102 protein-coding genes, 7 tRNA genes, 4 pseudogenes and 1 CRISPR repeat array (1 of these 114 cut by a window edge) are annotated in these 115,343 nt (G+C 50.6%); of the genes and pseudogenes, 49 read left to right on the forward strand and 64 right to left on the reverse strand.

The features are described 5' to 3' along the window. Positions 1 to 218: a CRISPR direct-repeat array (repeat unit 32 nt; unit sequence CCAGCCGCCTTCGGGCGGCTGTGTGTTGAAAC) (it extends 1,864 nt beyond the left edge of the window). 207 nt (positions 219 to 425) lie between these two features. The 6 genes from ubiE to yhbY form a co-directional block, all read right to left on the reverse strand. Then, the gene (ubiE, locus tag ACMYUL_RS01055) at positions 426 to 1,163 is read right to left on the reverse strand and encodes a bifunctional demethylmenaquinone methyltransferase/2-methoxy-6-polyprenyl-1,4-benzoquinol methylase UbiE (protein WP_003760056.1); all 738 of its coding nucleotides are present in this window, start codon (positions 1,161 to 1,163) and stop codon (positions 426 to 428) included. 438 nt (positions 1,164 to 1,601) lie between these two features. Further along, on the reverse strand, positions 1,602 to 2,033 hold the full coding sequence (locus tag ACMYUL_RS01060) for a gamma-butyrobetaine hydroxylase-like domain-containing protein (protein ID WP_070514238.1): 432 nt from the start codon (positions 2,031 to 2,033) through the stop codon (positions 1,602 to 1,604). Beyond that, entirely contained in the window at positions 2,030 to 2,269 is a 240-nt protein-coding gene (locus ACMYUL_RS01065) for a cytochrome b6 (protein WP_415771627.1), read from the reverse strand. Before ACMYUL_RS01065 ends, ACMYUL_RS01060 begins: the two co-directional genes overlap by 4 nt. Positions 2,270 to 2,524: 255 nt before the next feature. Further along, positions 2,525 to 3,814 carry a CAP domain-containing protein gene (locus ACMYUL_RS01070; protein WP_415771629.1) on the reverse strand — a complete coding sequence of 430 codons (1,290 nt, stop codon included), beginning with the start codon at positions 3,812 to 3,814 and terminating at the stop codon, positions 2,525 to 2,527. Between the two features lie 140 nt (positions 3,815 to 3,954). Next, the gene (locus ACMYUL_RS01075) at positions 3,955 to 4,248 is read right to left on the reverse strand and encodes a pyrrolo-quinoline quinone (protein WP_415771631.1); all 294 of its coding nucleotides are present in this window, start codon (positions 4,246 to 4,248) and stop codon (positions 3,955 to 3,957) included. Between the two features lie 204 nt (positions 4,249 to 4,452). Further along, positions 4,453 to 4,737, reverse strand: a complete 285-nt coding sequence (gene yhbY, locus ACMYUL_RS01080) for a ribosome assembly RNA-binding protein YhbY (RefSeq protein ID WP_003743108.1) — start codon at positions 4,735 to 4,737, stop codon at positions 4,453 to 4,455. Between the two features lie 108 nt (positions 4,738 to 4,845). On the opposite strand from yhbY, the gene ACMYUL_RS01085 reads away from it, so the two are divergent. The 6 genes and pseudogenes from ACMYUL_RS01085 (at position 4,846) to ACMYUL_RS01110 (ending at position 12,741) form a co-directional block, all read left to right on the forward strand. After that, positions 4,846 to 5,466 (forward strand): RlmE family RNA methyltransferase, encoded by a 621-nt coding sequence (locus tag ACMYUL_RS01085; RefSeq protein WP_415771633.1) that lies wholly within the window; start codon positions 4,846 to 4,848, stop codon positions 5,464 to 5,466. A 64-nt stretch (positions 5,467 to 5,530) separates the two neighbouring features. After that, positions 5,531 to 7,522, forward strand: a complete 1,992-nt coding sequence (gene ftsH / locus ACMYUL_RS01090) for an ATP-dependent zinc metalloprotease FtsH (protein ID WP_342032080.1) — start codon at positions 5,531 to 5,533, stop codon at positions 7,520 to 7,522. Positions 7,523 to 7,593: 71 nt separating this feature from the next. Beyond that, a pseudogene (locus ACMYUL_RS01095) lies at positions 7,594 to 7,701 on the forward strand (IS5/IS1182 family transposase); the annotation flags it as partial. Positions 7,702 to 7,850: 149 nt separating this feature from the next. After that, positions 7,851 to 11,492, forward strand: coding sequence for an exodeoxyribonuclease V subunit beta (recB, locus tag ACMYUL_RS01100; protein WP_070513972.1), 3,642 nt, complete (start codon positions 7,851 to 7,853; stop codon positions 11,490 to 11,492). A 98-nt stretch (positions 11,493 to 11,590) separates the two neighbouring features. Next, positions 11,591 to 11,941, forward strand: coding sequence for a helix-turn-helix domain-containing protein (locus ACMYUL_RS01105; RefSeq protein ID WP_234396225.1), 351 nt, complete (start codon positions 11,591 to 11,593; stop codon positions 11,939 to 11,941). Continuing rightward, complete coding sequence (locus ACMYUL_RS01110) at positions 11,845 to 12,741, forward strand: IS3 family transposase (protein ID WP_415770610.1); 897 nt, start codon at positions 11,845 to 11,847, stop codon at positions 12,739 to 12,741. Before ACMYUL_RS01105 ends, ACMYUL_RS01110 begins: the two co-directional genes overlap by 97 nt. A gap of 258 nt (positions 12,742 to 12,999) precedes the next feature. Here ACMYUL_RS01110 and ACMYUL_RS01115 read toward each other — a convergent pair whose 3' ends face one another. From ACMYUL_RS01115 to tssK, 7 genes and pseudogenes are all read right to left on the reverse strand, one after another. Then, positions 13,000 to 13,218: a YdcH family protein gene (locus ACMYUL_RS01115; RefSeq protein WP_003685475.1), complete on the reverse strand. Its 219-nt coding sequence runs from the start codon at positions 13,216 to 13,218 to the stop codon at positions 13,000 to 13,002. A 357-nt stretch (positions 13,219 to 13,575) separates the two neighbouring features. Then, positions 13,576 to 13,638: pseudogene (locus tag ACMYUL_RS01120) on the reverse strand (transposase); the annotation flags it as partial. A 167-nt stretch (positions 13,639 to 13,805) separates the two neighbouring features. Further along, the gene (gene tssH / locus ACMYUL_RS01125; RefSeq protein ID WP_070513970.1) at positions 13,806 to 16,625 is read right to left on the reverse strand and encodes a type VI secretion system ATPase TssH; all 2,820 of its coding nucleotides are present in this window, start codon (positions 16,623 to 16,625) and stop codon (positions 13,806 to 13,808) included. 71 nt (positions 16,626 to 16,696) lie between these two features. Next, a complete protein-coding gene (locus ACMYUL_RS01130) occupies positions 16,697 to 17,185 on the reverse strand; it encodes an Hcp family type VI secretion system effector (protein ID WP_003760091.1) in 489 nt (162 codons plus the stop codon). Between the two features lie 71 nt (positions 17,186 to 17,256). Then, entirely contained in the window at positions 17,257 to 18,897 is a 1,641-nt protein-coding gene (locus tag ACMYUL_RS01135) for an OmpA family protein (RefSeq protein ID WP_070513968.1), read from the reverse strand. Positions 18,898 to 18,915: 18 nt separating this feature from the next. Continuing rightward, positions 18,916 to 19,575 carry a DotU family type IV/VI secretion system protein gene (locus tag ACMYUL_RS01140; RefSeq protein ID WP_070513967.1) on the reverse strand — a complete coding sequence of 220 codons (660 nt, stop codon included), beginning with the start codon at positions 19,573 to 19,575 and terminating at the stop codon, positions 18,916 to 18,918. A 1-nt stretch (position 19,576) separates the two neighbouring features. Then, positions 19,577 to 20,923, reverse strand: a complete 1,347-nt coding sequence (tssK, locus tag ACMYUL_RS01145; protein ID WP_415771637.1) for a type VI secretion system baseplate subunit TssK — start codon at positions 20,921 to 20,923, stop codon at positions 19,577 to 19,579. A gap of 168 nt (positions 20,924 to 21,091) precedes the next feature. Here tssK and tssB point away from each other — a divergent pair, with 168 nt between their 5' ends. The 3 genes from tssB (at position 21,092) to ACMYUL_RS01160 (ending at position 24,290) form a co-directional block, all read left to right on the forward strand. Then, entirely contained in the window at positions 21,092 to 21,589 is a 498-nt protein-coding gene (tssB, locus tag ACMYUL_RS01150) for a type VI secretion system contractile sheath small subunit (RefSeq protein WP_003760099.1), read from the forward strand. 40 nt (positions 21,590 to 21,629) lie between these two features. Beyond that, positions 21,630 to 23,159: a type VI secretion system contractile sheath large subunit gene (tssC, locus tag ACMYUL_RS01155; protein WP_070513963.1), complete on the forward strand. Its 1,530-nt coding sequence runs from the start codon at positions 21,630 to 21,632 to the stop codon at positions 23,157 to 23,159. 324 nt (positions 23,160 to 23,483) lie between these two features. Next, on the forward strand, positions 23,484 to 24,290 hold the full coding sequence (locus ACMYUL_RS01160; protein ID WP_070512209.1) for an integrase core domain-containing protein: 807 nt from the start codon (positions 23,484 to 23,486) through the stop codon (positions 24,288 to 24,290). A 177-nt stretch (positions 24,291 to 24,467) separates the two neighbouring features. Here ACMYUL_RS01160 and guaA read toward each other — a convergent pair whose 3' ends face one another. The 5 genes from guaA to ACMYUL_RS01185 all read right to left on the reverse strand — a co-directional run bounded on the left by guaA (position 24,468) and on the right by ACMYUL_RS01185 (position 28,419). Next, entirely contained in the window at positions 24,468 to 26,033 is a 1,566-nt protein-coding gene (gene guaA / locus ACMYUL_RS01165; RefSeq protein ID WP_003740869.1) for a glutamine-hydrolyzing GMP synthase, read from the reverse strand. Positions 26,034 to 26,101: 68 nt separating this feature from the next. Further along, positions 26,102 to 26,527, reverse strand: coding sequence for a hypothetical protein (locus ACMYUL_RS01170; protein ID WP_415771641.1), 426 nt, complete (start codon positions 26,525 to 26,527; stop codon positions 26,102 to 26,104). A 185-nt stretch (positions 26,528 to 26,712) separates the two neighbouring features. Next, complete coding sequence (locus tag ACMYUL_RS01175) at positions 26,713 to 27,051, reverse strand: hypothetical protein (protein ID WP_003760104.1); 339 nt, start codon at positions 27,049 to 27,051, stop codon at positions 26,713 to 26,715. A 333-nt stretch (positions 27,052 to 27,384) separates the two neighbouring features. Next, positions 27,385 to 27,834 (reverse strand): SsrA-binding protein SmpB, encoded by a 450-nt coding sequence (smpB, locus tag ACMYUL_RS01180; RefSeq protein ID WP_283117806.1) that lies wholly within the window; start codon positions 27,832 to 27,834, stop codon positions 27,385 to 27,387. A 99-nt stretch (positions 27,835 to 27,933) separates the two neighbouring features. After that, complete coding sequence (locus ACMYUL_RS01185; RefSeq protein WP_415771642.1) at positions 27,934 to 28,419, reverse strand: hypothetical protein; 486 nt, start codon at positions 28,417 to 28,419, stop codon at positions 27,934 to 27,936. A gap of 42 nt (positions 28,420 to 28,461) precedes the next feature. Between ACMYUL_RS01185 and ACMYUL_RS01190 the strand changes: the two genes are divergently transcribed. After that, a protein-coding gene (locus ACMYUL_RS01190) for an IS5 family transposase (protein ID WP_415771101.1) occupies positions 28,462 to 29,257 on the forward strand; the annotation gives its coding sequence in 2 pieces (ribosomal slippage) (positions 28,462 to 28,827 and positions 28,829 to 29,257; 795 coding nt in all). 268 nt (positions 29,258 to 29,525) lie between these two features. Here ACMYUL_RS01190 and ACMYUL_RS01195 read toward each other — a convergent pair. The 3 genes from ACMYUL_RS01195 to ACMYUL_RS01205 all read right to left on the reverse strand — a co-directional run bounded on the left by ACMYUL_RS01195 (position 29,526) and on the right by ACMYUL_RS01205 (position 31,379). Further along, positions 29,526 to 30,011 (reverse strand): DUF4189 domain-containing protein, encoded by a 486-nt coding sequence (locus tag ACMYUL_RS01195; RefSeq protein ID WP_049230273.1) that lies wholly within the window; start codon positions 30,009 to 30,011, stop codon positions 29,526 to 29,528. A 142-nt stretch (positions 30,012 to 30,153) separates the two neighbouring features. Beyond that, a complete protein-coding gene (locus tag ACMYUL_RS01200; protein ID WP_070512209.1) occupies positions 30,154 to 30,960 on the reverse strand; it encodes an integrase core domain-containing protein in 807 nt (268 codons plus the stop codon). Between the two features lie 62 nt (positions 30,961 to 31,022). Continuing rightward, entirely contained in the window at positions 31,023 to 31,379 is a 357-nt protein-coding gene (locus ACMYUL_RS01205; RefSeq protein WP_342031246.1) for a helix-turn-helix domain-containing protein, read from the reverse strand. A gap of 163 nt (positions 31,380 to 31,542) precedes the next feature. Here ACMYUL_RS01205 and ACMYUL_RS01210 point away from each other — a divergent pair, with 163 nt between their 5' ends. Beyond that, positions 31,543 to 32,415, forward strand: coding sequence for a pirin family protein (locus ACMYUL_RS01210; RefSeq protein ID WP_415771644.1), 873 nt, complete (start codon positions 31,543 to 31,545; stop codon positions 32,413 to 32,415). A gap of 385 nt (positions 32,416 to 32,800) precedes the next feature. Further along, positions 32,801 to 33,295: a thiol peroxidase gene (gene tpx, locus ACMYUL_RS01215; RefSeq protein WP_415771646.1), complete on the forward strand. Its 495-nt coding sequence runs from the start codon at positions 32,801 to 32,803 to the stop codon at positions 33,293 to 33,295. 68 nt (positions 33,296 to 33,363) lie between these two features. On the opposite strand, the gene ACMYUL_RS01220 is transcribed toward tpx, so the two are convergent. The 4 genes from ACMYUL_RS01220 to miaA form a co-directional block, all read right to left on the reverse strand. Beyond that, positions 33,364 to 33,528 (reverse strand): hypothetical protein, encoded by a 165-nt coding sequence (locus tag ACMYUL_RS01220; protein WP_003760121.1) that lies wholly within the window; start codon positions 33,526 to 33,528, stop codon positions 33,364 to 33,366. Continuing rightward, positions 33,528 to 34,433 (reverse strand): oxygen-dependent coproporphyrinogen oxidase, encoded by a 906-nt coding sequence (hemF, locus tag ACMYUL_RS01225; RefSeq protein WP_415771648.1) that lies wholly within the window; start codon positions 34,431 to 34,433, stop codon positions 33,528 to 33,530. Before hemF ends, ACMYUL_RS01220 begins: the two co-directional genes overlap by 1 nt. A gap of 163 nt (positions 34,434 to 34,596) precedes the next feature. Next, entirely contained in the window at positions 34,597 to 35,319 is a 723-nt protein-coding gene (tadA, locus tag ACMYUL_RS01230) for a tRNA adenosine(34) deaminase TadA (protein WP_415772854.1), read from the reverse strand. A gap of 15 nt (positions 35,320 to 35,334) precedes the next feature. After that, positions 35,335 to 36,276: a tRNA (adenosine(37)-N6)-dimethylallyltransferase MiaA gene (miaA, locus tag ACMYUL_RS01235; RefSeq protein ID WP_415771650.1), complete on the reverse strand. Its 942-nt coding sequence runs from the start codon at positions 36,274 to 36,276 to the stop codon at positions 35,335 to 35,337. A 263-nt stretch (positions 36,277 to 36,539) separates the two neighbouring features. On the opposite strand from miaA, the gene ACMYUL_RS01240 reads away from it, so the two are divergent. Further along, positions 36,540 to 37,121 (forward strand): superoxide dismutase, encoded by a 582-nt coding sequence (locus ACMYUL_RS01240; RefSeq protein ID WP_415771652.1) that lies wholly within the window; start codon positions 36,540 to 36,542, stop codon positions 37,119 to 37,121. Between the two features lie 108 nt (positions 37,122 to 37,229). Here ACMYUL_RS01240 and ACMYUL_RS01245 read toward each other — a convergent pair whose 3' ends face one another. Further along, the gene (locus tag ACMYUL_RS01245; RefSeq protein WP_415771654.1) at positions 37,230 to 38,603 is read right to left on the reverse strand and encodes a DEAD/DEAH box helicase; all 1,374 of its coding nucleotides are present in this window, start codon (positions 38,601 to 38,603) and stop codon (positions 37,230 to 37,232) included. Positions 38,604 to 38,940: 337 nt separating this feature from the next. Here ACMYUL_RS01245 and ACMYUL_RS01250 point away from each other — a divergent pair, with 337 nt between their 5' ends. From ACMYUL_RS01250 to ACMYUL_RS01280, 7 genes are all read left to right on the forward strand, one after another. Beyond that, positions 38,941 to 39,888, forward strand: a complete 948-nt coding sequence (locus ACMYUL_RS01250; RefSeq protein WP_415771656.1) for a class I SAM-dependent methyltransferase — start codon at positions 38,941 to 38,943, stop codon at positions 39,886 to 39,888. A 166-nt stretch (positions 39,889 to 40,054) separates the two neighbouring features. Beyond that, the gene (locus ACMYUL_RS01255; protein WP_415771658.1) at positions 40,055 to 40,894 is read left to right on the forward strand and encodes a neutral zinc metallopeptidase; all 840 of its coding nucleotides are present in this window, start codon (positions 40,055 to 40,057) and stop codon (positions 40,892 to 40,894) included. A gap of 120 nt (positions 40,895 to 41,014) precedes the next feature. Continuing rightward, the gene (locus ACMYUL_RS01260; protein WP_415771660.1) at positions 41,015 to 42,397 is read left to right on the forward strand and encodes a phosphomannomutase/phosphoglucomutase; all 1,383 of its coding nucleotides are present in this window, start codon (positions 41,015 to 41,017) and stop codon (positions 42,395 to 42,397) included. A 658-nt stretch (positions 42,398 to 43,055) separates the two neighbouring features. After that, positions 43,056 to 44,966, forward strand: coding sequence for an alpha-amylase family protein (locus ACMYUL_RS01265; protein WP_415771662.1), 1,911 nt, complete (start codon positions 43,056 to 43,058; stop codon positions 44,964 to 44,966). A gap of 384 nt (positions 44,967 to 45,350) precedes the next feature. After that, positions 45,351 to 46,769: an MFS transporter gene (locus tag ACMYUL_RS01270; RefSeq protein ID WP_415771664.1), complete on the forward strand. Its 1,419-nt coding sequence runs from the start codon at positions 45,351 to 45,353 to the stop codon at positions 46,767 to 46,769. Between the two features lie 254 nt (positions 46,770 to 47,023). Next, the gene (locus ACMYUL_RS01275; RefSeq protein WP_415771666.1) at positions 47,024 to 48,547 is read left to right on the forward strand and encodes a phospholipase D family protein; all 1,524 of its coding nucleotides are present in this window, start codon (positions 47,024 to 47,026) and stop codon (positions 48,545 to 48,547) included. Positions 48,548 to 48,972: 425 nt separating this feature from the next. Further along, positions 48,973 to 49,509 (forward strand): C40 family peptidase, encoded by a 537-nt coding sequence (locus ACMYUL_RS01280; RefSeq protein ID WP_342031257.1) that lies wholly within the window; start codon positions 48,973 to 48,975, stop codon positions 49,507 to 49,509. 285 nt (positions 49,510 to 49,794) lie between these two features. On the opposite strand, the gene clpP is transcribed toward ACMYUL_RS01280, so the two are convergent. The 6 genes and pseudogenes from clpP to ACMYUL_RS01310 form a co-directional block, all read right to left on the reverse strand. Next, entirely contained in the window at positions 49,795 to 50,415 is a 621-nt protein-coding gene (clpP, locus tag ACMYUL_RS01285) for an ATP-dependent Clp endopeptidase proteolytic subunit ClpP (RefSeq protein WP_003742152.1), read from the reverse strand. Positions 50,416 to 50,502: 87 nt separating this feature from the next. Beyond that, positions 50,503 to 51,813: a trigger factor gene (gene tig / locus ACMYUL_RS01290; protein WP_342031258.1), complete on the reverse strand. Its 1,311-nt coding sequence runs from the start codon at positions 51,811 to 51,813 to the stop codon at positions 50,503 to 50,505. 351 nt (positions 51,814 to 52,164) lie between these two features. After that, positions 52,165 to 54,513 (reverse strand): annotated as a pseudogene (locus ACMYUL_RS01295) (DNA translocase FtsK); the annotation flags it as partial. Between the two features lie 271 nt (positions 54,514 to 54,784). Beyond that, complete coding sequence (locus tag ACMYUL_RS01300) at positions 54,785 to 55,621, reverse strand: phosphatidylserine decarboxylase (RefSeq protein WP_342031260.1); 837 nt, start codon at positions 55,619 to 55,621, stop codon at positions 54,785 to 54,787. A 104-nt stretch (positions 55,622 to 55,725) separates the two neighbouring features. Then, a complete protein-coding gene (aroD, locus tag ACMYUL_RS01305) occupies positions 55,726 to 56,493 on the reverse strand; it encodes a type I 3-dehydroquinate dehydratase (RefSeq protein ID WP_070514946.1) in 768 nt (255 codons plus the stop codon). Then, complete coding sequence (locus ACMYUL_RS01310) at positions 56,490 to 57,185, reverse strand: TIGR02117 family protein (RefSeq protein ID WP_415771670.1); 696 nt, start codon at positions 57,183 to 57,185, stop codon at positions 56,490 to 56,492. The genes aroD and ACMYUL_RS01310 overlap by 4 nt, the downstream gene beginning before the upstream one ends. 379 nt (positions 57,186 to 57,564) lie before the next feature. Here ACMYUL_RS01310 and ACMYUL_RS01315 point away from each other — a divergent pair, with 379 nt between their 5' ends. The 4 genes from ACMYUL_RS01315 to ACMYUL_RS01330 all read left to right on the forward strand — a co-directional run bounded on the left by ACMYUL_RS01315 (position 57,565) and on the right by ACMYUL_RS01330 (position 60,416). Further along, complete coding sequence (locus ACMYUL_RS01315; RefSeq protein WP_308905590.1) at positions 57,565 to 58,983, forward strand: SLC13 family permease; 1,419 nt, start codon at positions 57,565 to 57,567, stop codon at positions 58,981 to 58,983. 107 nt (positions 58,984 to 59,090) lie between these two features. Continuing rightward, entirely contained in the window at positions 59,091 to 59,600 is a 510-nt protein-coding gene (locus ACMYUL_RS01320; protein WP_003743061.1) for a peptidylprolyl isomerase, read from the forward strand. Between the two features lie 238 nt (positions 59,601 to 59,838). Beyond that, positions 59,839 to 60,177 (forward strand): hypothetical protein, encoded by a 339-nt coding sequence (locus ACMYUL_RS01325; RefSeq protein ID WP_003759680.1) that lies wholly within the window; start codon positions 59,839 to 59,841, stop codon positions 60,175 to 60,177. Continuing rightward, positions 60,177 to 60,416 carry an NF038104 family lipoprotein gene (locus ACMYUL_RS01330; RefSeq protein ID WP_070514942.1) on the forward strand — a complete coding sequence of 80 codons (240 nt, stop codon included), beginning with the start codon at positions 60,177 to 60,179 and terminating at the stop codon, positions 60,414 to 60,416. The genes ACMYUL_RS01325 and ACMYUL_RS01330 overlap by 1 nt, the downstream gene beginning before the upstream one ends. Before the next feature lie 118 nt (positions 60,417 to 60,534). Here the strand turns inward: ACMYUL_RS01330 and ACMYUL_RS01335 are convergent, their stop codons facing one another. The 3 genes from ACMYUL_RS01335 to ACMYUL_RS01345 all read right to left on the reverse strand — a co-directional run bounded on the left by ACMYUL_RS01335 (position 60,535) and on the right by ACMYUL_RS01345 (position 63,259). Then, entirely contained in the window at positions 60,535 to 61,314 is a 780-nt protein-coding gene (locus ACMYUL_RS01335) for a ferredoxin--NADP reductase (RefSeq protein WP_342031261.1), read from the reverse strand. Positions 61,315 to 61,549: 235 nt separating this feature from the next. Further along, entirely contained in the window at positions 61,550 to 62,008 is a 459-nt protein-coding gene (locus tag ACMYUL_RS01340) for an META domain-containing protein (protein ID WP_342031262.1), read from the reverse strand. Positions 62,009 to 62,101: 93 nt separating this feature from the next. Next, positions 62,102 to 63,259, reverse strand: coding sequence for a trans-sulfuration enzyme family protein (locus ACMYUL_RS01345; protein WP_070514938.1), 1,158 nt, complete (start codon positions 63,257 to 63,259; stop codon positions 62,102 to 62,104). 181 nt (positions 63,260 to 63,440) lie between these two features. Between ACMYUL_RS01345 and folE2 the strand changes: the two genes are divergently transcribed. The 3 genes from folE2 (at position 63,441) to ACMYUL_RS01360 (ending at position 67,377) form a co-directional block, all read left to right on the forward strand. After that, positions 63,441 to 64,214, forward strand: coding sequence for a GTP cyclohydrolase FolE2 (gene folE2 / locus ACMYUL_RS01350; protein WP_049227827.1), 774 nt, complete (start codon positions 63,441 to 63,443; stop codon positions 64,212 to 64,214). A gap of 392 nt (positions 64,215 to 64,606) precedes the next feature. Then, positions 64,607 to 66,412: a protein-disulfide reductase DsbD gene (gene dsbD, locus ACMYUL_RS01355; protein WP_342031263.1), complete on the forward strand. Its 1,806-nt coding sequence runs from the start codon at positions 64,607 to 64,609 to the stop codon at positions 66,410 to 66,412. Between the two features lie 116 nt (positions 66,413 to 66,528). Beyond that, entirely contained in the window at positions 66,529 to 67,377 is an 849-nt protein-coding gene (locus ACMYUL_RS01360; RefSeq protein ID WP_342031264.1) for a hypothetical protein, read from the forward strand. A 210-nt stretch (positions 67,378 to 67,587) separates the two neighbouring features. Here ACMYUL_RS01360 and ACMYUL_RS01365 read toward each other — a convergent pair whose 3' ends face one another. The 14 genes from ACMYUL_RS01365 to ccoG form a co-directional block, all read right to left on the reverse strand. Continuing rightward, positions 67,588 to 67,977 (reverse strand): hypothetical protein, encoded by a 390-nt coding sequence (locus ACMYUL_RS01365; protein WP_342031265.1) that lies wholly within the window; start codon positions 67,975 to 67,977, stop codon positions 67,588 to 67,590. Positions 67,978 to 68,365: 388 nt separating this feature from the next. After that, entirely contained in the window at positions 68,366 to 69,178 is an 813-nt protein-coding gene (gene pflA, locus ACMYUL_RS01370) for a pyruvate formate lyase 1-activating protein (RefSeq protein ID WP_342031266.1), read from the reverse strand. Between the two features lie 292 nt (positions 69,179 to 69,470). Continuing rightward, positions 69,471 to 71,756, reverse strand: coding sequence for a formate C-acetyltransferase (gene pflB, locus ACMYUL_RS01375; protein WP_342031267.1), 2,286 nt, complete (start codon positions 71,754 to 71,756; stop codon positions 69,471 to 69,473). 394 nt (positions 71,757 to 72,150) lie between these two features. Next, positions 72,151 to 72,240: transfer RNA gene (locus ACMYUL_RS01380), tRNA-Leu, on the reverse strand. A gap of 23 nt (positions 72,241 to 72,263) precedes the next feature. After that, a tRNA-Cys gene (locus ACMYUL_RS01385) sits at positions 72,264 to 72,341 on the reverse strand. A 10-nt stretch (positions 72,342 to 72,351) separates the two neighbouring features. Next, a tRNA-Cys gene (locus tag ACMYUL_RS01390) sits at positions 72,352 to 72,425 on the reverse strand. Between the two features lie 27 nt (positions 72,426 to 72,452). Beyond that, positions 72,453 to 72,528, reverse strand: a tRNA-Gly gene (locus ACMYUL_RS01395). A 22-nt stretch (positions 72,529 to 72,550) separates the two neighbouring features. After that, positions 72,551 to 72,626: transfer RNA gene (locus tag ACMYUL_RS01400), tRNA-Gly, on the reverse strand. 26 nt (positions 72,627 to 72,652) lie between these two features. After that, positions 72,653 to 72,728: transfer RNA gene (locus tag ACMYUL_RS01405), tRNA-Gly, on the reverse strand. A gap of 39 nt (positions 72,729 to 72,767) precedes the next feature. Further along, positions 72,768 to 72,843, reverse strand: a tRNA-Gly gene (locus ACMYUL_RS01410). A gap of 86 nt (positions 72,844 to 72,929) precedes the next feature. After that, a complete protein-coding gene (pgsA, locus tag ACMYUL_RS01415; RefSeq protein ID WP_003744331.1) occupies positions 72,930 to 73,490 on the reverse strand; it encodes a CDP-diacylglycerol--glycerol-3-phosphate 3-phosphatidyltransferase in 561 nt (186 codons plus the stop codon). A 105-nt stretch (positions 73,491 to 73,595) separates the two neighbouring features. Next, on the reverse strand, positions 73,596 to 74,141 hold the full coding sequence (locus ACMYUL_RS01420) for a type IV secretion protein Rhs (RefSeq protein WP_342031268.1): 546 nt from the start codon (positions 74,139 to 74,141) through the stop codon (positions 73,596 to 73,598). A 347-nt stretch (positions 74,142 to 74,488) separates the two neighbouring features. Then, positions 74,489 to 75,058, reverse strand: coding sequence for a FixH family protein (locus ACMYUL_RS01425; RefSeq protein WP_342031269.1), 570 nt, complete (start codon positions 75,056 to 75,058; stop codon positions 74,489 to 74,491). A 3-nt stretch (positions 75,059 to 75,061) separates the two neighbouring features. Beyond that, positions 75,062 to 76,573 carry a cytochrome c oxidase accessory protein CcoG gene (ccoG, locus tag ACMYUL_RS01430; RefSeq protein ID WP_039408519.1) on the reverse strand — a complete coding sequence of 504 codons (1,512 nt, stop codon included), beginning with the start codon at positions 76,571 to 76,573 and terminating at the stop codon, positions 75,062 to 75,064. Positions 76,574 to 77,092: 519 nt separating this feature from the next. Between ccoG and tkt the strand changes: the two genes are divergently transcribed. The 15 genes from tkt to ACMYUL_RS01505 all read left to right on the forward strand — a co-directional run bounded on the left by tkt (position 77,093) and on the right by ACMYUL_RS01505 (position 92,203). Then, positions 77,093 to 79,072: a transketolase gene (tkt, locus tag ACMYUL_RS01435; RefSeq protein WP_415771678.1), complete on the forward strand. Its 1,980-nt coding sequence runs from the start codon at positions 77,093 to 77,095 to the stop codon at positions 79,070 to 79,072. Between the two features lie 290 nt (positions 79,073 to 79,362). Then, positions 79,363 to 81,375, forward strand: a complete 2,013-nt coding sequence (locus ACMYUL_RS01440) for an LTA synthase family protein (protein WP_342031271.1) — start codon at positions 79,363 to 79,365, stop codon at positions 81,373 to 81,375. 244 nt (positions 81,376 to 81,619) lie between these two features. Continuing rightward, complete coding sequence (locus ACMYUL_RS01445; RefSeq protein ID WP_040668630.1) at positions 81,620 to 82,057, forward strand: acyl-CoA thioesterase; 438 nt, start codon at positions 81,620 to 81,622, stop codon at positions 82,055 to 82,057. Positions 82,058 to 82,124: 67 nt separating this feature from the next. Then, positions 82,125 to 82,715, forward strand: coding sequence for a LolA family protein (locus ACMYUL_RS01450; protein WP_003759132.1), 591 nt, complete (start codon positions 82,125 to 82,127; stop codon positions 82,713 to 82,715). A 317-nt stretch (positions 82,716 to 83,032) separates the two neighbouring features. Beyond that, the gene (locus ACMYUL_RS01455; RefSeq protein WP_342031272.1) at positions 83,033 to 83,941 is read left to right on the forward strand and encodes a dialkylrecorsinol condensing enzyme; all 909 of its coding nucleotides are present in this window, start codon (positions 83,033 to 83,035) and stop codon (positions 83,939 to 83,941) included. 37 nt (positions 83,942 to 83,978) lie between these two features. After that, positions 83,979 to 84,398: a nuclear transport factor 2 family protein gene (locus ACMYUL_RS01460; RefSeq protein WP_039850824.1), complete on the forward strand. Its 420-nt coding sequence runs from the start codon at positions 83,979 to 83,981 to the stop codon at positions 84,396 to 84,398. A gap of 115 nt (positions 84,399 to 84,513) precedes the next feature. Continuing rightward, positions 84,514 to 84,759 (forward strand): GNAT family N-acetyltransferase, encoded by a 246-nt coding sequence (locus tag ACMYUL_RS01465; protein ID WP_342031273.1) that lies wholly within the window; start codon positions 84,514 to 84,516, stop codon positions 84,757 to 84,759. Positions 84,760 to 84,828: 69 nt separating this feature from the next. Next, the gene (locus ACMYUL_RS01470; protein WP_342031274.1) at positions 84,829 to 85,986 is read left to right on the forward strand and encodes a beta-ketoacyl-ACP synthase III; all 1,158 of its coding nucleotides are present in this window, start codon (positions 84,829 to 84,831) and stop codon (positions 85,984 to 85,986) included. Positions 85,987 to 86,013: 27 nt separating this feature from the next. Continuing rightward, a complete protein-coding gene (locus ACMYUL_RS01475; protein WP_342031275.1) occupies positions 86,014 to 86,412 on the forward strand; it encodes a hypothetical protein in 399 nt (132 codons plus the stop codon). A 202-nt stretch (positions 86,413 to 86,614) separates the two neighbouring features. After that, a complete protein-coding gene (locus tag ACMYUL_RS01480; RefSeq protein WP_342031276.1) occupies positions 86,615 to 87,607 on the forward strand; it encodes a BtrH N-terminal domain-containing protein in 993 nt (330 codons plus the stop codon). 81 nt (positions 87,608 to 87,688) lie between these two features. Then, the gene (locus ACMYUL_RS01485) at positions 87,689 to 88,432 is read left to right on the forward strand and encodes an SH3 domain-containing protein (RefSeq protein ID WP_415771683.1); all 744 of its coding nucleotides are present in this window, start codon (positions 87,689 to 87,691) and stop codon (positions 88,430 to 88,432) included. Between the two features lie 45 nt (positions 88,433 to 88,477). Beyond that, positions 88,478 to 89,221, forward strand: a complete 744-nt coding sequence (locus ACMYUL_RS01490) for an SH3 domain-containing protein (protein WP_342031278.1) — start codon at positions 88,478 to 88,480, stop codon at positions 89,219 to 89,221. A 45-nt stretch (positions 89,222 to 89,266) separates the two neighbouring features. Beyond that, positions 89,267 to 90,010, forward strand: coding sequence for an SH3 domain-containing protein (locus ACMYUL_RS01495; RefSeq protein ID WP_342031279.1), 744 nt, complete (start codon positions 89,267 to 89,269; stop codon positions 90,008 to 90,010). A gap of 28 nt (positions 90,011 to 90,038) precedes the next feature. Next, entirely contained in the window at positions 90,039 to 90,953 is a 915-nt protein-coding gene (locus ACMYUL_RS01500) for an ABC transporter ATP-binding protein (protein WP_009174199.1), read from the forward strand. Continuing rightward, entirely contained in the window at positions 90,950 to 92,203 is a 1,254-nt protein-coding gene (locus ACMYUL_RS01505; RefSeq protein ID WP_415771687.1) for an ABC transporter permease, read from the forward strand. The genes ACMYUL_RS01500 and ACMYUL_RS01505 overlap by 4 nt, the downstream gene beginning before the upstream one ends. A gap of 254 nt (positions 92,204 to 92,457) precedes the next feature. Here ACMYUL_RS01505 and ACMYUL_RS01510 read toward each other — a convergent pair whose 3' ends face one another. Beyond that, a complete protein-coding gene (locus ACMYUL_RS01510; protein ID WP_415771689.1) occupies positions 92,458 to 93,309 on the reverse strand; it encodes an alpha/beta fold hydrolase in 852 nt (283 codons plus the stop codon). A gap of 295 nt (positions 93,310 to 93,604) precedes the next feature. Next, a complete protein-coding gene (locus ACMYUL_RS01515) occupies positions 93,605 to 93,823 on the reverse strand; it encodes a hypothetical protein (protein WP_415773000.1) in 219 nt (72 codons plus the stop codon). Here ACMYUL_RS01515 and ACMYUL_RS01520 point away from each other — a divergent pair. Beyond that, positions 93,801 to 94,196, forward strand: a pseudogene (locus ACMYUL_RS01520) (transposase); the annotation flags it as partial. The gene ACMYUL_RS01515 and the pseudogene ACMYUL_RS01520 overlap by 23 nt on opposite strands. A gap of 202 nt (positions 94,197 to 94,398) precedes the next feature. Here ACMYUL_RS01520 and ACMYUL_RS01525 read toward each other — a convergent pair. Both ACMYUL_RS01525 and ACMYUL_RS01530 read right to left on the reverse strand, forming a co-directional pair. Further along, complete coding sequence (locus ACMYUL_RS01525; protein WP_415771691.1) at positions 94,399 to 94,854, reverse strand: DUF6636 domain-containing protein; 456 nt, start codon at positions 94,852 to 94,854, stop codon at positions 94,399 to 94,401. 31 nt (positions 94,855 to 94,885) lie between these two features. Further along, a complete protein-coding gene (locus ACMYUL_RS01530; protein WP_415771692.1) occupies positions 94,886 to 95,287 on the reverse strand; it encodes a hypothetical protein in 402 nt (133 codons plus the stop codon). Positions 95,288 to 95,590: 303 nt separating this feature from the next. On the opposite strand from ACMYUL_RS01530, the gene ACMYUL_RS01535 reads away from it, so the two are divergent. The 4 genes from ACMYUL_RS01535 to ACMYUL_RS01550 all read left to right on the forward strand — a co-directional run bounded on the left by ACMYUL_RS01535 (position 95,591) and on the right by ACMYUL_RS01550 (position 100,173). Next, complete coding sequence (locus tag ACMYUL_RS01535; protein ID WP_003759119.1) at positions 95,591 to 95,881, forward strand: phosphopantetheine-binding protein; 291 nt, start codon at positions 95,591 to 95,593, stop codon at positions 95,879 to 95,881. Further along, on the forward strand, positions 95,878 to 96,912 hold the full coding sequence (locus ACMYUL_RS01540) for a beta-ketoacyl synthase N-terminal-like domain-containing protein (protein ID WP_415771694.1): 1,035 nt from the start codon (positions 95,878 to 95,880) through the stop codon (positions 96,910 to 96,912). The genes ACMYUL_RS01535 and ACMYUL_RS01540 overlap by 4 nt, the downstream gene beginning before the upstream one ends. Continuing rightward, complete coding sequence (locus tag ACMYUL_RS01545; protein WP_415771696.1) at positions 96,894 to 97,628, forward strand: hypothetical protein; 735 nt, start codon at positions 96,894 to 96,896, stop codon at positions 97,626 to 97,628. Before ACMYUL_RS01540 ends, ACMYUL_RS01545 begins: the two co-directional genes overlap by 19 nt. A 199-nt stretch (positions 97,629 to 97,827) precedes the next feature. Further along, the gene (locus tag ACMYUL_RS01550; RefSeq protein ID WP_415771698.1) at positions 97,828 to 100,173 is read left to right on the forward strand and encodes an MMPL family transporter; all 2,346 of its coding nucleotides are present in this window, start codon (positions 97,828 to 97,830) and stop codon (positions 100,171 to 100,173) included. Positions 100,174 to 100,413: 240 nt separating this feature from the next. Here ACMYUL_RS01550 and pyrC read toward each other — a convergent pair whose 3' ends face one another. From pyrC to ACMYUL_RS01565, 3 genes are all read right to left on the reverse strand, one after another. Next, positions 100,414 to 101,448, reverse strand: a complete 1,035-nt coding sequence (gene pyrC, locus ACMYUL_RS01555) for a dihydroorotase (RefSeq protein ID WP_342031286.1) — start codon at positions 101,446 to 101,448, stop codon at positions 100,414 to 100,416. 173 nt (positions 101,449 to 101,621) lie between these two features. Next, positions 101,622 to 102,224, reverse strand: coding sequence for an NMCC_0638 family (lipo)protein (locus ACMYUL_RS01560; protein WP_342031287.1), 603 nt, complete (start codon positions 102,222 to 102,224; stop codon positions 101,622 to 101,624). A gap of 13 nt (positions 102,225 to 102,237) precedes the next feature. Further along, the gene (locus tag ACMYUL_RS01565; RefSeq protein ID WP_415771700.1) at positions 102,238 to 102,462 is read right to left on the reverse strand and encodes a sulfurtransferase TusA family protein; all 225 of its coding nucleotides are present in this window, start codon (positions 102,460 to 102,462) and stop codon (positions 102,238 to 102,240) included. A 107-nt stretch (positions 102,463 to 102,569) separates the two neighbouring features. On the opposite strand from ACMYUL_RS01565, the gene ACMYUL_RS01570 reads away from it, so the two are divergent. After that, positions 102,570 to 103,181 (forward strand): CNP1-like family protein, encoded by a 612-nt coding sequence (locus ACMYUL_RS01570; protein ID WP_415771702.1) that lies wholly within the window; start codon positions 102,570 to 102,572, stop codon positions 103,179 to 103,181. Between the two features lie 82 nt (positions 103,182 to 103,263). On the opposite strand, the gene fumC is transcribed toward ACMYUL_RS01570, so the two are convergent. The 7 genes from fumC to ACMYUL_RS01605 all read right to left on the reverse strand — a co-directional run bounded on the left by fumC (position 103,264) and on the right by ACMYUL_RS01605 (position 112,294). Beyond that, a complete protein-coding gene (gene fumC, locus ACMYUL_RS01575; protein ID WP_415771704.1) occupies positions 103,264 to 104,652 on the reverse strand; it encodes a class II fumarate hydratase in 1,389 nt (462 codons plus the stop codon). A 360-nt stretch (positions 104,653 to 105,012) separates the two neighbouring features. Next, positions 105,013 to 106,515, reverse strand: coding sequence for a phosphate acetyltransferase (pta, locus tag ACMYUL_RS01580; RefSeq protein ID WP_415771706.1), 1,503 nt, complete (start codon positions 106,513 to 106,515; stop codon positions 105,013 to 105,015). Positions 106,516 to 107,105: 590 nt separating this feature from the next. Next, positions 107,106 to 108,512, reverse strand: coding sequence for a dihydrolipoyl dehydrogenase (locus ACMYUL_RS01585; protein ID WP_415771708.1), 1,407 nt, complete (start codon positions 108,510 to 108,512; stop codon positions 107,106 to 107,108). A 251-nt stretch (positions 108,513 to 108,763) separates the two neighbouring features. Beyond that, positions 108,764 to 109,501: a redoxin family protein gene (locus ACMYUL_RS01590; RefSeq protein ID WP_415771710.1), complete on the reverse strand. Its 738-nt coding sequence runs from the start codon at positions 109,499 to 109,501 to the stop codon at positions 108,764 to 108,766. Positions 109,502 to 109,689: 188 nt separating this feature from the next. Continuing rightward, entirely contained in the window at positions 109,690 to 110,460 is a 771-nt protein-coding gene (locus ACMYUL_RS01595; protein WP_070514923.1) for a 1-acylglycerol-3-phosphate O-acyltransferase, read from the reverse strand. A gap of 100 nt (positions 110,461 to 110,560) precedes the next feature. After that, positions 110,561 to 111,388 (reverse strand): bifunctional DNA-formamidopyrimidine glycosylase/DNA-(apurinic or apyrimidinic site) lyase, encoded by an 828-nt coding sequence (gene mutM / locus ACMYUL_RS01600; protein ID WP_415771712.1) that lies wholly within the window; start codon positions 111,386 to 111,388, stop codon positions 110,561 to 110,563. Between the two features lie 246 nt (positions 111,389 to 111,634). After that, on the reverse strand, positions 111,635 to 112,294 hold the full coding sequence (locus ACMYUL_RS01605; RefSeq protein ID WP_415771714.1) for a class I SAM-dependent methyltransferase: 660 nt from the start codon (positions 112,292 to 112,294) through the stop codon (positions 111,635 to 111,637). Positions 112,295 to 112,503: 209 nt separating this feature from the next. Between ACMYUL_RS01605 and ACMYUL_RS01610 the strand changes: the two genes are divergently transcribed. Further along, positions 112,504 to 114,633, forward strand: a complete 2,130-nt coding sequence (locus ACMYUL_RS01610; RefSeq protein ID WP_415771716.1) for a LysM peptidoglycan-binding domain-containing protein — start codon at positions 112,504 to 112,506, stop codon at positions 114,631 to 114,633. 186 nt (positions 114,634 to 114,819) lie between these two features. On the opposite strand, the gene yciA is transcribed toward ACMYUL_RS01610, so the two are convergent. After that, the gene (gene yciA / locus ACMYUL_RS01615) at positions 114,820 to 115,257 is read right to left on the reverse strand and encodes an acyl-CoA thioester hydrolase YciA (protein ID WP_003759083.1); all 438 of its coding nucleotides are present in this window, start codon (positions 115,255 to 115,257) and stop codon (positions 114,820 to 114,822) included. Positions 115,258 to 115,343 lie beyond the last annotated feature (86 nt).

The following is a 115,343-nucleotide window of genomic DNA, read 5'->3' on the forward strand; positions in this document are numbered from 1 at the left end:
GGGCGACTGTGTGTTGAAACCATGACAAGACCCTTTTCGGTGTACTTGTTGCCCCAGCCGCCTTCGGGCGGCTGTGTGTTGAAACACCAACAAACGACCCATCTTTGAAATTTTATGCAACCAGCCGCCTTCGGGCGGCTGTGTGTTGAAACATGAAGACGTGGACGACCGCAAAGCTGAAGCCATCCAGCCGCCTTCGGGCGGCTGTGTGTTGAAACTGCTTCGGTCGCTGTCTTGGCTTTGTTGATGTAGCCAGCCGCCTTCAGGCGGCTATATATCAGTACAACTCAGAGATTTCTTACAACAAAGGTCGTCTGAAAACCTTATCAATCGGTTTTCAGACGACCTTTTTCAGCCATCAACATAAGCCCGATACTTTGGAATAGGCTATGGGCATCAGACAGATAGGTCAGCCGATTCGGGCATCAGAATTTCACACCTTTATGCAAGGCTACGATGCCTGCACTCATATTATGGTAATCAACGCTGTCGAAACCGGCATCCAGCATCATTTGTTTCAATGTTTCCTGGTCGGGGTGCATGCGGATGGATTCTGCCAGATATTGATAGCTGTCTGCGTCTTTGGCAATAAGTTTGCCCATGACCGGCAGCAGTTTGAAGGAATACAAATCGTATGCGCCTTCCAGTGGCTTGTAGACTTTGGAAAATTCCAATACCAAGAGCGTTCCGCCCGGTTTGAGCACGCGGTACATTTCTTTGAGCGCGGCATCTTTGTGGGTCATGTTGCGCAAACCGAAAGCAACGGAAACCAGATTGAAGTAGTTGTCGGGAAACGGCAATTTTTCGGCATCGGCCAGCGATACGGGCAGAATCAAACCTTCATTCAGCAGTCTGTCTCTGCCCACTGTCAGCATGGATGAGTTGATATCAGTCAGCCATACTTCGCCCTCTTTCCCCACACGCTTAGCCCAGCCGCGCGACAGGTCGCCGGTACCGCCGGCGATATCCAGCACTTTATCGCCCTTTTTCAGACGGGCGGTATTGATGGTGAAATGTTTCCAAACGCGGTGCAGGCCGGCAGACATGACATCGTTCATGATGTCGTAGTTTTTGGCTACGGAATGGAACACTTCGGCCACCTTACCTGCCTTTTCTTCTTCGTTGACGGTAGTGAAACCGAAATGGGTTTTGTGGTCGCTCATAGAGGTGCTTTCCTAAAATAATCTGAAATCAATATGGTTCAAATAGTATTTCGATTTTCAGACGACCTTGCTCTAGGGGTCGTCTGAAAGTTTAATCATTGAGGGGCAAACCTGTCTTTCAATTTGTCCATGGCTACGCCGAATGCTGAAATTTCATCTCAGAAGGTGATGGCATTTTTATCGTCATTCACGATATGCTTTTTGCGGACCGGCTTAGCGTAGTCTATCAAATGGATGGCTAAATAATCTTTTTTATTCAGGTAACAACGCAACTCGCCCGTGTAGTGGCATTGTACCCTCAAGACCGTATCTTTCCAGCCGATTCTGTTTGACATCCGACAGGCTGATATATTTTTCAAGCGAGGAACAGAGCCTGCTTTGCCGACATCCTGCTGTCCGTCACAATGCCGCTTCAAAAAGAACAAACACGCTCAGTAATCAATGATGCCCGCCACAACCGCCGCTGCCGCAGGAATGCTTTTTACCGGCAACAAGGTCTGCGGCACTCGGTATTCTGGAAGCTCCGGCTTCTTTCATTCTGCGGAGATAATCCTGCCAAAGCGCATCATAATCGTAAGCCAATTTGTAAAGATAAGCCCAGTCATACAAACCGCTATTATGACCGTCTGAAAAAGTAATTTTGAGCGCATACTGACCGACAGGGTCTAAATCAGAAATTGTGACTTCTGCTTTACCCGTCTGCAAGACATCTTGTCCCGCACCATGTCCGCGCACTTCGGCGCTGGGAGAGTAAACGCGGAGAAATTCGGCAGGAAGGGTTTTGCGTTCGCCGCGATAAACCAAAACCAAAGCCGAGCGGTCATATTGCAAACGGATTTCTTCAGGAATGTTATTATCAACTTGGTTCATGTCATACCCCCCATTTTCTTGCGCAGCACTGCTACCCAGATTGAAAAAACGCCGCCCAAAAACGCAAACAGCAAGATTAAAATGAGCGCAAAACGGGTCAGCGCAATCCGCATCGACATATCCAAACCCAAATCAAACACTGCCAAAACCACATATATCAGGAAAGAAAGCATCATCAGTCCGATACAGATAAAGGCGTAACGCGTATGGGCGGCAATTTTCGGATGGCGGATCATTGTTTGAGAAACAAGAAATAAATTTCCGCTATTCTAACAGTTTTACGGTTCACCCAAACAATAAAGTATAGTGGATTAAATTTAAATCAGGACAAGGCGACGAAGCCGCAGACAGTACAGATAGTACGGCAAGGCGAGGCAACGCCGTACTGGTTTAAAGTTAATCCACTATATCTTGCCCTACCCTGCTTTGTCTTGTTGCGTATAAAGAAGGTCGTCTGAAAACCTGTTTGGATTTCAGACGACCTTGATTGCCTATTGCCAGATATAAAGCAAGACTGCCTTATCATTTTCTTCTTTCGGCGTTAAACGGACATCATCTCCTTTGTCTCCGGTAACCCGTACCACCATACCGCCGATCTGACGCTCCATGACTTCAAGTTTCGCTTTGCCGCGTTGGCGGTAAACATACTCCTCGCATTCCCGCTGGCACCAAAAATCCTTCCAATGAATGAAATATTTCTTGCCCGATTCAATAGCCAGTTTCTCTCCGCCTTTAACGATGAAATAAGGATAATCAGGCTTTTTCGTTCTGAAAGTCCATTCGGCTTTTTTGGATTTGCCATTGCGTTCATACTCGAATACGGCGCGATACGCGGTATCGTATTCCAAAGGCGACAAGGGAAATAAGGCAAACTGTCGATCAGAAAACGTATGATTCGGATCATTGCTTGCCGTCATCACCTTGACCTTCTCTATTTCGTTTTTGCCTTGGTAAAGCTTGAACGACTTCATTCGGATTTTTCCGGCAGATTCCGCAAAAGCAATGCTGACAGGGTTGCCAGTAAATTCATAACCCGGCATGGGGTCGGGATGTTCGCCGTGAAAATCCGGCATGGCAAAATTGCCTTGCGGATAAACAACATAAAGAAACTCGCGTTGCGCCTTGATTTCGTCCGCGTAAACAATGGCATAGTTGTTGCAGGCGTTTTGATAATAACGCCGCCCCGGTTCAGGATAAACCCTGCCTAAACCGCAATAATAATTAAACTGATGATTTCCCTGATTAATGGCGACAGATGTACGCCCGTCGCGATACTCAAATGCCGCACCAGCTTCATCAATGCCTTGTTCCAACAGAGAGAAACGGTGATAAATGGCGGTCATCAAACCGTCAATCTGCTGCTGAACAGGCAAATGGGTATCTACCTCTTCAGGATACGGATAAAAACCGGTGCTGATATTTTCATGTACGCCATCATAAAAATAACCGACCTTTTGGGCGCGTTCCGCCGGACGGTTGCCCGTGAAAAACGGATTGCTGCGATGACGTTCGTCATGACCGTCTTCAGGGTTCTGCAACAAATAACGCGCATGATTGCGGGCAGATTTTTCCAAAACCGATGAATACGCCAAAGTCGGCAACCCCGCGTTTGCACGCAAAAAGTTCAGGTAAGCCAATCCGCCGAATGACGAAACGGAAGACCTGTCATGCGGCGACTCAGCATGAATCAGCTCGTCATGGGAAATCCTATGGTTTTGCTGGTAATAAAAAAAACCGAATGCCGCAGCCAGCAGCAGAAGCCAGAAAGTGAGATTTTTCATCTTGTTATCAATATAAGTGAGAAGACGGCGAAAGTTATGCCTATTTCATTGCAAACTCTGAATCATACAGGATAAAGGTCGTCTGAAAAACCAAAACCCCGACTACAAACCGTGTAATCGGGGTTATCCATAAAAAAGGCTTAATATTGGTATTGATTCTGCTCAGGATATTGGTTCTGCGCCGGGTATGGATATTGGTTCTGCGCCGGGTATGGATATTGATTCTGTTCGTACATTTGAGGCTGCTGTACTTGTTGGCTGTTGTCGATTCTGCTGCCGGTACGTTCCAATGCCTGACCTGCCTTGCCGATACCGTGACCGATACCGCTGACAGAACGTCCGATAATGCGGGAGCCGTCCTCCCGAACGCCGTTCCAAGTATTGTAACAACCTGCCAAAGTCAATAAAACCAGTGCAACAGATAATGCTTTCATGATGTGCTCCTATCGTTAGTATAGCCAATCCGCAGCTTTAAAAACTGCGGGTATGTTTCCATTGACAGTAATCAATCAAAGAGAGTTTATCGATTTTCCTGATTTTACGAGCGCATAACAAAAACACTTCGTAAGCGTCATAAATATTTTCAGACGACCTTTTGTATATCTGCCCTTAAGATGTCTGAATATGCTCTTGAAGAATCAAGCTTCCAAGTTTTTACGCCACAACACCAACAGTTTGCCGATATGTTGAACCAGTTGCGCATCAACGGCGTCACACAACGCATTGCAAATTTCAACGCGCTCGGCACGGTCGTCGCCGAATACACGGACTTTGATTAACTCATGCGCCGTCAAGGCAGCATCGGTTTCCTTGATAACGGATTCGGTCAAACCTTGCTGTCCCACCATTACAACGGGATGAAGGTGATGCGCGCGGGCTTTCAATTCCAAAATTTCTTTAGTGCTTAATTTATTGTCAGTCATGTTCTAGTGCTTGAAAAGAAAGAATAATGCGGCATTGTACGCGATTTGGCGCAATCTCGGGGGAAAATAACGTACAATACGGCGTTTCTCTAAATCATTAAATATATTATGGCAGTACGTTCCAAATCATCCAAAGCCTGGCTTCACGAACACGTCAACGACCATTACGTCCACATGGCGCAAAAAGACGGCTATCGCGCCCGCGCCGCATACAAACTGCTGGGAATCAACGAAAAAGACAAATTAATCAAACCCGGCACGGTTTTGGCGGATTTAGGCAGCGCGCCGGGAAGCTGGTCGCAAGTCGCGGCAAAACTGGTCGGCAATTCAGGACGCGTGTTCGCATTGGATATCCTTCCTATGGATGAAATAGAAGGTGTCTCATTTATTCAAGGCGACTTCAGGGAAGACGAGGTATTGGCGCAATTTGAGACCCTTCTAGACTCCCGTCCGCTAGACCTTGTAATTTGCGATATGGCACCCAATATGTCGGGTAACGCCGTAACCGACCAAGCACGCAGCTTTTACTTGTGCGAACTGGCTTTGGACTTTGCAGTCAATCACTTAAAAACGGGCGGCAGCTTTTTGGTGAAAGTATTTCAAGGAGCGGGCTATCAGGAATATATGGCAGCCATGCGCGAAATTTTCGGAACAGTGCAGACGCGCAAGCCCGAAGCATCACGCAATCGTTCCAGTGAGATTTATTTATTAGGGAAAAATAAACGCTGACAATACAGACAGCGTGTTTTAAAATCTTCCTTTCGTTTATCTTAATATCATGGAGTCTGGCTAAGTGGGGAATACCTTTAAGTCAATCCTGCTATGGGTTGCTTTGTGCGTCGGTTTGATGGCCGCGTTCAACGCACTGACCAGCAAGCAGGAAAACAAGCAGCAAATCGAATACTCTCAATTTATCCAACAGGTAAACAACGGTGAAGTGAGCAACGTCAAAATCGAAGGCTCCGCTATCATCGGTTATCTGATTAAAGGCGAACGCACCGACAAAACCACTTTCTTTACCAATGCGCCTTTAGATGATAGTTTGGTCAAAACACTTCTTGACAACAAAGTCCGTGTCAACGTTATACCTGAAGAAAAACCGAGTATCCTTACCAGCCTGTTTTTCAGCCTGCTACCGGTAATGCTGTTGATTGGCGCATGGTTCTACTTCATGCGTATGCAGAGTGGTGGCGGCGGCAAAGGCGGCGCATTCTCTTTCGGTAAAAGCCGCGCCCGCCTAATGGACAAAGAAACCAATAAAGTTACCTTTGCCGATGTTGCCGGTTGTGATGAAGTAAAAGAAGAAGTACAAGAAATCGTTGATTATCTGAAATCCCCCAACCGCTATCAAAGTTTGGGTGGCCGCGTTCCGCACGGCATTTTGCTGGCAGGCAGCCCGGGTACCGGTAAAACTTTGCTGGCAAAAGCCATCGCAGGCGAAGCCGGTGTGCCGTTCTTCAGCATTTCAGGCTCCGACTTTGTTGAAATGTTCGTCGGCGTCGGTGCAAGCCGCGTGCGCGATATGTTTGAACAAGCGAAGAAAAACGCCCCTTGTATCATTTTCATTGACGAAATCGATGCTGTCGGCCGTCAACGTGGTGCCGGCTTGGGCGGTAGCAACGACGAACGCGAACAAACCTTGAACCAGCTTTTGGTCGAAATGGACGGCTTTGAAAGCAATCATACCGTTATCGTCATTGCCGCAACCAACCGTCCCGACGTACTGGATCCGGCATTGCAACGTCCCGGCCGCTTCGACCGTCAGGTTGTTGTTCCGCTGCCCGATATCCGCGGTCGCGAGCAAATCCTGAAAGTCCATGCGAAAAAAGTACCTTTGGACGAATCCGTAGATTTGACATCATTGGCACGCGGCACACCCGGCTTCTCCGGTGCGGATTTGGCCAACTTGGTCAATGAAGCCGCCCTGTTTGCAGGACGCCGCAACAAAATCAAAGTCGACCAAAGCGATTTTGAAGATGCTAAAGACAAAATCTATATGGGTCCCGAACGCCGCAGCATGGTGATGCACGAAGACGAAAAACGTGCGACTGCCTACCATGAAGCAGGTCATGCGATTGTTGCCGAAAGCCTGCCGTTTACCGACCCGGTTCACAAAGTGACCATCATGCCGCGTGGTCGTGCGCTCGGTTTGACTTGGCAGCTCCCCGAACGCGACCGTATCAGCATGTATAAAGACCAAATGCTGAGCCAATTGTCGATTCTGTTTGGCGGACGCATTGCCGAAGACATCTTCGTCGGCCGTATTTCTACCGGCGCATCCAACGATTTCGAACGTGCCACCCAAATGGCGCGCGAGATGGTTACCCGTTACGGCATGAGCGATAAAATGGGCGTGATGGTTTATACGGAAAACGAAGACGAAGTATTCTTAGGACGCAGCATTACCCGTTCTCAAAATATTTCCGAAAAAACCCAACAAGACATCGACGCAGAAATTCGCCGCATCTTGGACGAGCAGTATCAAGTAGCCTACAAAATCCTTGATGAAAACCGCGACAAGATGGAAATCATGTGTAAAGCCTTGATGGATTGGGAAACCATAGACCGCGATCAAGTGCTGGAAATTATGGCAGGCAAGCAACCCAGCCCGCCTAAAGACTACAGTCACAATCTGCGTCAGGACAATCCGGAACAACCTGAAACCGAGGCGGTAGCTCAAACTCCGGAAGCAGTCAGTCAGCATGAACCCGCTTCCACAGAAACCGTTCAAGAGCCATCAGATAAAGCCCAAGAGTTATCTGACAAACCGGAAGACCAAGCTTAATCGCACAAGAAAAAACGGCAGCCTAAAAGCTGCCGTTTTTATTATTTGAACCGCCCTATTTCTATGGTTGAACTCATTATAGTGGATTAAATTTAAATCAGGACAAGGAGACGAAGCCGCAGACAGTACAGATAGTACGGCAAGGCGAGGCAACGACGTACTGGTTTAAATTTAATCCACCATAATTAAATCCAAGAGAACACAGCAGCAAAGCTGCAAGCCATAAAATACAGCCAAACCAAAACCTTTTTCATATCCAAGCTCCCCACCGTTTTTAGACGACCTCTGCTATGATTACGCCTTCTGTCTGTACTTCCCTCCTTTTATCATGCCCGCCAACGCCTCCATTCCAGCCTTCGATCCCCTAAGCATCCCCATAACAGGTACCAATCTGATTGAAGCCTCTGCCGGTACGGGCAAAACCTACGGCATTGCGGCTTTGTTCACGCGTTTGGTCGTGCTTGAGCAGATGCCGGTCGAAAGTATTTTGACCGTTACTTTTACCAAAGCGGCGACGGCGGAATTAAAAACCCGTTTGCGCGCGCGTTTGGACGAAGTATTGCAAGCCTTAGAAAGCGTGGAGGATACGGACAATCTTTCAGACGACCTCGCAGCATATTGCCGAGACAATCATCCGGGCGATGTGTTTCTGACCGGTTTGCTCAAACAGGCATTGGCTCAAGAAAGTCGGGCGCGGCTGATTGTCCGCCTCAAAGCCGCCATCGGACAATTCGACAACGCCGCGATTTATACCATTCACGGCTTCTGCCAACGCATTTTGCGCGATTATGCGTTTTTGTGCCGCGCGCCTATGGATGTCGAGCTGACCGAAGACAGCCGCGACCGCCTGCTGATTCCCGCTCAGGATTTTTGGCGCGACCGCATCGTCAATCATCCCGTTTTGGCGAAGCTGGTATTCCAACGCCGCCAAACGCCGCAAACCATGCTGGCTGCAATACAAAAGTTCGTCAGCCGTCCGTATTTGGTTTTCAGACGACCCGAAGCAGACTTGGTCGCGGCGCAGGAAAACTTTCGGAAAACATGGGAAAAAGTGCGTTCCAAACTGGATGCTTTGGAAGAAACATTCTGGCGCATCCGTCCGATATTAAATGGTCAATCCTATCAAGAAAAAACATTCAAAACCGTCTTTCTCGAACTCCAATCCGCCTCCCAATCCGATGCCCTTCCTTCTTTTAGCAAAACGACGGCAGAAAAGCTGCCCATGTTTGCCGTAGAAGCTTTAGAGTCCAAAGTCAAAAAAGGCAATACTCCCGATGCTGCCGCCTTTGCCGATTTGCAGATATTGGCGAATCTCGGCGCAGATTCGGCTGCCATTGCGCAAGCCGAAGAAGAGACGCTTACCCTGCTCCACCTCGACCTGCTCGACCATCTTAATGCCAGTCTGAGCGAGCAGAAAAAATCCAAACGCGAACGCGGTTTCGACGATTTGCTGCTGGATGTTTATGACGCCCTGACCGACAACCCGCAGGCCGATTCACTGGCTCAGGCGGTAGCGCAAAACTGGCGCATCGCTTTGATTGACGAATTTCAAGACACCGATCCGCTGCAATACGAGATTTTCCGAAAAATCTTCATCAGCCAAAACAAACCCTTATTCCTAGTCGGCGACCCGAAACAAGCGATTTACAGCTTTCGCGGCGCCGACATTTACGCCTATCTGCAAGCCGCAGCCGACGCGCAACACAGCTACACGTTAGCGACCAATTACCGCAGCCATGCCAAGCTGATCAACGGTATAGGCGCATTGTTCCGCTGCAAAAACCGCCCTTTCGTCTTGGACGGCATAGACTATACCGAAGTCGGTGCCGCACGTTCCGAAAGTCGGCTTTCGCCGCCACGCACCGCCATACAGATACGCTGGCTCAACGGCAAAGACGACGAAGTGCTCAACAAAGATATCTTGCGCCGCCGTGCATCCGAATATTGCGCCGACGAAATCGCCCACACGCTCAACGAAGCTGCCGAAGGTCGTCTGAAAATCAAAGACAGACCGGTCGTTTCGGGCGACATTGCCGTCTTGGTCAGAACGTTTAACGAAGGCGTAATGCTGGCAAAATCGTTGAAAACGCGCGGCATACAAAGCGTTTTGCTGTCGCGGGAATCGGTTTTCACCACGCCCGAAGCCCTCGCTCTTGCCGCACTATTGGATTATTGGCTCAATCCCGGACAAATCGGCTCGTTACGCTTCGTCTTGTCCGGCACATTGTTCGGTTATGACGCGCAAGCCCTGTATCAACTCAACCGCAACGAAGCCGAATTATTAAACTGGATAAACACTGCTGCCGAATCCGTTGCCATTTGGCGGAAAAGTGGGATTTATGCCGCGCTGCAATACTTCTCCTCGCTGCACGGCATCGAAACCGGACTGCTTGCACGCGGCGACGAGCGCGGCCTTACCAATTTCCATCAGCTTTTAGAGTGCCTCTCCGAAGAAGAGGGACAAAGCCTCAGCCCTGCCGCCCTGCATCAATGGCTTAACGACCAAATCAGTCTGGCGCAAGACCGCTCTGTCGGCGAATCAGGACTGTTACGGCTTGAAAGCGACGAAGCACTGGTCAAAATCGTGACCATGCATGCCTCCAAAGGTTTGCAATATCCTTTGGTCTATTGCCCTTTCGTTTGGGACGCGAAAGACATGAAGCCCGCCGATTGGCAAATCCTCCACACCACCGACCACACCACGCAACTGCTTGCCAAATCGCAACTCAATGATGAAGACCGCATCCACCTTGCCGACGAAGAAATGGCAGAACGCCTGCGCCTGCTGTACGTCGCACTGACCCGCGCCGAAGAGCAGCTCGTCCTCTATGCCGCCCATTGCGGCGATACCGCCGATTCCCCTTTCGCCTACCTGCTTGAAGGCAGCGCCGACAGCAATCGGGCGGATACCCGCCAAGCCTATGACCAAGAACGCAAAGCAAACAAAGCCCTAGGCGAGCTGCAAATGCTGAAAAACAACTGGCTGCGTTTCCTCAAAAATTCCCCCGAACATACCGACTTCAGCTTTTCCGAAGACGCGCCGCAACCCGCTGCCGCGCAAAACCGCCATCTTTCAGACGACCTCTATCAAGCCGCCGTTATCCCCGCCCGCGGATTTCAGTTTATCCGCCATACCAGCTTTACCGGCCTCAGCCGCCAAGTCAAAACCCGAGACGACGAACGCGAAGAATTACAACCCGCACTCGACCCCGCAGAAACCGCCGCTGAAACAGAAAGGTCGTCTGAAACCGCCCTCCCCGTTTCAGACGACCTCCCAAACACCGACATCCACCATTTCCCGCGCGGCGCCAATGCCGGCGTCTGCCTGCATGAAATGTTGGAGAAATTCGACTTTGCTCAAAGCGCCGAAAGCCAAAGCAGCCTGATAGCCGAAACCTTGACCCGCTACGGCTTCGACCCGCTCTGGACAGATGCCGTCAAACAAATGCTCGACACCTGTCGCAAAACGTGCCTTGTTGCACAAAGCCTGTCTGAAATCCCACCCGAGCGCCGCCTTCCGGAAATGGGATTCACCCTCTACACCGAAGACTTCAAACTCCATGACCTGCGCCGCTGGTTTGCTCGCGAAAACAGTTCCCTGCCGCCGGAATGTATCGAAGCCGCAGAAAGATTGGATTTCCAAGACGTACAAGGTTTTCTCAACGGCTTCATCGACATGGTCTGCCAAGATTCAGACGACCTCGTGTGCATCATTGATTACAAATCCAACCATCTGGGCGACAACGCCGAAGCCTATACGCAACAAGCCATGAACGAAGCCGTAGCAGACCACCACTACTACCTGCAAGCGCTCATCTACGCCATCGCCGTAGCCCGCTATTTCAAACTGCGCGGCAAACCGTTACCCAAAATCGCCATCCGATACCTCTTCCTGCGCGGATTGGATGGCACGGACAACGGCGTCTGGCAATGGAACCTGGATACCGAATCCTTGGCGCAATGGCTGTAAATGGAATGAAAAAGGTCGTCTGAAAATATACGCATAAGTGTGAACTGCACCCCAAAAGTTGGACATCCCCCCTCCAACTCACAAGGTGCAGTTTTTTTATGAGCAAATATACATTACACTTCAAATACCAAGCCGTACTCCACTACCTGCATATACGCAGCCAACAGCGTACCGCAGACCACTACGGCATTTCCCGAACCCACCTGAGACGATGGATACGCGCCTATCAAGAAGGCGGCATCGGCGCACTCGAACATCCACAATCCAAAACCATGACCGAACACCGCAAAAACCCCTTCATCGCCGACAAACCCGACCACGAAAAAACACAGGCGGAGCTTATCGAAGAGTTGTGCTATATGCGCGCAGAGGTTGCCTACCTAAAGGAGTTAAAAGCCCTCAGCCAAAAGCAGACCGAAAAGGACAAAGCCAAACCGTCCAAACACTGAGGGCGCAACACCCGCTCAAATACCTGCTGCACATCGCGAACCTGCCCAAAAGCAGCTTTTACTACCACCATCAAGACCGGCCCGACCCCGATGAAGCCGACAAAGCCCTCCTTGTCGAAACCTACAAACGGCATAAAGGACGCTACGGGCAAAGGCGCATTGCCGCAGCATTGGATTGGAACCGCAAAAAAGCGGCGCGGTTGATGACGCAGATGGGGCTGAAAGCCAAAATACGGGCGAAAAAAGCCTACCGCCATCCCGCCATGGGCGAAATATCGGAACACCTCCTCAAACGCCGGTTCAAAGCCCGAAAGCCCAACGAAAAATGGCTGACCGACGTGACCGAACTCAAAGGAAAGGACGGCAAACTGTACCTCTCGCCAATCTTGGACTTGTTCAACCGAGAAATCGTCGCCTACGCCATGAGCCGCAGAGCCGACAGCGAAATGGTGAAGGAAATGCTCGAAAAAGCCGCACCCCGTCTGACTGATAAAGGAACGATGCTTCATTCCGACCAAGGTGTGCTGTACCGTACGGCGGGGTATAGGGAATTGCTTGCACAACGTTCCATGGTTCAAAGCATGTCGCGTAAGGCGAACTGTTGGGACAATGCGCCGATGGAAAGCTTCTTTGCGGTATTGAAGACGGAGTGTTTCTACCGTGCAGGGGAATTGACGGTGGACGAATTGATGAAACAGATAGATGACTATATGGATTACTACAACCGGGAGCGTTGCAGTCTGAAATTGAAAAAGCTGAGTCCTGTCGCATACAGAACCCAGCTTGCACAGAGCGCCTGAAAAGGCTTTTATGAGTGTCCAAGATTTGGGGGCCAGTTCAGTGTTTTCAGACGACCTTTGCTTGGCGTTTTCATGGAATAAACCATTACCTGCTTACTATAGTGGATTAAATTTAAATCAGGACAAGGCGAGGCAACGCTGTACTGGTTTAAAGTTAATCCACTATATCTGCTGCTTACCAGCCTTGTCCTGTACTACGTTTCATCCACAAACAAAAAGGTCGTCTGAAATGGTTTCAGACGACCTGAGAAACTCAAATTATTTGCCTGCTGCTTTTTGCAGAAGAGCGTACAACTCGTCTTTCAGTTTCAATTTAGCTTTTTTCAGCTCTTCGATTTCTTCAGCACCGCTGGTAACAGGGTTGTTTACCAAACCGGTAATTTTGTCATCCAGCTCGTTATGCTCGTCAAACAATCGTGCAAAATGCGCATCTTCTTGTTTTAATTTTGAAATTAAATCGCGATATTCTGGAAACATTTTGTTTTCCTCTTTCGTTGATATGGATAAAACGGCGCAATGCCAAGAAACTGATGGAAATCTCTATAGTTTCATTATAACAAAGCTATCGCTTTTATTCAGCCTTTTTTATCAGGCTGAGTCTGAGCGATATCAAACCCATTCGTTCGTAGAACAGCTTTTAAATATTCGTGTTTTGACACAATATAAAGAAAGTAACAAGACATTATTTTCTCAATATTTATCAATACACTGCTAAAACCCGATTAAGCCGGCAATCCAAATATAGTGGATTAAATTTAAATCAGGACGGCGTTGCCTCGCCTTAGCTCAAAGAGAACGATTCTCTAAGGTGCTGAAGCACCAAGTGAATCGGTTCCGTACTATCTGTACTGTCTGCGGCTTCGTCGCCTTGTCCTGATTTAAAGTTAATCCACTATATAATGGGTTTCAACAATACGTTAACTATAAAAAGTCGTCTGAACTAAGAAAAGCTTTTTTTCAGACGACCTTTCGAATGACTCTCGGGATGCGTTATCAATAAAGTGAAAGTTTAACAAAGGCCGTCTGAACAACATAATAATTTCAGACGACCTATTCTCTTCCCATTATTCAAATAAAACGTCTATTCCGTCTTCGCCCAACTCCAATTTTGCATGTTCAGGCATATGCCCTGCGGTTTGCTGCCATTGCAAAAAGCTTTGCGCGATGGCAGGCATGACTTGGCGGTTGAGCAAATGGTCGATATTGCGTGCGCCGCTGTCGCCGGTAGTGCAAGAATCAGCCAGAAGCGCTGCAAAATCTTCGCTGTAACTGAGGCGTGTTTGATGGGCTTCGTACAGTCGGTCAGCAATTTTGTCCAGCTTCAGTCTGACGATTTGAGCCAATGCCTCTTTTTCCAACGGACGATAAGGAACAACCTGCATACGCGCCAACAGCGCGGCTTGGAAATGGTCTGTCAGTATCGGACGAATCGCTTCTGCCAACTCTTCCAGACTGAATTCAGGCGTTTCATCGGTTTCAACAGGTTCGTCTGAAACGCAGGCGTTTTCAGACGAGCCATCCGGCATTTGTGCAGAAAGTTCGACTTCAGTGTCCACAATCTGCTCTTGCGCGTTTTGCTCTTTACCTTCTTCTGCAACAGCTTCTTCGGTTTCTTCAGGCTCTTGCGGTTGCAGCAATTGGGTCAATTCGTTCGCACCCAAATTTGACGTCATCAGGATAACGGTATTTTTGAAATCGATTTCCCGACCTTCACCGTCACGCATCATGCCTTTGTCGAAGACTTGGTAGAAAAGGTTGAGAATGTCTTTATGAGCTTTCTCAACTTCATCCAATAATACGACGCTGTAAGGTTTTTGACGTACTGCTTCGGTCAAAACGCCGCCTTCGCCATAACCGACATAACCCGGAGGCGAACCTTTGAGTTGGGAAACGGTATGTGCTTCGCGGTATTCGGATAGGTTGATGGTAATCAGCGATTTTTCGCCGCCGAACAGCGCATCTGCCAAAGCCAGCGCCGTTTCTGTTTTGCCTACGCCGGACGGACCGCTCAACAGGAATACACCCAATGGAGAATCGTTGGTTTTCAAACCGGCTTTAGCGGCTCTCAAACTTTGCGCGATAGCATGAATAGCTTCACTTTGCCCAACCACGCGTTTCTCAAGCAGGCTTTCCAGTTGCAGCAGGTTTGCCAGTTCGTCTTTGAGGACGCTGCCTGCGGGGACACCTGTCCAATCGGCGATAATATCGGCGATCACGGTCTCATCAACGCTGGTGAAAATCAACGGTTTGCCCGCGACAACGGCATCAAGTTGCTGCTGTTTCTCGGTCAGGCTGTGTTGCGCGGCTTGTCGCGCTTCAGAAGTCAATTCTGTATTCTTGGCAGTTTCCATCAAGGATTGGATTTCATCCGCCAATTGTTTTTCTTCCTGATATCGGCGGTTCATTTCTTCGCGCTCTTCATTCAATTGGGCAATCTCTTGCTCAACTTGTCGAATGTTATCTTGCTGCGAAGCATTCAGACGACCTAATTGCTTATCGGCATCCAATGCTTCCAGCTCGCGTTGCAGTGAAGAAATTTGGGCATCCATCAAACCGAAAATATGAGGCACGGTATCCAAACTCATGCGGACGCGTGCGGCTGCCGTATCCAACAAATCTACGGCTTTGTCCGGCAGTTGGCGGCCTGTAATGTATTTTCGGGAAAGTTGTACGGCTGCGATGACGGCGGAGTCTTGAATATGGACTTTATGGTAAGCGGCATAACGTTGTTTCAAACCGCGGAGCATTGTGAACGCAGCCTCATCATCGGGTTCGTCAACCTTGACCATTTGGAAACGGCGTTCCAATGCGGCGTCTTTTTCAAAGTATTGTTTGTATTCGCTCCAGGTTGTCGCTGCGATGGTACGCAATTCACCCCGCGCCAAAGCCGGTTTTAAGAGGTTGGCTGCATCCGCGCCGCCCGCGCTGTTTCCGGCACCGATTAACGTATGTGCTTCGTCGATGAATAATAAAACGGGTTCTTCAGAATTTTGAACGGCCTCGATAACATTGCGCAGGCGTTGTTCAAATTCGCCTTTCACCCCTGCACCCGCTTGCAGAAGACCTAAGTCCAACACCAATACTTGGGTGTTTTCCAATATCTTAGGCACCTCGCCCGAAGCGATTTTCAATGCCAGACCTTCTACCAATGCAGTTTTACCGACACCCGGCTCGCCAACCAAAATAGGGTTGTTCTTACGGCGACGCGATAAAATATCCATCATTTGACGGATTTCAGTTTCACGTCCAAATACAGGGTCAATACCGCCCTGAGCGGCTTTTTCAGTCAAATTGACGGTAAAACGTGCAAGCGTATCGTTTTGTCCTGCTGTAGCGGTTTGTTGGGGTTTAGATTCCGCTGAAACTGTATGCTGACCTTCTTCTGAAGCCGGCTGCGCAAATGTATTATTCTCACCTTCGATAGAAACTTCGTCCAACCAAGTTTTCAGACGACCTATCTGTGTTTCAGTCAGGCTTAATAAGGGCCATGCTTCCTGCGTCATCAGACGGTAAGGAGATTTCAGCAATGCCTGATATAGGAAAGCCGAACGGATTTCAGATGCACCTTCGTCACTTGCCAACAACCATGCATCCGACAATAAACTAATCAATGATTTAGACAAAGAAGGATTACCACGAACATTGCGTGGAAGTTTGTCCATCGTACTCAACAAAGGATTCCAAATATTTTCTAAATCAATTTCGTAACGCCTCAATAAGGCATTAACGTCTCCATCCCCTAGTTCGAGCAATTTGATAAATAAATGGTCAACCGTAATTTCGGCATGACCTCGTGTTTGACATAAGCCGGCTGCAGCTTCCATCGCCTGCTGACAATGCGTGTTCAGACGACGTAATAATAATGCTTGATCATGTGCAGACATTTGATATCCCTGATGTAAAAATGTGTTATAAAAAAGTGCTACCTTTATCAGGCAGCACTTTATGTGGATTATTAAGCGCGGCTTTCGTTCCAGCTGTCGGAATGAATGATGTTTCCGTCTTTATAAGTCCAAGTGATTTTTTCGTAACGCAATTCAACGCGTTCCAAGTGATTGTAACGTTCGCGAGCAGGATCTTTGATGTTGTGCATTACAGGACCCACTGCTACAACTTTAACGTTGTCCAGTTTGGTATTGAAATACTCTTTCTCTTGACCGGAAGCGTCAATTTGGTACCACTTGATTTCTACTTCTTTCAAAGTTTGACCAGTTGTTACTGCTTTGTACAGGTATGGTGAAGAAGCATCGTATTCTTTGAACAATACGATAGGTTCGTGAACGCGAGTACCTGTCAGTTTGCCGGTATTGGCATCCGTAGGAATACGGACATTGTGCAGAAACTCAACGATTTCAACGCTGTCTTCGCGACCATTGACGTCAACAGAACCTTTAATAACGGAACCGCCATCGTCTTTCAACCACATATAAGCAGGAATTGCCATATTTTTACTCCTTAGTTTTATTGAAAACGCCTTAAGTTGTGAGGCTTAAAGCAACTTGTGCTGCATTAAATTTACTGTTTTACAGACGGAATCAGTATGATCTCAACCCTACGGTTTTTGGCCTTACCTTCTTCCGTCTGATTATCTGCAATAGGCTTGGTATCACCCAATCCTTTAACCTCAAACCGACTCTCCGGAACATTAGAAGAGATAACCAACCAATCTTTGACCGATTGAGCACGCTTTTCTGATAATTGCTGATTAGAAACAGGATTTCCAACATTATCAGTATGTCCTTCAACTAAAATTCGTGTATCAGGATGTGACTCAATTGCTTTTAATGCACCAATCAATGCTTTATTGGCATTATTTTTTAGTTCAAACTGACCTGTTTCAAACAAAGCCAAGCTGTCTAAAGTAATAACTACAGGTTTCACAGGTTCCGGTTTTATCGGTTTTGGAGGTGGAGGATCTTTCGGCATTAAGGCTTTTAACTTTGGAATATATAAATCCGCACGATATAACCCTAATCCTAAATGTGCTGGTACACCCTCATCACGGTATTTCTCAAGCAATTGCAAATCCTGCTTTAGCAATACCAAATGTTGTTGCCGCTCATTTGAATTTGCCTCAGACCGAACATTTTCTATATGCCGGCTGATTTGTTCTATTAAACGGCTATTGTTTTTCATAGAGAAAAACGAAGCAGATAAAAAACCTAATGCACAAACAGATAATACTTTAAAAAGTATATCAATAGCATGATTTTTATGATAAACGGTATATTTATCTGACAATTCGGTATGAATATATTGAAATTGATTACCTTGATAATTATTAAAAGAATGGATTAACCCTTGTGTATTCTTAGAAATATAAGTTGCCCATACTGATTTGGCTTGGCAGTCTCCATCGTCAACTACGCTTAAGCTGCGTACATCGACATATTCCCACCCCCCGTCTGTACGATTCAACAATTGCTCTTCGACGCAATTGAGTGCCTCGATCAGCCATATGTATTGACAACCGTTTGATTGTTTATTTTGCCGTAAAAACTCAATAGACAAACTTTCTTTAAAATCAGTAAAAAACTGATTAATATTTAATACATTCCATCTGCCCTGTGTTTTTAAGGCAAAAAATAGCTCTCTTTTATCTGAAGACTCTTTGAAAAGAAAGGGGGCACGAATAACAAAACTTACAGGTATAGATATACCCATCTTTTTTTGCAAAAACAATATATTGCGCAACCACCCCCGCATAACCATAGATACATCGGCATTTATGGCGGGAGACAACACCAGCTCTATGCTAAGTGAGATTTGTTTACGGGCTATATTCTGAAGCAGATTCCAAACTACAGTGTATAAATGTTCTGGATTAAAAATATTTATATATACTGTGTCATCATACCTCTCGACTAAATTCGACATCTTCACTGCAGAATCAGGCATACGTAAAACGTAACGCCCAGTAAATCCAGTATTATTTAATTCTGTCGCAATTTGCTGCCAAACTTCTGAACCAATACTGATATTTTCCTTGTTCTTACGCTGCCTGATTAACCAAGCACAAAATATAGCAACAATTGACAAAGCTAGAATACCGCCTTTCAGCATCCAACTAGCTTGCCAATATATTGCCAATACATAAAACAGTATAAGCTCAACTACTATAAAAATAATGAAAGACGAGAGCTTTTGATAAGTCATTATGAAATTACTCTAAATTTATAATGCTTGAGTTTGTTCAGCCAAAGTATCCAGATAGTATCCAAATGCAAAATAAGCTACTACTGCAATCACAGAACAACAGATAAATACCCATATCGGACTAATCGTCAGCAAACTCTTAAGAGGCATGCTTTTACGATCGACATAGAATATTTGCCCATCTTGAGTTACCGCATTGCTAGACAACCCAGCAACCATTTTTTTCAAGCTATTTTGTGAATTTTGAAGAGCCATTTCATCTAAAATATAACGTCCCTTGAAGCCCAAATTGATTACACTCAAATATGCCTCAGCGATCAAAGAATTGGCACTGCCTGTTTTGCACAGCTTTTCAATTTTGTCGCACAATACATCGCCCGCATTGTATGATTGGAAGAAATGTACTTGCATGGGATTCATTTCCCACACTTCTCGATCACTTCCTTGCAGATTCTGCAGTGCAACCTCATCCAAAAGCGCACACTGCGCATAAGAAATCTCTTCAATCTCCTCTGCACTACGACCAGAGTTTGCTAAATTTTTTCTTAAATTCTCTACCAAAGTTTTGCCATATTCATACCATGTTGAGGCATGCTCGGGACTAAAACCTGCCGATAATGCGGATACGGTCAAAGCAGTATCTCTTAATTCACTTCGAATCAATGGATTATGGTTCATATTAAATACTCACTACTGCAAACAAGCTTAAATGTAAATTGGGTATAGATGTTGGAACGTAAATACTACATACCTGCGATTGCATCATTCTTGAAAATGCCACATGCCGTTTGTCTAATCTGAAGTAAACATTATCCATTCGGAACGGCAAACCAGGAGGGGTTTGATTCAACAACTGCAAAGGCACTCCCATTACTGCCGTATTGATAACGCGTTCCACGTCTTCAGGTGCACCAATTTTGCTGACCAATGGCAATTGCTTCTGCAATTCAGCAAAAACAACGGAATCAGAATGTACCGAGATATAAAACTCCGCATTATCATCAATTCTGCTGTCAAATATCTGAGCTCGCCAATGTGTGGATTTTGTATGTTCTAACGACAATTCGATAACAGGCGATGGAATGACTTCATCTAACAGACTGCGGATTTTCAACTCCAAACGGTTGAAGGTTCCAAACAGATCAAAATGATCGTATGGTTCCATCTCATTCACAGATTCACTCACCCTGAATGTATACAACATACCAAGCAGACGCACTAAGAGTTTATAAAGCTCCTCAGGATGTTGCTGCGGGTAATCATTCAAATGTTTCAATTCAGGATAAATCGTATTTAATCCATGCAAGAACCAGAACAAGGTTGAGTCAGACACAGAAAAATCGACCGTATTTTCACTACGCGCCCGGCGGCGGGCAGATAAGTTATCTATACGGGACAACACCAGCAAAGTGATTCTATTCAGACATGAAAGTAAAACTTCCGAACCTGTAATCGACAATAATGGAGGGATGTAGTCTTTAGACCAAATCAATGCCCCATTCTCGTTTTTCTCCACTACGCCGATGGGGCATGTAATGTAATCGTCATTATCCTCGAAATCAAAACGAATTTGTAAATTTAATTGCTCAACGGCAAGTTCTGCCTCCTCAGCGGAAAATAAATCCTCAACTTGCTCAAACTTTTTCACAAACCGTCTGGGGGTATTTCCAGCCCCGTTTTCATCCACCAAATTCGGTACATGCGCTTGATAAACTGGGAGAGCCAGCAACACTGTATTTCTTGCTCTCATAGGCAGGCTATTGATGTCACGAACTTCAACAGAGCCACTGCCCGACTGCAAATCAATCAAGGTTCCGTCCGGCAGGCAGGCCTGAAGTTCATTCAATTTAATTTTTCCTAACTCAAGTGTCTGCTGATCGAACTCGCAACGAAAACATCCCCACTTGAATTCGCCCATCAATTTTATTACTGTTGCATAAATGTAACTATTAAAAACGTTCTGCTGTTGGAAGTGCTGAGGAGAGAGCAAGACACCCTCTTCCCATAATGGTTTATGAAATTTCACTGTTTATACCTTTTAAATACCTTTTGTCAGATAAATTTTGAATGCAATAGACAACAGTATACCTAACATTTATACTATTTAGATAGAAATATATCCAAATTTAGTATTTATATTTCATTTGAAACGAAAGATTTTCCCTTCAACACATAACAGAGAATAGGATTAGCCGTGAGCAAAAGTTTCCAAAACGAAGTTCCACCTTCACGTATCAATATCAAACTAGACCTCCATACCGGAGGCGCACAGAAAAAAGTCGAGCTTCCGCTCAAACTTTTAGTCACCGGTGATTACAGTAATGGTCAAGACAAACGCGATCTTGCCGAAAAAGAAAAAGTCAATATCAACAAAAACAACTTTGATTCCGTATTGTCCGACTTCAATCCTAAAGCCAACCTGACTGTGAAAAACACCCTCTCCCCTGCCGGCGGCGAGATGAACATCAATTTGAATTTCAAATCTATGCGGGATTTCCATCCGGAACAAATTGCACAAAATGTTCCCGAGCTGCGCGCTTTATTGGCTATGCGTAACCTGCTCCGTGACTTGAAATCCAACCTGTTGGACGATTCGGCATTCCGTCGCGAACTGGAAACCATCTTGCGTGACGAAAATCTATCTGCCGAACTGCGCGACCGCCTCGAAAAAATTGCACCTGTTAACAAATAAAACACAAGGTCGTCTGAAAACACCCGTAAGGATTTAAAATATGCAAAAACGCCAAGAAGCCCAAACAACCGTTATAGAACAAGAAAACACAGCCAGTGTTTATGAAGCGCTGTGCCAAAAAATCAATTTAAACGCCGTCGACTCCGTCATCGACATCGAACAGTTCCAAAGCGCCGAAAAAATGTCCGAAGCCTCTGCGGATGAACGCATCGCAGCAGCGGTCAGCGTATTTTTAAAGATGATTCAAGATTCATCTCAAAAAGTAGAACGCCTCGACAAAAGCCTGTTGGACTACCACATCGCACGCATTGACGAACAGCTCAGCCACCAATTAGATGAAATCCTCCATAACGAAGAATTCCAAAAAATCGAATCTGCATGGCGCGGTCTGAAATTCTTGGTTGACCGTACAGACTTCCGTCACAATGTTAAAATCGAAATCCTCGACGTCTCAAAAGAAGACTTGATTCAAGACTTTGAAGATGCGCCGGAAATCGTCCAAAGCGGACTGTATCGCCACACCTATAGCAACGAATACGACACCCCGGGCGGCGAACCTATCGGCGCAGTCATCTCCAACTACGAATTTGACCGCAGCCCGCAAGACATGGCTTTGCTGCGCAATATTTCACGCGTCTCCGCTTCTGCACACATGCCATTCATCGGCTCTGTCGGCCCATCTTTCTTCGGTAAAGAAAGCATGGAAGAAGTCGCCGGCATTCAGGACTTGGCGAACTATATGGACCGTGCCGAATACATCAAATGGAAAAGCTTCCGCGAGACCGATGATGCGCGCTATATCGGCCTGACCCTGCCCCGCTTCCTTGCCCGTCTGCCTTACGGTAGCGATACAGTTCCTGTACGCAGCTTCAATTACGAAGAACAAGTTAAAGGCACCGAACACGATCGTTACTTATGGGCAAACGCATCCTTTGCCTTTGCTGCCAACATGGTTCGCAGCTTTATTAACAATGGCTGGTGCGTCCAAATCCGCGGACCACAAGCCGGTGGTTTGATCGAAGATTTGCCTATCCATATGTATGATTTGGGCACTGGCAACCAAGTGAAAATTCCTACCGAAGTTCTGATTCCTGAAACCCGCGAATTTGAATTTGCCAATTTGGGCTTCGTACCGCTGTCTTTCTATAAAAACCGCGATTACGCCTGCTTCTTCTCGGCCAACTCAGCACAAAAACCTGCGCTCTACGAAACCAAAGAAGCGACGGCAAACAGCCGCATCAATGCCCGTCTGCCTTATGTTTTCTTGCTCTCCCGTCTGGCCCACTATCTCAAACTGATCCAACGCGAAAACATTGGCACAACCAAAGACCGCCGCATGCTCGAACTGGAATTGAACAATTGGATCAATACCTTGGTTACTGAAATGACAGATCCAAGCGACGAATTGCAAGCAACGCATCCTTTGCGTGAAGCCAAAGTTTTGGTTGAAGATATCGAAGACAACCCCGGCTTCTTTAAAGTGCGCCTGTTTGCCCGTCCTCACTTCCAAATCGAAGGCTTGGATGTGAACCTGTCCTTGGTATCTCAAATGCCGAAAGAGAAAAAATAAACCATTGGATAACGGTATCGCATGATTTGTCTTCCATATATTCAGACAATGAATCATTAAGACAGCAAATCCTTAGCAGTTTGCTGTCGAAGACAATCTAAAATGGTGCTGAACTCAAGCGGTCGTTCTGTATTTGCTACATGAACGACCGCTTTATTTTTTGGCAAATGAAATTCGTTAGGACGACATCGCGTTTTCTCCTTATATTGTCTCAACATATAGTGGATTAAATTTAAATCAGAACAAGGCGACGAAGCCGCAGACAGTACAGATATGTAGAAACTAGTAGCGTTGTTTACAGTATTTCCAGGAGAATACTGAAACATGAACATGCACAAAAACACCCGTCTTACCCCGCACCACCGCCAAGCCATTTGGCTGGCCTACACGCAGGGGAAGGAAAGCGTCACCTCCCTGGCACGCCGCTACCAAGTCAGCCGCGTCACCATTTACCGCGCACTTAAAGCCGCAAGAGGCAGACTGCTCAAACCCCAAACCAGTACCAACAACCGTTTCAAACAGGCAAAGTACGGAATGAAACGCCTGGCCAAGGTAGAACGCGGCATTCAGGAAAAACTCAAAAGGCAGGCCAAACGCTACAATAAATCCTACCCCGGAGAGCCGGTACATCTCGATACCAAACGGCTGCCGCTGCTCAAAGGGCAGAAAGCTACCGATAAGCGGGATTACCTGTTTGTCGCCATTGACGATTTCTCAAGGGAGCTATACGCCGCCATTTTGCCGGACAAAACCGCAGACAGTGCCGCCAAGTTTCTGACCGAACACCTGATTGATCCCTGTCCATACCTGATTGAGTGCGTTTACTCCGACAACGGTACGGAATATAAAGGCTCGGCCAACCATGCTTTCGGTGTAGCCTGTTATGAGAACGGGATTGGTCAAAAGTTTACCCGGGTTGCCCGTCCGCAGACCAACGGTAAGGCGGAACGGGTTATCCGCACCCTGATGGAGATGTGGCATGAGAAACAGTTGTTTGACAGTCCGGAACACCGGCGAAAGGAGTTGTGCCGCTTTGTTAATTTCTATAACACTGTGAAGCCGCACCGCAGTTTGAACGGCGATACGCCGTTTGAGGTCTTGCAGGCTTATTTTTCTCAATCTGTGGTGTAAACAACGCAACGTTTTCCTACAGCTAAGGCGAGGCAACGCCGTACTGGTTTAAAGTTAATCCACTATATTGTCTAAACGCACTTCAGCCATCTCCTTGTTCCATTATTCTTTTATAAAAACCAAAAGGTCGTCTGAAACCATTTCAGACGACCTTTTTATGCGTTTATATCTTTACTTTTATTCCCACTCAATCGTGGCAGGCGGTTTGCCGCTTACGTCGTAAACCACGCGGTTGATGCCTTTGACTTCGTTGATGATGCGGTTGGACACGCGACCGAGCAGTGAGTATGGCAGTTCTGCCCAGTGTGCGGTCATGAAGTCGCTGGTGATGACTGCACGCAGTGCGACGACATAGTCGTAAGTGCGCCCGTCGCCCATTACGCCGACGGATTTTACGGGCAGGAACACGGCGAAGGCTTGGCTGGTCAGGTCATACCAAGATGTACCGTTTTCGTCGGTAGTGTTGCGCAATTCTTGGATGAAAATGTCATCCGCTTGACGCAGCAAGTCGGCGTATTCTTTTTTCACTTCGCCCAAGATGCGCACGCCCAAACCAGGGCCTGGGAACGGATGGCGGTACACCATTTCGCGCGGTAAGCCCAAAGCGACGCCCAGTTCGCGCACTTCGTCCTTGAACAAGTCGCGCAGCGGCTCAAGCAGCTTGAGCTTCATGTTTTCGGGCAGACCGCCGACGTTGTGGTGCGATTTGATGGCGTGGGCTTTTTTGGTTTTCGCGCCTGCGGATTCGATTACGTCGGGGTAAATAGTGCCTTGTGCCAGCCATTTGGCGTTGGTGAGTTTTTTCTCTTCGGCATCAAATACTTCGATAAATTCCGCGCCGATGATTTTACGTTTTTTCTCAGGGTCGGTAACGCCGGCAAGTTTCGCCATGAATTGCTCTTCGGCATCGACGTGAATCACTTTCACACCCAAGTTGCGGGCGAACATATCCATCACCATTTTGCCTTCGTTCAAACGCAAGAGGCCGTGATCGACGAATACGCAAGTCAGTTGGTCGCCGATGGCGCGGTGAATCAGCGCGGCGGCTACGGAAGAGTCCACGCCGCCCGACAGACCCAAAATCACTTCGTCGCTGCCGACCTGTTCGCGGATTTTGGCAACGGCTTCTTCGATGTAGTTCGGCATCGTCCAGCTCGGTTGCGCGCCGCAGATGTCCAAGACAAAGCGGTTCAACAGGGCGCGGCCTTGTTTGGTGTGGGTCACTTCGGGGTGGAATTGGATGCCGTAGAATTGTTTTTCGACATTTTCCATCATGGCAATCGGGCATGACGGAGTATCGCCGATAACGGCAAAGCCGTTGGGCAGCTTGGACACTTTGTCGCCGTGGCTCATCCATACGTCCAGCGTGTTTGGCGCGTCGTCGTAAATATCGCGGGTCAGTTCGCTGTCGATGGTTTTAACTTGCGCGTAACCGAATTCGCGCTGGTTGCCGGGCTGCACTTCGCCACCCAAGTGGTGCGCCATAAACTGCATTCCGTAGCAGATGCCCAAAACCGGAATACCCAAATCGAAGATGCCGGTATCGGCTTGATAGTCGGATTCGTAAACGGAATTGGGGCCGCCGGAGAGGATGATGCCTTTAGGATTGAAGGCTTTGATTTCGTCCAAAGGCATGTCGAAGGAATGCAGCTCGCAGTAAACATGGGCTTCGCGCACGCGGCGGGCGATAAGCTGGGTAACTTGCGAACCGAAGTCGAGAATGAGGATTTTGTCTTGGGTCATGGTGCTAAGACTTTTCTAAAAGGGGATTATAAGAGATATGAAAATCAAAAGATTAACTGATTTTTTAGTTATCCTTGCTTAGGGATATATGTCAAGATCAAATCGGCGTCTTTTTTATTAAGTATAGTTCTTTCTGTTTCGCTTTCTGCTCTCTGCTTTTTCAGCCATATGACTTCTGTACCCAATAATTCAGCATACTTATCTAGTAAATCACGGGTCTCACCTTTTGTCCGTGCTGCGGAAATGGCGATATCCGGTTGATGATCCTCGAAAAATTTAATATTTTTTTCTGTCTCTGTCCTATTATCTCCAAATGTAGTGATACAGATTTTTAATTTTTTGTACTGCAATAAAACTCTTTTGTCTTTAGTGTTTGGCTTTTTTTCTGGTACTAACTTATAACCATATTCTGGTTCCTGCAGTTTATCAATAACCAAATCCAATGTGGTTGTTTTACCAGAGTTCCCTACGTTGTATAGACCAATGACTTTCATATCTTTAATCTCATCTTTACTAGTTAGTCAAATCAGCAAATGGAAAATCTATAATACGGCTTCACAGCCCATACTCCACTTACTTTTGTTTATTAAAATTTTCTGTCAGAAAAACGGCATCAAAAAAGGTCGTCTGAAAACGGCGGATTATACCATTTTCAGACGACCTTTGCAGGGAGAGGGGCTTAGTTATCCTGCTGTTTATGCTGCTTATAAGGCACCATGTCGCTGCGCGAAAGCAGCAGCAGGCAGCCCAGCACCATCATTCCCAAAGCAACCAGCGGCGAATAGCCGAGCCAGTATTGATTGTGCAGATACACCGCCGCGCCGATATACACCAGCAGCGGGCCGGAAACGATAGACTGCTTGTTGACGCCGTCCATCACCAAAACCGCAATCCCCGCCAGCACCATACCGGCGGACACGATGGTCGAAGTTGCGGGCAGGATGTCCGTCGTTTTCAAAAACCAAACGGCACCGAAGATAATCAAAAACAGCGGCAGGAAAAGCGAAGAGCGGGACATGGCGTTACTCCGTAAAATTTCAGACGACCCTGATTATTGGGTCGCAGGGGTCATCTGAAAAGCCTGAAGAAAGCAATCTTGGGTATGTTTTTGCAAACATAGGGCTTGATGTGTAAACGGCGGGTATAGTGGATTAACTTTAAACCAGTACGGCGTTGCCTCGCCTTAGCTCAAAGAGAACGATTCTCTAAGGTGCTGAAGCACCAAGTGAATCGGTTCCGTACTATCTGTACTGTCTGCGGCTTCGTCGCCTTGTCTTGATTTAAATCTAATCCACTATACATGTTTGCGGCAACATCGGTGTCATGCGGTCAATTCAAGCTGCTACCAGCCTCAGCGCACATTTTTCATCAAACGTTGTTTTTCGCGTTTCCAGTCGGCTTCTTTCAGGCTTTGGCGTTTGTCGTGTTGTTTTTTACCCTTCGCCAAGCCGATTTCCATTTTGATTTTGCCGCGCGTGAAGTGCAGATTCAACGGGACGATGGTATAACCCGCGCGCTCGGTTTTACCGATGAGCTTGTTGATTTCGGATTGTTTGAGCAAAAGCTTGCGCGGACGGACGGGGTCGGGTTTGACGTGTGTCGAGGCAGTCGGCAGCGCGGTAATATGGCAGCCGACCAGATAAAAAGCGTCTTTTTTCCAGTAGATATAGCTTTCTTTCAACTGCACCCTCGCGGCGCGGATGGCTTTGACTTCCCAACCTTCCAATACCAAACCGGCTTCGAGCTGGTCTTCGATAAAGAAGTCGTGAAAGGCTTTTTTATTATTGGCAATACTCATTATTTTGATTCTTCTATACTTTTCAGACGAGCTATTCTATCAGCGCGTCCTAGAAATGAAAATGTTTAAATGTGAATGGATGCGATATGCCGACCGCGCGCCCTACCCTTTATTTTTTTCCATCAATAGAAACAACATGACGGCGTTTAATATCAGGATATCGTCGCTCGAAGCTGCTTGGGTTTCTTTGTGCAAACTGAATTTGCCCTCCCACAACGCCCTCAATTTCTTCAAACGATACACCACCGTATCGTCGGGTCGGGTAATCAAATAAGTCGGATTGAAGAAAAGACCTGTCAGCCAACCCAGATACGGAACCTCTCCTACCATTTTATCCAACACAGCCACCCAAGGATTTTTTTCGCGGATATGGAAGAGCAACTGACCTTCCGCGTCCGTCACCTGATAGCTCGTGCGCCAAAGCGACTTGACCCCTTCATGTACCACTTTCCCCAAAACCGTACCGGAAGCATTCTGAATGACATAGGTCGCACCAAAATCAATAACCCTGTCCGCCTGAATCGTAAACACAGGCGTATTCTGATCGCGATTAGGGAAAACCTGAATCGACTCTTTGAGCTTAAACATTAGACCTTTTGCGAAAGTATCCTGAAGATTTACAATTCCCAAATGAAATACGAAAACCTCATCCAAAGAAGCGACAGGGAATTCAAACGGCTCACAGGTGTAACGCCCGTCCTTTTTCACGAAATGCTGAAAGTCACCACAGAAGCAGAAAGCCGGAAGGTCAAGTCAGGCAGGCCGCATACGCTCAGCTTGGCAGACCAACTGCTGCTTACCCTGAGCTATCTGCGTCATTACCATACCCAACTCGAATTGGCCGCCATCTACGGCCTTTCTGAAAGTAATGTCTGCCGCACCATCCGTAAAACCGAGGACGCCCTCATCCGTTGCAAACGCTTTTCCCTGCCAAAACACAAGAATCTGGGCGATCAAACGGTCATCATTGACGTTACCGAAAGCCCGATTGAACGTCCCAAAAAAACAGCGGCAGTATTACAGCGGCAAGAAAAAGCGGCACACGGTTAAAATCCAGGTCATATACGGCAGAGAAACTGAAAAAATCATCAGCATCCGGACGGGGATGGGTGCTCAGCATGACATGCGTTTAGCCAAGAGGCACCTTGCAGAGCTTTATCCCTACAAAATAGTCATTGCGGATAAGGGTTATCAAGGATTGGCTAAAACCGGATTACAGACCCCGAAAAAGAAATCCAAACATCATCCGCTGAACAAACAGGATAAAGAGGCGAACAGGCGGTTAGGCAAACTCAGAACCGTCATCGAGCACATCAACAGGAAACTGAAGATATTCAAAATCTTGTCGCTGCCTTACCGCAACAGGCGGAAACGGTTCGGGTTAAGGGTAAATCTGATTGCAGGACTGGTTAATGCGATGGGATGAATATTTTCGCAAGAGGTCTATTTTCTGCCGCGTATAAGCGATTTCGTTCCCCGCTTCGTCTCTGACAAAAAAATCATTGGCAATGGATAAAAGTTTGAAATGGAAATTAAGCGGAAAGTTGAGACTGCTTACCTCCTTAGAAACACTCATGTTTTCATACATTTTTATATAATCAATCATCACATTTTTCCTTACCCGTTTATAGCATATCAATTGAAAGGTCGTCTGAAAGCCATTGTGCGGTTTTCAGACGACCTTTTTGCACCATTTATTGCGCCTTCAATCGGTTCAACAACGTTTTGACCGTACCGCCGTAATACGCGCTTGAAGTACAGTACACCGTTTCCAAGCCGCATTGCCCTTGCGAACCGTATTTCTTAATACACTGGTTCAGCGCGACCTGATGCACGCTCTTAAAGCGCGGCGAAGTAATCACCACCGCATTATCCGTCGTCAGTTTGCCTTCTGCTTTCGGGTAAGCGACGGCGATGCAGGTGTTATGAAGCGGAACAACGGATTTACAGCCTGTCGCCTCGCCGTTTTGCACGCCGGAAAGTGTGTCCTGCCCTCGGCAAAACGCCTCCAGCTCCGCATTTGCCTCGATTTGCGACATATTTTCTTTTGTCGTTTTAATCAGCAGCGCATCATTGCCGTCATGCGGATTCTGCCACATGGCGAGATAACCATAAGTATCCGCTGCATTCGCGCCCGCTGACAAAATGGTGGCGATAAGTGCCATTACAATTTTTTTCATTATTGATTCCAAATGCTTATGTCGTTATGTTTGACTGTCATCATTATAAAGCAAAGCCCATGGCGAATATATGCCTGCATCACTTTTCATTTCAAGTCCCTTGTTACAAGGTCGTCTGAAATGTAGGAAAACGTTGCGTTGTTTACACCACAGATTGAGAAAAATAAGCCTGCAAGACCTCAAACGGCGTATCGCCGTTCAAACTGCGGTGCGGCTTCACAGTGTTATAGAAATTAACAAAGCGGCACAACTCCTTTCGCCGGTGTTCCGGACTGTCAAACAACTGTTTCTCATGCCACATCTCCATCAGGGTGCGGATAACCCGTTCCGCCTTACCGTTGGTCTGCGGACGGGCAACCCGGGTAAACTTTTGACCAATCCCGTTCTCATAACAGGCTACACCGAAAGCATGGTTGGCCGAGCCTTTATATTCCGTACCGTTGTCGGAGTAAACGCACTCAATCAGGTATGGACAGGGATCAATCAGGTGTTCGGTCAGAAACTTGGCGGCACTGTCTGCGGTTTTGTCCGGCAAAATGGCGGCGTATAGCTCCCTTGAGAAATCGTCAATGGCGACAAACAGGTAATCCCGCTTATCGGTAGCTTTCTGCCCTTTGAGCAGCGGCAGCCGTTTGGTATCGAGATGTACCGGCTCTCCGGGGTAGGATTTATTGTAGCGTTTGGCCTGCCTTTTGAGTTTTTCCTGAATGCCGCGTTCTACCTTGGCCAGGCGTTTCATTCCGTACTTTGCCTGTTTGAAACGGTTGTTGGTACTGGTTTGGGGTTTGAGCAGTCTGCCTCTTGCGGCTTTAAGTGCGCGGTAAATGGTGACGCGGCTGACTTGGTAGCGGCGTGCCAGGGAGGTGACGCTTTCCTTCCCCTGCGTGTAGGCCAGCCAAATGGCTTGGCGGTGGTGCGGGGTGAGACGGGTGTTTTTGTGCATGTTCATGTTTCAGTATTCTCCTGGAAATACTGTAAACAACGCTACTAGTTTCTACATCTGAAAAATGCCTACGCTTGCGGCGGTTTTTTGTGTTTCACACATTCTGCGGCATATTGCTCGCCCCAACGGTGCATCGCCTCGATAACGGGCATTAATGTCTGCCCGAACGCCGTCAACGAATACTCCACCTTCGGCGGAACCTGCGGATACACTTCGCGATGGACAATACCGTCGTTCTCCAATTCGCGCAGCTGCAACGTCAACATCCGCTGGGTAACACCCGCCAGCAGACGCTGCAATTCGTTGAATCGTCGGGTTTCCCCGTGTAAATAATATAAAATCAATACCTTCCATTTCCCACCGATAATATCCAAAGTATTAACGACCGGACAGCAGGCGCCGTGTGTCGGTTCTGTTTCCGCCATTATTGACCTCCGAATGACAGTATAAAAATTGTGCGTACTTGTTAATAAGTTTGTACCCCATATAATACATGCAACAAAGTATGGCAACCACGACATTATTAATTTCATTACACAAAGGTCGTCTGAAAAGGTTTCAGACGACCCCACAAGAAGGAACCTCATTATGCGCAACGTCAAACAAATCTACCGTGCAAACAGCCAACACTGGGTCGGCGACGGATTCCTCGTCCAACCCCTGTTCTCCCACATGGGCGACGACCGCGGCACCAACCCTTTCCTGATGCTTGACTACGCCGCACCCTATGAATTCTCCGCCAATGAAGCCCGCAGCCCGCGCGGTGTCGGGCAACACCCGCACAAAGGCTTTGAAACCGTTACCATCGCCTACCACGGCGAAGTGGCACACCGCGACTCCAGCGGCGGGGGCGGCATCATTCACGAAGGCGACGTGCAATGGATGACCGCAGGCTCGGGCATCATCCATGAAGAATTCCACTCCGAAAACTTCAGCAAAAAAGGCGGACTGTTTGAAATGGTCCAACTTTGGGTCAACCTGCCCGCCAAAGACAAAAACACGCCGCCGCGCTATCAGCATCTCGCCAAAGCCAGTATCCCCGTTGTTGAGTTCCCTGGCGAGGCGGGCTACCTGCGGCTGATTGCAGGAAAATATAAAGGCGTAAAAGGCGCAGCCGACACCTTCACCGAAATGAATGTCTGGGACATCATTTTGAATGCCGGTAAAAAAACCGTATTGGAAATACCCGAAACCCACAATCTGTCTATGGTCGTCCTACGGGGCAACGTTACCTTCAACAGCAAAGAGCAGGCGGGCGCAGGAGAGCTGGTCGGCTTTGAACAAAACGGCGGCAACGTGTATATAGAAGCCGGCAGCGAAGAAGTCAAAATCCTTTTGCTCTCCGGCGTCCCGATTGACGAACCCGTCGTCGGCTATGGTCCGTTTGTGATGAATACCGCCGAAGAAATCCGCCAAGCCATCAGCGATTTCAAAAGCGGCAAATTCGGCAGCATCGATTGAGCATCCGAGCCGAAACAAAATAGGCTGTATCCACAGGCAGACTTCTCATGCTGAAAACGGATATCACGCGTTTCACTATAGTGGATTAAATTTAAATCAGAACAAGGCGACGAAGCCGCAGACAGTACAGATAGTACGGAACCGATTCACTTGGTGCTTCAGCACCTTAGAGAATCGTTCTCTTTGAGCTAAGGCGAGGCAACGCCGTACTGGTTTAAAGTTAATCCACTATAAAATCCAATAGACAATGGTTTCGGCTATACTGTCGGCTGTCGCGGCGTTGGTCCATTTTGCTATGCGCAATCTTCGAGCCCTCGCCCGATACCGATAACCGATTCATTTCGCTCTATTTATTTTCCAGTCAACTTCCAAAAAGGAAACCCTTATGGCTCAAATTACCTTCCACGACAACCCTGTCCACACTTCCGGCGACCTGCCCGCCGTCGGTCAAGCCGCGCCTGCATTCAGCCTGACTGCTGGCGATCTGTCCGACAAAACTTTGGCGGACTTTGCAGGCAAGCGCAAAGTTTTGAACATTTTCCCAAGCATTGATACCGGCGTGTGCGCCCAATCCGTGCGCACCTTCAACAAACGCGCGTCTTCTTTGGACAACGCGGTCGTATTGTGCATCTCCGCCGACCTGCCGTTTGCCCAAGCGCGTTTCTGCGGCGCGGAAGGTTTGGACAATGTGGTAAACCTGTCCACATTCCGCAGCAGCTTTGTCGCTGATTACGGCGTCACCCTGACCGACAGCCCGTTGCGCGGACTGACTGCGCGTGCCGTTGTAGTTTTGGACGAAAACGACAAAGTCCTGCACAGCGAACTGGTTGGCGAAATCGCCAACGAGCCTGATTACGACGCGGCTTTGGCTGTTTTGTAAACAAGGGTTTTAGAGCTGAAAAAGGTCGTCTGAAAAGTTTCAGACGACCTTTTGTCTTTCTTCCTAAACTATTTTGCAGGCGGCTTCAATTCAAACACTTCGGGATGCGCCTTGAAATACTCTACGGCGATAAATCCGCCGCCGATGATGATCACCAGGAACACCGCCATGACAATCATAGCAAGGATGAATTTATCCGAAGGATGGGCGTCGGGCTTGCGTTTATCCGCCATTATTGCATCTCCGAGAGCCAGTCGCGGGCAGTGAGAAACTCGTTCAGCCGCGCTTCGGGCGAACCATCTTCCGGCGCGTATTGATACTCGAAACGCACCAAAGGCGGCATGGACATCAAAATGCTTTCCGTGCGTCCGCCGCTTTGCAGGCCGAACAGCGTGCCCCTGTCCCAAACCAAATTAAATTCTACATAACGCCCGCGCCGGTAAAGCTGGAAATCGCGCTCGCGTTCGCCGTACGGCGTGTTTTTGCGTTTCGCCACAATCGGCAGATACGCCCCGATATAGCCTTCGCCGACCGCCTTGATGAAATTCAGGCAGGTGTCGAAATCCCAGCGGTTCAAATCGTCGAAGAACAAACCACCCACGCCGCGCGTTTCGCCGCGGTGTTTCAGATAAAAATATTCGTCGCACCATTTTTTGAACTCGGGATAAACCGCTTCCCCAAACGGCGCGCATACGTCCCGCGCGACCGTGTGCCAATGCAAAATATCTTCTTCAAACGGATAAAACGGCGTCAAATCAAAGCCGCCGCCAAACCACCACACAGGCTCTCCACCTTCCGGATACGCGATAAAAAAGCGCACGTTCGCATGGCTGGTCGGCACATACGGATTTTTCGGATGAATCACCAGCGACACGCCCATCGCTTCAAACGCCGCGCCCTCCAATTCAGGGCGGTGCACCGTCGCCGAAGCGGGCATTTTACTGCCCTTCACATGCGAAAAATTCACGCCCGCCTGCTCGAATACCGCGCCGTTTTTCAACACGCGGGTTTCGCCCACGCCCAATTTGCCCGTCCATTCTTCACGCGCAAACACCGCCCCGCCGTCTTCTTGCTCAAGCGCGGCGCAGATTTGGTTTTGCAGGTTTTTCAATACGGTTAAAACGGCTTCGGTGTGCATGGCGGGTTCCTTATGGATGGGGTCGTCTGAAAACCGTATTTTAATACGGCGCGCCGAATATTTATCAGAATTGCTGAAAAACGGGATGAAACAAGGTTCGCATTCGCTCAAAACGTCGTCTGAAATCTTGGATTTAAGTTTTCAGACGACCTTTTTGATTTCCTCAACCCTGTTTGCGCCTCGTCTGAAAAAACGCCTGCAAAACGGCTTTGCATTCGTCTTCCAAGATGCCGCCTTTGATTGCCGTGTGTTTGTTCAGCAGCGGGTTGGCAAACAGATTGACAACGCTGCCCGCAGCTCCGGTTTTGGGCTCTGCCGCGCCGTAGATGACGCGGCGGATGCGGGCTTGGATGATGGCGGAGGCGCACATGGCGCAGGGTTCGAGCGTGATGTAGAGGTCGCACTCGTCGAGGCGGTAGTTTTGAAGGGCATTACCTGCGGCGGCAAGGGCGCGGATTTCGGCGTGGCGGCTGATGTCGTGGTCGCTGACGCAGGTGTTGTGTGCGGCGGCGATGATTTGATTGTTGGAGACGACGACCGCGCCGACAGGGATTTCGCCAATGCGGACGGATTGTTCTGCCTGCGCCAAGGCAGCGCGCATGAAGGTTTCCATTTCAGACGACGTGGGGAAAACGGCAACGGGCGGATGGTTCTTAACGGCTTGCTCCAAAGCGGTTTTCTGCGTTTGCGGCAGCTCTTGCGACTTGATACCGAGCAGCAGGGCTTCGAGTTGCCAAAGCGTGCTGCGGGTGACTGTCAGTCCGGCGGCTTTGAGCAGCAGGAAGGCTTGGACGGAACCGGTGTCGCGCAGCTCCTCTACGCTGCGGATGCCGAGGGCTTGCAGGGCGGCTAAGGTTTGCGGGGCGACGGGCGGTGTGGTCAACAGGGTCGGCATGGCGTTTTAGATTTGGAAATGGCGGCGGACGAGTGCCAAGGTTGTCTGAACGTGGTTGCCGTCGGTGTAGGGGTCGATGCTGTGCGCCAATGGGATTTTGCGCAACCAAGTGAGTTGGCGTTTGGCAAGCTGGCGGGTGGCGGCAATGCCTTTTTCGACAAAGGTGTCGTAATCGGTCAAGCCTTCGAGGTAATCCCATGCCTGCCGGTAGCCGACGCAGCGCATAGACGGCATATCGGCGGTCAGTTCGGGGTATTTTTGGCGCAGGGCGCGCATTTCGTCGATGAAGCCTTGTTCCAGCATTTGTGTGAAACGGCGGGCGATGTTTTCGTGCAGCAAGGCGCGGTTTTCGGGAATCAGGGCGGTGGTGCAGAGATCGAGCGGCGGAGTGTAATCGGCTTTTTCGGCAAAATGCGCACTCAAGGGCTTGCCGGTCAGTCGGTACACTTCCAAAGCGCGTTCGATACGTTGGCTGTCGTTCGGTTTCAGACGACCTGCGGTTTCAGGGTCTATGGTTTGCAGGTTTTGATACAGATGCGCCAAGCCGTATCGTTGTTTTTCTTCCTGCAACCGGGCGCGCACGGCGGCATCGGCTTCGGGCAGGTCGTTCAAGCCCTCTGTCAGCGCGTGGAAATACATCATCGTGCCGCCGACAATCAAAGGCAGCCTGCCGCGCGCGTGGATTTCCTCCGCCAGCCGCACGCAGTCACCGACAAACTCTGCCGCGCTGTAAGACTCCGTGGGCGGGATGATGTCGATAAGGTGGTGCGGCACGGCATCAAGCTCGGCGGCGGTCGGCTTTGCCGTGCCGATGTCCATATCGCGGTACAACAGCGCGGAATCGAGGCTGATGATTTCGACCGGCAGGGCTTCGGCGATTTTCAAGGCAAGGGCGGTTTTCCCGCCGGCAGTCGGGCCGAGGATGGCAAAGGCTTTTGGGGTGTTCATATCAAAAGGGGCGTGGGGAAACGGACGGATTATAGCAAAAGGTCGTCTGAAATCATTGCTTCATTCAAGATAAATATCTGTATCGACACCCGATTTCCCCCAATTTTTCTCAAACTACGAAAGAGTCAAAATATCGGTCTGCCCTAGTTTCTTTAATCTAAAGCAGGTAGAATGGCAACCGTTGCCTGATGCGGGCGAACACCCGCACCATCCGACGCACACTACCAAAATACAATCATATATAAATAATTAGGAGCACTAAAATGGAACATAAGCTGCCACAACTGCCTTATGAACTGGACGCATTGTCCCCGCATCTGAGCAAAGAGACTTTGGAGTTCCACTACGGCAAACACCATCAAACCTACATCACCAATCTGAACAATCAAATCAAAGGTACCGAATTTGAAAACCTGCCTTTGGAAGAGATTGTGAAAAAATCTTCAGGCGGCGTGTTCAACAACGCAGCCCAGACTTGGAACCACACCTTCTACTGGCTGGGTTTCACGCCTAAAGGTCAAGGCAAACCTTCCGGCGAGCTGGCCGCCGCCATCGACGCCAAATGGGGCAGCTTCGAGAAATTCCAAGAAGCATTCTCCGCTTGCGCGGCAGGTACTTTCGGCTCCGGTTGGGCATGGCTGGTAAAAACCCCTGCCGGCGAATTGGATTTGGTTTCCACTTCCAACGCGGTCACTCCGCTGACCACTAAAAACACTCCGCTGCTGACCTGCGACGTATGGGAACACGCCTACTACATCGACTACCGCAACAGCCGCCCCAACTACCTGAAAGGTTTCTGGGAAATCGTCAACTGGGACGAAGTCGCCAAACGCTTTGCCGCTTAAGTTGAATGCTTAAAACAAAAGGTCGTCTGAAAATTTTCAGACGACCTTTTTTGTTGGACAACGCGGTATCAATGTTGCTTAATATCCGCTATTGATTTGACTTTAGCATCAGCCTCTTTTCGCTGGACGGCTTGGTTTCGAGCCGAAAGAATCGTTGGCTTTACGTTTACCTTTAAAGCCTTCGCCGCCTTTCTTAAATCCTTCTTTTTTGAAACCTTCGCTGCGTGATTTGCCACCAAAGCCTTCTTTGCCCGGTTTCTTATCGCCGCGCCAGCCGCTGGATTTTCTATCGCCCCAGCCGCCTTTGCCTTTCGGTTTGCCGCCTGCGGATTTGCGCTTGCGGGTCGGCTCCATGCCTTCGACGGTCACTTCGTTCAGCTTACGGTCAATATATTTTTCGATTTTGTGCACTTTGACGTATTCGTTCACTTCGGCAAAGGTAATCGCAATACCCGTGCGCCCTGCCCGTCCGGTACGGCCGATGCGGTGAACGTAGTCTTCCGCCTGTTTCGGCAGGTCGTAGTTGATAACGTGGGTAATGGTCGGCACGTCAATACCGCGTGCGGCAACGTCGGTGGCAACCAAAATTTTGCAGCGGCCTTTGCGCAAATCCATCAGCGTGCGGTTTCGCCAGCCCTGCGGCATGTCGCCGTGCAGGCAGTTGGCAGCGAAACCTTTTTCGTACAAATCGTCGGCGATGACTTCGGTCATGGCTTTGGTGGATGTGAAGATGACGCATTGGTCGATGTTGGCGTCGCGCAGGATGTGGTCGAGCAGGCGGTTTTTGTGGCGCATATCGTCGCAATAAAGCAGCTGCTCTTCGATTTTGCCTTGATCGTCCACGCGCTCGACTTCGACGACTTCAGGGTTTTTCGTCAGTTTGCGCGCCAGTTTGCCAACTGCACCGTCCCAAGTGGCGGAAAACAATAAAGTCTGACGGTCGGTCGGAGTGGCTTCGACGATGGTTTCGATGTCGTCGATAAAACCCATGTCCAGCATACGGTCGGCTTCGTCCAAAATTAGCACTTCCAAGCGGTCAAAATCGACTTTGCCGCTTTGCATCAAGTCCATCAGACGGCCCGGCGTGGCGACAATCAGGTCAACCGGTTTGCTCAGGGCGCGGGTTTGGTAGCCGAAAGATGCGCCGCCGACGATGCTGACGGTGCGGAACCAGCGCATATTTTTAGCGTACGCCAGCGCGTTTTTCTCGACTTGTGCCGCCAATTCGCGGGTCGGCGTCAACACCAACGCGCGCGGGCCTTTGCCCGGTTTTTCGCTGCGCTTGGTCAGCCGCTGCAAAGTCGGCAGCAGAAAGGCGGCGGTTTTGCCGGAGCCGGTTTGCGCCGAAGCCATGATGTCGCGGCCTTCCAAAGCAAACGGAATGGCTTGCGCCTGAATCGGTGTCGGGCTTTCGTAACCCTCGCTGCGTACGGCGGACAAGATGTTTTTATCAAGGTTCAAATCGGCAAATTTAATAGACATGGCTATCCTAAAGAGACAACAACGCGCACGCCTGAACAGTTTTCAGACGACCTGAAGCAAAGGAAAGTAACGATACGGGAAATGTGAAGTTACAGGGTTGTCGCAAGCATCTTGCTTGTAGTTAACATCGACGACAACCTGCACAGAAAGGCTTGGCAAATATGCAAGCAATAAAAGAAACGAGCCCGAAACGGCGGTTTAGGTTGGAAGACGATGGCTTCGTATAAAAAGGTGAACGGCGGATAATATCGATTTTATGGATAACGGTCAAGCAAAAAGGCATCAAGTGCGTTAAAATTCAAACCCTTCCCAATCCTCATTCAGGCCGTCTGAAACCATGACCGACATCACACCCTTCGCCAACCGCATGGGCAAAAACATCAAACACCTCATGAAATGGGCGAAACGCAACGGCATCGAAGCCTGGCGCATTTACGACCGCGACATCCCCCAATTCCCCTTCGCCGTCGATGTTTACGGCGACCAAATCCACCTTCAGGAATACGATACCGGCTGGCTGATGCAGCCCGAAGAATACGAAGCGTGGCTTGCCGAAGTATTGGAAGCCGTCGCCTTCGTTACCGGTTTTGCGCCCGAACAAATCCACTTCAAACGCCGCGAACGCCAAAAAGGCTTGCAGCAATACGAGAAAACCGGTAAAACCGGCGACGATTTCGTCATCACCGAAAACGGCCGCAAGTTTTGGGTCAACCTCGACAAATACCTCGACACCGGCCTCTTTCTCGATCACCGCAACACGCGCAAAAAAGTCGGCGAAACCGCAGCGGGCAAACGCTTCCTAAACCTGTTTTCCTACACCGGCAGCTTCACCGTCTATGCAGCCACCGGCGGCACAGCGTCCAGCGAAACCGTCGATTTGTCCAACACTTATCTCGATTGGGCGAAACGCAATTTCGAACTCAACGGCATCAGCCCCGAACAACACAAAATCGTCCGCGCCGACGTGTTCCAATACCTGCAAAACGCCGCCGCCGAAGGCAAACAGTTCGACCTTATCGTCATGGATCCGCCCAGCTTCTCCAACAGCAAAAAGATGCTCGACATCCTCGACATCCAGTGCGACCACAAAAAACTGATTGACGGCGCAATGAACCTGCTCGCTTCAGACGGCATTTTTTACTTCTCCAACAACTTGCGCAGCTTCGTCTTGGACGACTCGGTATTGGAACAATACGCCGTCAAAGACATTTCCAAACAATCCGTTCCCGACGATTTCCGCAACAAGAAAATCCATCAGTGTTGGGAAATCAGACATAAAGTCTGACTGCCCTAGTCGTTGGTTGAAATACCCAACGGTTTATCTGCCCAAAGGTCGTCTGAAAACTCCGTTTGGTGTTTTCAGACGACCTTTTCTCAATATAGGCAGGCATCACGCCGCCCCTTCAAGGTATAATCAGCCCCATATCACTTCACAACAAGGAACACACAAGATGGATTGGAAAGGACGCGAACAGAGTCAAAACGTAGAAGACCGACGCGGCAGCAGCGGTGGAGGCGGCGGCGGTAGAACGCCCGGCATCCTCGGCATCATCGTCGTTTTGGTCGGTGCTTATTACGGCGTTGATTTGAGCGGCTTGGTCGGCACTCCTTCCATGGGTACGGGTTCAACCCAAACTTCCCAGCTCAAGCCTCAAGAAGAAGCCGAACTGAACGAACTTGCCCGCGTCGTCCTTGCCGATACGGAAAAAGCTTGGGGCAGCTATTTCAAGCAAATCGGACGAACCTACACCCCGACCACCATGGTGTTATACAACGGCGGCACATCAACCGCCTGCGGCATGGGCCAATCAGCAATGGGCCCGTTTTACTGCCCGGGCGACCAAAAAGTCTATCTCGACTTAGACTTCTATAGAGATATGCAGACCAAACTCAACTCCGCCAGCGATGCTGCGTTTGCCTATGTGATCGCACACGAAGTCGGACACCACGTCCAAAACCTGCTCGGCATCCTGCCCAAAGTCCACAGAATGCAGCAGCAGGTCGGCAAAAAAGAAGCCAATGTCCTTTCCGTCAAACTCGAATTGCAGGCGGACTGCTACGCAGGCATTTGGGGGCATTACGCCGTCAACAATAATATCTTCAAAGCCGAAGACATCACCAAAGCCATGCTGGCTGCCGAATCCGTCGGCGACGACCGCCTGCAGAAAGAGGGGCAGGGCTATGTCGTTCCCGACAGCTTTACACACGGTTCGTCCGAACAGCGCATGGCATGGCTCAAACGCGGTTTGGACAGCGGCGACATCAACCAATGCAACACTTTTGGTAACTGATTGAAACCGCAGTAAATGTTATTTGATGTAACCTCCAAAGGTCGTCTGAAAGCCTTCAGACGACCTTTGCCTATGTTAGAATAAGCCCGTTTTCCATTCACAATCACAAAGGAAACCATCATGGCAAATATTGCCCGCGACATCTTCAAAGCCTACGACATCCGAGGCATTGTCAGCAAAACCCTGACCAACGAAGCCGCCTACCTTATCGGCAAAGCCATCGCCACCAGAGCCGCCGAAAAAGGCATCACCCGCATCGCACTCGGACGCGACGGACGCTTGAGCGGTCCCGAACTGATGGAACACATCCAACGCGGTTTTACCGACAGCGGCATCGACGTCCTCAATGTCGGCATGGTCGCCACCCCCATGCTTTATTTCGCCGCCATCAACGAATGCGGCGGCAGCGGCGTGATGATTACCGGCAGCCATAACCCGCCCGATTACAACGGCTTCAAAATGATGCTCGGCGGCGACACCCTCGCAGGCGAAGCCATCCAAGAACTGCTCGACCTGATCGAAGCCGACAAACTGGTTGCCTCCGACAAAAAAGGCAGCGTGACTGAAAAAGACATCTCCGGCGAATACCACAACCACATCGTCGGCCACGTCAAACTCAAACGCCCCATGAAAATCGCCATCGACGCGGGCAACGGCGTAGGCGGCGCATTCGCAGGCAAACTCTACAAAGGTTTGGGCAACGAAGTGACCGAACTTTTCTGCGAAGTGGACGGCACTTTCCCCAACCACCATCCCGACCCATCCAAACCGAAAAACCTGCAAGATTTGATTGCCGCGCTGAAAAACAGCGATGCCGAAATCGGCTTGGCTTTTGACGGCGATGCCGACCGCTTGGGCGTCGTGACCAAAGACGGCAACATCATCTATCCCGACCGCCAGCTCATGCTGTTCGCCCAAGACGTTTTAAGCCGCAATCCCGGCGCGAAAGTCATCTTCGACGTGAAATCCACCCGCCTGCTGGCTCCGTGGATTAAAGAACACGGCGGCGAAGCCGTCATGGAGAAAACCGGCCACAGCTTCATCAAGTCCGCCATGAAAAAAACCGGCGCGCTGGTTGCCGGCGAAATGAGCGGACACATCTTCTTCAAAGAACGCTGGTTCGGCTTCGACGACGGCATGTACGCCGGTGCACGCCTCTTGGAAATCCTGTCTGCCTTCGATAATCCGTCCGAAGTGTTGAACAGCCTGCCGCAAAGCATTTCCACGCCCGAACTCAACATCGACCTGCCCGAAGGCAGCAACGGCCATCAGGTTATCGACGAACTCGCCGCCAAAGCCAAATTCGAAGGCGCGACCGAAATCATCACCATCGACGGCCTGCGCGTCGAATTCCCCGACGGCTTCGGCCTGATGCGCGCCTCCAATACCACGCCGATTTTGGTGTTGCGCTTCGAGGCAGATTCCGATGAAGCCATTGAGCGGATTCAAAATCAGTTTAAAGCCGTCATCGAAAGCAATCCCGCGCTGAAATGGCCGCTGTAAATTATTGAGGCTTTAAAGTTCGAAAGGTCGTCTGAAAACCAATATTGCAGGTTTTCAGACGACCTTTTATAGTGGATTAACTTTAAATCAGGACAAGGCGAAGCAACACCGTACTGGTTTAAAGTTAATCCACTATATTTCGATGTTTACGCTCTTTAAACTCAGTCAGGGCAACACCCTATTCTTTCAAGCAAATACGCTCAAACTTCCCTATCCAAGACCTTTGACTTCCATCAAACAAAATTATCTTCTTCAAAATATGCCCGCTGTTCTTTGACTAAGAAAATAAATGCGTACACATCCTCATCAAATACCCAAATATTGCTTATTGAATAAATACACAGCTGACACAACAGCGAATTAATGTTTAAAAGTCAAAAAATAGAGCCATTTATCTACAAAATCGCCACCCAATATAATATTAAATGCCAACCATGCCAACACACCCGACTTTATACAAAAAATCCATGCCGTTTTCAGACGACCTCAATCCGATTAAAAGCCTATTTTCCCAAGCATTTCAGGCTACTATGCACAAACAGCTTCTTACAGTATGATGGACTTTTCGATTTTGCCTTAAGCCTGCATGAGTTTCAGCAGCGCAGGCGGCAGGAATCAGGCTTCCAAACAAATCCAACCTCAACTCGGAGTAAACATCATGTTGACCCAGACCCAACAGGTCGATTTGACCCTGCATCATCTCAAAGAGCGCGCCTTGGCAGAATATAGCCCACAACAGCGTGCGACCGTCGAAGCTTCCGAAGACTGGAAACAGTTTGACAGGCGTTTGAACGAGCATTTTCCCAAGCTGATGCACGAGCTGGACAACGTTTACAACGACAACGAAGCCGTCCTGCCCATGCTGGAACAACTGATTGCACAAGCATGGCAAAGCTATTCCCAACGCGACAAGTCTCTGAAAGCCATTGATGCCGCACGCGAGAGCGATCCCGATTGGATTTTGTCTAATAAACAGGTCGGCGGCGTGTGTTATGTCGATTTGTTTGCGGGCGATCTGAAAGGCTTGAAAGCTAAAATCCCTTATTTTCAAGAGCTGGGGCTGACTTATCTGCACATGATGCCCCTGTTTAAATGTCCCGAAGGCAAAAGCGACGGCGGCTATGCGGTCAGCAGCTACCGCGACGTCAATCCGGCTTTGGGTACGATAGACGATTTGCGCGATGTCATTGCCGCGCTGCACGAAGCGGGCATTTCCGCCGTCGTCGATTTCATCTTCAACCATACTTCCAACGAACACGAATGGGCGAAAGGCTGCTCCGCCGGAGATCCGCTTTACGACAATTTCTACTATATTTTCCCCGACCGCTGGATGCCCGACCAATACGACCGCACCCTGCGCGAAATCTTCCCCGACCAGCATCCGGGTGGCTTCTCCCAATTGGAAGACGGACGCTGGGTGTGGACGACGTTCAATTCCTTCCAATGGGATTTGAATTACAGCAATCCTTGGGTATTCCGCGCCATGGCGGGCGAAATGATGTTCCTCGCCAATTTGGGCGTTGACATCCTGCGTATGGACGCCGTTGCCTTCATTTGGAAACAAATGGGCACTTGCTGCGAAAACCTACCGCAAGCCCATGCCTTAATCCGCGCGTTCAACGCCGTCATGCGCATCGCCGCACCTGCCGTGTTCTTCAAATCCGAAGCCATCGTCCACCCCGACCAAGTCGTCCAATACATCGGACAAGACGAATGCCAAATCGGCTACAACCCGCTGCAAATGGCATTGCTGTGGAACACCCTCGCCACCCGCGAAGTCAACCTGCTCCACCAAGCCCTCTCCTACCGCCACAACCTGCCCGACCATACCGCATGGGTCAACTACGTCCGCAGCCACGACGACATCGGCTGGACGTTCGCCGACGAAGACGCATCGCAATTCGGCATTCACGGCTACGACCACCGCCAATTCCTCAACCGTTTCTTCGTCAACCATTTCGACGGCAGCTTCGCGCGCGGCGTCCCTTTCCAATACAACCCCAACACCGGCGACTGCCGCGTCAGCGGCACTGCCGCCGCCCTCGCCGGTCTGGCGCAACACGACCCACACGCCGTTGACCGCATCAAACTCTTGTACAGCATCGCCCTGAGTACCGGCGGTCTGCCGCTGATTTATCTCGGCGACGAAGTCGGCACGCTCAACGACGACGACTGGTCAAGCGACAGCAATAAGAGCGACGACAGCCGCTGGGCGCACCGTCCGCGTTACAACACCGAGTTGTACGAACAACGCCACGATCCGTCAACCGCAGCAGGACAAATCTATCAAGGTCTGCGCCACATGATAGACATCCGCCAAAACAACCCGCGTTTGAACGGCGGTCGTCTGGTTACTTTCAACACCAACAACAAACACATCATCGGCTATATCCGCAACAACGCGCTTTTGGCGTTCGGCAACTTCAGCGAACACCCGCAGACCATCAGCGCGCACACCCTGCAAGCCATGCCCGCCCGCGCCAAAGACCTCATCAGCGGCGAAACCGTGGCATTGAATCAGGATTTGGTGCTGCGCCCCTACCAAGTGATGTGGCTCGAAATCGCCTGATGATTGAGGCAGCTTAAAACGCAAAGGTCGTCTGAAAACCGGTATTGCCCGTTTTCAGACGACCTTTTTGACAAAATATAGTGGATTAAATTTAAACCAGTACAGCGTTGCCTCGTCTTAGCTCAAAGAGAACGATTCTCTAAGGTGCTGAAGCACCAAGTGAATCGGTTCCGTACTATCTGTACTGTCTGCGGCTTCGTCGCCTTGTCCTGATTTAAATTTAATCCACTATACATGGACGCAAGCTCATTCCCTGGTTCCCAATCCAACAATCAAATCTCTAAAAAAGCGTCATTCAACAGCCATTCGGTTCGCATCCCAAAGCCTGAAAGAGCAAGCCGCCTTTCAGACGACCTACTGCCAAATCAGTTACAATTCATCCCTATGAACACGACCGAATCAAACGTTTCGGAAACGCCGCCCGTCCGCCCGTCCCGCTGGCTGCCGCTGCTGTTGGCGATTGCGATTTTCATGCAAATGCTGGACGCGACGATTCTGAACACCGCCCTGCCCGAAATTGCCAAAGATTTCCAAGTATCGCCACTCAATATGCAGCTGGCGGCGATTTCCTATACGCTGACCGTCGCCCTACTGATTCCCTTAAGCGGCTATTTGGTAGACAGGTTCGGCACTAAAAACGTATTTTTCGGTTCGGTCGGCATTTTTATGCTCGGATCGGCATTGTGTGCGGCGGCAACCAATCTGCCCATGCTGGTGATGGCGCGGGTGATTCAGGGCATAGGCGGGTCGATGTTGGTACCCGTACCGCGCCTGACGATTTTGCGCGTGTACGACAAATCCCAACTCTTAAACGCCATCAATTATGCCGTAATGCCCGCTCTAATCGGCCCGATATTCGGTCCTTTGGTCGGCGGCTATTTGGTGGAATACGCATCTTGGCATTGGATTTTCCTGCTTAACCTGCCCATAGGGCTGCTCGGCGTCTTGCTGGGCTGGCGGATTATGCCCGATGTCAAAGGCGAAAATATGGTTCTAGACTTGAGCGGCTACCTGACTTTCGCCTCGGCGGCGTGTCTCTTGATGTTGGCAGTGGAAATGGTGTCCCACTCCGGCGCGGTTTGGTTTTCACTCTTGCTCGCGCTCGGCGGCACAACCTTCACCCTGCTCTACTACCGCCACATGAAAACCGCCGCCAACCCGATTTACGCGGCGGATTTGTTCCAAGTCCGCACCTTCCGGCTGGGTCTGACAGGCAATCTGTTCAGCCGGCTCGGCATCAGTTCCATCCCCTTTTTGCTGCCGCTATTGTTTCAAGTCGCTTTCGGCTTTGCCGCCAGCGTATCCGGCTGGCTGGTCGCACCCGTCGCTTTCGCATCGCTTGCCGTCAAACCGCTCATCAAACCCCTGATGTCGCGCTTCGGCTACCGCAGCGTGTTGATTTGGAACACACGCCTCCTTGCCATATTGATTATGCTGCTTGCCCTACCCGACGCGGACACGTCCTTAAGCGTATGGATTGTCCTGCTGCTCCTGATTGGTACCTGCAACTCCATCCAGTTCTCCGCCATGAACACCCTGACCATCGCCGACCTGCGCGCGCACCAAACCGGCAGCGGCAACAGCCTGATGGCAGTCAACCAACAACTCGCCATCAGCCTCGGCATCGCACTCGGCGCGCTTATCCTGCAAAACTGGTCGCAAAGCAGCTTCACCGCAGGCAACCTCCACCTTTCATTCCGCCTTACCCTCCTTTCCATCGGCTTGATTACACTCATCTCCAGCATCATATTCAGCCGCCTGCACATTTCCGACGGACGCAACCTAACGACTTCAAAAAAATAGGTTAAAATGCGAACCGTATAAACATCGAACTTCTTTTCAGTCGACCCTTCTAAATATAGTGGATTAACAAAAATCAGGACAGGCGACGAAGCCGCAGACAGTACAGATAGTACGGAACCGATTCACTTGGTGCTTCAGCACCTTAGAGAATCGTTCTCTTTGAGCTAAGGCGAGGCAACGCCGTACTGGTTTAAAGTTAATCCAATATAAAAATACCGTTTCAGCGAAAAAGGTCGTCTGAAATGCCCTCAAGAATGAAAAAAATCCATCTCATCCTTATGCTTCCGGTTTTTCTGACAGGTTGCGCCGGTCTCCCCTCACTGGACGAGCGCCCTGAGAGCCACTATCTGGACATCCCCTCCACCCCACGCATGGATGCCCTGCTCAATACCGCCTCTAGCAAAACCAGCGGCGACATTTCCAATGTCTATCTGCTCAACGACGCACACGAAGCCTTCGTCGCCCGCGCCGCTCTGATTGAAGCTGCCGACCACACCCTAGACCTCCAATACTACATCTGGCACAACGACATCTCCGGCAAGCTCATGTTCAACCTTATCCACCGTGCCGCCGAACGCGGCGTACGCGTGCGCCTGCTGCTTGACGACAACAACACCAACGGGCTGGACAACGTCCTGCTCGCTCTCGACAGCCATCCCAATATCGAAATCCGCCTGTTCAATCCCTTCGTCCGCCGCAAATGGCGCGCGCTGGGTTATTTAACAGACTTCCCGCGCCTCAACCGCCGGATGCACAATAAATCCTTCACCGCCGACAACCGTGCCACCATCCTCGGCGGGCGCAATATCGGCGACGAATATTTTAAAGTCGGCGAAGACACCATCTTCGCCGACCTCGACATCCTCGCCACCGGCCGCGTCGTACCCGAAGTTTCCCAAGATTTCGACCGCTATTGGGCAAGCCATTCCTCCTACACCGCCACCAGCATCATCAAAAAAGGCGATATAGAAAAAGGCTTCCAAGAGCTGGGTTACAACGACAAAGACAAAAACGAAACCCTCAGCCGTTACCGCAGCAACATCGAAAATTCCGAACTCTACAAAAAAATGCAGAGCAACAGCATAGACTGGCAAAGCGTCCACACCCGCCTGATCAGCGACGACCCCGCCAAAGGGCTGGACCGCGACCGCCACAAACCGCCCATTTTCGACCGTATGCAGGACGCCCTCAAAACGCCCGAAAAAAGCGTCTATCTCGTTTCGCCTTATTTCGTTCCCACCAAATCAGGTGTGCGCGCGCTTGATCAACTCGTCCAAGCCGGCGTGGACGTAACCGTCCTGACCAACTCGCTCCAAGCAACCGATGTCGCCGCCGTCCACTCAGGCTACGTCAAATACCGAAAACCCCTGCTCAAAGCCGGTGTCAAACTCTACGAGCTGCAACCCAACCACGCTGTCCCCACCACCAAAGACCGCGGTTTGACCGGCAGCTCCGCCACCAGCCTGCACGCCAAAACCTTCATCGTGGACGAAAAACGCGTCTTCATCGGCTCATTCAATCTCGACCCGCGCTCCGCCAGACTCAACACCGAAATGGGCGTCGTCCTCGAAAGCCCCAAAATCGCAGGCGAAATGCAGCGCACCCTCGTCAATACCACCCCCAAATACGCCTATCAGGTTACCCTCGACAAATACAACAAACTGCATTGGTACGACCCCACCACTCAAAAAACCTACTCCACCGAGCCGGAAGCCAAATTCTGGAAACGCGTTACCTCCAAAATCCTCTCCATCCTGCCGATAGAAGGATTGCTGTAAAACCCAAACAAAAGGTCGTCTGAAAACCTGTATTTCAAGTTTTCAGACGACCTCAAGACAAACTGCACAAACATCGACCCGACACAATATCAAGTTACCGCACAAAGCCACGGACTCGTTTTCAACCCGCAATATAGTGGATTAAATTTAAATCAGGACAAGGCGACGAAGCCGCAGACAGTACAGATAGTACGGCAAGGCGAGGCAACGCCGTACTGGTTTAAAGTTAATCCACTATACATTAGCCTGCCGATAAAACCGAACATTATCAAAAACAAACCAGTCTGCTCACTCATCTGCGCCAAACCGTATTTTTCGTTTTTCTCGCCCTTCCGTTCTTTACGCCCATATTCGTAGAAACAGAAAAACCTTTTTCAGACGACCTCATGCAGACCTCATCTGAAACGCCCCTAAAAAGGAATCCCATGAAACCGATTATCCGCACCGCCCTGACCGCCGCCATCATCCTGCCCCTCGCCTCCTGCGGCCTTTTTTCCGGCAAACATCATCCAAAGACCAAAACCCACACCACCGCCCGAACCGTCCAACCCGTCCGCATCGGCAACATCGACCGCACTCAAGGCTCGCAAGAACTTATGCTGCACAGCATGGGGCTAGTCGGCACGCCTTACAGATGGGGCGGCAGCAGCACTGCCACCGGCTTCGACTGCAGCGGCATGATTCAATTCGTCTATAAAAACGCCCTCGGTGTCAGCCTCCCGCGAACCGCCCGCGACATGGCGGCAGCCAGCCGCAAAATCCCCGACAACCAATTAAAAGCCGGCGACCTCGTCTTTTTTAACACAGGCGGTTCATCCCAATATTCCCACGTCGGTCTCTACATCGGCAACGGCGAATTTATCCACGCCCCAAGCAGCGGCAAAACCATCAAAACCGAAAAACTCTCCAGCCCGTATTACGCCAAACATTATCTCGGCGCGCATACTTTCTTTACGGAATAAGGCATACAGCGGGATTCTTTATCCATTAAGACAAGACGACAAAGCAAACCAAAGTCGTTAACGTAATCTCAATTCCAATACAGCAAATCAAAAAGGTCGTCTGAAAACCTGTCTTTCAAGTTTTCAGACGACCTTTTCGTCAAATCCATTCAAACACCGCCGTCAGCAGCGTCCCAACCAAACCGCTCTTTTCCTACCCAAGCAGTTTCATCAAGAAAGCCACTGATTACATAACGCAATATCTGAATAATCAGCAGCGTCCTCTGAATCAATCCAATTAGAATCTTAAGCCTGCAAAGAAGCGCGATTTTCCAGAACTTGGTCAATCAAGCCGTATTCTTTGGCTTCTTCGGCGGACATGAAGTTGTCGCGGTCAGTGTCGCGTTCCAAATCTGCCAAGTCGCGGCCGCAGTGTTTCGCCATCAGGCGGTTGAGTTTCTCTTTGATTTTCAACAGCTCGCGGGCATGGATTTCAATGTCGGATGCCTGACCGCCCAAACCGCCGCTGATCAAAGGCTGGTGAATCATGATACGGCTGTTCGGCAGGGCGAAACGTTTGCCTTTCTCTCCTGCCGAGAGCAGGAATGCGCCCATGCTTGCCGCTTGTCCCAAGCACAAAGTGGAGACGTTGGGCTTGATGAAATTCATGGTGTCGTAAATCGACATACCTGCCGTTACTGAACCGCCGGGAGAATTGATATAGAAGAAAATATCTTTGTCCGGATTTTCACTTTCCAAAAACAACAGCTGGGCAACCACCAAATTGGCGGACTCGTCGGTTACCGGGCCGATCAAAAATACGATGCGCTCTTTCAAAAGGCGCGAGTAAATATCAAATGCACGCTCGCCGCGTCCGCTTTGTTCGATAACGGTAGGAACGAGGTAATTATTGAAATCGAAGGACATTTTTGTCTCCTGTCAATGTTGCGAAAGCACCAAAGGAACGCTTTGGTGCTTTCAAGTTGTCTGTTTCAGACGACCTTTTGAAGATGATTAGGCTTGTGCGCCCATCACTTCGTCAAAAGACAAAGCTTTTTCGGTTACTTTGGCTTTGCCCAAAACGAAATCAACAACGTTGCTTTCTACTGCCAAAGAAGTCGGACCTTGCAGGCGGGAAGGCTCTGCGTAGTACCAGTCGATCACTTCTTGAGGATCTTCGTAGCTTTCTGCGAAGTTGGCAACAACAGCTTTGATTTGCTCTTCAGTTGGTTCCAGTTTGTTTTCGTCAACCAGTTTTGCCAAAATCAAGCCCAGAGATACGCGGCGTTCGGCTTGCTCTTTGAACATGTCCAAAGGCAGATCCAAGTTGGCAGCGTCAGCCATGCCTTGGTTGACAAAGTTTTGTTTCATTTCGTTTGCCAAGCGGGCGGCTTCTTCATTTACCAAAGCCACAGGCGCTTTCAGCTCTACGGCTTTGAGCAGCGCGCTCATTACAGATTCTTTGGTTTGTTCGTTCACGCGGCGTTCAACTTCGCGGCCTACGTTTTTCTTCACTTCTTCGCGCATTTTGGCAACGTCGCCGTCGGCGATACCCAATGCTTTGGCGAAGTCGGCATCGACTTCAGGCAGAGTGGGTTCGGATACGTTGTTCAATGTGATGGTGAAGACAGCGGATTTACCGGCAACGTCTTTACCGTGGTAGTCTTCGGGGAAATTGACGGTAACGTCTTTGCTTTCGCCTGCCTTCATACCGACTACACCTGCTTCAAATTCAGGCAGCATTTGACCTGCGCCCAATACGAAGGCGTAGTTTTTGGATGCGCCGCCTGCAAAAGGTTCGCCGTCGATTTTGCCTTCGAAGTCGATGATGACGCGGTCGCCGTTTTGGGCTTCGCGCTCAACATGGTTGAAGCGGGTGCGTTGTTTGCGCAGGATTTCTACGGTTTGGTCCACTTCGACATCGCCGACGGAAGCGGTTACTTTTTCGACTTCTTGTGCAGACAAATCGCCGATAACGACTTCAGGGAACACTTCGAAAATCGCAGCGATTTTCAGGGATTCTTTATCGTCTTGTTCTTCAACGCCTTCGAAACGCGGATAGCCGGCAACTTTCAATTCTTGGGCAACGGCAACATCGTAGAAGCGGCGTTGAACCATTTCATTGATGACTTCATTTTGAGCGCTTGCACCGTACATTTGGGCAATCATTTTTAAAGGTGCTTTACCCGGACGGAAACCGTCGATTTTTGCACGGCGTTGGGTTTGTTTCAGTTTTTTATCGGTTTCTGCGTTGATTTCGGACCAAGGCAGAGACAGCACTACTTTGCGTTCCAGATTTTCTAAAGTTTCAACAGTTACGCTCATCGTAAGACCTTAATTTGTTGTGTTAAATAAAAAATGGGAATCCTTTTGCCAATGATGACTGCAAAAGCGGCTCCGACCCATCAGGGCTTTTATCGTCCGTTGCTTGCAAAAGGCAGGAAAATTAGCTGGCTAGTATATCACAATGTTTGATTGACTGGATAATATAGTGGATTAACTTTAAACCAGCACGGCGTTGCCTCGCCTTGTCCTGATTTAAATTTAATTCACTATATCGTCGAAAGGCGGGCTGATTTTGCCGCGATAAAATAAGGTATTGAATCCGACATCATAAAAAGGTCGTCTGAAAACAGATATAACCAGTTTTCAGACGACCTTTGGTAATTATTGAGATCACAACTGGTCTTTTTGCGACAAAATCCTGCGGCTGCCGTTGATGTCTGCGGGGGAAACGACACCGGCGTTTTCGAGCGCTTCCATCAGGTTGGCGGCGCGGTTGTAGCCGATGCGCAACTGGCGTTGCAGGGAGGAGATGGAAGTTTTTTTGCTTTCCAAAATGTAGGCGACGGCTTGGTCGAACAATTCGTCGCTGCCCGCATTCGGATTGACGATATTGGTGGTTTCCAGCGCGGCCTCACCACTGAGCAGACCTTCGATATAGTCGGCAGGGGCTTGCGATTTGACGTAGTTGACGACTTGATGCACTTCGTCGTCTGAAACGAACGCGCCTTGCAGGCGGGTCGGCTCGGCGCTACCCGGTTGCAGGAACAGGGAGTCGCCGTATTTCAGCAGCTCGTCCGCGCCCATCTGGTCGAGGATGGTGCGGCTGTCGATTTTACTTTGTACGGTAAACGCCATACGCGTCGGGATGTTGGCCTTAATCAGGCCTGTGACGACATCGACGCTCGGACGCTGAGTCGCGACAATCATATGGATACCGGCGGCGCGCGCTTTCTGGGCGAGGCGGGCGATTTGTTGCTCGACGGCTTTGCGTTCGGTCATCATCAGGTCTGCCAACTCGTCGATAACGACCACAATCATCGGCAGTTTTTCCAGCGGTTCGGGATCGTCCGGATTCAGGCTGAACGGGTTGGGCATGGGTTTGCCCGATGCTTTGGCGGCTTCGACTTTTTGGTTGAAGCCTTCCAAGTTGCGCACGCCGGCGTGGGAAAGCAGGCGGTAGCGTTTTTCCATTTCGGCGACACACCAGTTCAACGCCTGCCCCGCTTCGCGCATATCGGTAACGACAGGGCAAAGTAAATGCGGAATGCCGTCGTAAATGCTCAATTCGAGCATTTTCGGGTCAATCATAATAAAGCGGACTTCGTCGGGCGTGGCTTTGAAAAGCATGGACATAATCATGCCGTTCACGCCGACGGATTTACCCGAACCGGTCATACCGGCGACCAAAAGATGCGGCATTTTTGCCAAATCGCCGACGACGGGCGTACCAGCGATGTCTTTGCCCAACGCAACGGTCAGCTTGGATTTGGCTTCGGTAAACACGGGCGAAGACAAGATTTCGCTCAACATCACATCTTGGCGTTTTTCGTTGGGCAACTCGATACCCATCGTGTTTTTGCCCGCAATGGTTTCCACGATGCGCACGGCTTGAAGCGACATGGAACGCGCCAAGTCTTTAGACAAAGCAACGATTTGGCTGCCTTTTATGCCTTGCGCGGGTTCGATTTCATAACGCGTAATCACAGGGCCGGAAGTGGCGGACACAACTTGCACGCCGATGCCGAATTCTGCCAGCTTGGACTCAATCAGTTCGGCAGTGCGCTCCAATTCGGCAGGATTGATGCTGACGGGTTCTCCGTTGGGCAGGCGCAGCAGGCTCATGCTGGGTTTGTGGTATTCGCCTGTCTGTTGCGACTCGTTGTCTTCAAACAAAGAAGCCTGAGTTTTGGGCGGCGGCGCAACGGAGACCGCGACGGATTTGCGGTTGCTGGTGCTGCCTGCAAGCGGGGCAACGGGCGTGGCGGTGATGTTTTTGGCTTCTTTCACCATGCGGCGGGTGTTTTCCGTTTCCAATGCTTCGGCGGTCGAGCCGTCGTCTTTTCGTCTGCCCAATGTCTTTTTCAGACGACCCCAAATGCCTGAAAACAGGCTTTCGGTATTGCGTCCTGTTTTCGCCATGACTTCCAGCCAAGACACTTGCGCAAGCAAGGAAACAGAAAGCAGCAGCATGACGCACATAATCAGCAGGCTGCCTGATTTGCCCAACAGCCAAGCCAAGCCCGAACCTGCCAAAGCACCGACCAAACCGCCCGCACCGACAGGCAGGGTTTCGTCCAAGGTATTTTGAAGGGTGAAGTATTCGAGAATCGGGCTGCACACCAAAAGCAGGAACAAAGCCAGCGCGGCAACGCCGTGGTTGTAGGATTTGTAGTTTTCACGCTTTTGCAGCGGGCGGAAATTTTTATAGAGGAAAACGCACGAAGCGGCGATCCACCACCAAAACGACAAACCAAAGAGATAATAGCCGACATCGGAAACATACGCGCCGAACAGCCCGCCGAAGTTGGCGATGCCGTCCGGTTTCGGCACACTGCGCGACCATGCGGGGTCGGTCATTTTGAAGCTGGCGAGGGAAATGGCGATGAAGACCGTTACCATCAGCCCGAAGAGCCACAGCGCGTCGTTAATCAGATTAACAACGTGTTCGGGGCGCGCTTTTTTTTCTTCATTTTTTTGCAACGCTTTGGCAGCCTTCAAACGCTCGGAAACCTTGTTCGGCTCGGTCTGCGCCTTCGTTTGGCTTTGACGGCGCGTAGTCGGTTTGGCGTTTGTTTTGGCTTTCGGCTTTGATGCGGTTTTAGAGGATTTTGCGGTCATGGATGGATTTTTGATATTCGGTATAGGTCGTCTGAAAAGGGAAAACCGACGGGGAATCAATCCGTCGGGTGTAATGTGTGTTGGGTTCAAATTATACCGTATTTACCGTTTCTGATAAAACAAGGTCGTCTGAAAAGGTTTTCAAACGACCTCATTATTCAGCTTTCAGCCGTCAGTCTTTCAATGACTGCTCTACGGCATTGCGGACTTTATCGGCAGCCGCTTCGATTTCGGATTGTGCAACTTCGGAAACGGTTTGCACCGGAGCGGTTTGTGTTGAAACGGTTTGCGCTGAAACAGGCGTTTCCGTTTGTGCAGCGGCAGGCGGCGGTGTTTCAGTCGGTGCGGCAGCTTCCGGAGCTTGGAGCGGCAGGCGCGCCAAAACGGTGTTCACGCCGGTGACTTTGTCGCCGATGGCAACTTGTGCCTGCGCGTCAACCGGCAGATACATATCAACGCGCGAACCGAAGCGGATAAAGCCGTAGCGTTCTCCGCGGGTCAGTTTCTCGCCCACTTTGGTGTAACACAAAATACGGCGGGCAACCAAGCCTGCGACTTGGACGAAGGTGATTTCGCGGCCTGAAGCAGTGGTCGCCAGTACGGCGTTGCGTTCGTTTTCGGTACTGGCTTTGTCCAAGTCGGCATTTAGGAATTTACCTTTATTGTATTCGACGGCTGTCACGGTGCAGTCGGCAGGCGATTTTTGCGAGTGGACGTTGAAGACGTTCATGAACACGCTGATTTTCAACGCTTCGGTATCACGGTAAGGATCGCGCGCGCGTTCGACGACGACGATGCGTCCGTCAACGGGGCTTAAAATCGCTTCGGGGTCTTGCGGGATTTCGCGTGCGGGATCGCGGAAAAATTGCAGGGCAAATACGGTGAAAATCCAAAACGGCAGCGACCACCAGCCGCAGCAGGCGGACACCAGCAAACTCAATACCAAACCGCCGCCGATAAACGGCCAGCCCTCGCGGGCGATAATCGGGTGGGGGTACAGACGGTTCATAATTTTCCTTTTCTATTCAAATTTTGCCGCCATTATAGCGGAATATCCTACAAAGGTCGTCTGAACGCTGTTTCAGACGACCTTTTATCTTTTTGTATTTATGGTTATCCGGCAACGCCGCTGTTTTCCAAAACATCCAAGATGTTTTTCAGGCTGGCGGAATCGAGCTGGCCGGGGGCGGAGGCGGTTCCTGCAGTGCCGAACGTGATGGTGGAGCCGAAGGTTGAACCTGCGATGCGGCTGATGAGTCCGAGTTTGCCCATGGAGATGGTAACAATCGGGCGGTTTGCAGTTTGACGTGCTTCCCAAGTAGCATCCAAAAGCGTCAGGACATCGGCGGGGCTTTGGGGCATCACGGCGATTTTGCAGATGTCTGCGCCTGCCTCTTCCATTTTTTTCAGACGACCTGTGATGTCCGATTTGGCGGGCGTTTGATGGAAATCGTGGTTGCTCATCAGGACGGTGGTGTTGTGCGCTTTGGCTGCGGCAACCGCTTGGCGGACTTCGCTTTCTCCGGCGGAAAGTTCGATGTCGATGATGTCGATGATGTCTGAAGCGGCGGCTTTATCGAGCAACTCGAAATAATACGCTTTGCTGCAAGGGTATTCGCCGCCTTCCTCCGCGCGTCTGAAGGTAAACAGCAGCGGGGTTTCGGGAAACACATGGCGCACTGCGGCGGCTTGCGCAAGCAGGTATTCGGGGTTGCCTGCTTGGGCGAAATAGTCGGCTCTGAACTCGATAATATCGAAACAGGCGTGTTCGAGATTTTTCAGGGCGGCGGATAAGGCTGCTTCGTCTCGGGCAACTAAGGGAACGGCGATTTTCGGCTGTCCGCTGCCGAGCGTGAGATGGCGGATGGTCAGGGTTTTCATGGTTTTTCTGCTGTATCGGTACGATGGCTGTCGAGCAGCGGATCGGGGAACGGTGTCCAAACGACGCCGTTGATGCCGCTTTCGGTCAGGCGGCGGTTGAGCCAGCTGTTGCACGTATTGAAAAGATGGTAGCGTCCTTCTGCCTCGTAGAATGCGTCGTCAGCGCTGTAATGCGCACCGGCGACGGGGATGGCTTTGCCTGCTTTCAATTTGAAATGGCGCATCAGGTTGGCACTCAGGCGGCGGTATTGTTCGCGACTGACGGTAAATTTGACGGTATTTTCGCCTTCGCGCGGCGACTCGCGGTAGTAGATGGCGTGAATCAGCGTGCTGTTGACCCCGCTTAACGCCTGTACTGCCGTAGAGGCGGTCAAATCCGACCACTGCGGCGTGTTCAAATAGAAATTGCGCTCGCCCCAGCCTATGCCGACGTAGCGGATGGGCGCATCGCCTTGCCCTGCGGGGCTGTCGGCAGGATTGATGATGCTGGTCCAGTCGAAAAGGTCGTCTGAAAGCGGCATGACGATGTCGGCGTGTACGCCGTTGCTGTTCAGGTAAAGTGTGACGTCGCCGTCGGAGGCGGTGCCGTCTTGTGGAATTTTACCGAGGATGTAGGCGGCGGCAAAGTAAAGGATGGCGGCGATGATAAACGCCAACAGTGCTTTCAGGAAGATTTTGAATATTTTTTTCATTGACGTGACGGCGTCGTTAAAGATGCGGCATCATATCACGATAACGGCATGTTTTAGGCATTTCAGACGACCTTAACGCTTTAACTACAAAGGAGGTCGTCTGAAAATCAACAAATAGATATTTTTAGTTTCCCATCAATCCGTTTTCGTAAAAACCGCGCCCGATTGTTAACATTATATTTACACTACACGCGATTACAAATATACTCGTCGCCATGCTGCACGGCTTTTTTTGACTGAAATCCAAAGCCTGCGAACGTCCCGACGCGGGAAACAAGAAAAACCGATTCAGTGAAATCAATAAAAAAGCAATGTCAGGCGATGAGCCCAAGCATCCGCGGTTTTAGTGATTTCACGTTATGCTTCAGAGGAATACTCCATGGACTTACATGCAAAGGACAAAACCCAGCATCCTGAGAATGTCGAGTTACTCAGTGCGCAAAAGCCGATTACCGACTTTAAAGGTCTGCTGACCACCATCATCTCCGCCGTCGTCTGTTTCGGCATTTACCACATCCTGCCGTACAGTACCGATGCCAACAAAGGCATCGCGCTGTTGATTTTCGTTGCCGCGCTTTGGTTTACCGAAGCCGTCCACATCACGGTAACCGCATTGATGGTGCCGATTCTCGCCGTCGTGCTCGGCTTCCCCGATATGGACATCAAAAAAGCGATGGCGGGCTTTGCCGATCCGACGATTTACATCTTCTTCGGCGGCTTCGCGCTTGCTACCGCCCTGCACATGCAGCGTCTCGACCGTAAAATCGCCGTCAGCCTCCTGCGCCTGTCGCGCGGCAATATGAAAGTCGCGGTGTTGATGTTGTTTATCGTTACTGCCTTCCTGTCCATGTGGATCAGCAATACCGCCACCGCCGCCATGATGCTGCCTTTGGCAATGGGTATGATGAGCCACCTCGACCAAGAAAAAGAACGCAAAACCTATGTTTTCGTCTTACTCGGCATCGCCTACTGCGCCAGTATCGGTGGTTTGGGTACCGTGGTCGGTTCGCCGCCTAACATGATTGCCGCCAAAGCTCTGAATCTGGACTTCGTCGGCTGGATGAAACTCGGCTTGCCAATGATGTTGTTGATTCTGCCGCTGATGCTGTTCTCCATGTACGTCATCCTCAAGCCTAATCTGAACGAGCGCGTCGAAGTTAAAGCCGAATCTATTCCGTGGACGCTGCACCGCGTGATCGCGCTGTTGATTTTCTTGGCTGCTGCCGTGGCTTGGGTATTCAGTTCCAAAATCAAAGAAGCGTTCGGTATTTCCAACCCCGATACTGTCATCGCCCTGATTGCCGCCGTCGCCGTCGTCGTATTCGGCGTGGCGCAATGGAAAGAAGTCGCCCGCAATACCGACTGGGGTGTATTGATGCTCTTCGGCGGTGGTATCAGCTTGAGCGCGCTGCTGCAATCTTCCGGCGCATCCGAAGCATTGGGTCAGCAGGTTGCCTCCACTTTCTCCCATTCGCCTGCATTACTGGTGATTTTCGTGGTTGCCGCCTTCATCATCTTCCTGACCGAGTTCACCAGTAACACCGCTTCTGCCGCGCTGCTCGTACCCATTTTCGCCAGCATCGCCACGCAAATGGGGCTGCCTGAACAAGTTTTGGTATTCGTTATCGGCATCGGCGCATCTTGTGCCTTCATGCTGCCGGTTGCCACGCCGCCCAACGCTATTGTGTTCGGTACCGGCTTGATTAAGCAACGAGAAATGATGAACGTCGGCTTGCTGCTGAACGTCCTCTGTATCGTATTGGTTGCGCTGTGGGCTTATTTCGTCCTGATGCCGTAAACCCGTAAAACCCTAGCCAAGGTCGTCTGAAAGAATATTTTTCAGACGACCTTGAAGTTTTTCCGCCCAGCACCATTTCCAAAAAGATTCTTAACGAAAGGAAACCCATGATTATCCTGCACACTAACAAAGGCGACATCAAAATCGAACTCGATTTCGACAAAGCCCCCGTTACCGCCAAAAACTTCGAGCAATACGTCAAAGACGGCTTCTACGACGGCGTAATCTTCCACCGCGTCATCAAAGGTTTCATGATTCAAGGCGGCGGCATGGACGAGAACATGAACGAAAAAGAAACCCGCGAGCCGATTCAAAACGAAGCGTCCAACGGCCTGCCCAACGAGAAATACACCATCGCTATGGCGCGTACTTCCGACCCGCATTCTGCCAGCGCGCAATTCTTCATCAACACCGCCGACAACGCCTTCCTGAACTTCCGTTCTAAAGAACTGTACGGCAAAACCGTCGTCCAAGACTGGGGCTACGCCGTATTCGGCAAAGTGGTCGATGGTTTTGATGTAGTCGATGCCATTGAAGGCGTCGCCACCAAACGCCACGGCTACCACGACGACGTACCGACCGAACCTGTCGTCATCACCAAAGCCGAAGTGGTATAAATTTGACGCGTTACATCCCATAACGCAAAAAGCAGCCTGAAACGGGCTGCTTTTTTATTGGGTCAGTTTTATTGGTTTAGTGTTTGCACACCATCTGCCGAACTTATTTTCAGACGACCTTTTGTACAGAAACCGTTGATTCTATATTCCATCCCAAATCGCCCCATATCGAAAGACGATTTAATCCGCCATGGATTTTCGTTACAATAAAGCAGATTTTGTTCACAGAAAGCCCATCATGCAGATTCAACCCTACCAAGCCGACATTGCCGAAAGAATGCTGATCGGAACGACCGGCGAAACCATTCATCCCGATGCCCAATTCGTTCACACCGAAAACGGCTATTGGATTGCGTGGCATGACCAAACCGCCGCCCTACTCGCCCCCGATACGCCGCCCGATATTCCCTGCTTTTGGGTCGAAGGCGCGCAAAGCCTCGAAGAGCTTGTCGCGCTGGTTGAAAACGGCGAATTTGACGAAATGGAAGAATTCGACGGCGACGACGAAAGCTGGCACGAAGCGGCTTCCGGATGCAGCGGCGGACACCACGACCATCAATGCGGATGCGAACACTGATGACCATAAAAGTCCTTCTACTTCCCGTGTTCCTCAGTTTAGCACTCAGCGGCTGTATCGTCACCAGCGCCGTCAATCTGGCAGCAACTACCGTCATGACTGCAGGTAAAATCGCCGTCAAAGGCACAGGCGCGTTAATCAATGCCGCCATTCCCGACAAGGACAAAAAGAAGGACAAAGAAAAGAAATCCCGCGAACAACAAGTGGATGATTATGTAGAAGAACCGAGCGAAGAATAAGCAGCCGCGCCCACACCGACGGCTACAAAACCATTCAAACAAAAGGTCGTCTGAAACGGCAAACCGTTTTTTAGACGACCTTTTTTGCTGCTGTCGATACCTTATCAAACTGTCAGGCTTAAAACCCGTTTTCCATCATGATTTCGCCTGGTATGCGGTTGCGGTGCATGGCGAAGCCCAAGTCCATCAGGGCTTGGAATGTGTCTTTGACCATGGCGGGATTACCGCAGACCATAAAGCGCGTATCCGCTTTGGTGAACTTGAATCCCACGTATGCTTCGAGGCTGCCGTCTTTCAGCAGTTCGGGAATGCGCTTGCCGCTCAACGCGCCTTCGGTTTCCTCGCGCGTGGTGATTGGGACAAAGCGGAATTTGTGGAAATATTCGCCAATCAGCGGATGGTCTTTCAACGCTTCAACACGTCGTCTGAAAATCAGTTCATCGGCGAAAGAAACCGAGTGCGCCAAAATCAAGCGGTCGAAACGCTGCCAGATTTCGGGCTGCTCGATGATGGAAAGGAAAGGCGCGATGCCAGAACCCGTGCAGAGCATGACCAAGTCCTTGCCGTCGGGGAAACGTTCGGGCAGGAGGAAGCCGGTAGCCGTCTTATCTAGCAAAATAGTATCGCCCTCTTTCATCGCGGCAAACCGCGCGGACATGGGACCGCCCTCGATCAAAACGGCAAAATATTCAAGCGTGTCGGCGTATTCGGCGGACACGACGGAATACGCGCGCCAGATAAAACCTTCGCCGTCGCGAAACCCGAGCCGCGAAAACTGTCCTGCCGAGAAGCGGTAGGATTCAGGGCGGCTGATGGCAAAAGTCATCAGTTTGGGCGTATGGTGTTTGATCCACAGGACTTTTTCTTCGGTGAACTTTGCTTCGGGCGAGGCTGCCATAATGGGGATCCTTGTGTGTGCGGGATGGGAAACGGAAGGTATTATACCCGTTCGCTTGACGAAAAGTCGTCTGAAAACCTGATTATCCGGTTTTCAGACGACCTTTTATATAGTGGATTAACTTTAAACCAGTACGGCGTTACCTCGCCTTGCCGTACTATCTGTACTGTCTGCGGCTTCGTCGCCTTGTCCTGATTTAAATTTAATCCACTATAATTAACGGTAAACTCAAAATTTACGGCTCACGGCGCAGGCGCATGGTTTTGCCGTTTTGCTCCAAAATCAAATCATCGCCGTCGAAACGATAGTTCCACACGCTTCTCATGTTCAAGAAAGCCTCTTCCAACTTCATGTTTTCACACAACATCATTGACGTCGCAATCGGACCGAAATCGATTTTGCCCGAACCGACTTCTTTTGCTTGGAGCATCAAATGATTACAACCCATCTTGCCATGTGCCTTGGGCATTTTGCTCAAATCCAAAAAAGCCGTTCTGCCCGCCAAATCTTTTTCGGTGAATTTATCGAAAGACACCACAACCCATTTCGCCGCCAAAGCCGACGTTGACGCTTGACGCGGTTCGGATGGTTTTTCAGACGACGTGACAGGTTGGGATGATTGCGTTTTTTCAGCAGGCGAAGTACAGGCGATCAGAATGATTGCGGTCATAAGGGTGGGGATCAGGGTTTTCATGATTTTGCCTTTCTAACGTGAGGTCAGCTAAAAGGTCGTCTGAAACCGCTTTAGCAAACCCCGCTACGCACTTTTCAGACGACCTATTTGTCTTTACAGCGTCGTATCCAAAGCTTTGGAAATATCGTTCCAAATATCGTCCACCTCTTCAATGCCGATGGAGAAGCGCAGCAGGCCGACTTTGATGCCCATTTCCATTTTCACATCATGCGGCACGCCGCTGTGGGACTGGGAATAGCAATGGTTGACCAGACTTTCGACACCGCCGAGGCTGGATGCCATTTTGACCAGTTTCATGTTTTTAATCACGCTGTTTGCCGCTTCGCGCGTGTCGTTTTTGAGGTAAACCGTTACCACGCCGCCTATGCCTTTGGGCATTTGGGTTTTCGCCAGTTCGTAATGTTCGTGCGACGGCAGGCCGGGATAAAACACTTTTTCTATGGCGGGATGGGCTTCAAGGCGGCGGGCGATGTCGAGCGCGTTTTTGCAGTGCGCTTCCATGCGCAGGGCGAGCGTTTTGATGCCGCGCAACACCAGCCAGCAGTCCATCGGGCCGGCAATCGCACCGGTATGCACCATCATGTCGTGCAACGGTTTTGCCAGTTCTTTGGTTTTGACGGCGACGATGCCCATCAATACGTCGGAGTGTCCGCAAAGGTATTTGGTGGCGGAGTGAAACACGATGTCGCAGCCCATTTCCAAAGGTTGTTGCAGATACGGCGTGGCGAAGGTGTTGTCGATGCCGACGAGCGCGCCGGCGGCGTGGGCTTTGGCGGCAAGCGCTTTGATGTCCACCAATCTCAATAGCGGATTGGACGGAGTTTCCAGCCAAACCAGTTTCACATTGTACGCGGCAAGCAGCTCGTCCAAGCGGTCGGAGTTGCCCAAATCGGCAAAGACGACGTTTACGCCCCACTCTTTATAGACGTCAACCAGCAAGTCATACGCACCGCCGTAAATATCGGTGACGGCGACAATGGTATCGCCCGGGCGCAGGAATGTACGCCACACGGCATCAATGCCCGCCATGCCGCTGGAAAAGGCAAAACCCGCCGCCCCGCGTTCCAAATCGGCAACCGTGTCTTCCAAAACCTGACGGGTCGGATTGCTCAGACGCGAATAGCGGTAGGGAACCTGCTCGCCGATTTCGTGCAGCGCGAACATACTGTTCTGATAAATCGGCGGCATCAGCGCGCGGTTGTGTTCGTCGCAATCGTAGCTGGAATGGATGACTTTGGTGGCAAATTTCATCTCGGTTCAACCTTGTAAAGATGTGAATAATTCAGGATTTTATCACTATCCGAAAAATAGAAACAATCAATGCGGACACGGTTTGCAAGTGATATAATCTCGCATTTACAAAACGGACGGCATGAATCCGTTTCCAAACGACACACATCCCAGCAATCCGACAATTAAGGACAAACAACGCATGAACGCCATTGCAGACGTGCAATCCAGCCGAGATTTACGCAATCTGCCGATTAACCAGGTCGGTATCAAAGACCTGCGCTTTCCGATTACTTTGAATACCGCCGAAGGCAGCCAATCCACCGTCGCCCGCCTGACCATGACGGTTTTCCTGCCCGCCGACCAAAAAGGCACGCATATGTCGCGCTTCGTGGCGTTGATGGAACAACAAACCGAAGCTTTGGATTTCGACAGGCTGCACAAACTGACTGCCGAAATGGTTGCCCTTTTAGACTCCCATTCCGGCAAAATCAGCGTTTCCTTCCCATTTTTCCGCAAAAAATCCGCACCTGTTTCCGGCATCCAATCCCTGCTGGACTACGACGTTACCCTGACGGGCGAAATCAAAAACGGAACATACAGCCATAATTTGAAAGTTATGGTGCCCGTGACCTCTTTGTGTCCGTGTTCCAAAGAAATTTCCCAATACGGCGCGCACAACCAACGCTCGCACGTTACCGTCAGCCTGACTGCCAACGCCGAAGTCGGTATCGAGGAAATCATCGATTGCGTGGAAGCGCAGGCAAGCTGCCAGCTTTACGGCCTGCTCAAACGCCCCGATGAAAAATACGTTACCGAAAAAGCCTATGAAAACCCGAAATTCGTGGAAGACATGGTGCGCGACGTAGCCACCGCGCTCATTGCCGACGGACGCATCGAAAGCTTCATCGTCGAAAGCGAAAACTTCGAATCGATACACAACCACTCGGCTTATGCCTATATTGCTTACCCTTAAATAAGCAAAAAAAATCGAAAAGGTCGTCTGAAACCTGTGAAATCAGGTTTTCAGACGACCTTTCCCGTTCCAATCGGCTATGAAAAAGAGACAATCCGACGGGCATCATCTATCCGGCAGTCCGATAATCCCCCTCGCAACGATATAGTTGATTAACTTTAAACCAGTACGGCGTTGCCTCGCCTTAGCTCAAAGAGAACGATTCTCTAAGGTGCTGAAGCACCAAGTGAATCGGTTCCGTACTATCTGTACTGTCTGCGGCTTCGTCGCCTTGTCCTGATTTTTGTTAATCCACTATAAAAAACAATCGTTGCTTTTAATATAAATTAAGGCCTATAAACGGCTGCTGCGTTTATAATGCGCCTGTTTAACCCTTCCACAGAGAAGACGCCATGAAAAAACTCCTTTACTTCTTTACCGCCTTTTTTGCCCTGTGTTCCAGCGCGTTCGCTGTGAACGCGGATGATTTGCTGCCGCCTGAAAAAGCGTTCGTGCCGCAAGTGAACGTTACCGACAAAGGCATCAACGTCGAATTCAAAATCGCCGACGGCTACTATATGTACCAATCGAAAATCGTCGCCGCCACCGCGCCTGAAGGCGTATTGGCCGAACCGGTTTTCAGCAAAGGCGAACTCAAAGAAGATGAGTTTTTCGGCAAACAAACCGTGTTCCACCGCGCCGCTCAGGTCAACTGGCCTTACAAAAAAGCCGCGCCGACCTACAAGCTGACGCTGACTTATCAAGGTTGTGCCGAAGCCGGCGTATGTTACCCGCCCGTCGACACATCTTTTGAGATTAAAGGCAACGGCCTGTATAAGACGCAAAGCGACGAACCCATATCCGCCAAAGACCGCTTTCTTCAACCCGATTCCGCCAAACCATCCCCCGCCGCCGCGCCTAAAGCCTCGCAAAACGATGACAACAGCCGCTTCAAATTATCGTGGGACACATTAAACGCCAACCTGTTGGCGTTTTTTACCGCAGGGGTATTCTTGAGCTTTACCGCCTGTATGTATCCGCTTTTACCGATAGTCTCCAGCATCATCGTCGGCGATAAAACCGCCGGTAAAGGTCGCGCCTTCGCGCTGTCCGTAGCGTATGTGCAAGGTTTGGCACTGACCTACACGCTGGTCGGCGTCATCGCAGGCTTGACAGGCGCGCTTCTGACCGTATGGCTGCAACAGGCATGGGTCGTCCTTGCCGCTGCAGGCCTGATGGTCGTCCTCGCGCTTTCCATGTTCGGACTCTTCAACATCCAACTGCCCAACGCCGTCCAATCCTATTTCCAAAACCAAAGCAGCAAACTCTCCGGAGGCAAAATCTTCTCCGTCTTCGTCATGGGCATACTCTCCGCGCTGATCGTCGGTCCCTGCGTCGCCCCGCCGCTCGGATTCGCCTTGGGCTATATCGGACAAACCGGTGATGCCGTTTTGGGCGGACTGGCGTTGTATGTCTTAGCACTCGGCACCGGCGTTCCGCTGATCCTCATCGGCACATTCGGCGGCCACGTCCTACCGAAAGCAGGCGACTGGATGAACGGCATCAAATACGCCTTCGGCTTCATCCTGCTTGCCGTTGCCGTTTACCTCGCCACACCGCACCTGCCCTACTACCTCGTTGTCGCGCTTTACACCCTGCTCATGATCGTCCCCGCCATCATGTTGCTGATTAAATCTAGCAAACAAAAAGGTCGTCTGAAAACCGCAGCCTCCGTTTTAGGCTTCCTGCTCATCATCGGCGGCGCATGGTTCGGCTGGCAAAGCGCAAACAAACAAACCACCGCCCTGCACCACTTCCTGACACTCTCGCCCCCGTCCGAAGCAGGCAAAACGACCGACCACGGCAAAATGTTCACCGACGTCGTCGAACTTAAAGCCGCCATGGACGCCGCATTGAAAGCCAACCCCGACAAACCCGTCGTTTTGGATTTCTATGCCGACTGGTGTATTGCCTGCAAAGAAATGGCAAACTACACGCTCAACCAGCCGCAAGTGCATGAAGCCGTCGATATGGAACGCTTCTTCCAAATCGACGTAACCGCCAACACGCCCGAACATCAGGCACTCTACAAAGAATACGGAATCTACGGCCCGCCGGGCATTTTCGCCATCCACGCCGACGGCCGCCGCAGCGACCCTTTGCTCGGCTTCGCCAAACCGGACGAATTCATCAACTGGTACAAACAAAACGAAAAATAAAGACGAAAGGTCGTCTGAAAACCTGAAACAGGGTTTTCAGACGACCTTTTTAAATGGTGGTTTTTTAATCTAGCCTAAGTTTACTGTTATTAAAATAAAAATAAGGAGTTGAAGAATTGAATACGCTATTTGACAAAAATGGCATTTGGAAATTAGACGACTACATTATGCTCGATGTTGAAAATATTGACCGTGCCATAGAATATGTTTTATCAAAATTTCCTCAGGTAGATAAAATTGGTATTGCATCGAATACGAATGGAGTCTACGAAATAAATTTGGACTTCCTAAAGCAATTTCCAAATATTACTCATTTCAAACTTTCCTGTTTTTTAGCAAAATCAGCTGATATTCAACCGATATATTACTTAAAAGAATTACAGTGGTTACAATGGTGGAGTGATAATAAAGTTGATATCAGTAAATTTCCTAAATTAAACACGCTTGTATGCCATTACTCGGATAACATTATATTTAATAACAACAATCTGAGTTTTTTATATTTATCATACGCCAATAAATTATCCTTTTTAGACAAAATACCTAACCTCACAAGATTAGTATTAAGGAACTATTCAGGAATAGATTTATCAGGAATTAATCATTTGAGCAATTTAGATGAATTAACAATCAGATTAGCCAGAAAACTAATTGAGATTAAAGATATTTTAGAGTGTAAAAACTTGTGCGAAATAGAATTCGAAGGGATTAACAAACAAGTTGACTTATCAATTTTATCTAAATGTGAGAATTTAAAAGGATTATACTTACACATGAGTATACCAAATTGCTTGTTTCTTAAAGAAATGAAAAACATAAAATCATTTGTTTGTAAAGAAATAGAAGATAATGATTTATCTCCAATTTTTGAATCTACAACTTTGTCTTATGTATATTTATATAAATATAAAAGAACTTACAATTATAATAAAAAGGATTTTGAAAAAAGATTTTCAATAAAATGATCAAGCTTAAGTGGAATCACACTTCCACAAAACTAAAAGCTCGTCTGAAATAATTTTCAGACGAGCTTTTTATAGTGGATTAACTTTAAACCAGTACGGCGTTGCCTCGCCTTGCCGTACTATTTGTACTGTCTGCGGCTTCGTCGCCTTGTCCTGATTTAAATTTAATCCACTATAAATGGCGCGTTTCAACCCCATCACGGGTTACACCTACTTAATTTTCAAAATTGGAAGATTAAGATGTCTTAATTCATTTTGTTTCGGACATGAGGTCTTTAACGAGCCTTTCTTACCCTTTTCTACATCTAGGCGTATCGATATGAAGCATTGGTTTTTATCATGAATATATTCATCTACATCATAACCTAGACCCGTTTCTTCATCTGTATTAATTTCCAAATCCCCTGATTTTAATTTTGCCACGCCTTGCACCAAAGAATTTTTCCCTGAATTCCGCGGGTTATATATATCAAACTGTATATTTCCATTTTTCAAATGCTTTGTCTGAAGCAATAGACCTGTTTTGTTTACTCGATATGTCCCTGCATAGGCTGACAAAGGTATAAAAAGTAAAAACACATATAAAAACTTTTTCATCATACTGCTCTTTCCTAAGTTAATTTTTAAAGATTAAGAATGGTCTAGTAGCCCAAGTTTGAACCCATACTGCATTGCGTCACCGTAGCTCAAAGATTGCGACTAAAGGTCTAAAATGACAATAGATTTATAGTGGATTAACTTTAAACCAGTACGGCGTTGCCTCGCCTTAGCTCAAAGAGAACGATTCTCTAAGGTGCTGAAGCACCAAGTGAATCGGTTCCGTACTATCTGTACTGTCTGCGGCTTCGTCGCCTTGTCCTGATTTAAATTTAATCCACTATATATGATAAATTGATTGATGTAATGTGCTGCAACAAATGAGATAAACGGCTAAAAGGTCGTCCGAAAGCGAATATTTCTTTTTCAGACGACCTTTTTGGATTTGAACTCAATAAATGATGTTTTTACCGTAGCTTTCCAAAATCGATTTGATTTTGAGGATGGTTTCTTTGGGAGGCGGATGTACGCCGGTGAGTTTGTAGGTATCGCCGCACAATGCCCATTTGTGCGCACCCAGTTCGTGATAGGGAAGGAGTTCGACCATTTCGATATTGTCCATATCGGCGATAAATTCGCCGAGCAGGTGGGCGGAACGGTCGTCGTCGGTATAGCCTGGGACGACGACGTAGCGGACGCGTGCGGGCTGTTTGCGTTCGGCGAGGTAGTGGGCGAATTTGAGGGTTTTGGTGTTGGGGATGCCGACGAGGACTTTGTGGATTTCGGGGTCGATTTGTTTTAAATCGAGCATGACGAGGTTGGTGTGGTCGAGCAGGTCGTCAAGGATGGAGTCGTAATGCAGGGCGTAGCCGTTGCTGTCGAGACAGGTGTGGATGTCGTGTTCGTGGCAGGCGGTAAACCAGTCGCGTACGAATTCGTATTGCAGGAGCGGTTCGCCTCCTGTTGCTGTAACGCCGCCGCCTGTGGCGCGCAAGTAGTGGCGGTAGGACATGACTTGCTTCATGACTTCGGCGACGTTCATTTCTTGAGCTTGTTCGGTGTGCAAGTCCCATGTGTCGCGGTTGTGGCAGTAGAGGCAGCGCATGAGACAGCCTTGCAGGAAGAGGACGTAACGCAATCCGGGACCGTCCACCGCACCGCAGGATTCTACGGAATGGACGATGCCTTTGCCGTTGTAATGGCGGTGTCCGAGGTCTTTGGCGGGGGCGGGTGTTTCGGGGTTGATGGCGATGGATGTCTGCATGGTGTCTGATGTACCGGATATTGGGGTCGTCTGAAAACTTGTTTTTGTGTTGCAGAGGCTTCTTCTTATTGGATTAATGCGCGGGCATTGCGTTCCCTTTTTGGGGAAGATTATGGGTTGTTTTTGAATGGCTAAAAGCGTTTTAACGATAACTCTATTGTACCGCCTTCAGTCGTCTTGATTTAAAGTTAATCCGCTGGATTTTGATATTACCAAACCATTGCTTCAGGCAAAATCAAGCCGGGTTCCGGATAATCCGTCCCCCGGCTTGGTTTACTGCAAACCCTTTGCTTTACATGGTTTGTGTAAAGGTACGGGTAATCACGTCAAGCTGTTGTTCGCGAGTTAGCGAATTGAAGCGTACGGCGTAACCGGACACGCGGATGGTCAGTTGCGGATATTTGTCCGGATTGTTCATCGCGTCTTCCAGCGTTTCGCGGGTTAGTACGTTGACGTTCAAGTGTTGACCGCCTTCCAATTCGCCTTCTTCGTGGTGGAAGTAGCCGTCCATCAAACCTGCGAGGTTGCGTTCGCGTGAGCTTTCGTCTTTACCCAATGCGCCCGGCACGATGGAGAAGGTGTAGGAAATACCGTCTTTGGCGAACTCAAACGGCAGTTTGGCTACGGAGGTCAAGGAAGCGACGGCGCCGTTGACATCGCGGCCGTGCATCGGGTTGGCACCCGGACCGAACGGTGCGCCTGCACGGCGACCGTCCGGCGTGTTGCCGGTTTTTTTGCCGTATACGACGTTGGAGGTAATGGTCAACACGGACTGGGTCGGCGTTGCGTTGCGGTAAGTTTTGTGGGTCGCCACTTTTTTCATGAAGCGTTCCACCAAGTCGCAGGCAATGTCGTCCACGTGGTCGTCGTTGTTACCGAACTGCGGGTATTCACCTTCGATTTCAAAGTCGACGGCAATACCGTTTTCGTCGCGAATCGGTTTGACTTTGGCGTATTTGATGGCGGACAGCGAGTCGGCGGCCACAGACAAACCGGCGATACCGCAGGCCATAGTGCGTTTCACATCGCGGTCGTGCAGCGCCATCAGCGCGGCTTCGTAGCTGTATTTGTCGTGCATGTAATGGATGATGTTCAGCGCGGTAACGTATTGGGTTGCCAGCCAATCCATGAATTTGTCCATGCGCGCAAAGACAGTGTCGTAGTCCAAGACTTCGTCCAAAATCGGTTCGGTTTTCGGGCCGACCTGGTCTTTGGATTTTTCGTCCACGCCGCCGTTGATTGCGTACAGCAGGGTTTTCGCCAAGTTGGCACGGGCGCCGAAGAACTGCATTTGTTTGCCGACCACCATCGGGCTGACGCAGCAGGCAATGGCGTAGTCGTCACTGTTGAAGTCCGGACGCATCAAATCGTCGTTTTCGTATTGGATGGACGAGGTGTCGATGGACACTTTGGCGCAAAATTCTTTAAAGCCTTGCGGCAGTTGTTCGGACCACAATACGGTGATGTTCGGTTCGGGAGACGGACCCATGTTGTACAGGGTGTGCAGCACGCGGAAGTTGGTGCGTGTTACCAGCGTGCGGCCGTCCAAACCCATACCGCCGATGGATTCGGTCGCCCAAATCGGGTCGCCGGAGAAGAGTTGATCGTATTCGGGCGTGCGCAGGAAACGGACCATACGCAGTTTCATCACCAAATGGTCGATAAATTCTTGCGCTTGGGTTTCGGTAATTACGCCGTTTTTCAGATCGCGTTCAATGTAGATGTCCAAGAACGAAGACACGCGACCGAACGACATGGCGGCACCGTTTTGTGATTTAACGGCGGCAAGGTAGCCGAAATAAGTCCATTGGATGGCTTCTTGCGCATTTTTCGCAGGACCGGAAATGTCGTAGCCGTAAGAGGCTGCCATTTCTTTCATTTGACCCAAGGCTTTGTATTGTTCGTTGATTTCTTCGCGGCGACGGATGACTTCTTCCAAATCCACGCCGTTTTCCAAATCGGCTTGCAGCGAGTTGAACTGGTTGAGTTTGTCTTTCATCAAGAAGTCGATACCGTACAATGCCACGCGGCGGTAGTCGCCGATGATGCGACCACGACCGTAAGCATCCGGCAAGCCGGTGATCACACCGGATTTGCGGCAACGGCGGATGTCGGGCGTATAAACATCAAACACGCCTTGGTTGTGGGTTTTGCGGTATTTGGTGAAGATTTCGCTGACTTCAGGGTTCAACTCGACGTTGTACACTTTGCACGCGTCCTGCACCATTTTCAAACCGCCAAACGGCATAATGGAGCGTTTCAGAGGCTCGTCTGTTTGCAGACCGACGATGGTTTCCAAATCTTTATCGATATAGCCCGGTGCATGGCTGGTAATGCCGGACACGACTTGAGCGTCGATTTTGTAAGGTTCGTGCGTGCGGTTTTCGACTTTGATGCCTTCCATCACGTCCGCCCACAGTTTGGTTGTCGCCTCGGTTGCAGGCGCGAGGAAAGACGCATCGCCTTCATAAGGCGTGTAGTTTTTCTGAATAAAATCGCGCACGTCGACATTGGTTTCCCAATTACCGCCGACAAAACCTTCCCAAGCGGCAGGGCGTTGCTGTACATCGGTTGACATATCAAGCTCCTAATTTGTCAGATAAATTTATAGGTAGAAGAAATTTACCTTTGCAGAATAGCACTTTAGCTCTATGAAGTGTAACGATTGACAGAGATGTGAACACTTACCCGATATTTTTTTGACTTACATCAATGAGAACAGTTATTACTTACGACTACATCTTATCTTTCAAGCTCTTAGCGTGTAAACGAGTGTAGAATATAAAATTAAGCCCTGAAAACTTGTCCGGTTTTCAGGGCTTTTTCTTGGGCTTTTGATTTCATGCAATTACATTGTGGTAAAGGTCACAAGTTGGACACAAATTGGGCACAAAGCAAAAAGACAGCCTGAATTATAAGCTGTCTTTTAGTAATTTAGAGTCTTAGATTATTCAATAAATTCATAGATTTATTGGTGCCCGGAGCCGGAATCGAACCGGCACGGCCGGTTTAGGGCCGACGGATTTTAAGTCCGTTGTGTCTACCTATTTCACCACCCGGGCGCAGACTGTTTTATATTGAAATTTGGAGGCGGGGGCGCGGATTTGAACCGGCCTATATAAGGGTTGCACCCCTTATAGCATAAACACTCTGCCACCCCGCCATGAAATGAGTGGAGGCGAGAGTCGGAATCGAACCGGCGTCCACGGATTTGCAATCCGCTGCATTACCACTTTGCTATCTCGCCAAATAAACTACTAGGTAGTGTTCAAACTGGAGCGGGAAACGAGTCTCGAACTCGCGACCTCAACCTTGGCAAGGTTGCGCTCTACCAACTGAGCTATTCCCGCATATCCAAATGTGCCTGAAATATGGAGCGGGAAACGAGTCTCGAACTCGCGACCTCAACCTTGGCAAGGTTGCGCTCTACCAACTGAGCTATTCCCGCATGGGACACATCTGAAAATTAAACTGTGGAGCGGGAAACGAGTCTCGAACTCGCGACCTCAACCTTGGCAAGGTTGCGCTCTACCAACTGAGCTATTCCCGCATCTGAGAAACTGAAGGGCAACTTAAAACAGGATTCGCTTGGAGCGGGAAACGAGTCTCGAACTCGCGACCTCAACCTTGGCAAGGTTGCGCTCTACCAACTGAGCTATTCCCGCCGAATGTCTGTTTCTTGCTGCTGTTTCTGAAGAAGACGCAATTATTATGGATTTAAAACTTGTCGTCAAGGGGTTTGTTTTATTTTTTATTTGATTTCCTGCCACGCCATTTTCAGATAATAGAACATTGACCAGAGGGTTAATACAGATGCGATAAACATCAATATGTTACCTGTCAGGTAAAAAATATTGTCAAATCGATTGGAGGCTAAGAGCAATAAAAATATGGCAACCATTTGCGCGGCAGTTTTAAATTTGCCGATCGTGGCAACGGCAACGCTGCTCCGTCTGCCCATTTGCGCCATCCATTCCCTCAAAGCGGAAATGGTGATTTCCCTGCCGATGATGATAATGGCGAAAATAACATAAGTACGGCCAAGGCTGACCAGCAGCAATAATGCGGTCGCTACCATCAATTTATCCGCAACGGGATCGAGGAATGCGCCGAAATCGGAGGTTTGCTTCCAAAGCCTTGCTAAAAATCCGTCAAACCAATCGGTTACGGCTGCGAGTGCGAAAATGATAGCAGCAGTCCAATTGACGGTTTCCGGTGCAATCCACCCTTTTGGCAGGAAAAACAGCAAAGTAAAGACCGGAATCAGCAAAACACGCATCCAAGTCAGAAAAATCGGTATGTTCCAAGGCATGATTTACCTTTGATGTGGTTATGATAGTTAATTTGCCTATTATAACGGACTTGCTTGTCTGTCTGAAAGCTTGTATTCGAACCATCTTTCAGCCAATAAAATCTCTCAAGTCTGTTTGTTTTTTCGATAAAACCTGCATTGAGGCAGCCATTCTTTTTGGCACGGGTCGTCAATAAATGACTTTAAAACGCTTTGAAAGGTTTGATTTTGGGCGTTGTATATGTTGCCTTTTAGATAACACGACGCGTAATAATGCGCCAATAAATCCGCCTGCTGCTCCATATTCAGCATACTGAAATGACAAATATCGGACAGCTTGGGATAGAGATAGGCACGACGGCGACGGTAGCCTCCGCTGACGAACAAAAACAATCCGCCCAACCAGGTTTTAAATCCTTGCTGGTACTGCCAAACATGGGTCAATTCATGAATCATCCATATTTGATGGGACTCGGAAGCAAGGGCGAAGTCGTCAGGGCAGTTATTACGCGGGAAATAGATGTTCCCATTGGGCGAAACGGCAACCCGCATGGTCGGCAGACAAGGAATGCCGCGATAGATTTTGACGCGGGCGTAATCAATGCTGTCGGCAAAAATCAGCTTTGCCATTTTGATTTCGTTGTCCGTCAGCCTGCGCCAGCGTTTGCTCATATCTTGTCCTTGTTACTTTCATGACGGCCGAGGTCGTCTGAAAACGGTTGTTCTGCCTTAACACTCATTCAGCTACGTTTACAAGCGATACTGCCATATCCCCTACCCGCTTTATAGTGGATTAAATTTAAATCAGGACAAGGCAACGAAGCCGCAGACAGTACAGATAGTACGGAACCGATTCACTTGGTGCTTCAGCACCTTAGAGAATCGTTCTCTTTGAGCTAAGGCGAGGCAACGCCGTACTGGTTTAAATTTAATCCACTATATTTGCGCCAACATCATCACAAACCTTACAGCATGAAGGTCGTCTGAAATTTTTCAGACGACCTTTTGAGCCTGTCAAACTATTGTCCTGAATCTTTCGGCTTCTGATTGGCGTTCTCAAACAATTTGTTCATAGGGGTCAGATTGATTGCATTGCCTTGACTGACTATCCATTTATCCTCCACCCGCCAAACACCCGAGGTATCTTCCACACGCAGATACCAGTGGTTGGTCGGCGTCAGGGGTTTGAAAGTCGCTTCATACTCCATACGGCCGTTTTGGGCTTTCGTACTGACGGCGCGCAGTTTGACGGTTTGGTCTTCCGATTTTTTAGTCGGGTGCATCAAGAGAAGGTTCAACGGCTGCTTGGGATCGAATTCTCCGCTGACAAACACTTTGGCCGCATCCTTATCCGGACTGATCAGCACTTGCACCTGTATATGACGCTTCACCGCTTCTTCATCGCGATGAAGCTGGATGTCGATGTGTTTGCCATCTTTGTAATAGTCGTCCGTTACCAAATCGGTTGCATGTTCTTTGGCGACGAAGAACATGGCGACACTGGCAATCACGACAAAAATAGGACCCGCCATCAGCACCCACGGCCAAATGTGTTTGTACCAAGGTTTGACTTGTTTTTGCTCGGACACGTTTTATTCTCCGATAAAGGTTGCTTCTTCTTCCAAGATAGTGGGTTTGCCATCTGCTTTGCCGGTTTCGCGATAAGTGAAGGTAAACTCAATCGGATGGCTGCCCTTGTCGGCGTATTCGGGAATGGTGGAAACTTGGACGGGGATGGTCAACGTTTGGCGCGGTGCGATTTTCACGCCGCCTTCCGGCAGTCCGGTCAGGGCAATTTCTTCAAAGCCTTTGACTGTCGCAGTCATCACTTGTTCGTTTTCACTATTGTTGATAATGCGCAGGTTATATGCGTTTTCCAGCCAACCTTTGCTGTTTTCGCGCACCATCACGCCGCGGTCTTTCAGAATATCGACTTCGACCATTTTACGGGTGGAAAGTCCGACCAAGAAAGCGATGATGACCACCAGCAAAACAGCGCCGTATCCCGCCACACGCGGACGTTTCAAGCGTTTTTTGATGTCGCTTTCAGGATATTCATGTTCCAACGCGCCTTCGGTCGTATAGCGTATCAAACCGCGCGGGTAGCCCATTTTGTCCATAATTTCGTCGCAGGCATCAATACACGCCGCACAGCCGATACATTGGTATTGCAAACCGTCGCGGATATCGATACCGACGGGACAGACCTGTACGCACATAGTGCAGTTGATGCAGTCGCCCAATCCGCTGTCTTCTTTGTTGGCGGTTTTCTTGCGTGCGCCGCGCGGTTCGCCGCGTTCGGTATCGTAAGAAATAATCAGCGTGTCTTTGTCGAACATCGCGCTTTGGAAGCGTGCATACGGACACATATGCAGGCACACTTTCTCGCGCATAACGTGGGCAAAGAAGAAGGTCATGAAGCCGTAAAACGCTGCAGCAAACATCGCGCCGCCGCCTGCTGCTCCGGCAAACAAGTCTGGAACGAACTGGCGGATCGGGACAAACCAGCCCGCAAAGGTAATGCCTGTCCACGCGCAGACAAGGAAAATCAGCAGGGCTTTAGTTGCTTTAATGCGGATTTTAGTGAAATTCCACGGCGATTTTTCCAGCTTCAGGCGTTTGTTGCGGTCGCCTTCGACCAAGTTGTCGATCCACAGCATGATTTCGGTGTAAACCGTCTGCGGACAGGAATAGCCGCACCACAAGCGTCCGGCAATCGTCGTCCACCAAAAAAGTCCGAAAGCGCAAATCATCAGCAGCAGGGCAAGGTAAATCAAGTCGCCCATACCCAGTGACAGCCCGAAAATGAAGAAATGCCGGTCCGGAATATTGAAGAGTACCGCCTGGCGGTCGCTCCAGTTAAACCACGGAATCACATAAAACACAAACTGCGTCGCCAATACGGCGGCTATACGCAACTTGGCGAACCGCCCTTCCGCTTTTTTCGGATGGATGCGTTCGCCTTCGGGATGGATTTGGATGACGCTGGATTTGGGTTTTGAGGGTTTGGGCGGAGCGGTTTTTGCCGGTTTCTCGGACTGCTCTTTCGGGACAGCGTTTTTTTCTTCTGACACAGCGTTTTCGGCTTGGTTTTCTGTTGACATTTTTCAGTGTTCCTTCGTGTGTTTGCGCGCAGGTCTTTTATTCTGATTACTGGTTTGATTGGTTTTTCAGACGACCTTTTATATGCGTCGGAATCATATCATTTGAGCTTGACCAAAGCAAAAAGCCCTACTTGGCTTTTATATGCCACCCGTTTTGATTTTTCCGTTGCCCAAGTCTGAAATCGGCGATATTCAAGCAGTTGCATATAACCGATGACGCTATGTTTATAGCGAATCGCTATATCTCCGATAAAAATTTATAAACTACTGTTTCAAAACGGAATAACAGTTAATCTCATCTGCTTTGCCTGTTTCAGACGACCCCTTATGCGGACAATTTTTAAAACAGGACAACGCGAAACCGATGCCGTACCGGTTTGAAGTTGCCCTCCCGATAGGCGGAAAGGTCGTCTGAAAGACGCCCGCATCCTTGAAAGCCTGCCCGAATCGGGCGATAATCAACGGGATTTTCTTTACCGTTATTACCGTTTCAAACCAATACAGCAAGGAAGGTACAAAATGTCTCAACTGGCAAACGCAATCCGTTTCCTCTCGGCCGATGCCGTTCAAAAAGCAAATTCCGGCCACCCCGGCGCACCCATGGGTATGGCGGAAATGGCGGAAGTATTGTGGACGAAATTCCTGCGCCACAACCCTGCCAACCCCAAATTCTACAACCGCGACCGCTTCGTCCTCTCCAACGGCCACGCGTCCATGCTGTTGTACAGCCTGTTGCACCTGACCGGCTACAACCTGAGCATTGAAGACCTGAAAAACTTCCGCCAACTGCACAGCAAGACCCCTGGTCACCCCGAATACGGCTACACCGACGGCGTGGAAACCACGACCGGCCCGTTGGGACAAGGCATTGCCAACGCGGTGGGCATGGCATTGGCGGAAAAAATCCTTGCCGCCGAATTTAATAAAGACGGTTTGAACATCGTCGATCACTACACTTACGTCTTCATGGGCGACGGCTGCCTGATGGAAGGCGTATCGCACGAAGCCTGTTCGCTCGCCGGCACTTTAGGCTTGGGCAAACTGATTGTTTTATATGATGACAACAATATTTCCATCGACGGCAAAGTGGACGGCTGGTTTACCGAAAACATCCCGCAACGCTTTGAAAGTTACGGCTGGCACGTCGTTCCCAACGTAAACGGCCATGACACCGCCACCATTCAAGCCGCTATCGAAGCCTCACGCGCCGAAACCGGCAAACCGTCCATCATCTGCTGCAAAACCTTAATCGGCAAAGGCAGTGCCAACAAAGAAGGCAGCCACAAAACCCACGGTGCACCTTTGGGCGCGGACGAAATCGAAGCCACACGCAAACATTTGGGCTGGACTTACCCCGCCTTTGAAATCCCGCAAAAAATTTACGACGCATGGAGCGCGAAAGAACAAGGCGCGAAACTGGAAGCCGACTGGAACGAACTGTTCGCGCAATACCAAGCCAAATATCCTGCCGAAGCCGCAGAATTCGTGCGCCGCATGGATAAAAAACTGCCGGACAATTTCGATGCATACGTTCAAGCCGCATTGAAAGAAGTGTGCGCCAAAGCCGAAACCATCGCCACCCGCAAAGCCAGCCAAAACAGCATCGAAATCCTCGCCAAAGCGCTGCCCGAACTGGTAGGCGGTTCTGCCGACCTGACCCCGTCCAACCTGACCGACTGGTCAAACAGCGTCTCCGTTACCCGCGAAAAAGGCGGCAACTACATCCACTACGGCGTGCGCGAGTTCGGCATGGGCGCCATCATGAACGGCCTTGCCCTGCACGGCGGCGTTAAACCGTTCGGCGCGACCTTCCTGATGTTCAGCGAATACGAACGCAACGCCTTGCGCATGGCGGCACTGATGAAAATCAACCCCGTCTTCGTCTTCACCCACGATTCCATCGGCCTCGGCGAAGACGGCCCGACCCACCAACCCATCGAGCAAACCGCCACCCTGCGCCTGATTCCGAATATGGACGTATGGCGTCCGTGCGATACCGCCGAATCCTTGGTCGCATGGGCGGAAGCCACAAAAGCCGAAGACCACCCGTCCTGCCTGATTTTCAGCCGTCAAAACCTGAAATTCCAAGCGCGCAACGAACAACAATTGAACGACATCAAACGCGGCGGCTACGTCATAAGCGAAGCCCAAGGCAACGCTCAAGCCGTCATTATTGCGACCGGTTCCGAAGTCGAGCTGGCTTTGGAAGCGCAAAAAGCACTCGCCGCGCAAAACATCACCGTCCGCGTCGTTTCCATGCCGTCCACCAACGTGTTCGACCGCCAAGACGCCGCCTATAAAGCCGCCGTCCTGCCCGAAGGCCTGCCGCACATCGCCGTAGAAGCCGGACACGCCGACGGCTGGTACAAATACGTCGGACTGAACGGCGCAGTCGTCGGCATCAACCGCTTCGGAGAATCCGCCCCTGCCGAACTGCTGTTCAAAGAATTCGGCTTTACCGTGGAAAATGTGGTGGATACTGTGAAATCAGTGCTGTAAACGACTGCCATCGCATCAAAGGTCGTCTGAAAACGGAAGATAAGGTTTTCAGACGACCTTTTTCCTTTAAAGCCGCCCAAACCGGTTTAACAGAAATCCAACCCATACAGTGGCGCAACTCTTCCTACGCCAACGAAGTTGCATAGAAACGCCGAATAAAGCAGCATCTGAAGCCCCTCCTATTCCTGATAATCTTTTGCCATATCTTGAAAGCCGCACCGCCAAACCGTAAAATTACACCTTACTAAATTTGATATAAATTTACATCTAACCCATCTTACCCGCCAATTATGATGACTCGCCTTGCTACCTATCGGAAAACCCTCCTCATCTGCCTGATTTTATGGGCATCCATCGTCGCCGTTTTCTCTGCCGAACGTTTCTTCATGCTGCACCATTTCGTTTCAGACGACATCCGCAGCCGTTACGCGGGCGATTTGGCGGCTTTGTTTGTCAAAGGGCTGTTGTTCGACATCAAAATCGCCTCCGTTGCCGCCGCCTTCCCCTTCCTGATCGGGCTGTTCGGACTGGCTACGCAGAAAACCGCCGCCTTTACCCTACGCCTCCTGCCTACCGTCGCAACCGTCCTTTCCCTGACCGCCTTTGCCGCCGCGCTGGGCAACTGGTTCTATTACAGCGTTTACGACCGTCAATTTGACGTCTTTGTCTTCGGACTGGCGGACGAAGATACCCGCGCTGTCCTGAAAACCGTCTGGTCGGACTATCCCGTCATCCCCTGTCTTGCCGCCTTGATTGCCGCAGCTTTCGTTTTCGGCAAAATCTTCAGCCTCATCCGCCACCGTACCCGCTTTCAGACGACCTCATGGGGGAAAACCGCTTGGATTGCCGCCGTCCTCTTACCCGTCCTCGCGCTTGCCGCAGGCATACGCGGCTCGTTCGGCAAATTCCCCCTGCGTCAGACCGCCATGCAGATTTCCGCCGCACCGCAAATCAACAAACTCGTTCCCAATGCCCTGACTTCCCTAAGCTGGGCAGTCAACGAATACCGCAACAGCAATAATTTCCATCCCGTCTCCGACGAAGACGGCAGCCGGCTCATCAGTACTCTGCTCGATAAAAAAACCGACGCCGACTTGACGCAGCTCTTTGCCCAAACCGCTGCAAACGCCGCCGTCGAAAAACACCGTCCCAACGTCGTTCTCACCGTCATGGAAAGCATGAGCGCTCATCTCTTGAACATGGACAATCCCGAACGGGACCTCTTGGGCGAACTGGGCAAACACTGGCAGCAAGACTGGGTGTACCGCAAATTCGTTTCCGAGGGAGACGGCACCAGTGACACCTTGCACCGCTTCTTCGTCCGCAGCCCGCGTCTCAACCTCAGCCAATCCCTTGCTAAAAACAAAATCTTCCCCGGCAATATGTTCAAACCCTATCTCGATGCCGGCTACCGCGTCGTCTATATTACGGCGGGTAACGGCGGCTGGCGCGATTTCGACACCTTCCTGCGGCACTTGGGCGTCAACGAAATCATCGATGAAAACACCCTCAAAACCCACTATCCTGAAGCCAAATCCGAAACATGGGGCGTACCCGACGAATTCATGTTCCGTTATGCCGAAGAAGAACTCGCGCGCGCCGAAAAAAGCGGCACGCCCGTATTCATCATGATGATGTCCGTGACCAACCATCCGCCCTACCGCCTGCCCGCGCCGCATCAGGCGAAAAACTTCCGTTTGGACGAACAAGAGCAAAAACGCCTTGCCAACCTCGCCTCAGGCAAAGAGCTGAATGAAATCTTCAACACTTTCCGATACAGCAACGACCAACTTGGCCGCTTTATCGGCAAAGTGAAAACCATCGCGCCCGACACCATTATCGCCGCCACCGGCGACCACAATATGCGCGCCATCGGCTATCCCGAATCCGCCGATGCCGCACTCGGCCACAGCGTCCCCTTCTACCTTTACGTCCCGCAAGCCTACCGCGGCAGCGCCGAATACCATCCCGAACGCGCAGGTTCGCACAAAGACATCCTGCCGACCCTCTACAACTTAAGCCTGTCCAAATCGCGCTACTACCAAACCGGCTGCAACCTCACCGCCCCGCAACCTGATTCCGCGTGGTGCGGCTACGGCTACAACCCCGAAGTCATCATCACGGAACGCGGTTTCTATCATCAACACAGCAAAGCATTCCACAAATGGGACAACAAAAACATCCAAACCGCCGAAAGCCGCCCAAGCACGCCGGATAACGAAGACCAAGCCATTATCCGTCGCGCCTCGGCATATACGCCGTTTCTTGAATGGCAGATCAACCGGATTGTCAGCACCCAATAAATCCGTTTATAGCCAAAGGTCGTCTGAAAAGTTTCAGACGACCTTTTTGCAAATAAGCCATATCCAATACCTTCCTGCCTTAAAGCAAATGCCAAACTGCCTAACAATACCGTCATAGTGTAGTAAAATAAAACGCGTTTTAGGCAGCGTGCCACATTACATCCGCGCAACACAACGCCTTACCGTTTGGCGGCAAATCCACTATATAATCTATGCCGCTTGCGCCCGTCACACAAGGAAACTCATGAAAAAACACATCTACTGCCGCCACAGCTTTGAAATCGAAGTCCCATTTTTCGATGTGGACGCCATGCACATCGTCTGGCACGGCAACTATGTGAAATACCTCGAAACCGCCCGCTGCGCCTTTTTGTCCGCCATCGGTTACGACTACAATGAAATGGCGCGGCAGGGATACAGCTGGCCGATTGTGCAGATGAACCTCAAATACATCCGCCCCGCCCGCTTCAGCCAAAAAATCCGCGTTGATATGGAAATCGTCGAAATAGAAAGCTGCCTGCGCATCGACTATACGATTTATGATGCGCAAACCAACGAAAAGCTCAACCGCGCTTCGACTACCCAAGCCGCCGTTTCGCTGGCAGACGGCCTGATGCAGTTTCAGACTCCGCAAAGCTGGCTGGATGCCGTGCAAACCCATCCGACCTTTACTCCTGCCTGACACTTTACGTTTTCAGACGACCCCGACCCTTCAGGTCGTCTGAAAAACAAACCTGAAAAGGAACAACATGAAAAAGACACTTACCGCTCTCGTGCTGACCCTTGCCAGCCCTGCCTTATGGGCGTTTTCCACCGCCGAACTCGCCCAAACCCTGCAAAAACCGTCCAACGTACAAGGTGCGTTTACCCAGCAGCGTCAATTGAAATCCCTGAGCAAACCGATGGTTACAGGCGGGAAATTCGTCCTCGTCCCGAAAAAAGGCCTGTTGTGGCAAATGCAAAAACCGTTTGAAACCACCCTGCGCGTGCGCTCGGACGGCATCATGCAGTGGAACGGCAGCGCATGGACCAACCCCAACCAAGGCAAATTCGGACAAACCCAGCAAATCAAACTCTTCCTCGACCTGCTCGGCGGCAACACGCAAGGTTTGGAAAAACAATTCAACCTCGCCCTCTCTGGCAGCGAAAAACAATGGACGTTGAATTTGACGCCGAAAACCGCCGTTACCCGCCAAATTTTCAACCACATCGTTATCAGCGGCGACAGTGTAGTACGCAAAATCGAGTTGGACGAAAAACAAGGCGACAAAACTGTGATGCAGTTTAGAGAAGTGCAAACCGGCAAACCGTTAGACGACTTTGCCAAAAAAGCCCTGTAAACAAACCATCCGACAAACCCGCAAAGTCATCCTGTCGGCTTTTGAAGAACCTGCCTGACGGCTTGCCGCCCGCGTTTTCCTCTCCGCATGAGAGGTTGAGCGAGGGTGGCAAGCCGCAGGTTCGCATTTTATTAGGCACATATTTTTGCCCTAAGCCCAGTGCTTTCAGGATATGCCATTTGCCTCCACTTTCACGCCTACCGCCCTTTTCAGACGACCTCCATTTATCCCACCCTATTGTTCTTTAAATAATTTTACAAAAAAGCTATAATAGCCGTTCATCGAATAATTTTTGTTAATAGATAATGGGAAGCGACGTGAAAAAAGTGCTGCTGGTGTATTACTCGCAGACCGGACAATTGGCAAAATTGGCGCGGAATTTCGCCGAGCCTTTGCAGCAGGGCGGCGTCCATGTGGATTGCGTTAACCTTGAGCCGCAAGAACCGTATCCGTTTCCGTGGTCGTTTTGGCGGTTTTTCAACACCTTTCCCGAAACCGTCCACCTGAAACCCGCGCCGATTCTGCCGCCCACCATTCCCGCCGACGATTACGACGCCGTGGTTATCGCTTATACCGTCTGGTTCCTCTCGCCCGCCCAGCCGATTACCGCCTTCCTGCAACGTGAAGAAACCCGCCGCCTGCTCAACGGCAAACCCGTGGTAACGCTTATCGGTTGCCGCAATATGTGGTTGGGCGCGCAGGAAAAAATGAAGTCGCTGTTGACACAAAACGGCGCAAAACTCATCGGCAACATCGTCAAAATCGACGCGTGCAACAGCGCCGCCAGCTTCATCACCACCCCCGCATGGCTGCTGTCGGGCGACAAACAATACTTCCGCGCCCTGCCCTCCGCCGGCATTGCAGACGGAGAGCTGGCTGACGCGACGCGCTTCGGCACAAAAATGCGGGATACCCTGTTGCAAAACAAAACCTTGGACGAAACCCTGTTTCAAAACATGGGCGCGGTCAAGGTAAACGAAAAACTGATTTTCAGCGAAAAAGCCGCCGGACGCAGCTTTTTCCTGTGGGGCAGGCTGCTGATGGCCGCCGGACGTGTGTCCCCGCTGCTGCGCCGCGCCCTGCTGTGTTTTTATATCCTGTTTCTGCTGGCGATGATTCTGGTGTTGGTACCGGTAAGCGTATTGGTGAAAAAACTGCTGCATCCGCTGCTCAAAGGCCGTCTGAAAAAACTGGCCGATTATTACGGCCAACCCTCCGGCGGATGAATCGGATTGCGGGCGGCAACCTGTAAGGAGACTGTATATGGACGATTTTGAACGCATTTACCGCGACTGGCACGAATATGCCAAAAACCGCGACACCGACGCGCTGATTGCGCTGTATGCCGACGACGCCGTATTTGAAAGCCCGCTGGTGCCCGCGATTATGGATACCGACAGCGGCATCCTGTGCGGCAAGGCCGAAATCCTGCGTTTCTTACAGGAAGGCACGCGCCGCCGTCCCAACGATTTGGTGCGCTGGTATCGGGACGGCCGCTATTTTGTTGCGGGCGATACGCTGGTGTGGGAATACCCGCGCCAAACGCCCGACGGCGATCAGGTGGATATTTTGGAAGTGATGCGGCTGGAAAGCGGCAAAATCAAGCACCACCGCATTTATTGGGGCTGGTTCGGCACGCAGATGCTGACAGCTTCGGCACTCGCCAAAGCGGTTAAGGCTTGACGCCGGAAGCCGCACCGACGTTGGCAGAGGCCGTCTGAAAACGACCAAAATGTTTTACAGCAACGGCCGACGACAGTCCTGTTTTTCAGACGGCCTCAAATACAGAAAGCACTCCATGCACGAAGTGATCCATTACCCCGAACGCCGCCGCTTCCAAATCGACATCAACGGCTTAGAAGCAGGCTACATCAGTTATACCGAACACAACGGAGGCTGGGACGTGGACCATACCGAAGTTTCGCCCAATTTCCGCAATCAGGGCATCGCCCGAATGCTGGTGGATGCGTTAACGGCATATGCCGAAGCACACGGCATCCCGCTCACCGCAAGCTGCGATTACGCGGCGCGGTTTATCGGCTGACCACTTACCATAGTGAGACAAAATAGCGCCGTAATATCCCTATTTTGTTTCGCCATATAACCCAAAACCATGATTCCAAATAACACACTCAAAAACGTTTACCTCAACCACATCGCCGCCTTCCTGCCCAACGCGCCCGTCGGCAATGACGAGATGGAAGCCGTTCTCGGCATGGCGGGCGAGCTGCCCTCGCGCGTTCGGCGCATGATTTTGCGTTCCAACGGCATCCAAACACGGCATTACGCCATAGACCCCGACAGCCGCCGCGCCACGCATACCAATGCCGAACTTGCCGCCGAGGCAGTCCGTCGGCTGTTCGCACAAGGCATCAAGCCCGAAGACATCACCAGCCTGTCCTGCGCTACGTCCTACCCCGACCAAACCATGCCCGGACACGGCGTGATGGTACACGGTCTTTTAAATATACCCTCCTGCGAAGTGTTGAGCATGGCGGGCGTTTGCGCGGCAGGTATGGCAGCGATGAAACACGCCTACAACGCCATCCGCACCGGCGAACACGCCCACGCCGTCGCCGCCGCGTCGGAAAACGCTTCGGCGGTGATGCGCGGCGAAGTGTTCCAACACGAAACCGACTATAAAAAGCTGGAAAACGCCTCCCCCGAAATCGGTTTTGAAAAAGACTTTTTACGCTGGATGCTGTCGGACGGCGCGGGCGCGGCATACTTGTCCGACCGCCCCAATTCAGACGGCCTCAGCCTGAAAATCCGCTGGATAGAGCTGCTCTCCTACGCCAACGAAATGCCGCCCTGCATGTATGCCGGCGCAGAATTCCGTGACGGCGTGTTCGAAGGCTGGAAACACGCCGACCCCGAATACAGCCGCCGCCACAGCCTGATGGCGGTCAAGCAGGACGTAAAACTATTGAACGAAAACATCGTCCGATACACGGTGGAAAAACCGCTCGCGCAAATCGCCGCCAAACACGGCATCCGCGCCGACGAAATCGACTGGTTCCTGCCGCACTACTCTTCCGGCTTTTTCCGCGACCGTCTTTCAGACGGCCTGAAAAACATCGGCTTCGACATCCCTCAGGAAAAATGGTTTACCAACCTCTATACCAAAGGCAACACCGGCTCGGCATCGATTTACATCATCCTTGAAGAATTTATGCGCACCTTCCCATTGGAGCGCGGTCAAAAAGTTTTGTGCTACGTTCCCGAAAGCGGGCGTTTCTCAACTTGCTTTATGCTTTTGGAAGCGGTATAGCAAACTGAAAAAAGGTCGTCTGAAACTATGGAAATCAAAGACATCCCGCAAGATGACAGCGAAAGCTACCACGGACATCTGAAAGTCATTTACGGCACGCGCGACGGGCGTTACGAAGCCGGTACCAGCAGCGGCTGGCAGGACGAAGCCTACGCCACCGAAATGGCGGTCGCCGAACTCGACGAACAAACCCGCGCCGCCCGCGAAGCAGTGGCACGGGGCGAATATTCGCCGCTGTATTACCATATGTTCCGCTTCCGCCACGACGAAGCCGGTTTGGCAATGGCCGCGGGCGTATGGAAATGGCAGCTCCGCCGCCACCTGCGTCCCGAAATCTTCGCTAAACTGCCCGACAAAACCCTGCAAAAATACGCCGACGCGCTGCAAATCAGCATAGGCGAATTGAAGCGGACGGACGCGGATTAAGGCGAACCGACCTGATTTTTCAGACGACCTCCTATAGAGTCTGAAACGGCCGCCTAATCATATAGTGGATTAACTTTAAATCAGGACAAGGCGACGAAGCCACAGACAGTACAGATAGTACGGCAAGGCGAGGCAACGCCGTACTGGTTTAAAGTTAATCCACTATAAAAACACTCCCAAACAAATATCCGATTGACACCCCATGACCGAATTCCCACACCAGCATACCGCCCACTGCGAAAGCGGCGTAATGTCCACACTGCTCAAATACCACGGCCACGATTTGGACGAAGCCATGATTTTCGGCATCGCCCATGCGCTGACCTTTGTCTGGCTGCCCGTCGTCAAACTGGGCGGCATGCCGCTGGTTTCCTACCGTATCGCACCGCGCGGCATCATCAAAAACACCTGCAAGGCATTGGGGCTGAAATTGTCCGTACGCAAATTTTCCAATGCCAAAAAGGGACAAGACGCACTGGATGCCGTGCTTTCATCGGGCAAACTGGCGGGTTTGCAGACCTCCGTATTCTGGCTGCCGTATTTCCCGCCGCAAATGCGTTTCCATTTCAACGCACACAATCTCTTGGTGTACGGCAAAGACGGTGGCGACTACCTGATCAGCGACCCCGTATTTGAAACGGTGCAACGCTGCGCCGCCGAAGATTTGCAGCGGGCGCGCTTCGCCAAAGGTGTGCTGGCGGCAAAAGGCATGATGTATACGCTGGAAAACGACAGGTCGTCTGAAAAAGTTCAGGCAGACTTGCCCACCATCATCTGCAAAGCCATACGCAAAAACGCCAAACAAATGCTCCCCCCCGTTTTTTTCGCCGGCGTAAAAGGCATACGCACGTTGGCAAAAAACATCGAAGCCCTGCCCACTAAACGAAATGCAAAATACCAAAAGCTGTTCCTCGGTCATCTCGTGCGGATGCAGGAAGAAATCGGCACCGGCGGCGCGGGTTTCCGCTATATCTACGCCTATTTCCTCGAACAGGCCGCCCGTATCTGCGACAATCCCGCGTTTCAGACGGCCTCAGAACAAATGACCGCCATCGGCGACCAATGGCGGCAGTTTGCAGCGATGTGCGTGAAGCAGTGCAAAAAGCCGTCTGAAAACGGCTGCCGCGAAATCGCCGCATTTTTGCGCAAGATTGCGGATGATGAAGAAGCGTTGTGGCGGGGATTGTTGAAATAATGGGGAATCATGCGGCTTAACTTAAACCGCCGCGTACAGTTTTGAAATTAGGTCGTCTGAAAACTAAAAGAAAAGATAAAAATGCGTTACTTAGCTGCTCTCCTATTATTGTGTTCCGCCCTAACCCATGCCGCGCCGCCGAACGGCTTTGCCTTAGTGCATGATGCCGACGGACACACCAACTTACGCGAAAGCCCCGATTTGAATGCCCGAGTCTTGGCAAAAATCCCCAACGGCACACCGTTGAAATGTTTGGGTGATGGTGGCGAAGGCAGTTTGAGTTTCTGTACTGCCCAGCTGCAACAACCTGCCGCAGAAGACTACGGTTTCATCCATTACAGCCGTCTGATATTTCCCGCCTCCGACAAAAGCTTCGTCCGCCTGCGCGAACAATCCGGTCGCGACGATACGCTGACTTTGTCCGGTAGCGGACAAACGGTACACATCGTTGCCCGCCGCATCCATCCAAAACTCAGCGACTTCTCGGGCATCAACAAAGACAAATACACCGCGCGGCTCTATCGAGGCAAACCTTTCTATGGTACAGACTATGACATTCCCAAAAGCGTGTTCGCGCTTGAACGCATCACGCTAAACGGTCAAGTGGTTCCCACTGCCGAACTGCAAGGACTGTTCTCGCCCGATTTTGCCTCCACTGCCCGCGGCAGCAATGTATATCAACGCTGGGAAGCTTATTACCGCCACACCGACAAGACGCTTTATCTGTTCGGCAGACAAAGTTCGGGAGCCGGTAGTTTCGATGTCTGCTTTATATTTAAGGACGGTAAATTCCAGCGCCGCTATTTATGGAATGCTGCGCTATAAATATCGCTCGAAAAGGTCGTCTGAAAACTCAAAGAAATGGTAAAAATGCGTTACTTAGCTTCCCTCTTATTATTGTGTTCCGCCTTAACCCATGCCGCGCCGCCGAACGGCTTTGCCTTGGTTCATGATGCCGACGGACACACCAACTTACGAAAAAGACCCGATTTGAATGCCAAAGTTTTGGCAAAAATTCCCAACGGCACACCGTTGGAATGTACGGAAGAACTCAGTGAAAACAAGCCAGACTTCTGTTTTGTTCAGCTCCAACAGGCAAACGCCGATGATTCCGGCTTTATCCATTACAGCCGTCTGATATTTCCCGCCTCCGACAAAAACTTCGTCCGCCTGCGCGAACAATCCGGTCATGACGATACGCTGACTTTATCCGGCAACGGTCAAAAGGTACACATCGTAGCCCGCCGCATTCACCCAAAACGCAGTGATTTCTCGGGTATCAGCAAAGACAAATACACCGCGCGGCTCTATCAAGGCAAGCCGTTCTATGGCATGGACTCTATGATTTCCAAAAGCGTGTTCGCGCTTGAACGTATCACGCTAAACGGTCAAGCGGTTCCCGCTGCCGAACTGCAAGGACTCTTCTCGCCCGATTTTGCCTCCACCGCACGCGGCAGCAATGTATATCAAGGCTGGGAAGCTTATTACCGCCGCAGCGATAAGACGCTTTATCTGTTTGGCAGACAAGGTTCGGACGGCGCTCCTTTCGATGTCTGCTTTATATTTAAGGACGGTAAATTCCAGCGCCGTTATTTGTGGGATGCTGCGATTTAAATATCGCTCGAAAAGGTCGTCTGAAAACTCAAAGAAATGATAAAAATGCGTTACTTAGCTTCCCTCTTATTATTGTGTTCCGCCTTAACCCATGCCGCGCCGCCGGACGGCTTTGCCTTGGTTTATGATGCCGACGGACACACCAACTTACGCGAAAGCCCCGATTTGAATGCCAAAGTTTTGGCAAAAATTCCCAACGGCACGCCGTTGGAATGTGTAGGCGAAGCCAGCAAAGACAATCCGAATTTCTGTACCGCGAAGTTGCAACAGACAGCCACCGGCGGTTACGGCTTTATCCACCGCAGCCGTCTGATATTTCCAGCCTCTGACAAAAACTTCGCTACACTGCGTGAACACTTCGGTCGCGACGACACACTGACTTTGTCCGGCAACGGTCAAACGGTACACATCGCCGCCCGGCGTATCCACCCCAAACGCAGCGACTTTTCAGGTACAGCCCCAAATAGTGACACCGCGTCTCTTTATCGGGGCAAACCGTTTTACGGTACAGACGACTCCATTCCGAAAAGCGTATTTGCCATAGAACAGATTACGCTGAACGGTCAAGCAGTTCCCGCTGCCGAACTGCAAGGGCTGTTCTTGCCCGATTTTGCCGCCACTGCACGCGGCAGCAATGCGTATGATGGCTGGGAAGCCTATTACCGCCGTACCGACAAGACGCTTTATCTGTTTAATTCGGTGAATAATGATGCTGGTTCTTTCGGTATGTGTTTCGTATTTAAAGACGGCAAATTCCAGCGCCGTTATGTGTGGACTGCATTACTATGAATATTCATTAAAGGGCAATTTGGAAGCCATGATTCAAATCCAATCCCTCTCCCACCGTTATCCCAAAGCCGAAACCGCCGCGCTGGACAATGTGTCGTTCGATATTGCCGACGGCGAATGTTTGGGGCTGCTCGGCCACAACGGTGCGGGAAAAACGACGCTGATGTCGCTTTTGGCAGGCTTGCAGGAAGTGCGGCAGGGCGAAATTTTGTTTGACGGCAAGCCATTGCGTCTGTTAAGCCGTAGCGAGCGGCAGAAAATCGGTTTGGTGCCGCAGGATTTCGCGTTTTATCCGCAGCTTTCTGTGTGGGACAACCTGTTGTTTTTCGCCTCGCTTTACAAAGTGCGCGACAAGGGTCGTCTGAATGCGCTGTTAGAACAGACCGACCTGACCGCCCACAAGAACAAAGCGGCGAAGCATCTTTCGGGCGGGCTTAAACGTCGTCTGAATTTTGCCATCGGCCTGATTAACACGCCGCAACTGGTGTTCCTCGACGAAATCACGGTCGGCATCGACCCGCAGTCGCGCCGCTTTATCCTCGACAGCGTGGCGGATTTGACGCGGCAGGGAGTAACGGTGGTTTACACCTCGCACTATCTGTCGGAAATCGAGCAGCTTTGCGGCAAAATCGCGCTGCTGCAACACGGCAAACTGGTGTACCACGGCGGTTTGGACGAGCTTTTAAGTACGCAAACCGGTGTCGTGCGTTTTACCGTCGAACCGCCGCTGCCGCCTCAAACGCTGGCCGCTTTGGGTGCAAAGCAAGTGGACAGCCGCGGCATGATGGAAACGGCGCACGATGCCGCCGCCGTTTACGCCGCCCTGCAACAAAGCGGCGCGCAAATCCGCTACTTCCAGCAGGGACACGGTTCGCTGGAAACGTTTTACCTTGATTTCCTGCGCAAAGACGAACCGGCAACAGATAAGCAAAATCCACAATGACAACCTCCTCCCTCCTCAAAGAACTCAAACTGCTCTGCCGCGACCTGCACGGTTTGGCCGTGTTGTTTGTGATGCCCATCGCCTTCATGCTGATTATGTCGTTGGCGCTGAGCCGCGACCAAGACCCGCACACCGACAGCCGCATCGCGCTGGTCGGCGCGGCAGACGACAGCGTCAATACCGCGCTGGCCGCCGCGCTGGAAAAAGAGCAGATTCATGTCACGCTGATGCCGTCTGAAAAACTGACTGACGCGCAAAACGGCCTGCACGACAAACGTTTCCAACTGGTGCTGCACAACCCGAATCCCGCTTCCGGCAAAATCGCCGACAACAAAGCCTTGCAAATCTATGTACCGCCCGATACCGAGCCTTCGTGGCTGGCGGCGGTTAAAGGCGTTTTGCAGCAGCACTACACCCAAACGCGGCTGGACGCCTATTTCGACAACAACGACGGCATCAAAATCGACAATAAAAAACTGCCCCGTTCCATCCGCAAAGACATCCAGAAAAAAGTCGATGAAAAAAACGACGAGCAATTCGCCGCCGTGCAAACCTTTTTAGATAAAAAAATGCTGGAAGAACACTATCTGAGCGCAGGCAGCGGCACGGTGGAAAAACCCAACGCCGTACAGCACAGCGTTCCCGCATGGCTGATTTTCGGTATGTTTTTCATCATGATACCGCTGTCGAACGTCATGGCGCTGGAACGCCAGACCAACACCATCACCCGCCTGCGTCTCGCCCGCGCCTCCGCGTTCGGCCTGATTGCTGCGAAACTCGTCCCCTATTTCCTGATTAACCAGCTTCAGTTTGTCGGAATGCTGCTGCTCGGCCGCTACCTGCTGCCCGAAATCGGCGTGCCCGCCCTCATACTCAACGGCAGCCTTGTTCCCTACGCGCTGTTGTCCGCCACCGTCAGCGCCGCCGCACTCGGCTACGCGCTTTTGGTCAGCGTCTGCGCCAAATCCACCGAACACGCCGTCGTTCTCGGCGGCGGCGGCATCATCCTGATGGCGGCAATCGGCGGCATTATGGTCCCCGCCCACGTCATGCCCGAAACCATGCAGCAACTCACTTGGATTTCCCCGATGGCATGGGGCTTGAAAGCTTTTCAAGAACTGCTGCTCAACCGCAGCGGACTGGACGGAATCGGCCGCTACCTCATCCTGCTGTCTGCCTTCTCCGCCACCACCCTGACCGCCGCCGTACTGGTTTACCGCAGGCAGTTGCAGACGCAGGTGCGGTTTTAAAAAACGGCTCTATAATTTCTGTAGTGGGTAAAACCACTATAGGAATAGCGAAACGCTTTCGGCTTTCGGAACTTTGACAATTTTAAAACTAGAATCCTCATCGCTTTGAACATCAAAAAGGAGAGGACTGATTTAGTCCTCTCCAGATTATAACTTTTCATCAACCCACTACAGTTGACAAAGAGCCCGAAAAAGAGGGATAAGTTGCAGACTAAGTGAAAACCTCTAAAGTTGGAAAACTTTAGAGGTTCATGCTAAGGTTGAAAATGCTGGTGCAAGATAGCAAAGTAATCCTGCGGATTATGAAGAAATGGGAAGTGACCGCTGTTTTTAATCGTAAAGACTTGGGCGCTAGGGTAGCGGCTGATGACAAAATTTCCACTGGCACCAAAAATATCATTGTCACCAAAGGTCACGGTGATAGGAAAAGGAGGATGTTCTAGGCGGGGCAAGAGAGGGTAGGCAGTGATTTCCTTTCTCGTTTGATTGCTTGCCTGGACTGAAACATTGCTCATGTCTAGTTTCACATCATGAAAGGCTGGATAGTCGGCATTGTAATTACGGACAACTTGGCGAAAGAGAGCCTGCGAAGCCTTGGAACTACCGAGACCGCCAAGCAGAGTGTTGAGCGCCATTTTCGTCCACTCAAGAAAAGTGCAGTGTTTTCGATTGTAGCGCATCATCTCCTTTTCCATTTCTTGCCACTGGGAGCCTGTCCCTGTTCCTGACGAGGAAAGCAAGAGACTAAGGAGGCGGTCGGGATTTTTATTGGCGTAGATTTGCGCGTACAGACCGCCCCAGGAATGTCCAAAAAGGTGAAATTTTTCTAGTCCGAATTGGTTGGCGATTGTGTTAATGTCTGCTATGTAGGCTTCTATGCTATAATCACCGCTCAGGCAGGGAGATTTTCTGGTTCCCCGCTGGTGAAAGGTGATGATTTGGAAGTTTTCTTCAAACTCTGGCGCAAACCAAAGAAAGTCGTCAGGTGCTCCCGGTCCACCGTGTAGCAAGATAATCGTTTCCTTGTCGGGATTGGGGTAGCAGATGGTGTAGAGCTGGTCGGAGCCATTTCGGATCATCGTTTCGATTTTTTGAGAATGAGTCATCGTTTTCCTTTCTTTTAATAGAGCGTCCACCACTGATAAAGAGACCAGTAGAGGAGATTGAGTATTGTAATAAGCGAAGCGCTGCTGGTTAAGTAGGTCAAGACCTTTTTACTCTTGCTCACTTGGAATTTGGAGCGCATGAAAAATGGGGCAATCAAGCTAATCAGAAGGCTAGCACCTATTGCCGCAAAGCCCATAGAAAACCAAACACGGTCGCTTTGTGAGCTACTAAGTTTTAGGACGCTTTGGATAAAGAAGAAAAGTAGCAGCATGGTAGACAAAATAAGCCCACAAGTCAGGTGTTGCCAGAGCGACCAAGCAAAGGGAGCAGACTGGCTGTTTTTTCGTGTTTTTGGTAGTAATTTTCAATCTTCTGACCGATTTGGTCGTAATGTGTGCCTGACGGCAACTTTTGCTCATCAGCTTGGACTTGCGCCGCTCCAAAAGCGAGCAAGCCACAGCTTACTAACGCCACAGCGTTTTTCAAAAGCGTGAAAATCATTACAATGGACATGTTTAGCCCCTACTACGATATTGCCAGAAAACTATTTCCTTCTGCGAAAATTGTCCTCGACCACTTTCACATTGTACAACATCTTCAAGAGAAAAAAACTGAGCATTTCTTTGGACTCATTGAAGATACCATTTCTTATGTAAATCCTATTTTTCAAACTGTTTTTAAGACCTTCTTGAAAAACAAGGATAAGATCCTGAACGCACTGGAACTGCCCTACTCAAACGCAAAACTAGAAGCTACTAACAACCTCATCAAAGTCATCAAGCGAAACGCTTTCGGCTTTCGGAACTTTGACAATTTTAAAACTAGAATCCTCATCGCTTTGAACATCAAAAAGGAGAGGACTGATTTAGTCTTCTCCAGATTATAACTTTTCATCAACCCACTACAGTTGACAAAGAGTCTAAAAAACCTTGTCAAAACCATAAAAAAGGCTGTCCGAAATTATGTTTAAATTTCGGACAGCCTTTTTTTTAGAGCTATAACAATTTCAAATTGCTTCGATAATCAAGACAACCCCATAGCAACTCTATTGTTAACCCCATCAGGTAAACATACGGCCACTATATGTATTAAAACAACTTCTGCATTTTTTGGCTAACCTTAAACCCATGTTTATCTTGATTGGAGCAAGTCACCTCCGAACCAGAAGCCGTACATTGCCAGCCGTTGCCTTTCACTGTTTCTCCGTCTTTCAAGATACGGGCTTTGGGATTAAAAGGAAAATCACTATGGCAAACCATATCTGCTTTGCCTGTTTTACCTAAGAAAAATGTTCCGCCCCATTCGAGGTCGCAATCCTTGGGACGCGGTAAAACAGGTTTGCCTTTAATTTCAATCAGACATGATATACCCTGAGCCAAATCAGATGTTTTCGCATCGCCGCCGCAATAAATCTTACCGTTTCCGGCACGAAAATCGATGTTATACAGCCCGCTATTTATCTCATTTTCAGTTCCTTCCGAAGAAGGTGCCGCAAAAGCTGCAACCGAGAAAGTGAGCGATGTCAAAATAAATAATTTTTTCATATAAAGATTCCCATATAGTGGATAACAGAGGTTAAAAACGTTTCAAGGCTTTCAGGTGCGCTTGTGATTGTTCAATGCTGCATTTAAGAATATACCAATCAGCCGCAGATTTCAGATCAGTGTCATTTGTCGGGTCAGAGCAAAGTTGCTCTTTATACTCCCCCCAAGTTTTACGTACCTTATTAAAATAAGAAGCCGGCAAACCATGTAAGGCAGCATCTTTATTCTTTACCCGTTGGTACAGTATTTTATATTGTTCATCAATTTCTTTTTCCAGACGCCCATCCAGTATATCTAGGCAATCGTAGTCAACCTCTTCAATATTTTCCAGCATGCTCTTAGGGCAAACATCTTTATTATGGGCAGCATTTTCTTGCGCATAACAAAAAGCCGTACCCATTAAAGCCACAGAGAAAAACAATACTTTTTTCACTTTTTCAATGTTCCTTAAATTTGTAAAAAATCGGCGCATTATAACCACACCGGCAGCATGATGCATAACGTATCAATGTTTAACCATCCATATTTTATCTGCTTTTTCTAAATAAAACCCAATCATTTTAAGTTTCTTTATCACTCAGTTTTAGCAAGACATTTGCATTTGAGCGAGATAGGCAGATAGAGGCATGGTAAAATTCTGTATGCGAAAATTTGGATTATATCGGTTTGGAGAACCTTCAGGCTATCTGAAAACACAAGCCGACATCCATCCCCACCCCAAACACGAAAGCAAAAAATGTCCTACACCTTTACCTTGGCAGAACACGCGCTGGAAGCGGAATTGAAAAAGCTGATCCTGCAAGAAGCCGACAAGACCGATGATGTTGCCGCCGAAGACTTTACCGACGATGCGCCGTTGTTCGGCGACGGCAGCCCTATCGATTTGGATTCGCTCGACGCACTGCAAATCTGCGTCGCGCTGCAACAGTATTTCCAAGTGCGGCTGCAAGGCGACCGTATGGTGCGCAAGCATATGATGTGCGTGCGCGATTTGGCGGCGTTCGTCCGCGCGGAGCATGGGGCGTGAGCTGGGTTTGCGGTACGGCGGCCACCTCCGCGCTGAATCCGCAGGCGGATTTCAGACGACCCGATGCGGTGTCTTATACGTTTTTAAACCAGCCGCAGCAGGCCGCTTATTTCCGCGCTTTTGCCGACGACAGCTTGGGGAGCGCCGCTTTTGCGGATATTGCCGAACAACATTTGCGCCGCGCCGCCGAAGATGCCGGATGGCCGTCTGAAAGCTGGCACGACGCGCCGGTGTTCATCGGTTCGAGCTCCTACGCCATCGCCGAATACGAAAACCGCCGCCGCGCGGGCAATACGGACATTGGGGAACACGGCCTGCTCTATCTTGCCGAAGATTTGCGCAAACGCAGCGGCAACCGGCAGATTTTCAGTTTGGCGACCGCCTGCACCTCGTCCGCCCATGCGCTGATTCAGGCAGACAATTGTTTGCGCGGCGGAGCGGAACGCGCCTTTGTTCTCGGCATCGAAAACCTCAACCGCCTGACCCTGCTGCATTTTCACAGCTTGGGTTTGTTTACCGAACGCTATCGGCCCTTCGGCGGCAACGGTCTGATTTTGGGCGAAGGTGTCGCCGCACTCGCCCTCTCTGCCACACCGCCCGACTGTGCAGGTCGTCTGAAACTCGTCGGCCACGCCGCCAATACCGGCAACGACCTGATTCAAAGCAACAGTAAGGCGTTGGAACAGGTTATCAGCCGCGCCTTAAACATCGCCGCCGTTGCACCCGAAAACATCGCCGCCGTCAAAACCCACGGCATCGGCACCGCCGACAGCGACGCCGCCGAACTGGCTGCACTGGAAAACGTGTTCGGCACAGTGCCGCCGCTGATGGCGTTCAAAGCGCAAATCGGCCACACCCTCGGCGCAACTGCCGCCCTCGAAACCGCGCTGCTCTTGTCCGCCCTGAAACAAGGCGGCGGCACCGATTATCAAGGACGCGAAATCCGGTTTTCAGACGACCTTTTCTGTCTCGCCAACCATTTCGGTTTCGGCGGCAGCAACACAGCTATGGTATGGCAATGGCAATCATAAATCCCGACATCCGCATCACCGCCGCCGCTCGTTTCGATACCGAAGCCGCCGTCGGCAACAAAATCCTCAAACAAACCTTGCAGCAGCAAAGCGGCGCGGACGCCCGCCGCCTCAGCCGCCTGAGCCTGATTGCAGCACTCGGCGCAGGCTTGCTGCGCGGACAAGGCGAAATCCGCCCCGATTGCGCCGTCTTCCTCGGCACGCCGTTTTCCTCGCCGTCCGTGTTTGAAAAAATGGCAGACAACGTGCTCAACCACCATGCCGCCATGCCTTTCGACTTCATCGCCAACCTGCACAACGCCCCCGTTTTTCATGCCGCGCAAACCCTAGGCACGCACGGCGCGACGTTGGCGGTTGCCACCGAACGCCATTTGGAAACCCGTTTCCACCCCCTGCTGCTCGCCGCACAATCCTTGCAAAGCGGCGGACAGGCCGCGGTCGGCTGGGCATACGAACACCAAGCCACCCACGCCGATACGCGCGAAGGCAGCATTTGGATTTTGCTTGGACACGGCGCGGAACACGGCGTTCCCGTTACCTTGGGCGGACAAACTAAAGAAGCTGAAAGGCCGTCCCGTCAGGAGGCTGCGCACTCTGAAACGCAAGGATATTACTGGCAGGATGTTGCCGATATTTTAGAAACATTGTGCCTTGCCGACGATTTGTCATCTGACAAACCCAACCCAATCATGATGGCGCGCGCAGAAATTCTATGAGGTCGCAAACGCGAAACGTGTTCCGAAATACGTCGCTGCCTCCGCGCCGACAGGTCGTCTGAAAATCCGAAACTGTCTTCTGTTTCAAACACATTTTCAGACGACCTGTTTCTTTCCCCTGCCGATTATCCATTCGGATTGTCAATGCACCCGACTTCCCCATAAAATGCCGTAGACACACTTCAAACCCATTTGAAAAATGATGACTACCTACCGCCGCGCCTACACCGTCCTCACCGCCCTGCTGACCCTGTTCCTCATCTATACCGTCTCCACGAAAAACTGGCTGCAAACCGACCTGACCGCGCTGCTGCCGAGCGAACAGCAGCCGGACGCGCTTTTGACGGCGGCAGACAAAGCGGGCGAAGAGCAGTTGAACACGCAGGTGATTTTGCTGGCGGGCAGCAAAGACGTGGAAACGGCGTTTCAGACGACCTCTGAGATTGCCGCTTTGTGGCGTAAAAGCGGCGTGTTCGAGCAAGTGGACAGCAGCGTGACGCCCGACTTGGACAAGGTGCGCGCGGATATCGGCAAGCTGGGACTCGCCCTGCTGCCGGATGAACAAGTGCGCCTGCTGTTTGAGCATCCGCAAGCCTATTTCCAAGCGCGGGCGGAAGCGGCGGTCAACCCGTTTGCCGCGCCCTCGCCTTTGTCTTTGGAACAAGACTGGCTGGGCTTCGGGCGCTTTGTCGCGGGCAAGGCGAATCCGCAAAGCCGCTTGCAGTGGAACATGGACAACGGCATGTTGTTCACCGAAGGCGATGACGGGAAAACTTGGGTCTGGCTGCGCGGAAAACTGGCGGCGGGCGACAATTTTTCAGGCAACAACGCCCTTCTGCCGCTGATAGCGGAAAGCCGCAAACTGGCAAAAGCCAAAGGCGCGGACACGCTGACAGCAGGCGGCGCGCTGTTTGCCGCCGCGTCTAAAACCGAAGCGGAGCAGGAAAGCCGGACGATGAGTACGGTGGGGATGCTGCTGACGTTCGCGCTGCTGCTGTGGGTATTCCGCAGCGTCCGCGTGTTCTGGCTGACGCTGCCTTTAGCGGCGGGTATGCTGACCGGGCTGGCGGCGGCTTTGCTGTTCTTCGGAGAGGTGCATATCCTGACCATCGTCATCGGCACGAGTTTGGTCGGTATGCTGGTGGATTTCCCGCTGCACTGGCTCGCGCCTTCGGTATTCGGCACACGGGCGAAAAACGGCAAAACGGCTTTTTCAGACGACCCCGTCTGGCAGGCAGAACCCGCCATGAAACACGTTTTGCCGAGCTTTACCGTCAGCCTGCTGATTACGGTCTTGGGCTACGCGCTCTTGTGGTTCACGCCGCTGCCCGTATTGCGGCAGACCGCCGTGTTTTCAGGGTTTGCGCTGGCGGGCGCTTTCGGCGCGACGGTGTTGTGGCTGCCGCCGCTGTTTCAGCGTTACCGCGCCAAAACCGTGCCGTTTGCCGCGCTGACCGAACGGCTCTACGCGCTGTCGGGTCGTCTGAAAATCCGTCTGCACAAACGCGGCTGGCTGATTGTCGGCGGCGTGTTGCTGGCGGTCGGGCTGTGGCGCAGCGACTGGCGCGACGACATCCGCCAGTGGGTCAACATGCCGTCTGAAATGCTGGCGGAAGTGCAACGCATCGGGCAGTTGAGCGGCGCGGATTTCGGCGGCAAATACTTGGTTGCCGAAGCGCCGAGCGAAGACGCTTTGTTGATGAAAACCGCCGAACTCGGCCGCGCGCTGCAACCTTTAGTTGCGCAAGGCAAGCTGGTCAGTTTCCAATCTCCTGACCAGCTCCTGATGCCCGTATCCGAACAGAAAAAACTGCAAAACCGCCTGCGCGAGCTGTCCAAGCTGCCTGAAAGCCGCCAACCGCTTGTCGATATCGGCATTCCGCACAAAACCCTACGCAACGCGCTGCTGCAAGCCGCCGATGCGCTGCCGCTGACGCTTGCCGATGCGCTGAAAACCGATTTGGCGGAAGCCTGGCGGCCGCTTTATTTGGGTGAAGTCGAAAAAGGCCGTTTTGCCGCCATCGTGCGCCTGAACGGCATGACCGACGACACCGCCGTCCGCTCCACCGCGCAAAGCGTAGCGGGCGTACATTGGGCGGACAAACGCGCCCACCTGAACGACCTTTTCCACCACACGCGCAATCAGGCGGCGTGGTTGAAACTGGCATCCTATGCGCTGGCATGGTTGGTTTTATGGCATATGTTCGGCATGAAACGCGGCACCAAAATCCTTGCCGTACCGCTTGCCGCCGCCGTCTGCACCGTCGCCGTACTCGGTCTGGCAGGCATCCCCGTCAGCCTGTTCGCCATGTTCGGCCTGCTTTTGGTGTCCGCCATCGGCGTCGATTACGCCGTCTATGCCCTCACCGCGCGACACAGCGCACCCGCGCGGCTGGGCGGGATGCTGCTTGCCGCCGCTACCACCGCCATCTCCTTCGCCCTGCTCGCCCTAAGCGGCACGCCCGCCGTCGCCGCCTTCGGCATTACGGTCACGGTCGGCGTAGCGTTCAATATTTGGCTGGCGGGGGCTTTGTTGAAAGATTGATGTTTAAAATTTAAAAAACAAAAAGGTTGTCTGAAAACGGGTTGGCGGATTTTGCGCCAACCCGTTTTCAGACGACCTTTTTGACAATATCAAACGTAATCAAGCTGCTGTCTTCTTGCAGAACGTAAATCCATTTGCGAGACTATCCTAGGACAAACCTTATCCGCTCCCTCATCAAACCAAAATGCCTGCCCTCTTTTCGGGCAGGCATTTTCATACGTCAGTTCAATCAAGTTCGGCTCAATATTCCACCGTCCAGCCTATCTCGCCGCCCGCGCGCATCGGGACGAGTTCGCCGTCGCCGTAAGGGACGCTTGAGGGGACGGTTTGGCTTTGTTTGACGAGGGTGATCGTGTCGGCGTTTTCGGGAATGCCGTAGAACCTTGCGCCGTTTTTCGAGGCGAAGGCTTCGAGTTTGTCCAATGCGCCTGCTTTTTCAAACACTTCGGCGTAAAGCTCGATGGCGGTCATGGCGCTGAACATGCCGGCACAGCCGCAGGCGTTTTCTTTGGCGGATTTGGCGTGCGGCGCGGAGTCGGTGCCGAGGAAGAATTTGTGCGCCTTCTCGCCGGTAACGGCGGCAACCAATGCCTGACGGTGAGTCTCGCGTTTGAGTACGGGCAGGCAGAAATGATGGGGGCGCACGCCGCCGACCAAGAGGTCGTTACGGTTGAGCAGGAGGTGTTGCGGGGTAACGGAGGCGGCAACGTTGTCGCCTGCTTCCAAAACCAGGCGGGCGGCTTCGGCGGTGGTGATGTGTTCGAACACGACTTTGAGATTCGGCACTTGCGCTAAAACGGGTTTCATCACGCGCTCGATAAAGGCGGCTTCGCGGTCGAAAATGTCAATTTCGGGGTCGGTTACTTCGCCGTGAACGAGGAACAAAATGCCCTGTTTCGCCATTTCTTCCAAAACGGGAATGAGTTTGAACAGGTCGGTTACGCCGGAATCGGAATTGGTGGTCGCGCCTGCGGGGTAGAGTTTGAAGGCGACGATGCCGGCGGCTTTGGCTTCGCGCACCAGCTCGGGCGTGGCTTGATCGGTCAGGTAAAGCGTCATCAACGGCTCAAACGCGCTGCCTTCGGGCAACGCCGCCATGATGCGCGCTTTGTAGGCAAGCGCGTCGGCTACGCTGACGACGGGCGGCTTGAGGTTGGGCATGATGACGGCGCGACCCATCTGGCGGGCGGTATAGGGGGCAACGGCTTGGAGCGCGTCGCCGTCGCGCAGGTGCAGGTGCATATCGTCGGGGCGGATGATGGTCAGGGTTTGCATGGGTGTTCCTTTTTAGATTTTGGGTTTCAGACGACCCCTTGATGTTCCCTAGGATCTGTCAACATTTCATTTTCCAAGTGGATTTTTGTTCACAAAGCGGAAGATGACGATTTGAAGATAAAAAGACACGGAAACTATTGAATGCCGACAGTCCCTAAGGTCGTCTGAAAAGGCTATTGCACAAGAACAGGCTTGCCGTTGTAGGACTGATGCGTCAGGTAAAACACCGCCTGCACGGGCAGCTGGTCGGATGGGGTGGTTTTGACGGTCAGCAGGGTTTCTTCCGAGCTGCCCGACGCGCGCCACGCGTAGGACAACTGGCGGATCGGAATCGGCGATTCGGAGGCTTGATCGGTGCGCAATTCGTTGTTCAAACCCTTCGGCGGGTTTTCCACCAATACCATAAACTGCTTGCGTATCAGGGTTTCGTCCGCCCGCGCCGTCTTCACGCTGCAACTGTCGCCGGTCAGGCTCAAATAATAATCCGCGCCGTCCTGCGTTTTCTTCCAAACGGCAAGCGCATCCGGCTCGATGAAACCTGCGGGCAGCCTGCCGATTTCTTCCGCATTCAAAGCCGTCAGCTTTTCATTATCGGCAAAAGAGCGCACCTTATCGGCAGCCCCGTCAAAAGCGACGCAGCCTTGACGGAACAATTCCGCTGCCGCGTTCGCACGATCCGCCATTTGCTCGGGCGGCACTTCTTCCCTGCCGCACGCCGCCAATAAAACGGAGAAAGCGGCAAGCGTCAAAAGCCTTGAAATCGGACGTTTCGCCATTTTCAGACGACCTTTATTTGTGTTTCACAACCAGCGTGAACACGCCGTCTTCTTCACGCGATTCGAGCAAGACATGCCCGGTCTGGCTGCAGAAAGCCTCAAAATCGCCGGGCGCACCGCCGTCGGTCGCCAACACGGTCAGGACTTCGCCTGCCTCCATTTGCGCCAACGCTTTTTTGGTTTTCAAAATCGGCAAAGGGCATCTGAGCCCCTTCAGGTCTAAGGTGTGTGCGTTCATAGTTTCCGATGTTCCGTTAAAAGGATTAACATGAATTATACCGTACTTACTTGCACCCCACCCCGCCGAACCCATAAAATAAAGCCATTTTCACTTTGGAGCACACCATGCGCCGTCTCGCCCTCCTGACCCTCTGTCTTGCCGCCACGGCAGTCAACGCCGCCGGATTCAGCGAAAAAGATACCCCCTTCAACACACGCTACAAAGAAAGCCCGGAAGAAGCCGCAGCCCGCGAGTTCGCCGAACAAAAAACCGCGCTCCCGCCCCTGCCCGACACCCAATCCGGCGACTGGTTCGACCTCTACGTCAGCGAAGACTACGGCAAACAGCCCAAAATCCTCCTCAGCAGCCTGCAAATCATGCCCTCTCCCGACGGCAGCATCCGCTACATCCTCAACGTGCGTTCCGACAAAGGCCATGACAACCTGACCGTCGAAGGCCTCTTCTGCGCCCGTTCGTCCTTCACATACGGCAAAGACAAACGCTCGTCTTATAAAGTGTTCGGCTACGGCGACACCGTCAACCGCCGCTGGATCGAGCCGCGCAAAGCCGAATGGAAACCCATAGGCTCAACCTTCAACAAAAACGACGCGATGCGCGCCGTCCTCTACCAAGCCTTCTGTACCGACGGCGTACCGACCACCACCGAAGGCCTGGTCAAACGCCTCAAAGAACGCGCCGGACGCTACGCGCCGAAGATGGTAAACCACGACAAATAAGCTGTTTTGACCGGTTTCAAAAAATCAAAAAAGGTCGTCTGAAACATTTTCAGACGACCTTTGCCGTATTTCAAACCGTCAATCAGCGCGGATGAACCATATCGGCGGGGACGACCAGTTCGTCAAACTCTTCACCCGTCAGCAAGCCCAATTCGACGGCGGTTTCACGCAACGATTTGTCGTTTTTATAGGCGGTTTTGGCGACTTTGGCGGCGTTTTCGTAACCGATTTTTCGGTTCAACGCGGTAACGAGCATCAGGGAATGGTGCAGGAAATAATCGATTTTTTCCGGCACGGGTTCGATGCCGGCGGCGCAGTGTTCATTGAAGCTGTTGCACGCGTCGCCCAACAGGCGGATGGATTGCAAGAGGTTGTAGGCGATAACGGGCATATAGACGTTCAGCTCGAAATTACCCGACGCGCCCGCCATGCCGATGGCGACGTCGTTGCCGAACACTTGGCAGCACACCATGGTCATCGCTTCGCATTGGGTCGGGTTGACTTTGCCCGGCATGATGGACGAACCCGGCTCGTTTTCAGGGATTTTGATTTCGCCCAAACCGCAGCGCGGGCCGCTTGCCAGCCAGCGGATGTCGTTGGCGATTTTGTTCAGGCTTGCCGCCAGTGTTTTCAATGCGCCCGAAGCGGCAACCGCGGCATCGCGTCCGCCCAAGGCTTCAAATTTGTTCGGCGCGCTGACAAACGGTAGACCGGACAGTTCGGCGAGTTTGGCGGCGGCTTTTTCGGCGTATTCTGGATGGCTGTTCAAGCCCGTACCGACTGCTGTGCCGCCCAAGGCGAGTTCGTATAAACCTTTGAGCGCGTCGTTCAGACGGCCTAAGCCGTGGTCGAGCTGGGAAACGTAGCCGGAAAACTCTTGACCCAAAGTCAGCGGCGTCGCGTCCTGCAAGTGGGTGCGGCCGATTTTGACGATGGGGGCGAATTCTTTGGCTTTTTTGTCCAATGTGTCGCGCAGGGCTTTTACCGCCGGAATAAGGTGGCGGTTGATTTCAATCGCGGCGGCGACGTGGATGGCGGTCGGGAACGCGTCGTTGGTCGATTGCGCGTGGTTTACATGGTCGTTGGGATGAACGGGCTGGTACGCCGCCAAACCTGTACCGGCGATTTCGTTGGCGCGGTTTGCCAGCACTTCGTTCATGTTCATATTGGACTGCGTGCCGGAGCCGGTCTGCCAAACCACTAAAGGAAACTGCCCGTCGAGCTTGCCGTTCAACACGTCGTCCGCCGCCTGCGTAATCAAATCCGCCTGTTCGGGCTTAATCCTGCCGAGGGAAACATTGGTGGCGGCGGCGGCTTTTTTCACCAACGCCAAAGCATGAATCAACGGCTGCGGCAGGGTTTCGCCGCCGATTTTGAAATTGTTGCGGCTGCGCTGGGTCTGCGCGCCCCAATAGGCTTCGGACGGGACTTCGACATTGCCCATGGTGTCGTGTTCGGTACGGGTGCTCATTCGTTTCTCCTAAGTTAAATGATAATGCAAATAATTTGCAAGCGTATTATAGCGGGCAGGAGGTCGTCTGAAAAGCGGGGGAAGGAGGTTTGAACAAGCAGTTTCGGACGGCGTTTTGAAAGCTGAAAAGAAGATTGAGACAGACGAAGGAATTGTGTCTAACCTGTTTGGGCTATGCCAAAATATATAGTGGATTAAAATTGCAATGATACGGCGTTGCCAACGCCCTTATGTACTACCCGTACACGGCGGGCGTTGCCGCCTTGTCTCATTTTTATTTTAATCCACTATAAAAAGGTCGTCTGAAACCTTATTGATAGGTTTTCAGACGACCTGTGTTTACTTTAAAAATTCAAGTAATCAGTTTGCCATTTGTTTTGCCTGAACCGCTGTCAGGGCGATGGTGAAGACGATGTCTTCTACCAGTGCGCCGCGGGAGAGGTCGTTGACCGGTTTGCGCAAACCTTGCAACAGCGGGCCGACGCTCAGGACGTTGGCGCTGCGTTGTACGGCTTTGTAGGTGCAGTTGCCGGTATTGAGGCTTGGGAAAATCAAGACGCTTGCCTGACCGGCGACGGTGCTTTCAGGCGCTTTGCTTTTACCGATTGAAGGCACGGTAGCCGCATCGTATTGCAGCGGGCCGTCGATTTCCAAGTCCGGGCGTTTTTCTTTTGCCAGTTTGGTGGCTTCAATCACAGCATCGACATCAGGGCCGCTGCCTGAGTTGATGGTGGAGTAGGAAATCATGGCAACTTTAGGCGGGATACCGAAGGCTTTGGCGGTATCGGCGGATTGGATGGCGATATCAGCAAGCTGTTCGGGCGTCGGGTTCGGATTGACCGCGCAGTCGCCGAAGACGAGGACTTGGTTGGGCAGCAGCATGAAGAATACGCTGGACACGAGGCTGGCGCCCGGTGCGGTTTTAATCAGCTGCAAGGCGGGGCGGATGGTGTTGGCGGTCGTATGAACGGCACCGGATACCAAGCCGTCCACGTCGTTTTGCGCCATCATCATGGTGCCGAGGACGACGGTGTCTTGCAGTTGTTTACGGGCGTCTTCAGGCGTCAGGCCTTTGGATTTGCGCAATTCGCACATCGGCTCGACGTATTGCTCGACCAATGTAGCGGGATCGATGATTTCCAACGAGTCAGGCAGGCTGATGCCGCGTTCTTTGGCAACGGCTTCAACTTCTTCGCGTTTGGCAAGCAAGACGCAGCGGGCAATGCCTTTTTCGTGGCAGATGGCGGCTGCGGCGACGGTACGCGGTTCTGCACCTTCGGGCAGGACGATGCGCATATCGGCTTTTTGGGCAAAATCAATCAGGTTGTAACGGAATTGAGCAGGAGAAAGGCGGGAGGCTTCGCGTTTTGCCAAAGCAGATACGTCTTTGAGTGCGCTGCTTGAGCCGTAGAACGTCAGTCCGGTCAGGCGGGCAACTTCTTCGCCTACGGATGCTGCCGCGCCTTCAATGATGAAGCCTTCCAAAAGGCCCGGAGAGTTGGTGTAAAGCTGTTTGGCAAGGTTGATTCGGTGTGCCGCTTCGGCTGCGTCGGCATTGTCAGATTGCAATGCCAGGACTACGCCTGCATCCAAAGACAGTGCCAGCTCGACGTTTTTGCCGGACAGGAAGAGTTTGTCCGCATCGGGGGCGATACCTTCGATAACGAGTTTGTCGGTATTGAGTGCGACGGCTTTGCCGACCACAGCGTCAAACCAGTCGTCGCTTTTGCCTTGCGCCAACAGGGTTTCGGCGGATGCGTCGAGCGGTTGGAAAACTTGCGCGCCCAAAGCTTGGGCAAAGGCTTTGCTTGCTGCTGCCACGTCCAAACCGGCGGATACCGGAGCGACCAATAATTTAGCCATGATATGTGTCCTTTCTATTTGGAGGTTGTCCGTCGCCGCCGTGATGCGGACCTAACGGCAATGGCTTAATACTAACAAACAAACCGCGTTTCCAACAAGGTTAAATGTTAATGGATTGAGCGAAAATGCAATGGATTTTTAAGAAACGCATAAAGAATGGGCTAAAATCGAAACCAGCCATCCCCTTCCTTTTAATCTTTACTGATTACCGCGAACAATACCGTTTGAAATGAAAAAAAGCTGAGTCCTGTAACATACAGAACCCTGCTGATATCAACCATCTGAACAGGCTTTGATGAATAGTTAAGATTGAAAGGATTTCCGCCTTTAAGCCCAAGTTTCAGACGACCTCTCGTTTCGGCAGCTAAGTCTGCTGTAGATCAGATTCTTGAATCTGACATCTCCATCTGCCACAACGCGTAAAGAAAACAGAAACATCAAATATTCGTCGGATACAGGTATCCGAACTACACATTACCCAGCAACTGATTTTATTCCGCAATGTAAAGACAAAAAAGGTCGTCTGAAAACCTTAAATCATCAGGTTTTCAGACGACCTTTCATTTCGGCTGATTGATTAAGTCAACCTATCAAGCCTGTTTCAGCTTCGCATCAGCATCGCGCAACGCGGTACGCAAACCTTCCTCGATAACGGGATGGTAGAACGGCATATCCAGCATTTGCTCAACGGTCATCTTCATTTGATGCGCCCATGCCAACAGGTGCGCCAAATGTTCGGCGGCCGGGCCTAAAATTTCCGCGCCGATAAAGCGGCCGGTGGTTTTTTCGGCATACAGGCGCATATGGCCTTTGTTTACCAGCATCACGCGGCTGCGGCCTTGGTTTTTGAACGATACTTCGCCGATAACAAATTCGTCGGGTTGGTATTGCTCGGCAACCTGCGCGTATTTCAAACCGACAAAGCCGATTTGCGGACTGGTGAACACCACGCCGATGGTGCTGCGGCGCAAACCGCCGCTGATATTCGGGTAGCGGCCCGCATTGTCGCCGGCAATCTTGCCTTGGTCGGCAGCTTCGTGCAGCAGGGGCAGTTGATTGGATGCGTCGCCCGCGATGAAGATATGCGGAATGCTGGTCTGCATGGTCAGCGGATCGGCAACGGGTACGCCACGCGCGTCTTTTTCGATATTGATGTTTTCCAAACCGATATTGTCAACGTTCGGACGGCGGCCTACGGCTGCCAGCATATATTCGGCAACAAATACGCCTTTTTCGCCATCCTGCTCCCAATGGACTTCTACATTGCCGTCTGCATCGAGTTTGACCTCGGTTTTAGCATCCAAATGCAGTTTCAATTCTTCGCCGAACACGGCTTTCGCCTCGTCTGAAACGACGGGGTCGGAAATACCGCCGATGATGCCGCCCAAGCCGAAAATCTCGACTTTCACGCCCAAACGGTGCAATGCCTGACCCAGTTCCAAACCGATAACGCCCGGCCCGAACACGGCAACGCTCTTAGGCAGCGTATCCCATGAGAAAACATCGTCGTTGATAATCAAACGGTCGCCCAAAGACTGCCACTGCGGCAGGATAACGGGACGCGAACCGGTAGCAATCACGAAACTTTTTGCCGTGATTTGGGTATGGTCGTCGATTTGGACGGTATTCTCGTCGATAAATTTAGCCGAACCCATAATGCGCTTGTCGGCAGGCCACTCTTCCACATCGGCAACGACAAAGCCGACAAAACGGTCGCGCTCGGATTTGACGCGGTGCATCACTTCTTCGCCGTTGACGACAATGCTGTCTTTGTCCAAATGCACGCCGAACGGGTCGGTATGCAGTGCGTGATGGCGCGCTTCTGCGGCGGCAATCAAGAGTTTGGAAGGCATACAGCCCACGCGCGCGCAGGTCGTGCCGAACACATTGTTTTCAATCAGGTAAACATTATCCGAATGTAAACGGGCATTGCGAAACGCGCCCATGCCGGCAGTACCGCCGCCGATTACGACGACATCTGCTTGAATTTTTTTCATAATCTTTGTCCTTTTTTGTTGAGCGTCCGAAGCGGTATCAGCGTGAAGCGTATCAGGTTTTCAGACGACCTTTTAATAAACTATCGATAATATAAAATCAATAGCCATTTTAAAAATCTCGATTTAAAACAATAATCTCAAATTCTACTTGTAAATATAGAGCTATTCAGAACGACCATGTAGCGTATCGTCTGAATAACTCTATTTTTCTGTTCAGACGGCTTTTTCAAACCGTCTTAAGCATCAAGCAATTAGTTTTTAGCCAAGTAAGCTTCCAAATCTTCGCTGCCGCCGATGTATTTGCCGCCGATGAAGACTTGAGGAGCAGTCATCTTGCCGGTAATGGCGCGAACGGAAGTAACAGTTGCATCTTTGCCCAATACGATTTCTTCGTAAGACAGACCTTTGTCTTGCAAAGCTTTTTTAGCTTTAGCGCAGAATTGGCAGCCGGGTTTGGTGAAGATGGCAACAGACTCTTGAGCTTTCCAGTCAGGGGCGATGAATTTCAACATAGTGTCAGCGTCAGACACTTTGAAAGGATCACCCGGCTCTTCAGGCTCGATGAACATTTTTTCAACCACGCCGTCGTTAACCAGCATGGAGTAACGCCAAGAGCGTTTGCCGAAGCCCAAGTCTTCTTTGCCGACCAGCATGCCCATGCCTTCGGTAAATTCGCCGTTGCCATCAGGAATCATGTAGATGTTGTCAGCTTCTTCTTCGGCAGCCCAAGCGTTCATCACGAAAGTATCGTTTACAGATACGCAGTAGATTGCGTCAACGCCGTTTTCTTTGAACGCGCCGAACAATTCGTTATAACGTGGCAGGTGGGAAGAAGAACAAGTCGGAGTAAATGCGCCGGGCAGAGAGAATACGACTACTCTTTTACCTTTGAACAAGTCATCAGTGGAAACATCTTTCCAAGTGTCGCCCACGCGGGTACGGAATACGACGGAAGGTACTTTTTGACCGGTACGATCTTGCAAAGCCATTTTGGATCTCCTTGAAATTTTAGGTTTAGGGAATGATACGAGTGAATGTGTGCATTCTAGCGCAGGTAGTTTGATTTGTATAATTTATAGTTCAAATAATATTAATTACCTGAAGCTATGAAACCCAACCTGCGAACGTTTCATTTAAATAGAGGTCGTCTGAAAGAAAACAAGCCCTTGGCTTGGAATTATTTTTCGGAATCGTGTGCATCGGACAATACGACTTCACGGATGCTGCTTTCCACTTTGTCTTTCAACATAAAGCGGTCTTCTTCTTTGCCGGGGCGAATCGGGGTGGCAAAATCAATACGGATGCGCAGCTTTTTCATGGAAACGATGCGCCAGAGCGAGCGCACCAAATCGACTTGCGCATAAGACGGCACAGTCGTCCTTTTACCGGCATCATCATAATAGCGCAGCGTAACCGCCTGAACAGGCGCGTCGGCATCGATGGCGGATTGAAAGAGTGCGGCTTTAAATGACAAAATGTCCAAGCCCAAAGAAGTCCGTGCCTCGGGGAAAAAGCTGACATTCTGCCCTGCTTTCAACGCAGCGCAAATGGCTTGGTTAATCGGCTCGACATCGCGACGGGAATTGCGGTTGATAAACACCGTACCTGCGTTTTGCCCCATTTTGCCCAACACCGGCCAGTCTTTGATTTCCTGCTTGGCGATAAAGCTGCTCGGATACACTGCGCTCATGGCGAAAATATCCAGCCAAGACACATGGTTTGCCGCCACCAAAACACCCTTCACATTATCCGCGGGCGGCGTGCCGATTTCCAATTCGATATCCAAGGCTTCCAGCGCGCCTTTTCCCAGAGTAATGACCGCATGATCGCGTTCGGCAGGATTGCCGGCATCGATACGGCGCAAATGCCTTCCGGTTCGGAATAACCACCCTGCCAAGCGGAACAATCTGCCCAAACGGGTAAAAAACGGGGCTTTTTGTGAGTGCATAACTGTTTTTCTTTTCGTCTTAAATGTGTATCAAATCATAGTAATAACGCTTTCAGACGACCAAGATGACAAAGAGGTCGTCTGAAAACAGGTTCATACATTATTTTTGGCAGTTCGGACAATAAAACGTCCCGCGCTGCCCCAAAACTTCCTTCTGTACCAAACCACCGCAACAGACGCAAGGTTCGTTGTGCCTGCCGTACACCGTATATTCCTGCTGGAAATAGCCGCTTTTGCCGTCGCTGTTGACGAAGTCACGCAACGTGCTGCCGCCGGTTTCAATCGCGCGCTGCAACACTGCTTTCACCGTCTCCACCAAGACGGCGCATTCTTTTTTCTTAACCTTGTCCGCAGGGCGGTGCGGCGATATGCCCGATTTAAACAGGCTTTCGTTCGCATAAATATTGCCTACGCCGACCACGACGGCATTGTCCATCAGAGCCAGTTTGACCGCGCGTTTTTGCGTTTTGAGCTTTTGATACAGATAATCGGCAGAAAAGTCGTCTGAAAGCGGCTCTGGGCCCAGTTTTTCAAGGAGCGGATGATGTTCCGCGATGCCTTCATACCACAAAATCGCGCCGAACTTACGCGGGTCGTGATAGCGCAACACCGTTCCGTCCGCAAACACAATGTCCACATGATCATGTTTATCGGGATGATCAATCCGCGCATCGCCGTCCGTAAAAATCCGCAGACTGCCCGACATGCCCAGATGAATCAACAAAATACCCGTTTCAAAACCGATAATCAGATATTTCGCCCGCCGACGACAACTCAATACCTCCTGCCCCGCCAAAAGCTCCGCCAACTGCGGATTGATCTGCCAGCGCAGCTTGGTTTGGCGCAACACGACATCCGCCACCTTTTTACCTTGAATATGCGGGCTGATACCGCGCAAAGTCGTTTCCACCTCAGGCAATTCCGGCATTTTCTTTATCCTCAAGCTAATACAATCAACATCGCCTTTTTCAGACGACCTAAGATTCTACCGATGCCAAAGCGGCCTGACAATTTGCAACCAATCGGCTTTACAGGCAGAAAGCAGCAAATTCAAGGCAGGATGACAAATATAGAAGAGGCTATTTTTATGGAGTCAAACCTGCTGTTTTCAAATGCTCAGCCTCGAAAGGTCGTCTGAAACCCGGCCATTCCGGTTTTACCAACGCCGCATTTCTCAATCCGAAATCCGCGCCGCACCCAAAGCCACCGTCTGCGTTCCCAATATTTTTTCAAACTCCGGCAAAGGCGTAACCCCCGCCATACGTTTGACCAAAACCAAACCGTACACCGCCGCGCACTGTGGCCACCACCTGTCCCCTGCCTTCTCCATAAAACGCCAAAACCGCAGCCCCTTTTGCGAATTCACAGCAGGCAGGTACACCATAAACTTTCCAAATTCCACCTCAAAATCCAAATCCGCCAGCCGCTGCTTCAAAGCCGGCAAAGTCAGGCAATGCTCCCTTTTAGGCAGGCGCACTCCATCAAACCACTTGCTGAAAAACCACAAAGATTTCGGATTAAACCCCGTCAAAACCAACCGCCCTTCAGGTTTCAACACCCTGGACGCTTCATGCAGCACTTGCGACAGTGCGGCAGTTTCATGACTGTGCGGCATCAGCAGCACATCAATAGAATGACTTTCCCAAGCCATAGCATCCGCCGTCATCAATACATCGCGGTGCACGACAACCACGTTTTCAGACGACCTCAACCATTCGCCGCCTTGCTGGACGACGGTTTGTCCGTCGAAATATTGTAAATGCTGCTCAAAAAAAGCAGCTTCGTTTTGAGCAACATAACGCCCCATAGCCGTATTTTCAAACCATACATCCATAGTCGTTATCCTATTAACTGTTTCATGCGTTCATTTCTACTGTCCGATAGAAAAATACAATGCAATCGCCGTATTTATGCCACAGATTTTAACATTAAGACTCAAGCATATGTAAATTTCACCCCCTTTACCTTGACGGCTACATCTTCAAACAGTACCATCGGGTAGACTAAATTTAACCTTATATCATTGATAATTATTGATTCATCATGGCAAAACTGAAAACCATCGCACTTACCATTTCAAGTTTATCCGCAGCTTCAGGCGCAGCATACGCTCAAAATGCCACACCAGATCAAGTAGGTATGGCAATGATGCGCCTCAATTCCTCTCTTTTGGATCAAGCCAAAGCGCAAACTTTCGGAACGGGCAGCCTTTGGGCATCGTTGCGCAAGGATTTCCGCATGAACGAGGTCAATTCCGAACTTGTTCGCCGTCATGAAAGCAAATTTGCCGCCAATGGTGCTTATTTCGACCGCACCATTACCCGCAGCAAACCCTATATGTATCATATTGCCAACGAAGTCAGAAAACGCAATATGCCTGCCGAAATCGCATTGCTGCCATTTATCGAAAGCGCATTTGTTACCAAAGCAAAATCACATGTCGGCGCATCCGGTCTGTGGCAGTTTATGCCTGCAACGGGTCGCCACTACGGCTTGGAAAAAACCCCTTTGTATGATGGCCGTCACGATGTCTACGCAGCAACTGACGCAGCATTGAATTACCTGCAATACCTGCACGGATTATTCGGCGACTGGTCTCTTGCACTGGCTGCCTACAACTGGGGCGAAGGTAATGTCGGTCGCGCCGTCAATCGGGCGCGTGCGCAAGGTTTGGAGCCGATTTACGAAAATCTGCGCATGCCTGACGAAACACGGAATTACGTTCCCAAACTCTTGGCCGTACGCAATATCGTTGCAAACCCGCAAACTTTCGGCATGAATATCACCGAAATCAACAATCAGCCGTATTTCAAATCCCTGAGCATCGACAAGCCGATTGACAACAGCACTATCGCCCGCTTCGCCAACATCAGCGAAAGCGAATTGCTGACACTCAATCCGGGATTCAATGCGCCTGTATTCATCCCGAAAAACAATCGCCGCCTGTTGCTGCCTGTTGATTCTGTGGCTTCTTTCGAGAAAAACTACCGAAACGCAAATCCCGATACTTTGTTGTCTTGGAACGTATACACATCTCGAAACAATACCAGCTTGAACGCCATCGCAGCAGAAACCGGCATGAGCGTTTCCGAAATCAAACGACTGAATGGCTTGGGTAATAATTCCCTGTCTTCCGATCGCAGTATTTTGGTAGCCAAGAATGAAGCGTCTAATTCTGCCGCACCTGATGCGCTTTCGTTCATTGATGTTGATAACAGACCGGATACTTACCGTTCCAATATGCCGGAAATGGCGCCTATTCAAACGGCAAAAGCAAATATTCCTACAACGAATTTTGCAAACATCAAGCCCGTTGCCGCAACACCTACTGATTATGTAGCTCTAGGCAAAAAAGCAGTATCCGAAACTTTGGTTGCACAATCAGCCCCTGCTATCGAAGAAAGCAAAGTCACTTCCGCAGCTTCTACGGTTGTCGCCAAAGCAGATATCACTGCCGCACCTGCAGCCGTTCAAACCAACTCTTCTGCAGATTTGGCATCAGCAAATGTCAAAGAAGAACGTATTCCTGAAATATTTGCCCAATTGGCTCAAGCTGAAAGCAAGCCTGCCGTTGTCGAGCAAACTGCTGCGAATACAACTACTGAGTTGACTACTGCTCAAGCCACTCCGGCGCAAGCTACTGAAACAGCTGATGAACTGATGGCATTGGTGGACTCTAATCTTCGCACTCAAACTGAAAATACAGTAGTCGCACAAGCTGCGAGCGAGCAAAATGTTGCGTCTGACGCAGTCAAAGCACGTAGCGAGCGCATTGCCGCCAATACTGCCAAACAACAAAGCCGTACTGAGGCACGTTTAGCTCGTGCGGGCAATCAGCAGCAATCTCAAACTGCAGGTGCCGGTATGCACCGTGTAGCCGATGGTGATACGCTGTTTAATATCTCCCGTCGTTACAATTTGAGCGTTGCTGATTTGATTATTGCCAACAACATCAAAGGCAATAACATCCGTAAAGGTCAGCTGTTGCGTGTTACCGCAGCACCTGCTAAAACTCGAAACAGCATCCGAAACGTTTCTTATACCGTTCGCAGAGGCGATACTTTAAATACCATCGCCAACCGCTTCAATGTTGATGTAAACGATATCCGCCGCTGGAATCGAAATACCAATGGCGTGACACCCGGTCAACGTTTGAAATTAATCGGCAGTTAAGATCATTGTTCATCAAAAAGTCGTCTGAAATTTTTCAGGCGACTTTTTATTTGCCAAGAAACTTAATTTACCCTACATCATCACCACACTTCCCTTTAAAGAGAAAGTTTTTATAGTAGATAAAATTTAATCCCAATACCAAATTAAAAGGTCGTCTGAAACCCGTTTTCAGACGACCTTTTTTGCTTAAATCAAGCCTTCCAGTTTTGGATTACCCTCTTTCGGAATCGGGCGTTTGTTACCTTCACTATCAATGGCAACATAAGTGAAGACAGCTTCCGTAACAAGTTGGCGATCTTCAGTAAGATGATCGTTCATCAATGTTTTTACCCAAACCTCGATTTTCAGTTGTAACGAAGTATTACCCACGCTCACGCAGCGGCCGTAGCAACAGACGACATTCCCCACTTTCACAGGGCGGATGAAATTCATTTCCTGAACAGCTACGGTAACAATGCGGCCTTGTGCGATTTCCGCCGCCAAAATACCGCCGCCCAAATCCATTTGCGACATAATCCAGCCGCCGAAAATATCTTGGTTTGGATTGGTGTCGCGCGGCATAGCAACGGTGCGCAGCAAAAGCTCGCCTTGTGGTTTAGTGTGTTGTTTTTCATTTTGCGTCATGGGAAATATCCTTTTTAGAGGTGCAGCTTTCGTATGAAGTTGAGAAGCCGATTGAAGCAGTATTTATTGGGGGTTGCCTGCGATAA

Source organism: Neisseria sp. CP9 (assembly GCF_047758525.1).
Lineage (GTDB): Bacteria > Pseudomonadota > Gammaproteobacteria > Burkholderiales > Neisseriaceae > Neisseria.

What these genes read in the sequence shown, in the direction of transcription:
- ubiE (WP_003760056.1), bottom strand. Translation starts at nt 1,163, where the DNA reads ATGAGCGACCACAAAACCCATTTCGGTTTCACTACCGTCAACGAAGAA.
- ACMYUL_RS01060 (WP_070514238.1), bottom strand. Translation starts at nt 2,033, where the DNA reads ATGAACCAAGTTGATAATAACATTCCTGAAGAAATCCGTTTGCAATAT.
- ACMYUL_RS01065 (WP_415771627.1), bottom strand. Translation starts at nt 2,269, where the DNA reads ATGATCCGCCATCCGAAAATTGCCGCCCATACGCGTTACGCCTTTATC.
- ACMYUL_RS01070 (WP_415771629.1), bottom strand. Translation starts at nt 3,814, where the DNA reads ATGAAAAATCTCACTTTCTGGCTTCTGCTGCTGGCTGCGGCATTCGGT.
- ACMYUL_RS01075 (WP_415771631.1), bottom strand. Translation starts at nt 4,248, where the DNA reads ATGAAAGCATTATCTGTTGCACTGGTTTTATTGACTTTGGCAGGTTGT.
- yhbY (WP_003743108.1), bottom strand. Translation starts at nt 4,737, where the DNA reads ATGACTGACAATAAATTAAGCACTAAAGAAATTTTGGAATTGAAAGCC.
- ACMYUL_RS01085 (WP_415771633.1), top strand. Translation starts at nt 4,846, where the DNA reads ATGGCAGTACGTTCCAAATCATCCAAAGCCTGGCTTCACGAACACGTC.
- recB (WP_070513972.1), top strand. Translation starts at nt 7,851, where the DNA reads ATGCCCGCCAACGCCTCCATTCCAGCCTTCGATCCCCTAAGCATCCCC.
- ACMYUL_RS01105 (WP_234396225.1), top strand. Translation starts at nt 11,591, where the DNA reads ATGAGCAAATATACATTACACTTCAAATACCAAGCCGTACTCCACTAC.
- ACMYUL_RS01115 (WP_003685475.1), bottom strand. Translation starts at nt 13,218, where the DNA reads ATGTTTCCAGAATATCGCGATTTAATTTCAAAATTAAAACAAGAAGAT.
- tssH (WP_070513970.1), bottom strand. Translation starts at nt 16,625, where the DNA reads ATGTCTGCACATGATCAAGCATTATTATTACGTCGTCTGAACACGCAT.
- ACMYUL_RS01130 (WP_003760091.1), bottom strand. Translation starts at nt 17,185, where the DNA reads ATGGCAATTCCTGCTTATATGTGGTTGAAAGACGATGGCGGTTCCGTT.
- ACMYUL_RS01135 (WP_070513968.1), bottom strand. Translation starts at nt 18,897, where the DNA reads ATGACTTATCAAAAGCTCTCGTCTTTCATTATTTTTATAGTAGTTGAG.
- ACMYUL_RS01140 (WP_070513967.1), bottom strand. Translation starts at nt 19,575, where the DNA reads ATGAACCATAATCCATTGATTCGAAGTGAATTAAGAGATACTGCTTTG.
- tssC (WP_070513963.1), top strand. Translation starts at nt 21,630, where the DNA reads ATGCAAAAACGCCAAGAAGCCCAAACAACCGTTATAGAACAAGAAAAC.
- ACMYUL_RS01160 (WP_070512209.1), top strand. Translation starts at nt 23,484, where the DNA reads ATGAACATGCACAAAAACACCCGTCTTACCCCGCACCACCGCCAAGCC.
- guaA (WP_003740869.1), bottom strand. Translation starts at nt 26,033, where the DNA reads ATGACCCAAGACAAAATCCTCATTCTCGACTTCGGTTCGCAAGTTACC.
- ACMYUL_RS01170 (WP_415771641.1), bottom strand. Translation starts at nt 26,527, where the DNA reads ATGAAAGTCATTGGTCTATACAACGTAGGGAACTCTGGTAAAACAACC.
- ACMYUL_RS01175 (WP_003760104.1), bottom strand. Translation starts at nt 27,051, where the DNA reads ATGTCCCGCTCTTCGCTTTTCCTGCCGCTGTTTTTGATTATCTTCGGT.
- ACMYUL_RS01185 (WP_415771642.1), bottom strand. Translation starts at nt 28,419, where the DNA reads ATGTTTAAGCTCAAAGAGTCGATTCAGGTTTTCCCTAATCGCGATCAG.
- ACMYUL_RS01195 (WP_049230273.1), bottom strand. Translation starts at nt 30,011, where the DNA reads ATGAAAAAAATTGTAATGGCACTTATCGCCACCATTTTGTCAGCGGGC.
- ACMYUL_RS01200 (WP_070512209.1), bottom strand. Translation starts at nt 30,960, where the DNA reads ATGAACATGCACAAAAACACCCGTCTCACCCCGCACCACCGCCAAGCC.
- ACMYUL_RS01205 (WP_342031246.1), bottom strand. Translation starts at nt 31,379, where the DNA reads ATGGCGGAAACAGAACCGACACACGGCGCCTGCTGTCCGGTCGTTAAT.
- ACMYUL_RS01210 (WP_415771644.1), top strand. Translation starts at nt 31,543, where the DNA reads ATGCGCAACGTCAAACAAATCTACCGTGCAAACAGCCAACACTGGGTC.
- tpx (WP_415771646.1), top strand. Translation starts at nt 32,801, where the DNA reads ATGGCTCAAATTACCTTCCACGACAACCCTGTCCACACTTCCGGCGAC.
- ACMYUL_RS01220 (WP_003760121.1), bottom strand. Translation starts at nt 33,528, where the DNA reads ATGGCGGATAAACGCAAGCCCGACGCCCATCCTTCGGATAAATTCATC.
- hemF (WP_415771648.1), bottom strand. Translation starts at nt 34,433, where the DNA reads ATGCACACCGAAGCCGTTTTAACCGTATTGAAAAACCTGCAAAACCAA.
- miaA (WP_415771650.1), bottom strand. Translation starts at nt 36,276, where the DNA reads ATGAACACCCCAAAAGCCTTTGCCATCCTCGGCCCGACTGCCGGCGGG.
- ACMYUL_RS01240 (WP_415771652.1), top strand. Translation starts at nt 36,540, where the DNA reads ATGGAACATAAGCTGCCACAACTGCCTTATGAACTGGACGCATTGTCC.
- ACMYUL_RS01245 (WP_415771654.1), bottom strand. Translation starts at nt 38,603, where the DNA reads ATGTCTATTAAATTTGCCGATTTGAACCTTGATAAAAACATCTTGTCC.
- ACMYUL_RS01250 (WP_415771656.1), top strand. Translation starts at nt 38,941, where the DNA reads ATGACCGACATCACACCCTTCGCCAACCGCATGGGCAAAAACATCAAA.
- ACMYUL_RS01255 (WP_415771658.1), top strand. Translation starts at nt 40,055, where the DNA reads ATGGATTGGAAAGGACGCGAACAGAGTCAAAACGTAGAAGACCGACGC.
- ACMYUL_RS01260 (WP_415771660.1), top strand. Translation starts at nt 41,015, where the DNA reads ATGGCAAATATTGCCCGCGACATCTTCAAAGCCTACGACATCCGAGGC.
- ACMYUL_RS01265 (WP_415771662.1), top strand. Translation starts at nt 43,056, where the DNA reads ATGTTGACCCAGACCCAACAGGTCGATTTGACCCTGCATCATCTCAAA.
- ACMYUL_RS01270 (WP_415771664.1), top strand. Translation starts at nt 45,351, where the DNA reads ATGAACACGACCGAATCAAACGTTTCGGAAACGCCGCCCGTCCGCCCG.
- ACMYUL_RS01275 (WP_415771666.1), top strand. Translation starts at nt 47,024, where the DNA reads ATGAAAAAAATCCATCTCATCCTTATGCTTCCGGTTTTTCTGACAGGT.
- ACMYUL_RS01280 (WP_342031257.1), top strand. Translation starts at nt 48,973, where the DNA reads ATGAAACCGATTATCCGCACCGCCCTGACCGCCGCCATCATCCTGCCC.
- clpP (WP_003742152.1), bottom strand. Translation starts at nt 50,415, where the DNA reads ATGTCCTTCGATTTCAATAATTACCTCGTTCCTACCGTTATCGAACAA.
- tig (WP_342031258.1), bottom strand. Translation starts at nt 51,813, where the DNA reads ATGAGCGTAACTGTTGAAACTTTAGAAAATCTGGAACGCAAAGTAGTG.
- ACMYUL_RS01300 (WP_342031260.1), bottom strand. Translation starts at nt 55,621, where the DNA reads ATGAACCGTCTGTACCCCCACCCGATTATCGCCCGCGAGGGCTGGCCG.
- aroD (WP_070514946.1), bottom strand. Translation starts at nt 56,493, where the DNA reads ATGAAAACCCTGACCATCCGCCATCTCACGCTCGGCAGCGGACAGCCG.
- ACMYUL_RS01310 (WP_415771670.1), bottom strand. Translation starts at nt 57,185, where the DNA reads ATGAAAAAAATATTCAAAATCTTCCTGAAAGCACTGTTGGCGTTTATC.
- ACMYUL_RS01315 (WP_308905590.1), top strand. Translation starts at nt 57,565, where the DNA reads ATGGACTTACATGCAAAGGACAAAACCCAGCATCCTGAGAATGTCGAG.
- ACMYUL_RS01320 (WP_003743061.1), top strand. Translation starts at nt 59,091, where the DNA reads ATGATTATCCTGCACACTAACAAAGGCGACATCAAAATCGAACTCGAT.
- ACMYUL_RS01325 (WP_003759680.1), top strand. Translation starts at nt 59,839, where the DNA reads ATGCAGATTCAACCCTACCAAGCCGACATTGCCGAAAGAATGCTGATC.
- ACMYUL_RS01330 (WP_070514942.1), top strand. Translation starts at nt 60,177, where the DNA reads ATGACCATAAAAGTCCTTCTACTTCCCGTGTTCCTCAGTTTAGCACTC.
- ACMYUL_RS01335 (WP_342031261.1), bottom strand. Translation starts at nt 61,314, where the DNA reads ATGGCAGCCTCGCCCGAAGCAAAGTTCACCGAAGAAAAAGTCCTGTGG.
- ACMYUL_RS01340 (WP_342031262.1), bottom strand. Translation starts at nt 62,008, where the DNA reads ATGAAAACCCTGATCCCCACCCTTATGACCGCAATCATTCTGATCGCC.
- ACMYUL_RS01345 (WP_070514938.1), bottom strand. Translation starts at nt 63,259, where the DNA reads ATGAAATTTGCCACCAAAGTCATCCATTCCAGCTACGATTGCGACGAA.
- folE2 (WP_049227827.1), top strand. Translation starts at nt 63,441, where the DNA reads ATGAACGCCATTGCAGACGTGCAATCCAGCCGAGATTTACGCAATCTG.
- dsbD (WP_342031263.1), top strand. Translation starts at nt 64,607, where the DNA reads ATGAAAAAACTCCTTTACTTCTTTACCGCCTTTTTTGCCCTGTGTTCC.
- ACMYUL_RS01365 (WP_342031265.1), bottom strand. Translation starts at nt 67,977, where the DNA reads ATGATGAAAAAGTTTTTATATGTGTTTTTACTTTTTATACCTTTGTCA.
- pflA (WP_342031266.1), bottom strand. Translation starts at nt 69,178, where the DNA reads ATGCAGACATCCATCGCCATCAACCCCGAAACACCCGCCCCCGCCAAA.
- pflB (WP_342031267.1), bottom strand. Translation starts at nt 71,756, where the DNA reads ATGTCAACCGATGTACAGCAACGCCCTGCCGCTTGGGAAGGTTTTGTC.
- pgsA (WP_003744331.1), bottom strand. Translation starts at nt 73,490, where the DNA reads ATGCCTTGGAACATACCGATTTTTCTGACTTGGATGCGTGTTTTGCTG.
- ACMYUL_RS01420 (WP_342031268.1), bottom strand. Translation starts at nt 74,141, where the DNA reads ATGAGCAAACGCTGGCGCAGGCTGACGGACAACGAAATCAAAATGGCA.
- ccoG (WP_039408519.1), bottom strand. Translation starts at nt 76,573, where the DNA reads ATGTCAACAGAAAACCAAGCCGAAAACGCTGTGTCAGAAGAAAAAAAC.
- tkt (WP_415771678.1), top strand. Translation starts at nt 77,093, where the DNA reads ATGTCTCAACTGGCAAACGCAATCCGTTTCCTCTCGGCCGATGCCGTT.
- ACMYUL_RS01440 (WP_342031271.1), top strand. Translation starts at nt 79,363, where the DNA reads ATGATGACTCGCCTTGCTACCTATCGGAAAACCCTCCTCATCTGCCTG.
- ACMYUL_RS01445 (WP_040668630.1), top strand. Translation starts at nt 81,620, where the DNA reads ATGAAAAAACACATCTACTGCCGCCACAGCTTTGAAATCGAAGTCCCA.
- ACMYUL_RS01450 (WP_003759132.1), top strand. Translation starts at nt 82,125, where the DNA reads ATGAAAAAGACACTTACCGCTCTCGTGCTGACCCTTGCCAGCCCTGCC.
- ACMYUL_RS01460 (WP_039850824.1), top strand. Translation starts at nt 83,979, where the DNA reads ATGGACGATTTTGAACGCATTTACCGCGACTGGCACGAATATGCCAAA.
- ACMYUL_RS01465 (WP_342031273.1), top strand. Translation starts at nt 84,514, where the DNA reads ATGCACGAAGTGATCCATTACCCCGAACGCCGCCGCTTCCAAATCGAC.
- ACMYUL_RS01470 (WP_342031274.1), top strand. Translation starts at nt 84,829, where the DNA reads ATGATTCCAAATAACACACTCAAAAACGTTTACCTCAACCACATCGCC.
- ACMYUL_RS01475 (WP_342031275.1), top strand. Translation starts at nt 86,014, where the DNA reads ATGGAAATCAAAGACATCCCGCAAGATGACAGCGAAAGCTACCACGGA.
- ACMYUL_RS01480 (WP_342031276.1), top strand. Translation starts at nt 86,615, where the DNA reads ATGACCGAATTCCCACACCAGCATACCGCCCACTGCGAAAGCGGCGTA.
- ACMYUL_RS01485 (WP_415771683.1), top strand. Translation starts at nt 87,689, where the DNA reads ATGCGTTACTTAGCTGCTCTCCTATTATTGTGTTCCGCCCTAACCCAT.
- ACMYUL_RS01490 (WP_342031278.1), top strand. Translation starts at nt 88,478, where the DNA reads ATGCGTTACTTAGCTTCCCTCTTATTATTGTGTTCCGCCTTAACCCAT.
- ACMYUL_RS01495 (WP_342031279.1), top strand. Translation starts at nt 89,267, where the DNA reads ATGCGTTACTTAGCTTCCCTCTTATTATTGTGTTCCGCCTTAACCCAT.
- ACMYUL_RS01500 (WP_009174199.1), top strand. Translation starts at nt 90,039, where the DNA reads ATGATTCAAATCCAATCCCTCTCCCACCGTTATCCCAAAGCCGAAACC.
- ACMYUL_RS01505 (WP_415771687.1), top strand. Translation starts at nt 90,950, where the DNA reads ATGACAACCTCCTCCCTCCTCAAAGAACTCAAACTGCTCTGCCGCGAC.
- ACMYUL_RS01510 (WP_415771689.1), bottom strand. Translation starts at nt 93,309, where the DNA reads ATGACTCATTCTCAAAAAATCGAAACGATGATCCGAAATGGCTCCGAC.
- ACMYUL_RS01515 (WP_415773000.1), bottom strand. Translation starts at nt 93,823, where the DNA reads ATGTCCATTGTAATGATTTTCACGCTTTTGAAAAACGCTGTGGCGTTA.
- ACMYUL_RS01525 (WP_415771691.1), bottom strand. Translation starts at nt 94,854, where the DNA reads ATGAAAAAATTATTTATTTTGACATCGCTCACTTTCTCGGTTGCAGCT.
- ACMYUL_RS01535 (WP_003759119.1), top strand. Translation starts at nt 95,591, where the DNA reads ATGTCCTACACCTTTACCTTGGCAGAACACGCGCTGGAAGCGGAATTG.
- ACMYUL_RS01545 (WP_415771696.1), top strand. Translation starts at nt 96,894, where the DNA reads ATGGCAATGGCAATCATAAATCCCGACATCCGCATCACCGCCGCCGCT.
- ACMYUL_RS01550 (WP_415771698.1), top strand. Translation starts at nt 97,828, where the DNA reads ATGATGACTACCTACCGCCGCGCCTACACCGTCCTCACCGCCCTGCTG.
- pyrC (WP_342031286.1), bottom strand. Translation starts at nt 101,448, where the DNA reads ATGCAAACCCTGACCATCATCCGCCCCGACGATATGCACCTGCACCTG.
- ACMYUL_RS01560 (WP_342031287.1), bottom strand. Translation starts at nt 102,224, where the DNA reads ATGGCGAAACGTCCGATTTCAAGGCTTTTGACGCTTGCCGCTTTCTCC.
- ACMYUL_RS01565 (WP_415771700.1), bottom strand. Translation starts at nt 102,462, where the DNA reads ATGAACGCACACACCTTAGACCTGAAGGGGCTCAGATGCCCTTTGCCG.
- ACMYUL_RS01570 (WP_415771702.1), top strand. Translation starts at nt 102,570, where the DNA reads ATGCGCCGTCTCGCCCTCCTGACCCTCTGTCTTGCCGCCACGGCAGTC.
- fumC (WP_415771704.1), bottom strand. Translation starts at nt 104,652, where the DNA reads ATGAGCACCCGTACCGAACACGACACCATGGGCAATGTCGAAGTCCCG.
- pta (WP_415771706.1), bottom strand. Translation starts at nt 106,515, where the DNA reads ATGGCTAAATTATTGGTCGCTCCGGTATCCGCCGGTTTGGACGTGGCA.
- ACMYUL_RS01585 (WP_415771708.1), bottom strand. Translation starts at nt 108,512, where the DNA reads ATGAAAAAAATTCAAGCAGATGTCGTCGTAATCGGCGGCGGTACTGCC.
- ACMYUL_RS01590 (WP_415771710.1), bottom strand. Translation starts at nt 109,501, where the DNA reads ATGGCTTTGCAAGATCGTACCGGTCAAAAAGTACCTTCCGTCGTATTC.
- ACMYUL_RS01595 (WP_070514923.1), bottom strand. Translation starts at nt 110,460, where the DNA reads ATGCACTCACAAAAAGCCCCGTTTTTTACCCGTTTGGGCAGATTGTTC.
- mutM (WP_415771712.1), bottom strand. Translation starts at nt 111,388, where the DNA reads ATGCCGGAATTGCCTGAGGTGGAAACGACTTTGCGCGGTATCAGCCCG.
- ACMYUL_RS01605 (WP_415771714.1), bottom strand. Translation starts at nt 112,294, where the DNA reads ATGGATGTATGGTTTGAAAATACGGCTATGGGGCGTTATGTTGCTCAA.
- ACMYUL_RS01610 (WP_415771716.1), top strand. Translation starts at nt 112,504, where the DNA reads ATGGCAAAACTGAAAACCATCGCACTTACCATTTCAAGTTTATCCGCA.
- yciA (WP_003759083.1), bottom strand. Translation starts at nt 115,257, where the DNA reads ATGACGCAAAATGAAAAACAACACACTAAACCACAAGGCGAGCTTTTG.